Genomic DNA, 113022 nt, shown 5'->3' with positions numbered 1-113022 from the left:
CGTCGGCATCGGTCCCCTGTTGAAGGGGCCGACCGTGATCGCAACTTCGAACGATCCTGTCGCGGCGCCCAAGGTTGCCATCGAATTCGCCAAGGCGAACGAAAAGTTCGTCATTCTCGGCGGCTCGATGGGCTCAACCGTCCTGAATGTCGACAGCGTGAAGGCTCTGGCCTCGCTGCCGTCGCTGGACGAACTGCGCGGCAAGCTCGTCGGCCTGATCCAGGCTCCGGCGACCAAGCTGGCCCAGCTCGCCAACGCTCCCGCGGCCAAGGTCGCGCGCGTCATTCAGGCTCATGCCTCAAAGGGCGAAGCGGCCTGACGCCCTTCGCAAACACTCACAACCTGGTTTCGAACCGAACCACACTAAAGGACTACATCAATGGCTGACCTGCAGAAGATCGTCGACGACCTCTCGGCCCTCACCGTTCTCGAGGCTGCTGAGCTCGCGAAGCTCTTGGAAGAGAAGTGGGGCGTGTCCGCCGCGGCCGCCGTGGCCGTCGCCGCTCCGGGCGCTGGTGGCGCCGCTGCCGCTCCGGCGGAAGAGAAGACCGAGTTCACCGTTGTCCTGGCTTCGGCCGGCGACAAGAAGATCGAGGTCATCAAGGAAGTCCGTGCCATCACCGGCCTGGGCCTGAAGGAAGCCAAGGACCTGGTCGAGGGTGCTCCGAAGCCGGTCAAGGAAGGCGTCAACAAGGACGAGGCCGAGAAGATCAAGGCTCAGCTCGAGAAGGCCGGCGCCAAGATCGAGCTCAAGTAATCGCTTCGATTGCGCGAACGAAGTCCCTGGGCTGCCATGGGCAGGTCGGGGGCTTTCGACAGATTATGATGATCGGGTGGTAACATCGCCCGGTCATCATGTGGACAAGGAGTTTTGCAGGGGTATTGGGCGCGGCTCGGAATCACTGCAAAAGGCGTGCAACGGAACCGTCCGTTGTGGGCCGAACACGGAAAAGTGTGGAGATTTAGGGGCTTCGCTCTCGAATCTCGATTATTGTCAACCCATATTGGGTCGGCAGCACGAAAAGCCGGTTGATCGGTGGAGTGGCGTCTCCGTCCGTAAGCCGTTGGGAGATAGGCAATTTCGGGCTTTTGCAGTCCGTGACGAGATGGTTGTGACGAGCGGGTGCGTCCTCGCGCCTCGCGCGTCGTTTTGCGTTTTGCTGGTCTGAAGAACAGATCTGGGACATTTCCGTTCCGGCTCTGGGCCTCAGATCCTCGAAATGGATCGAAATTCAACCCGAAGGGGCGGTGGCAGCCGCTGTTTCGGAAGGTTCGCCCCTCCGGGCGACGAAATGAGAGGCCACGATGGCGCAGCAGACATTCACCGGTCGCAAACGCGTTCGCAAGTTCTTTGGACACATCAAGGAAGTCGCGGAGATGCCGAACCTCATCGAGGTTCAGAAGGCGTCCTACGACCAGTTCCTGATGGTGGACGAGCCCACGGGTGGCCGGCCGGATGAGGGCCTGCAGGCGGTGTTCCGCTCGGTATTCCCGATCTCCGACTTCTCCGGCACCTCGATGCTGGAGTTCGTCCGCTACGAGTTCGAGCCGCCGAAATATGACGTCGACGAGTGCCGTCAGCGCGGCATGACCTTCGCTGCGCCGCTCAAGGTGACCTTGCGCCTCATCGTGTTCGATATCGACGAGGAGACCGGCGCGAAGTCGGTCAAGGACATCAAGGAGCAGGACGTGTACATGGGCGACATTCCGCTCATGACCATGAACGGCACCTTCATCGTCAACGGCACCGAGCGCGTCATCGTCTCGCAGATGCACCGTTCGCCGGGCGTGTTCTTCGACCACGACAAGGGCAAGACCCACTCGTCGGGCAAGCTGCTGTTCGCCGCCCGCGTCATCCCGTATCGCGGCTCCTGGCTCGACATCGAGTTCGACGCCAAGGACATCGTGTTCGCGCGCATCGACCGTCGCCGCAAGCTGCCGGTGACGTCGCTGATGTTCGCGCTCGGTCTCGATGGCGAGCAGATCCTGTCGACCTTCTACAAGAAGCTGATCTACAAGCGCATCAAGGAAGGCTGGCGCGTTCCGTTCGACGCCAACCGCTTCCGCGGCTATTCGACCGTCAACGACCTGATCGACGCCGACACCGGCAAGGTCGTGCTCGAGGCCGGCAAGAAGCTCACCGTTCGCGCCGCCCGCCAGCTCCAGGAGAAGGGGCTGAAGGCGCTGCGCATGTCGGACGAGGAGCTGCTCGGCAACTACATCGCCGAGGATCTCGTCAATCCGAAGACCGGCGAGATCTATGCCGAGGCCGGCGAGGAGATCACCGACAAGCTGTTCAAGGTGCTGAACGAGCAGGGCTACAAGGACCTGCCGCTGCTCGACATCGACCACGTCAATGTCGGCCCCTACATCCGCAACACGCTGTCGGCCGACAAGAACATGACGCGTGAGGACGCGCTGTTCGACATCTACCGCGTGATGCGTCCGGGCGAGCCGCCGACGCTCGATTCGGCGCAGGCGATGTTCCAGTCGCTGTTCTTCGATGCCGAGCGCTACGACCTCTCCGCGGTCGGCCGCGTCAAGATGAACATGCGCCTCGAGCTCGATGCGCCGGACACCCAGCGCACTCTGCGCAAGGAAGACATCCTGGCGGTCATCAAGACCCTGGTCGACCTGCGCGACGGCAAGGGCGAGATCGACGACATCGACCATCTCGGCAATCGCCGCGTCCGCTCGGTGGGCGAGCTGATGGAGAACCAGTACCGCATCGGTCTCTTGCGCATGGAGCGCGCCATCAAGGAGCGCATGTCGAGCGTCGACATCGACACCGTGATGCCGCAGGACCTGATCAACGCCAAGCCGGCCGCCGCCGCGGTGCGCGAGTTCTTCGGCTCGTCGCAGCTGTCGCAGTTCATGGACCAGACCAACCCGCTGTCGGAGATCACCCACAAGCGCCGCCTGTCGGCGCTCGGACCGGGCGGTCTGACGCGCGAGCGCGCCGGCTTCGAGGTGCGCGACGTGCATCCGACGCATTACGGCCGCATCTGCCCGATCGAGACGCCGGAAGGTCCGAACATCGGCCTGATCAATTCGCTGGCGACGTTCGCCCGCGTCAACAAGTATGGCTTCGTCGAGACGCCGTACCGCAAGGTCAAGGACGGCCGCGTCACCGACGAGGTAGTGTATCTGTCCGCCATGGAGGAGGGGCGCTACCGCGTCGCGCAGGCCAACGTGCCGCTCGATGCCAAGGGCCGCTTCACCGAGGACCTCGTGGTCTGCCGTCATGCCGGCGAAGTCGTGCCGATGACGCCCGACAAGGTCGACTACATGGACGTGTCGCCGAAGCAGCTGGTTTCGGTTGCCGCGGCCTTGATCCCGTTCCTCGAGAACGACGACGCCAACCGCGCGCTGATGGGCTCGAACATGCAGCGCCAGGCGGTGCCGCTGGTTCGCGCCGAGGCGCCGTTCGTCGGCACCGGCATGGAAGGCGTGGTTGCCCGTGACTCGGGCGCCGCGATCGCGGCGCGCCGCTCGGGCGTGATCGACCAGATCGACGCCACCCGCGTCGTCATCCGCGCCACGGAAGATCTCGATCCGACCAAGTCGGGCGTCGATATCTACCGGCTGATGAAGTACCAGCGCTCGAACCAGTCGACCTGCATCAACCAGCGTCCGCTGGTGAAGGTCGGCGACATCGTCAAGAAGGGCGACATCATCGCTGACGGTCCGTCGACCGATCTCGGCGAGCTCGCGCTCGGCCGCAACGTGCTGGTCGCGTTCATGCCGTGGAACGGCTACAACTTCGAGGACTCCATCCTGCTCTCCGAGCGGATCGTGAAGGAGGACGTCTTCACCTCGATCCACATCGAGGAATTCGAGGTGATGGCCCGCGACACCAAGCTGGGTCCGGAGGAAATCACGCGCGACATTCCGAACGTGTCGGAAGAGGCGCTGAAGAACCTCGACGAAGCCGGCATCGTCTATATCGGCGCGGAGGTGCGCGCCGGCGACATCCTGGTCGGCAAGATCACGCCGAAGGGCGAGAGCCCGATGACGCCGGAAGAAAAGCTCTTGCGCGCCATCTTCGGCGAGAAGGCCTCCGACGTTCGCGACACCTCGCTGCGGGTGCCGCCGGGCGTGCAGGGCACAATCGTCGAGGTCCGCGTCTTCAACCGTCACGGCGTCGACAAGGACGAGCGTGCGCTGGCGATCGAGCGGGAAGAGATCGAGCGTCTGGCCAAGGACCGTGACGACGAGCAGGCGATCCTGGACCGCAACGTCTACAGCCGTCTCGCCGACATGCTGGACGGCCGCCAGGGCATCTCGGGGCCGAAGGGCTTCAAGAAGGATACCAAGATCACGCGTGCGGTGCTCGACGAGTATCCGAAGTCGCAGTGGTGGCTGTTCGCCTCGCCGAACGACAAGCTGATGGCCGAGATCGAGGCCATGCGGAAGCAGTACGACGAGTCGAAGAAGGGGCTGGAACAGCGCTTCCTCGACAAGGTCGAGAAGCTGCAGCGTGGCGACGAGCTGCCGCCCGGCGTGATGAAGATGGTCAAGGTCTTCGTCGCCGTGAAGCGCAAGATCCAGCCGGGCGACAAGATGGCGGGCCGTCACGGCAACAAGGGCGTCGTGTCCAAGATCGTGCCGATCGAGGATATGCCGTTCCTCGAGGACGGCACCCATGCGGACATCGTGCTGAACCCGCTCGGCGTGCCCTCGCGCATGAACGTCGGGCAGATCCTCGAGACCCATCTCGGCTGGGCCTGCGCCGGCCTCGGCAAGCGCATCGCCCAGACGGTCGATGCCTACCTGTCGAAGCAGGACGTCAAGCCGCTGAAGGAGACCTTGAAGCGGATCTACGGCGATGACGAGACCATCAAGTCGCTCAACGACAACGAGTTGATCGAGCTTGGTCACAATCTGAGCCGCGGCGTGCCGATCGCCACGCCGGTGTTCGACGGCGCCAAGGAGGCCGACATCGAGGAGATGTTGAAGCTCGCCGGCCTCGACGCATCCGGTCAGTCGACGGTCTATGACGGCCGCACCGGCGATGCGTTCGATCGCAAGGTGACGGTCGGCTACATCTACATGCTGAAGCTGCACCATCTGGTCGACGACAAGATCCATGCGCGTTCGATCGGCCCGTACTCGCTGGTCACCCAGCAGCCGCTGGGCGGCAAGGCCCAGTTCGGCGGCCAGCGTTTCGGCGAAATGGAGGTGTGGGCGCTCGAAGCCTACGGCGCGGCCTACACGCTGCAGGAGATGCTGACGGTGAAGTCGGACGACGTCGCCGGCCGCACCAAGGTCTACGAGGCGATCGTGCGCGGCGACGACACGTTCGAGGCCGGTATTCCGGAATCGTTCAACGTGCTGGTCAAGGAAATGCGCTCGCTCGGCCTCAACGTCGACCTGCACAACTCCAAGCTCGGACCGGCGCCGACGTCGGAAGCCGCCGAGTAGTTCAAGAGGTCATGCCCGGCCGTCTCGGACGGCCGGGTGCCGGCGCCTTCCCCCGCGGGTCAGGACAAGGCGCCCGTTGAGAGATTTTCGAATTTGCGGCCGACCCCCGATCGGCCCGCGAGGAGAATACGATGAACCAAGAAATTATGAATCTCTTCAATCCGACGACGCCGGCTCAGGTCTTCGACCAGATCCGGATCTCGATTGCGTCTCCGGAGAAGATTCTGTCCTGGTCCTATGGCGAGATCAAGAAGCCGGAAACGATCAACTACCGTACCTTCAAGCCCGAGCGCGACGGCCTGTTCTGCGCCCGCATCTTCGGGCCGATCAAGGACTACGAGTGCCTGTGCGGCAAGTACAAGCGGATGAAGTACAAGGGCATCATCTGCGAGAAGTGCTCGGTGGAGGTGACCCTGTCGCGCGTCCGGCGCGAGCGCATGGGCCATATCGAGCTCGCCGCTCCCGTCGCGCACATCTGGTTCCTGAAGTCGCTGCCCTCGCGCATCGGCCTGCTGCTCGACATGACGCTGAAGGATCTCGAGCGGATCCTGTACTTCGAATATTACGTCGTTCTCGAGCCGGGTCTGACCGCGCTCAAGGACCGTCAGCTGCTGTCCGAGGACGAGTACCTCAAGGCGCAGGACGAATACGGCCAGGACAGCTTCACCGCCATGATCGGCGCCGAGGCCATCCGTGAGCTCTTGCGCGGCCTCGAGCTGGAGAAGCTCGAGCAGACGCTGCGTGCGGAGATGCAGGAGACCGACTCCGACATCAAGCACAAGAAGCTCGCGAAGCGCCTGAAGATCGTCGAGGCGTTCCGCCACTCCGGCAACAAACCGGAATGGATGATCATGACCGTGGTTCCGGTGATCCCGCCGGACCTCCGCCCGCTGGTGCCGCTCGACGGCGGCCGTTTCGCGACCTCCGACCTCAACGACCTCTATCGCCGCGTCATCAACCGCAACAACCGCCTGAAGCGGCTGATGGAGCTGCGCGCGCCCGACATCATCATCCGCAACGAGAAGCGCATGCTTCAGGAGGCGGTGGATGCGCTGTTTGACAACGGCCGCCGCGGCCGCGTCATCACCGGCGCCAACAAGCGTCCGCTGAAGTCGCTCGCCGACATGCTCAAGGGCAAGCAGGGTCGCTTCCGTCAGAACCTGCTCGGCAAGCGCGTCGACTACTCCGGCCGTTCGGTCATCGTGGTCGGTCCCGAGCTGCGCCTGCACCAGTGCGGCCTGCCGAAGAAGATGGCGCTCGAGCTGTTCAAGCCGTTCATCTATTCGCGGCTCGACGCCAAGGGCCTGTCGACGACGGTCAAGCAGGCCAAGAAGCTGGTCGAGAAGGAGCGTCCGGAGGTCTGGGACATCCTGGACGAGGTCATCCGCGAGCATCCGGTGCTCCTGAACCGCGCGCCGACGCTGCATCGCCTCGGCATCCAGGCGTTCGAGCCGGTGCTGATCGAGGGCAAGGCGATCCAGCTGCATCCGCTGGTCTGCTCGGCCTTCAACGCCGACTTCGATGGCGACCAGATGGCCGTGCACGTTCCGCTGTCGCTCGAAGCGCAGCTGGAAGCGCGCGTCCTGATGATGTCGACCAACAACATCCTGCATCCGGCCAACGGTCAGCCGATCATCGTGCCGTCGCAGGACATCGTGCTCGGCCTCTACTACGTCTCGATCATGCGCGAGGGCATGCCCGGCCAGGGCATGGCGTTCGGCAACATGGCCGAGCTCGAGCATGCGCTGCACGCCAAGGCCATCCATCTCCACAGCAAGATCAAGTATCGCTGGGAGGGCATGGACGAGACCGGCAAGATCGCCAAGCGCTGGATCGAAACCACCGCGGGCCGCGTCATGCTCGGCCATCTCCTGCCGAAGCATCCGCGCGTCACGTTCGAGGTCATCAACAAGCTGATGACCAAGCGCGAGATCTCGGGCGTGATCGATCAGGTCTATCGTCACTGCGGCCAGAAGGAGACGGTGATCTTCTGCGACCGCATCATGGCGCTCGGCTTCTACAACGCCTTCAAGGCGGGCATTTCGTTCGGCAAGGACGACATGGTCGTGCCGGCGGGCAAGTGGAAGATCGTCGACACCACCCGTACGCTGGCGAAGGATTTCGAGCAGCAATACAATGACGGTCTGATCACCCACGGCGAGAAGTACAACAAGGTCGTCGACGCCTGGTCGAAGGCCAGCGAAGAGATCGCCAAGGAGATGATGAAGGAGATCTCCGTCACCAAGAAGACGGCGACGGGGGCGGATGCCGACATCAACTCGATCTACATGATGTCGCATTCCGGTGCCCGCGGTTCGCCGGCCCAGATGCGTCAGCTCGCCGGCATGCGCGGCCTGATGGCCAAGCCGTCGGGTGAGATCATCGAGACGCCGATCATCTCGAACTTCAAGGAAGGTCTCTCGGTTCTCGAGTACTTCAACTCGACCCACGGCGCCCGCAAGGGTCTCGCGGACACCGCGTTGAAGACCGCGAACTCGGGCTACCTGACCCGTCGTCTGGTCGACGTCGCGCAGGACTGCATCATCACGCAGGACGATTGCGGCACCCATCTCGGCATCAAGATGCGCGCCATCGTCGATGCCGGCACGGTCGTGGCCTCGCTCGGCTCGCGCATCCTGGGCCGCGTGCCCTGCGACGACGTGCGCGATCCCGCGACCAACGCGGTGCTCGTCAAGGCCGGCACCTTGATGGAGGAGAGCCACATCGACGCCATCCAGCAGGCTGGCGTGCAGGAGGTGAAGATCCGCTCGGCGCTGACCTGCGAGCTGGTCAACGGCATCTGCAAGATGTGCTACGGCCGCGATCTGGCGCGCGGCACGCCGGTCAACCACGGTGAGGCCGTCGGCGTCATCGCCGCGCAGTCGATCGGTGAGCCCGGCACCCAGCTGACGATGCGCACTTTCCACATCGGTGGTGCGGCGCAGCTGAACGAGCAGTCCTTCGTGGAATCGAACTTCGAAGGCAAGGTGGTCATCAAGAACAAGGCGATCGCCCGCAACAGCGAGGGTCATCTGATCGCGATGGTCCGCAACATGGTCGTGACGATCGTCGACCCCGACGGCACCGAGCGTGCGACGCACCGCATCCAGTACGGCGCGCGCATGCATGTCGACGACGGCGACATGATCAAGCGCGGCCAGCGCATCGCCGAGTGGGACCCTTACACCCGTCCGATCCTCACGGAAGCCGAGGGTACGATCGGGTTCGAGGATCTGACCGAGGGTCTGTCGATCTCGGAAACGCTCGACGAGTCCACCGGTATTGCCAAGCGCGTGGTCATCGACTGGCGTGGAACGCGCGGTGGCGCGGATCTGCGTCCGGCCATCGTGATCAAGGGCAAGGACGGCAAGGTGCTCAAGCTCGCCCGCGGCGGCGATGCCCGCTACATGCTGTCGGTCGACGCGATTCTGTCGGTCGACGTCGGCTCGACGGTGAAGCCGGGCGACATCCTCGCGCGTATCTCGACGGAAAGCGCCAAGACGCGCGACATCACCGGCGGTCTGCCGCGGGTGGCGGAGCTGTTCGAAGCGCGCAAGCCGAAGGATGCCGCGATCATCGCCGAGATCGCCGGCACCATCCGGTTCGGTCGCGACTACAAGAACAAGCGTCGCATCTCGATCGAGCCGGTCGACAAGACCGAGGAGCCGCGCGAGTACCTGATCCCGAAGGGCAAGCACATCCATCTGCAGGATGGCGACATCGTCGAGAAGGGCGACTTCATCGTCGAAGGCAACCCGGCGCCGCACGACATCCTGGCGATCAAGGGCATCGAGGAGCTCGCGGCCTACCTGGTCAACGAGATCCAGGAGGTCTACCGGCTGCAGGGCGTGCTCATCAACGACAAGCACATCGAGGTGATTGTCCGCCAGATGCTGCAGAAGGTGGAGATCACCGACCAGGGCGATACCGACATGATCTCGGGCGAACAGGTCGACAAGATCGAGTTCGACCTGCTGAACGCGAAGGCCGTGGAGGAGGCGAAGAAGCCGGCCACAGGCACTCCGGTTCTGCTCGGCATCACCAAGGCGAGCCTGCAGACCCGGTCGTTCTTCTCGGCGGCCTCGTTCCAGGAGACCACCCGCGTCCTCACCGAGGCGGCGGTCAACGGCAAGATCGATCCACTCGAGGGTCTCAAGGAGAACGTCATCGTAGGACGTCTGATCCCGGCCGGCACCGGCGCCTCGATGGCCCGCATCCGCGAAGTCGCCTTGAAGCGCGACAAGCTGATTCTCGACGAGCGCGAGAAGCAGGCGGCGATCGTGCCGGCGCAGCCCGAGCCTCAGCCGCTCGCGCTGCCGCCGGCGGAGTAAACGGACGGTTGCGGCATGACCCCGACGGTGTCGGGGTCTGCCGTGCGTTCATCACGCGTAGAAAAGGCCGGCGTTTGCCGGCCTTTTTTTGACATTTTCTTCTCCTGTTGCCGCGCTGCTGCCCCGTTGTTCATCTTCCCTTCAGGGACAGAGGCGCTTTTGGAAGCATCAGATCCGCTGAGCTGATTTCCGTCGATTCCCGTGGCGATGCGCCGATTTGCTCCGGCGCAAATCTTTTGCGGGCCGGTTACGCTATGGCCGATCGAGCCCCGAGGGTGGCAGGACCCCTGTATGGACGACCGGCAACGTCGCTGACAGCCGGAGATGGCGGAACTTCGATGCTTGACCTTGCGATTGTTGGTGGCGGTCCGGGTGGCCTGATGAGCGCCTGGTATCTGAGGCGCAAACTCGGCGATCTCTGCAAGGTGACGATCTACGAGGCATCCGACCGGCTCGGCGGCAAGATCGTGACGCGCAAGTTCGATACCGCACCGGCGATGTATGAGGCTGGTGTCGCGGAAATCTACGACTACTCGATGACCGGCCCCGATCCGCTGCGCGAGCTGATCCAGCATTTCGGGCTGCAGACGATTCCGATGGATGCGCTGCAGGTCCAACTCGACGGCGAGCTGCTCGACGACGTGCCGGGGCTGCGCCGCAAATACGGCCCGAAGACGGCCGCTGCGGTCGAGGCGTTCCGCAAGCGTTGTACCGACGTGATGTCGCCGGTCGAATATTACGAGGGCGTCGGCGCCCACGATAACGAGCACCCCTGGGCCTACAAGACCTGCGAAGAGCTGCTCGACGAGGAGGTCGAGGATCCCACGGCCAAGCGCTTCTTCAAGGTGATGTCGCGCTCCGACCTCGCGACCGAGGCCCACAACACCAACGGCCTCAATGCGCTCAAGAACTTCGTCATGGATATCGACGACTATATCGGCCTGTACTCGATTCAGAACGGCAACGAGCAACTGATCGAGTGCCTGCGCTCCGAGGTCGATGCCGACATCCAGCTCAATCATCGCGTGCTCCGCATCGGCAAGACCGAGGCGGGTCGCTACCGGCTCAACATGATGAACGGCAAGGGGCCGGAGACGCGCGAGTTCGATCTCGTCCTGGTGTGCCTGCCGCATTCCTGGCTGTCGACGGTCGGCTGGGAGGGCGAGAAGCTGCGCCAGTCCATGGTCAAGCACATCGCCTATTTCGATCGTCCCGCGCATTATCTGCGCGTCTCGATCCTGTTCGACGAGCCGTTCTGGGGCGAGAAGATTCCGGGCTCCTGGTTCATGTCGGAGGCGTTCGGCGGCTGCTGCATCTACAACGAGGGCTCGCGCCACGATGTCGGCAAGCACGGCGTGCTCAACTGGCTGATCGCGGGCTCGGATGCGCTCGCCTTCGCCAACCTCTCGGACCAGGAGCTGATCGATGCCGCGCTGAAGTCGCTCCCTGCTGCGCTCGGCGACGCGCGCGCACACTTCATGGAAGGCAAGATTCACCGCTGGCTGTCGTCCGTCAACGCGCTGCCCGGCGGTCTGCCGGTACGCGACGTCATGACCAATCACCGGCCTGAGCCGAAGGAGCACCCCGGCATCGTCGTGGTCGGTGACTATCTGTTCGACTCGACCCTGAACGGGCTGCTCGATTCGTCGGACGCCGCCACCGACATCATCCTGACCGAAATGATGCGGCTGCGCCGCGCCCGCTCGCAGGCCGAAACGCCGCTGTCCGACAAGATCGACCGTGACTATTTCGACAATTATCGCGGGCAGGGGCCGTACAGCGAAGCGTGGTCGCAGTTCACCGATCCGGACTATCTGACCAGCCTGATCAAGATCGTTTGGAACCGGGCCGGCAAGGGCAAAGGCTACAAGCTCTTGGTCGCCGGCTCCGCGAGCGGTGAACTGGTGGGAGCGCTCCGCGAGCGCGGCATCGATGCCTGGGGCATCGAGAACAACCGCTACATCCATGGCAAGACGCCGAAGGCGCTGAGGAAATACAACAAGCTCGGCTCGATCACCGATATGCCATTCAAGACCGGTGAGTTCGATTTCGTGTTCGAGACCAGCCTCTGCCATCTCGGTGACAAGCAGGTTGCGCGCGCGATCCGCGAGCTCAACCGCGTCGTCAAGACCGGCCTCGTGTTCGGCTCGATCACCTCGGACATGGCTCCGGCGCTGGTCGACCGCTACGACCTGCTGCGTGGGGTCAAGAAGCTCGGCACCTGGTGGGAGTGGTCGGAGCTGTTCTTCGGCAACGGGTTCGATCTGGCCATGCACCGCCGCGATTGCACCGACGAGGTGTGGGCAGCGACACTCGCGGCCAACAAGGGGCCCGGCCAGTGGTACGCCGACGCCGACAGCCTGCGCTATTCGTTCTTCGACAAGGTCGAGGACGAAGACTAGGCTCGCGGCACAGCCGCCGGCATTTCGAGGCAGGGCCGCGGGCGTTGACCGGCATCTCGATGCTGTCTTGCGTCCGCGGCGCTTGTGACCGTGCTGGTTGCGTGACAGGGGCGCGTCTTGGTCGCGGCGGGTGCGGCACCGTATGGCGAGAATGCTGGCGGCAGGCGGACACAGGTGGTAAAGCCGAGCCGCTTTAATCCGTTACGGTCATACTGGCCGTGCAGGATCGGTTCGTTGAATGGCGCCCAAATCTTCACCGCCGCGAAATCAGACGTCCGCAACGGCAGCTGATCCTGCCGATGATTTGGACAAGCGGGGGCCGGCGGCGGCCGTGCCTGCCGTTCCAAAACCCGGAACAGCGAAGACGTCGGCGACAGAGACGGCTGACGTCGTCGGCGACGATGAGGACGATGACGAGGAGGACGGTGAAGAGGCCGGCCTCGACCTCGACGATGATGACGACGACGAGGATCTCGTCGTCTACACGGCCCGCGAGGCCGCAGGTGCGCTTGCAACCATCTACGGCTTCGTCTCGCCGCTGCTCGCCAGATACAAGAAGATGCTGGCTTTCGTGTCGATCGGCGTCCTGATCGAGACGCTGTTCAACGTCATCATGCCGCTCAGCCTCAAGTTCCTGATCGACGATGCGCTCGGCGAAGAGGATTTCGAGGCGCTCTATCGCATCCTCGGCGTGCTCGCCGCTGCGGGCATCTTCACCTCGATCATTGCCGTGCTCTACGAGCGCTGGGATGCGCGGCTCGCGGCCTGCGTCATCTCGGACGTTCGCACCCGTCTGTTCGATCACGTGCAGAACCTGCCGGCCGCCTATTTCCAGCGTACCAAGCGCGGCGAGATCCTGTCGCGCTTCTCGGTCGACATGTCGGCGTTCGAGAACGTCGTGAAGAGTTTCGCCAACAGCGCTGTGCTGCCGTTCCTCGAGCTGATTGCGGGCATCATTCTGATGCTGTTCCTGAACTGGCAGCTCGCTGCGATCGCGCTGCTGGTGTTTCCGATCACCCTGATCGGCCCGCGTATCCTGACGCCGAAGGCGGTTCAGGCCAATTACGAGCAGAAACTGAACGAAGCGTCGCTGCTCGGCGTGATCCAGGAGAACATCGCGGCGCAAGCCGTCATCAAGGCCTTCAGCCTCCACCGCAAGGTATTCGGCTGGTTCAGCTTCCGCAACGACGCGGCGCGGCGCAAGATGGCCGATGCGATGTTCCTGTCGACCATGGTCGAGCGCACCGTCACGATCTCCGTGCTGCTGCTGCATCTCGTCGTGCTCGCTCTCGGCGCCTATCTCGCCACCAAGGGCCAGATCACGATCGGCACCTTCGTCACCTTCGAGAGCGCATTCTGGGAGGTGTCCTACAACATCGCCCATGTCATGCATTTCGTGCCGGTGTCGATCTCCTCGGCGGCCGCGATCCGGCACATGCAGGAGCTGTTGGACGAGCCGACCCGCGGCGCCGACCGGCCGGGCGCGCCGGATCTGCCCCGCATCAGCCACGACATCACCTTCGAGCGCGTGACCTTCCAGTACGAGGGCAGCGAGACGCCGGTGCTCGACAATCTGAGCCTCAAGCTCGACGTCGGCAAGCGGATCGCGATCGTCGGTCCGTCGGGCTCGGGCAAGAGCACGCTGCTCAACCTGATCCTGCGGCTCTACGTACCCGATGAAGGCCGCGTCACCATCGACGGCGTCGACATCCGCAAGGTGACGCGCGATTCGCTTCGCGGCAGCATGGCCGTGGTGTTCCAGGACAACATGCTGTTCAACATGTCGCTGCGGGAGAACATCCGGCTCGGCAAGGAGGGCGCCACCGACGCGGAGGTGGAGGAGGCGGCCAAGAAGGCCGAGATCCACCGCTACATCATGAGCCTGCCGCAGAAATACGACACCATCGTCGGCGAGCGCGGCGACACGCTGTCCGGTGGACAGCGCCAGCGCATCGCGATCGCCCGCGCCATCATCCGCAACCCGTCCGTGCTGCTGCTCGACGAGGCCACTTCGGCGCTGGACCAGACCACGGAAGCCGCGATCAACCGCACCCTGCTCAAGGTCGCCAAGGGCCGCACCATGATCTGGTCGACCCACCGCCTGACCTCGGTGGTCGAGATGGACGAGATCATCGTCATCTCCGGCGGCCGGGCGATCGAGCGCGGCAGCCACGCCGAGCTCTTGGCGAAGAATGGGACCTATCGCAAGCTCTGGGATGACCAGGGCCATCAGCCGAGCCGGCAGGATCAGGCCGACGACGACAGCGATGACGAGGAGGACGACGACGAGGAGGATGATGACGAGGAATAGACGTTGAGCGGCGCATTGGTCTTCGTCAGCCGCTGCCGAACCCCGCGGCCGAGCGAGACGGCAAAGCGCGCCCAGCGTTGCGCCTGCCAATAGGGGCTGGCCCCGATCGAGACCGATCGGAAATTCCATGCCTTCTCGAGCGACCACGCATCGCAGGCCGTCTTGACCGGGTCCGCATAGAAGGCCGCGATCTTGGCCTCGCCCATGCCGTCAGTCGCCAGCCAGCGCGGAATGTGGACGTTGCAGAGGCGCTCGACATCGGTGAACACCTTGTCGGAACCGGTGCCGGTGACGGGGCAGGTGGTGCAGAAGGCGTCGCCGACGAGCACGACACCCGGCATGCGGTACCCGCTGTTGATGGTGAGATCGGCGGGCCGGACCCGCACCTCGCCGCTCACGGCGTACTCGCCCGTGATCCGCCGCAGGCCGGGCAGGGCGGCGGCCAGCGTTTCGACTGGGTTGCGGCGGATCGCCCGAAGCCAGGGATCATCGACCTCGCGGTAGGCGAACAGGTTCGCCCGCATGCGCTCGCCGATCGGGAACAGGGTGATGTAGGGCACCCGCGCCTTGGCTCGTTCCTGGAAATAGGTCATGGCCGGGAATGGGAAGGCGGAACGGCCGACCGGCGTCAGGTCGAACCCGATCGAGATCGAATGGGCGGGGCTGGTGATCGTGCGGGTGATTCCCAGCATGTGCCGCAGCCCGACGTTCAGCCCGTTGGCGAGCACGACGAGGCGGGCGGAGATCGTCTGCCCGTTGGACAGCACGACCGACTGGCGATCCTCGGTTGGCGTGATCGCTACGGCCTTGGCGACGATTCGCGTCACAGCGCCTGGGATCTGGTCGCGCACCGCCGTCACGAGCGCATCATACGGAATGCCGTATTGCTGGACCTGAGCCCGTTCGAGCACGTAGCCGAATCGGGCGATCCAGTTCTCCGGGGCCAGGGTGGCTTGGGTCAACGCCTTGTCGGCGATCCCGGTGCGACGGAATCGGCCGATCTGCTCGGCACCGGAGATCTTCTCGATTCGAAAGTCGGGCGGGGAGACCGCGTGGGGATCGACGAGAATCGCGGGGATGCCGGCCATTCCGAGCATGGCGGCCGTGATCGAGCCGCTCAGGCCGCCGCCAATGATCGCAATGTCGGTATATTCTGTCACCAGGCGCCTCGTCGCGGCGCCATCCTTGTCGGCCAAAGCCGAAAAAAGCCTTATCTTCGATGTTTCTGGACATGTCCCGGGCTGGAGAGGCGCCTGCACTCGCAGGGCTGTGCGGTCTGCAGATACCTCGGACGGCGGGGGCCCTGTCGGGACCGGAAACCGCAGCGGCCAGAAGCGCTTCTTTGCGCGTCCTGCGGCGTCGTTTTGCTTGACTTGGATATTTACCGCTTATAAAAGGCCGGCACTCAACGACAGGCGGTGAGCTTCGCCAGCGTCGGTACGGATCACCCAGACCACCCGAAACCGGGCGGGACGGGCACCACCCTCGACGAATGCCGCTCAAACGCTGTCGATCATAGCTAGGCAATGCCAAAACGATATTAGATCTCTCGAGCTCGTTCTCCTGAGACCAATTTCGGATGCATGACCTCGGTAGGCCGCCCGCCAGCGCAAGCTGACTGGTGGTGATCGCGGTCCTCTGTGGCGTCAAGCGCTTTCCGTTCAGCGATGGACGGTTGGCGCGATTTCGTTTTGCGTGGGTTTTGATCGCGCGAAACGGCCCGGTGAGGCGGGGAACCTCGAACAGAATTTGCGGAAGCCGGTCGCGGTCTCCGTGCGAACGTTGAGAAGGGTGAAGGCCAAGATGCCGACGATCAACCAGCTGATCGCAAATCCGCGCGAAGTGCAGAAGTCGCGCAAGAAGGTGCCGGCGCTGCAGCAGTCGCCGCAGAAGCGTGGCGTTTGCACGCGCGTCTACACCACGACCCCGAAGAAGCCGAACTCGGCGCTTCGTAAGGTCGCCAAGGTGCGCCTGACCAACGGCTTCGAGGTGATCGGCTACATTCCGGGTGAAGGCCATAACCTGCAGGAGCACTCGGTGGTCATGATCCGCGGCGGCCGCGTCAAGGACTTGCCGGGCGTGCGCTATCACATCCTCCGCGGCGTGCTGGATACCCAGGGCGTCAAGAACCGTAAGCAGCGCCGTTCGAAGTATGGCGCGAAGCGTCCGAAGTAAGACGTTCGAGAGAAGCGGGAACAAGATCACATGTCGCGTCGCCATTCAGCCGAAAAGCGTGAAGTGCTTCCGGATCCGAAGTTCGGGAACATCATTGTCACCAAGTTCATGAACTCGGTGATGTACGCCGGCAAGAAGTCGGTCGCCGAAGGTATCGTCTACGGCGCGTTCGGCATCATCGAGGCCAAGACCAAGCAGAGCCCGCTGACGGTGTTCGAGCAGGCCCTCGAAAACGTCATGCCGACCATCGAGGTTCGCTCCCGTCGCGTCGGCGGTGCGACCTACCAGGTGCCGGTCGAAGTTCGTTCGACCCGCCGGCAGGCGCTGGGCATCCGCTGGCTGATCTCGGCCGCGCGCGACCGCAACGAGAAGACGATGACCGAGCGGCTTTCGGCGGAGCTGCTCGACGCCTCGAACAATCGGGGTAACGCCGTGAAGAAGCGTGAAGACGTGCACCGGATGGCGGAAGCCAACCGCGCCTTCTCGCACTATCGCTGGTAACGGCGACCCGAACGGAAATCAGGGAACACACCCATGCCCCGCCAACACGCCATCGAAGACTATCGCAACTTCGGCATCATGGCGCATATCGACGCCGGCAAGACCACGACGACCGAGCGCATCCTCTATTATACCGGCAAGAGCCACAAGATCGGCGAAGTGCACGAAGGTGCCGCGACGATGGACTGGATGGAGCAGGAGCAGGAGCGTGGCATCACGATCACCTCGGCTGCGACCACTGCGTTCTGGAACGGCAAGCGCCTGAACATCATCGACACCCCCGGCCACGTCGACTTCACCATCGAGGTCGAGCGCAGCTTGCGGGTGCTCGACGGCGCCGTGTGCGTTCTCGACTCCAACCAGGGCGTCGAGCCGCAGACCGAGACCGTCTGGCGCCAGGGCGACAAGTACAAGGTTCCGCGCATCGTCTTCGCCAACAAGATGGACAAGACCGGTGCCGACTTCTTCAAGTGCCTGGCCGACATCGTCGATCGCCTGGGCGCGAAGCCTGTTGCGATCCAGCTGCCGATCGGCGCCGAGAACAATTTCAAGGGCTGCATCGATCTCGTGACGATGAAGGCGATCGTCTGGAACGACGAGGCGCTCGGCGCGAAGTTCGACTACGTCGAGATCCCGGCTGATCTCGCCGACCAGGCCAAGGAATATCGCGAGAAGCTGGTGGAGGCCGCCGTCGAGCTCGACGACGACGCGCTCACCGCGTTCCTGGACGGCAAGGAGCCGGACGAGGCGACTCTGAAGCGCCTGATCCGCAAGGCCGTGCTGACCGGCGCGTTCTATCCGGTGCTGTGCGGCTCGGCCTTCAAGAACAAGGGCGTGCAGCCGTTGCTCGACGCCGTCGTCGACTATCTGCCGTCGCCGCTCGACGTGCCTGCGATCAAGGGCACCGACGACAAGGGCAACGAGGTCGTGCGCAAGGCGGACGACAAGGAGCCGCTGGCGCTGCTCGCGTTCAAGATCATGGACGACCCCTTCGTCGGCACGATCACGTTCTGCCGCATCTATTCGGGCATCCTGACCTCGGGCACCGGCGTGGTGAACTCGACCCGCGAGAAGAAGGAGCGCATCGGCCGCATGCTGCTGATGCATGCGAACAACCGCGAGGACATCAAGGAAGCCTATGCCGGCGACATCGTCGCCCTCGCAGGCCTCAAGGAAGCCCGCACCGGTGACACGCTGTGCGATCCGTCCAACCAGGTGATCCTGGAAAAGATGGAATTCCCGGAGCCGGTCATCGAGATTGCGATCGAGCCGAAGTCGAAGGCCGACCAGGAGAAGCTCGGCGTCGCGCTGGCGAAGCTGGCCGCTGAGGATCCGTCCTTCCGCGTGTCGACCGATCACGAGTCGGGCCAGACCATCCTCAAGGGGATGGGCGAGCTCCATCTCGACATCAAGGTCGACATCCTCAAGCGCACCTACAAGGTCGATGCGAACATCGGCGCGCCGCAGGTGGCGTTCCGTGAGCGTATCACCAAGCCGGCCAACGTGGACTACACCCACAAGAAGCAGACCGGTGGTACCGGCCAGTTCGCGGCCGTGAGCCTCGTGGTCGAGCCGAACGAGCCCGGTGGCGGCTACGTGTTCGAGTCCAAGATCGTCGGCGGTGCGGTTCCGAAGGAATACATCCCGGGCGTCGAGAAGGGCATCGAGAGCGTGCTCGGCGCGGGCGTCGTCGCCGGCTTCCCGGTGGTCGACGTCAAGGTGGCGCTGGTCGACGGCAAGTATCACGATGTCGACTCGTCGGCGCTGGCCTTCGAAATCGCCTCTCGTGCGGCTTTCCGCGAGGCGCTGCAGAAGGGCAAGTCGGTTCTGCTCGAGCCGATCATGAAGGTCGAGGTGGTGACCCCGGAAGACTACACCGGCTCGGTCATCGGCGACCTGAACTCGCGTCGTGGCCAGATCCAGGGCCAGGACATGCGCGGCAATGCCAACGTCATCAACGCGATGGTGCCGCTCATGAACATGTTCGGTTACGTGAACAACCTGCGCTCCATGAGCCAGGGGCGCGCGACCTTCACGATGCAGTTCTCGCACTACGCTGAAGCGCCGGCCAACGTGTCGGCCGAAGTCCAGAAGAAGTTTGCCTGATTGTCGTTAGCTCAAGTTAGCGACTGAACGGAGAGTCAAATGGCCAAAGCTAAGTTTGAACGTAACAAGCCCCACTGCAACATCGGCACCATCGGTCACGTCGACCACGGCAAGACCTCGCTGACGGCTGCAATCACCAAGATCCTGGCCGAGACGGGCGGTGCGACGTTCACTGCCTACGACCAGATCGACAAGGCCCCGGAAGAGAAGGCGCGCGGCATCACCATCTCGACCGCGCACGTCGAGTACGAGACCAAGAACCGCCACTACGCCCACGTCGATTGCCCCGGCCACGCCGACTACGTGAAGAACATGATCACCGGCGCTGCCCAGATGGACGGCGCGATCCTGGTCGTGTCGGCCGCTGACGGCCCGATGCCGCAGACCCGTGAGCACATCCTGCTCGCCCGCCAGGTCGGCGTGCCGGCGCTGGTCGTGTTCCTCAACAAGTGCGACATGGTCGACGATCCGGAGCTGCTGGAGCTCGTCGAGCTCGAGGTCCGCGAGCTGCTCTCGAAGTACGAATTCCCGGGCGACAAGATCCCGATCATCAAGGGCTCGGCGCTGGCCGCTCTGGAAGATTCGGACAAGAAGCTCGGCCACGACGCCATCCTCGAGCTGATGCGCAATGTCGACGAGTACATTCCGCAGCCGGAGCGTCCGATCGACCAGCCCTTCCTGATGCCGGTCGAAGACGTGTTCTCGATCTCGGGCCGCGGCACCGTGGTGACCGGCCGTGTCGAGCGCGGCATCATCAAGGTCGGTGAGGAAATCGAGATCGTCGGCATCCGTCCGACCCAGAAGACCACCGTCACCGGCGTTGAAATGTTCCGCAAGCTGCTCGATCAGGGCCAGGCCGGTGACAACATCGGCGCGCTGCTCCGCGGCACCAAGCGCGAGGACGTCGAGCGCGGCCAGGTGCTGTGCAAGCCGGGTTCGGTCAAGCCGCACACCAAGTTCAAGGCTGAGGCCTACATCCTCACGAAGGAAGAGGGTGGCCGTCACACGCCGTTCTTCACCAACTATCGTCCGCAGTTCTACTTCCGCACGACCGACGTGACCGGCGTCGTTCACCTGCCGGAAGGCACCGAGATGGTGATGCCGGGCGACAACATTGCGATGGAAGTGCACCTGATCGTGCCGATCGCGATGGAGGAGAAGCTGCGCTTCGCCATCCGCGAGGGCGGCCGCACCGTCGGCGCCGGCGTCGTCGCCTCGATCATCGAGTAACAACAGCGAATAGGGAATGGCGGGTGGCGAATGGAGATTATCCATTCGCCGTTCGCTACTCGCCACTCACTACTCACAGAAAGATACGGCAATGAACGGCCAAAATATCCGCATCCGTCTCAAGGCGTTTGACCATCGTATCCTCGATACGTCGACGCGCGAGATCGTCAACACGGCGAAACGGACCGGCGCGCAGGTTCGCGGACCCATTCCGCTGCCGACCCGCATCGAGAAGTTCACCGTGAACCGTTCGCCGCACGTCGACAAGAAGAGCCGCGAGCAGTTCGAGATGCGCACCCACAAGCGCCTGCTCGACATCGTCGATCCGACCCCGCAGACCGTCGATGCTCTCATGAAGCTCGATCTGGCCGCCGGCGTCGACGTCGAGATCAAGCTCTAAGTTTTTGGATTCACGTTCGCACCTCACGCGGACATAGAGAAGAACAGGAAGCACGCCGATGCGCTCCGGAGTGATCGCACAAAAGGTCGGGATGACGCGGGTCTTCACGGAGACCGGCGAACATATCCCCGTGACCGTGCTGAAGCTCGGCAATTGCCAGGTGGTCGGTCACCGCACCACCGAGAAGAACGGCTACGTCGCGCTGCAGCTCGGCAGCGGCAGCCGCAAGACGGTCTACATGCCGAAGGCGGAGCGCGGCCAGTTCGCGGTCGCCAAGGTCGAGCCGAAGCGCAAGCTCGCCGAGTTCCGTGTCAGCGAGGATTCGCTGATCCCGGTCGGCGCCGAGATCCAGGCCGACCATTTCGTCGTCGGCCAGTTCGTCGACGTCACCGGCACCTCGGTCGGTAAGGGCTTCGCCGGCGGCATGAAGCGCTGGAACTTCGGCGGTCTGCGCGCCACGCACGGTGTGTCGATCTCGCATCGTTCGATCGGTTCGACCGGTGGCCGTCAGGACCCCGGCAAGACCTGGAAGAACAAGAAGATGCCCGGTCACATGGGCGTCGATCGCATCACCACGCTGAACCTGCGTGTGGTGCAGACGGACGTCGAGCGCGGCCTGATCCTGGTGGAAGGCGCGGTGCCCGGCTCCAAGGGGGGCTGGATCTCGGTGCGCGACGCCGTCAAGAAGCCGCTGCCGAAGGAAGCGCCGAAGCCCGGCAAGTTCAAGGTCGCGGGTGAGCAGGCTGCCGAAGCGCCGGCCGTGCAGGAGGGCGCATAAATGGAACTGAAAGTCACCACCCTCGAGGGCAAGGAAGCCGGCTCCGTCCAGCTGTCCGACGCCATCTTCGGTCTGGAGCCGCGTGCCGACATCATCGCGCGCTGCGTCCAGTGGCAGCTCAACAAGCGTCAGGCCGGCACCCACAAGGCCAAGGGCCGCGCCGAGATCTGGCGCACCGGCAAGAAGATGTACAAGCAGAAGGGCACCGGCGGTGCTCGTCACGGCTCGGCTCGTGTGCCGCAGTTCCGTGGCGGCGGCCGCGCCTTCGGTCCGGTCGTGCGCTCGCATGCGACCGACCTGCCGAAGAAGGTCCGTGCGCTGGCGCTGAAGCATGCGCTGTCGGCCAAGGCCAAGGACGGTGATCTGGTCGTGCTGGAGAACGCCACCCTGGAGGCGGCGAAGACCAAGGCGCTGATCGGTCACTTCTCGGGTCTCGGCCTGACCAACGCCCTGATCATCGACGGCGCCGAGCTGCATACCGGCTTCACCAATGCCGCCCGCAACATTCCGAACATGGACGTGCTGCCGATCCAAGGCATCAACGTCTACGACATCCTGCGCCGTCAGAAGCTCGTGCTGACCAAGGCGGCGATCGATGCGCTGGAGGCGCGCTTCAAATGAAGACCATCGATCCGCGCCACTACGACATCATCATCGCGCCGGTCGTGACCGAGAAGGCGACCTTCGCCTCGGAGCACAACAAGGTTCTGTTCAAGGTGGCCGCCAAGGCGACCAAGCCGCAGATCAAGGAAGCGATCGAGAAGCTGTTCGACGTCAAGGTCAAGAGCGTCAACACGCTCGTCCGCAAGGGCAAGACCAAGGTGTTCCGCGGCAATTTCGGTTCGCAATCGGACAGCAAGCGCGCGATCGTGACCCTCGAAGAGGGCCACCGTATCGACGTGACCACCGGACTGTAAGGCTGAGCTGCCATGGCACTGAAGACATTCAATCCCACGACGCCCGGCCAGCGCCAGCTGGTGATGGTCGATCGTTCGGCCCTCTACAAGGGCAAGCCGGTCAAGGCGCTGACCGAAGGCAAGCAGTCGAGCGGCGGTCGCAACAACACCGGCCGCATCACCGTTCGCTTCCTCGGCGGCGGTCACAAGCAGTCGTACCGCACGGTCGACTTCAAGCGCGACAAGGTCGACGTTCCCGCGACCGTCGAGCGCCTGGAGTATGATCCGAACCGGACCGCCTTCATCGCGCTGGTCAAATATCAGGACGGCGAGCTCGCCTACATCCTGGCGCCGCAGCGACTGGCGGTCGGCGACACCATCGTCGCCGGCAACTATGTCGACGTGAAGCCGGGCAACGTCATGCCGCTGGGCAACATGCCGGTCGGCACGATCGTGCACAACATCGAGGTCAAGATCGGGAAGGGCGGCCAGCTCGCGCGTTCGGCCGGCACCTACGCCCAGATCGTCGGCCGCGACCAGGACTACGTGATCGTCCGCCTGAACTCGGGCGAGCAGCGCCTGGTGCACGGCCGCTGCCGCGGCACCATCGGTGCGGTGTCGAACCCGGACCACATGAACACCTCGATCGGCAAGGCCGGCCGCAAGCGTTGGATGGGCCGCAGGCCTCACAACCGCGGTGTCGCGATGAACCCGATCGACCATCCGCACGGCGGCGGCGAAGGCCGTACCTCGGGCGGTCGTCACCCGGTCACTCCGTGGGGCAAGCCTACCAAGGGCAAGAAGACCCGCACCAACAAGTCGACCGATAAATTCATTCTCTTGAGCCGCCACAAGCGGAAGAAGTAAGGAACGACGGACATGGTTCGTTCAGTCTGGAAAGGCCCGTTCGTCGAGGCGTCGCTGCTCAAGAAGGCAGATGCGGCGCGCGCGTCCGGCCGTCACGACGTCATCAAGATCTGGAGCCGCCGCTCGACCATCCTGCCGCAGTTCGTCGGCCTGACGTTCGGCGTCTACAACGGCCAGAAGCACGTGCCGGTGGCGATCAACGAAGAGATGGTCGGCCACAAGTTCGGCGAGTTCTCGCCGACCCGCACCTTCCACGGCCATTCGGGCGATAAGAAAGCCAAGAAGGCTTGAGGATTAAGCGATGAGCAAACCAAAGCGCGAACGGAGCCTCCCCGAAAACGAGGCCAAGGCTGTGGCCCGGATGCTTCGGGTGAGCCCGCAGAAGCTGAACCTGGTGGCGCAGATGATCCGCGGCCGCAAGGCGTCGGCCGCCCTCGCCGACCTGCAGTTCTCGCGCAAGCGGATTGCGGTCGACGTCAAGAAGTGCCTGGAATCGGCGATCGCCAATGCCGAGAACAATCACGAGCTCGAGGTCGACGATCTCGTCGTCTCGCAGGCTTTCGTCGGCAAGGGAATCGTGATGAAGCGTTTCTCGCCGCGCGGTCGTGGCCGTTCGGGCCGAGTTTTCAAACCGTTTTCGCAGCTGACGATCATTGTGCGTCAGGTCGAGGCGAGCGCTTAAAGCAGGCGCTGGGAGAATACGATGGGTCAAAAGATCAATCCGATCGGTCTGCGTCTCGGCATCAACCGGACCTGGGATTCGCGCTGGTTCGCTGGCAAGGCCGAGTACGGCAAGCTGCTGCATGAAGACGTCAAGATCCGCGAGATCCTGCACAAGGAGCTCAAGCAGGCGGCCGTCGCCCGCATCGTGATCGAGCGTCCGCACAAGAAGTGCCGCGTCACGATCCACTCGGCACGTCCGGGCGTCGTGATCGGCAAGAAGGGCGCGGACATCGACAAGCTGCGCAAGCGCGTCGCCGACATCACCTCGTCGGACGTCGTCATCAACATCGTCGAGATCCGCAAGCCGGAGCTCGATGCGACCCTGGTCGCCGAGTCGATCGCCCAGCAGCTCGAGCGCCGCGTCGCGTTCCGCCGCGCCATGAAGCGCGCCGTGCAGTCGGCGATGCGTCTCGGTGCCGAGGGCATCCGCATCAACTGCTCGGGTCGTCTGGGCGGCGCGGAAATCGCCCGCATGGAGTGGTATCGCGAGGGCCGGGTGCCGCTGCACACGCTGCGCGCCGACATCGACTACGGTGTGGCCACCGCGTTCACCACCTTCGGCACTTGCGGCGTGAAGGTCTGGATCTTCAAGGGCGAGATCCTCGAGCACGATCCGATGGCACAGGACAAGCGGATGAACGAAGGCGGCGGCGAGAGCTCGCAGCCCCGGTCGCGCCGCGACGCGGCCTGATCGATCAGCCGCGACAAGACAGGTTTGAGGGCTCAAAGCCATGATGCAACCAAAGAAGACCAAGTTCCGAAAGGCGCATAAGGGCCGTATTCACGGCGTTGCGTCCTCGGGCGCGACGCTGGCCTTCGGCCAGTTCGGGCTGAAGGCGATGGAGCCGGATCGCGTCACCGCGCGCCAGATCGAGGCCGCCCGTCGTGCCTTGACCCGTCACATGAAGCGCGCCGGCCGCGTCTGGATCCGCGTGTTCCCGGATCTCCCGGTGTCGAAGAAGCCGGCTGAAGTCCGCATGGGCTCCGGCAAGGGCTCGCCTGAATTGTGGGTGGCCCGCGTCAAGCCGGGCCGGGTGATGTTCGAGATCGACGGCGTGAGCAACCAGATCGCGCGCGAGGCGCTGCTGCTGGCGGCCGCCAAGCTGCCGATCAAGACGCGCTTCGTCGAGCGCATTGCGGAGTAATGGTCATGGCCGAGATGAAGATTGCCGACATTCGCGCGATGAGCCCCGATCAGATGGACGATGCGATCGTCAACCTGAAGAAGGAGCGCTTCAACCTGCGCTTCCAGCGTGCCACCGGGCAGCTGGAGAACACCGCGCGGCTGCGTGAGGCGCGCCGCGACATCGCCCGTATCAAGACCATCGCCGCGCAGCAGCGCGCCAAGACGAAGTAAGAGGCTCGACATGCCGAAACGGACCCTTCAGGGCGTCGTCGTCAGCGACAAGCAGGCCAAGACGATCGTTGTGCGCGTCGACCGGCGCTTCACCCACCCGATCTACAAGAAGACCATCCGCCGCTCGAAGAACTACCACGCCCACGACGAGAACAACGAGTTCAAGCCGGGCGACATGGTGTGGATCGAGGAGAGCAAGCCGATCTCGAAGCTCAAGCGCTGGACCGTGGTCCGGGGCGAGCACAAGAAAACCGCCTGAGGCGCGGACCGCGGCCCTCGTCGAAGAGGGCCCGTTTCGCTTTCGGGATCAAACAAGGCGCAGCTTTCCTGCGCAGCAGATGAAGAGGACGAGGTGCATCAATGATTCAGATGCAGACCAACCTCGACGTGGCCGATAATTCCGGCGCACGCCGTGTCATGTGTATCAAGGTGCTGGGCGGCTCGAAGCGCCGCTATGCCACCGTCGGCGACATCATCGTGGTGTCGATCAAGGAAGCCATTCCGCGTGGCAAGGTGAAGAAGGGCGACGTCATGAAAGCCGTCGTGGTGCGCGTCCGCAAGGACATCCGCCGCGCCGACGGCTCGGTGATCCGCTTCGACCGCAATGCGGCCGTCCTGATCAACAACCAGTCGGAGCCGGTCGGCACCCGTATCTTCGGGCCGGTGCCGCGCGAGCTGCGCGCCAAGAACCACATGAAGATCATTTCGCTTGCGCCGGAGGTGCTGTGATGGCTGCCAAGATCCGCAAGGGCGACAAGGTGATCGTCCTGACCGGTCGCGACAAGGGTCGCACCGGCGAGGTGTTCGAGGTGCGTCCCGACGAGGGGACGGCGCTGGTGCGGGGCATCAACCTGGTGAAGCGTCACCAGAAGCAGACCCAGAACCAGGAGGGCGGCATCATCAGCAAGGAGTCGCCGATCCAGCTGTCGAACGTCGCTTATGTCGGCAAGGACGGCAAGCCGACGCGCATCGGATTCAAGATTCAGGCGGACGGCAAGAAGGTCCGCGTTGCCAAGAGCTCGGGAGTTGAGATCGATGGCTGAGACTGCTTACACCCCGCGCCTCCGCACGGAATACGACCGCACGATCAAGAGCCAGCTGACCGAGAAGTTCGGCTACGCCAACGTCATGCAGGTGCCGCGGCTCGACAAGGTCGTGCTCAACATGGGCATCGGCGAGGCCGTGAACGACCGCAAGAAGGCGGAAACCGCCGCGGCCGACCTGTCGCTGATCGCCGGCCAGAAGGCGGTCGTGACCTATTCGCGCGTCGCCATCGCGACCTTCAAGCTGCGCGAGAACCAGCCGATCGGCTGCAAGGTCACCTTGCGCAAGACGAAGATGTACGAGTTCATCGACCGCCTGATCAACGTCGCGCTGCCGCGCGTCCGCGACTTCCGCGGCCTGAACCCGAAGAGCTTCGACGGCCGCGGCAACTATTCGCTCGGCATCAAGGAGCACATCATTTTCCCCGAGATCGACTTCGACAAGGCCGGGGAGAGCTGGGGCATGGACATCACGGTGTGCACCACCGCGACGACCGACGACGAGGCCCGTGCCCTTCTGACCGCATTCAATTTCCCGTTCCGGCAGTGAGCAGCTGACTTCAAGCTTCTCAAACGCGGATACCCAGGAGCCAAGCATGGCAAAGAAGAGTTCAATCGAGAAGAACAACCGGCGCAAGCGGATGGCGAAGAACGCCGCCCCGAAGCGCGCCCGGTTGAAGGCGATCATCGCCGACAAGTCCAGGCCGATGGAGGAGCGCTTTGCCGCGACCCTGAAGCTGGCCGAGATGCCGCGCAATTCGTCGGCGACTCGCATCCGCAACCGGTGCGAGCTGACGGGCCGGCCGCGGTCGAACTACCGCAAGAACAAGCTGAGCCGCATCGCGCTGCGCGAGCTCGGGTCCAAGGGCCTGGTTCCGGGCCTCGTGAAGTCGAGCTGGTAAGGAGGGTCGCACCATGTCAACGCACGATCCCATCAGCGATCTGATCACCCGCATCCGCAACGCGCAGATGCGCTCGAAGTCGAAGGTCTCGACGCCTGGCTCGAAGATGCGCGCCAGCGTGCTCGAGGTGCTGAAGTCCGAAGGCTACATCCGTGGCTATGCCACGCTGGAGCATCCGTCGGGCCGCAGCGAGATCGAGATCGAGCTGAAATATTTTGACGGCGAGCCCGTGATCCGCGAGATCGAGCGCGTCTCCAAGCCCGGCCGCCGCGTCTACACCTCGGTGAAGAACCTGCCGCGTGTGAACAACGGGCTCGGAATTTCTGTTTTGTCGACACCGAAGGGAATCATGGCCGACCACAGCGCGCGTGACGCGAATGTCGGCGGTGAAGTTCTCTTCACGGTGTTCTAAGAAGGATTGAGCCATGTCACGTATTGGCAAGAAGCCTGTGGCGGTGCCGTCCGGAGTGACGGCCTCCGTCGACGGACAGACCGTCAAGATGAAGGGGCCGAAGGGCCAGCTTCAGTTCATCGTTCATGACGACGTGGACGTGAAGTTCGAGAACGGCCAGGTCAAGGTTGCCCCGCGTTCCGAGACCAAGCGCGCCCGGTCGCTGTACGGCACCGCGCGCGCCCAGATCGCCAACCTGGTCGAAGGCGTGACCAAGGGCTTCGAGAAGAAGCTCGAGATCACCGGCGTCGGTTACCGCGCCGCGATGCAGGGCAAGAACCTGCAGCTCGCGCTCGGCTACAGCCACGATGTCGTCTACCAGATCCCGGAGGGCATCACCATCGCGGTGCCGAAGCCGACCGAGATCACGGTCACGGGCATCGACCCGCAGCGCGTCGGCCAGGTGGCCGCTGAAATCCGCGCCTACCGGCCGCCGGAGCCCTATAAGGGCAAGGGCGTGAAGTACGCGGGTGAATTCATCTTCCGCAAGGAAGGCAAGAAGAAGTAACGGAGCCGGACATGTCGAGAGCCAAGGTTACGAATGCCCGGCGCAAGCAGCGCGTGAGGCTGTCGCTGCGCCGCTCCGCCGGCGGCCGTCCGCGTCTGTCGGTGTTCCGCTCGTCGAAGCACATCTACGCTCAGGTCATCGACGATCAGAAGGGCGAGACGCTCGCCTCCGCGTCGTCGATGGAGAAGGAGATGCGCTCGGCCGGCAACACCGGTGCCGACATCGACGCGGCGAAGGCGGTGGGCAAGCTGCTCGCCGAGCGCGCGGTGAAGGCGGGAATCAAGGAAGTCGTGTTCGATCGCGGCGGCTATCTCTATCACGGGCGCGTCAAGGCGCTGGCCGACGCGGCGCGCGAGAGCGGGCTGAGCTTCTAACATCAATGGATATGGGCGTCAGAGCCCCTCAGAAGATTGGATAGCACCATGGCAGGTGAACGGGAACGAGGCGGTCGCGATCGCAAGGAGCGCGAGGAGCGCGACAGCGAGTTCGTCGACAAGCTCGTCCACATCAACCGAGTCGCGAAGGTCGTGAAGGGCGGTAAGCGCTTTGGCTTTGCGGCGCTCGTCGTGATCGGCGATCAGAAGGGCCGGGTCGGGTTCGGCCACGGCAAGGCACGTGAGGTTCCGGAGGCGATCCGCAAGGCGACCGACTCCGCCAAGCGCAACCTGACCCGGGTCGCGCTGCGCGAGGGCCGCACCCTGCACCACGACATCTTCGGTCGTCACGGCGCAGGTCGCGTCTATCTGCGTGCGGCTCCGGCCGGTACCGGCATCATCGCCGGCGGCCCGATGCGCGCCGTGTTCGAGACGCTGGGCATCCAGGACGTGGTGGCGAAGTCGATCGGCTCGTCCAACCCGTACAACATGGTGCGCGCGACCTTCAACGCGCTGAAGCACCAGGATAGCCCGCGCTCGGTCGCCGCGCGCCGCAACATCAAGGTGTCGACCCTGCAGGCCCGCCGCGTCGGTGGCGATGCCGAAGCCGCCGCCGACTAAGGTTGGGCCGACTAACGAACGCGCGCCGTCCGCTGGATGGCGCAACTCGGAGTGAACACGATGGCTAGCGCCAAGACGATCAAGATCGAGCAGATCGGCAGCCCGATCCGCCGGCATCACTCGCAGCGCGAGACGCTGATCGGGTTGAAGCTCAACAAGATCGGCCGCGTGACCGAGCTGCCGGATACGCCGGCGGTCCGCGGCATGATCACCAAGGTTCATCATCTCGTCCGCATCGTCGACGAGAAGTAAGGAGAAGGGCGATGAAGCTCAGCGATATCGCCGACAACGCCGGCGCGCGCAAGAAGCGCATGCGCGTCGGCCGCGGCATCGGCTCCGGCAAGGGCAAGACCTCGGGCCGTGGCGGCAAGGGCCAGACCGCGCGCTCCGGCGTGCGCATCAAGGGCTTCGAGGGCGGTCAGATGCCGATGCATCGCCGTCTGCCGAAGCGCGGCTTCAACAACATCTTCGCGCTCGATTTCGTCGAGATCAATCTCGACCGGATCCAGCAGGCGATCGATGCCAAGAAGCTGGACGCCGGCAGCGTGATCAACGCCGAGTCCCTCGTGAAGTCCGGTGCGCTGCGCCGCGCCAAGGACGGCGTGCGCCTGCTCGGCCGCGGCGAGCTCAAGGCCAAGATCAACATCGAGGTGCATGGCGCCTCGAAGTCGGCGATTGCGGCGGTCGAGAAGGCCGGCGGCACCGTCAAGCTCCTGGCGCCAGCCAAGGACGAAGGCGAGGCGGCGTAACATCTGCGTCATTGCCCTGCCGCCGGCGCATGCCGGAGAGGGCAGGGCAATGGACAGAACGCGCCCGCGCACCAGATAATATCCGGCGTCTGCCCAGCCCTGCGAGCCCTCGCGGGGCCCAGTGCGGTGAAGAAGGGCGGCGGGAGAAAGCTAGATATGGCCTCAGCAGCGGAACAACTGGCGGCAAACCTCAATTTCGGCGCGCTTGCGAAGGCCGATGAGCTGAAGAAGCGCATCTGGTTCACCCTCGGCGCGCTGCTGGTCTACCGCCTCGGCACCTACATTCCGCTGCCGGGCATCGACCCGAACATCTGGGACTCGGTGTTCCGCACGCAGGCCGGCGGCATTCTCGGCATGTTCAACATGTTCGCCGGCGGCGGCATCCACCGCATGGCGATCTTCGCGCTGAATATCATGCCGTACATCTCGGCATCGATCATCATTCAGTTGCTCACCACCGTCTCGCCCCAGCTCGAAGCCCTCAAGAAAGAGGGTGAGGCTGGCCGCAAGATGTTGAATCAATACACCCGCTATCTGACGGTGATTCTTGCTGCCGTGCAGTCCTACGGCATCGCCGTCGGCCTCGAAGGCGCGGGCAACGTCGTCGCCGATCCCGGCCTGTTCTTCCGCCTCTCCACCGCGATCACGCTGACCGGCGGCACCATGTTCCTGATGTGGCTCGGTGAGCAGATCACCTCGCGCGGCATCGGCAACGGCATCTCGCTGATCATCCTGTCCGGCATCGTGGCCGAGCTGCCCTCGGCGCTTGCCAACATGCTCGAGCTCGGCCGCCAGGGCGCGCTGTCGACCGGCCTGATCCTGATCGTCATCGTGATGGCCGTCGCCGTGATCGCCTTCATCGTGTTCGTGGAGCGCGCCCAGCGCCGGCTCCTGATCCAGTATCCGAAGCGCCAGGTCGGCAACAAGATGTTCGAGGGCCAGTCCTCGCATCTGCCGCTGAAGCTGAACACCTCGGGCGTGATCCCGCCGATCTTTGCCTCGTCGCTGCTGCTGCTGCCGACCACGGTCGCCAATTTCAACGCCGGCAAGGGACCCGAGTGGTTCCAGTGGATCACGACGCAGCTCGGTCATGGCCGGCCGCTGTTCCTGGTGCTGTATCTGGCGCTGATTCTGTTCTTTGCCTTCTTCTACACCGCGATCGTGTTCAACCCGACCGAGACCGCCGACAACCTGAAGAAGCATGGCGGATTCATCCCCGGCATCAGGCCAGGCGAGCGCACCGCGGAATATATCGATTACGTGCTGTCGCGGATCACCGTGCTCGGCGCCATCTATCTGGCGATCGTGTGTCTGATCCCGGAAATTCTGATTTCCTACGCTTCCGTCCCGTTCTACTTTGGTGGCACTTCGCTTCTGATCGTGGTCAGCGTTACGATGGATACCGTGGCGCAGGTTCAGGGTTATCTGCTCGCCCATCAGTATGAGGGGCTGATCAGGAAGTCGAAGCTGCGGGGGCGCCGCCGCGGATAGCGGCGGATCGCGGCCCGGGAACCACCAAGCCAAGAACAAGGTGTGCGGGAGGGTCGCTCACCGTGTGCCGGGGGGCGAAATTCGATGAGACTCATTCTTCTGGGGCCGCCCGGTTCGGGCAAGGGAACGCAGGCGCAGCGCCTGGTGCAGCAATATGGCATCGTTCAGCTGTCGACCGGCGACATGCTGCGTGCCGCGGTGGCGGCGCAGACGCCGATCGGGCTGAAGGCCAAGGACATCATGGCGGCGGGTGGCCTTGTCCCGGACGAGGTCGTGGTCGGCATCATTGCCGACCGGATCGAGCAGCCGGACGCCGCCAATGGTTTCATCCTCGATGGCTTCCCGCGCACGGTGCCGCAGGCGGAGGCGCTGGATGCGCTGCTGAAGCAGAAGCAGATGAAGCTCGACGCGGTGATCGAACTCCGGGTCAATGAAGGCGTGCTGCTTGAGCGCGTCGAGCGCCGGGCCGCCGAGACCCGCTCGCGCGGCGAGGCTGTGCGGGCCGATGATACGCCGGAGGTCCTGACCAAGCGCCTAGCCAGCTACCGCGACCAGACCGAGCCCCTGATCCACTATTATTCGGACCATCGGATGCTGGCGACCGTCGACGGCATGATGCCGATCGAGCAGGTCACCGAGGAGATCGGACGGATCCTGGCCGCCGTTGGCAAGTCCAGCGGGAGCCGGGCGGCCAAAAAGGCGAACCCGGCCAAGCGCAGTGCCAAGGCTCGGGGCAAGACCGCGCCGGCAAAATCGGCCAGAAAGGCTCCGAGGGCGCCTGCACCGGCGAAAAAGGCCGCAAAGACAGCAAAAAAGGCCGCAAAGACTGCGAAAAAGGGAGCAAAAGCGGCCCCCAAGAAAGCCTCCAAGGCTGCGAAGAAGGCCCCCAAGCCCGCTGCCAAGGCGACCCGGGGAACCCGGAAAACCTCTGCAAAGGCTGCAAAAAAGCGCGCCAAGAGGTGACCGAATCTTGTAGGGGCGGTTGACGACCGCCGTGTGAATCCATTAATAAGCCCGCATCCAAGTCGGATGGTTTTCCAAAGATGCCGGGCCCCACGAATCGAGGGGTGGGCGTCTTGTTCGCGTTTGCGGACACCTGCCCGAGATAGCGAGAACGAAGGCCGGTCCATCCTGGGATCGGTGACAGGAGAGAAGTCCGTGGCCCGTATTGCCGGTGTCAACATCCCGACCAACAAGCGCGTCCTGATCGCGCTCCAGTATATCCATGGCATCGGCCCGAAGATCGCGGGCGAGATCATTGACAAGGTCAAGATTGCCGAGGATCGCCGCGTCAACCAGCTGAGCGACCAGGAAGTCCTGCAGATCCGCGAAATCATCGACCGCGACTATGTTGTCGAGGGCGACCTGCGGCGCGAGACCGGCATCAACATCAAGCGTCTGATGGACCTCGGCTGCTATCGCGGCCTGCGCCATCGTCGTGGCCTGCCGGTGCGCGGCCAGCGCACCCACACCAATGCGCGCACGCGCAAGGGGCCGGCCAAGGCGATCGCCGGCAAGAAGAAGTAATTTGGCGAATTGCTGATAGCGGGTGGCGAGTAGGGGCAATCCCTATTCGCTACTCGCTATTCACCATTCGCCTTTCTGGTGTAGCCGCTGGCACTACGGCGGCGTTGAGATCTCGAGAAAGGTACTTATATGGCCAAGGAAGCCGCACGTGTCCGCCGTCGTGAGCGCAAGAACATCGCCTCCGGCGTCGCCCACGTGAATTCGTCGTTCAACAACACCACCATCACCATCACCGACGCGCAGGGCAACACCATTGCCTGGTCGTCGGCCGGCACGATGGGGTTCAAGGGATCGCGCAAGTCGACCCCGTATGCCGCGCAGGTCGCGGCGGAGGACGTGTCCAAGAAGGCTCAGGAACACGGCATGCGCACCCTCGAGGTCGAGGTTGCCGGCCCGGGTTCCGGCCGTGAATCGGCGCTCCGTGCGCTGCAGGCTGCGGGTTTCACCGTCACCTCGATCCGCGACGTGACGACGATCCCGCACAATGGTTGCCGCCCACGCAAGCGTCGGCGCGTCTAATCTGAAAGAGGCGGACAGCATGTCCGCCTCGTCGTGCTTTTGAGACATTTCGACTGCCGCGATCTGAAGCGCGGTTCTCCAACGCCAGTCAGTCAGATCCCATGACTGGCCCATGGGTGAAACAGTGACGATCCAGAAGAATTGGCAAGAATTGATTCGGCCGAACAAGCTCCAGGTCACGCCGGGCTCCGACGCGACCCGTTTCGCCACCGTGGTTGCCGAGCCGCTGGAGCGCGGTTTCGGGCAGACGCTCGGCAATGCGCTGCGCCGCATCCTGCTGTCGTCGCTGCAGGGCGCCGCCGTGCAGTCGGTGCACATCGACGGCGTGCTGCACGAGTTCTCCTCGATCGCTGGTGTCCGCGAGGACGTCACCGACATCGTGCTGAACATCAAGGACATCGCGATCAAGATGCAGGGCGAAGGCCCGAAGCGGATGGTCGTGAAGAAGCAGGGCCCGGGCGCCGTCACCGCCGGCGATATCCAGACCGTCGGCGACATCGTGGTGCTCAACCCTGACCTGCAGCTCTGCACGCTGGACGAGGGCGCAGAGATCCGCATGGAGTTCACGGTCGCCACCGGAAAGGGCTACGTCGCCGCCGATCGCAACCGCCCCGAGGACGCCCCGATCGGCCTGATCCCGGTCGACAGCCTGTTCTCTCCGGTCCGCAAGGTCTCCTACAAGGTCGAGAACACCCGCGAGGGCCAGATCCTCGACTACGACAAGCTGACCATGACGATCGAGACCAACGGCGCGATCACGCCGGAGGACGCGGTGGCCTATGCCGCCCGCATCCTGCAGGACCAGCTCAACGTCTTCGTCAACTTCGAAGAGCCGCGCAAGGAAGTCGCCCAGGAGATCATCCCGGACCTCGCCTTCAACCCGGCCTTCCTCAAGAAGGTGGACGAGCTCGAGCTGTCGGTACGTTCGGCGAACTGCCTGAAGAACGACAACATCGTCTACATCGGCGACCTCGTGCAGAAGTCGGAAGCGGAAATGCTGCGCACCCCGAACTTCGGCCGCAAGTCGCTGAACGAGATCAAGGAAGTGCTGGCCCAGATGGGTCTGCATCTCGGCATGGAAGTGCCGGGCTGGCCGCCGGAGAACATCGACGAGCTGGCCAAGCGCTTCGAGGATCACTACTGAGCATTCGTCATTCCGGGGCGCCTCGAAGAGGCGACCCCGGAATCTCGAGATTCCGGGTTCGATGCTGCGCATCGCCCCGGAATGACGTCCATCACTCGGGCGAACGCAGGCAGCCCACCTGAGCAACATGTCCGACGAACCGTCGCGGCAGATAGAAATGAAGGACTAAGACAATGCGTCACGGCAAGGTTCATCGGAAGCTCAACCGCACCGCCGAGCATCGCAAGGCGATGTTCGCCAACATGTGCGCAGCGCTGATCAAGCACGAGCAGATCGTCACCACGCTGCCGAAGGCCAAGGAGCTGCGGCCGATCGTCGAGAAGCTCGTCACCCTCGGCAAGAAGGGCGGTCTCGCTTTGCGTCGCCAGGCGATCGCCGAGATGCGCGATGTCGACCAGGTCAAGAAGCTGTTCGACGTCCTGGCACCCCGCTACAAGGACCGCAACGGCGGCTACACCCGCATCATCAAGGCCGGCTTCCGCTACGGCGACAACGCCGCGATGGCCGTGATCGAGTTCGTCGATCGCGACGTCGATGCCAAGGGCCTGGATTCCGGCCCGGTGCAGGAGACCTCGGAAGCCGCGTAAGCGGATCTGGTCAAGATTTTCAAAGCGGCGCCTTCGGGCGCCGTTTTCGTTTTGCAGGCGTGTTTGGTCGCGGCTTGGCGGTCAGGTCGTCGATCGGAAGCGTGATCGTTCGGAGTGTCACGTATGAGTGCGGCAGAGCTGCACATCGTGTACGAGCCTGATGAGGACGGCACCGGCAAGATCGTGGCCACCGCCAAGACGGGCGCCTTCGCCGCGCAGGGTGAGGCATGGTTCGGTCGCAACCTGGAATCTTTCCTTGGGCGACTGCGCGCCTATCCGCTGTCGTCGCAGACGCCGCCGACGATCGACGGGGGATATTGGGATGGCAAAGGCGTCCTCGTGCAATGGCTGATCCGGATCACCATCAAGCCATACGATCTCGCGGCCGGTTGCTCGTACATGCCGAGCTAGCGTCGGACGCGCGGAGGGGACGGATGGTCTGCACAACTGCGCCTCGATCCGCTTCCTGACCGAATATGCACTCGTCGAACGTTTCGCGACCGAGCTGGCGCAGGTCCTGAACGGCAAGCGCGAAGCGGCTATCCTGATAGGGACCACGAGCTGACAACCACGGCGCCTTCGGGCGCCGTCTTATTTCGAGGATCAGCTCTGCGCGCGGCGCGTTGAGTGTCGGCGCGCGACGCCCCACATCCGTTCCTTCAGCACAACGGAGAGCTGCTCATGTACATCGACCTTTCAGGAAAAACTGCGCTCGTCACCGGGTCCACCGCCGGCATCGGCTTCGCCATTGCCAAGGGATTGGCCGCCTCGGGCGCCGAGGTCGTCCTGAACGGCCGGACCACCGACCGTGTCGATGCGGCCGTCGCGAAGCTGAAGCAGGCGGTTCCGGCGGCGAAGCTGCGCGGCGTCGCCGGCGATGTCGCTCAGATCGGCGGCTGCAACGCCATCGTCACCGCGCTGCCCGAGGTCGACATTCTCGTCAACAATGCCGGCATCTTCGAGCCGAAGGAGTTCTTCGACATTCCCGACGAGGACTGGAGCCGCTTCTTCGAGATCAACGTCATGTCCGGCGTGCGCATGGCGCGCGCCTACATGCAGGGCATGCTGAAGCGCAACTGGGGGCGCATCATCTTCATCTCCTCGGAGTCGGCGGTGAACATCCCGACCGAGATGATCCATTACGGCATGACCAAGACCGCGCAGCTCGCGGTCTCCCGCGGCCTCGCCAAACTGACCCGCGGCACCGGCGTGACCGTCAATGCAGTGCTGCCGGGACCGACGATGTCGGAAGGCGTCGAGACCTTCGTCAAGGATCTCGCCCGTCAGAACGGCCAGTCGGAGGAGGAGGCGGCCTCGTCTTTCGTCAAGCAGCACCGGCCGGCCTCGCTGCTGCAGCGCTTCGCCGGTGTCGACGAGATCGCCAACATGGTCGTCTACGCCGCCTCCAAGCAGGCCTCCGCCACGAACGGCGCCGCGCTGCGCGCCGAGGGCGGCATCCTCGACACCATCGCCTGAGGCCGGCCATGGCGGCTTACGTCATCTCCGAGGTCGAGGTGCGCGACATCGAGGCGATGGAACGCTATCGCACCCGCGCGGCGCACTCGATCGCGCAATATGGCGGGCGCTATCTGGTCCGCGGCGGGACCTCCGAGACGGTCGAAGGCGGCCCGCCGGCCAAGACCCTCATTATCGTCGAGTTCCCGTCGATAGCCCGGCTGCGAGAATGGTATGCGTCGGCCGAATACGCCGACGCCCTGGGCGAGCGCTGGAAGGCGCTGGACCGCCGGCTGATTTTCGTCGAGGGTGCTGCACCTGCGTAGAAAACGGACTCTGTTGCGCCCATGCTGACCATCACCCCCCGCCGCAGGCGTTGGCTCAAGCTGACCTCGGCGCGGTGGCAGCGGCGGGTGCTGTTCGTGGCCGGCGGCCTGGTGGTGGGCGCGGCGGCGGTGGCGCTGGCGGAGCTCGCCGACCTGGCCCAGCTCGCCTTCAACTGGCTGCTGTCGAAATCACGCTACGCCTCACTGATCGTGACGCCCGCCGGCTTCGCGCTGTCGGTCTATCTGACCCAGCGCTTCTTCCCGAACGCGCAAGGCAGCGGCATCCCGCAGGCCATCGCCGCGCGCCACCTGACGGACACGAGCGCGCGCAGCCCGCTGGTGTCGATCCGCATCGCCATCGGCAAGGTGCTGCTGACCCTGCTCGGGCTGCTGTGCGGCGGCTCGGTCGGCCGCGAGGGGCCGACCGTGCAGGTCGGCGCCTCCATCATGTTCGCGCTCGGCCGGCTGTCGCCGCGGCGGCAGCCGGGCTTGATCCTGGCCGGCGCCGCCGCCGGGGTCGCGGCCGCCTTCAACACGCCGCTGGCCGGCATCGTGTTCGGCATCGAGGAGATGAGCCGTGCCTTCGAGACACGGACCTCGAGCCTCGTCATCGCCACCGTGATCGCCGCTGGCCTGACCTCGCTGGCCCTGATGGGCAACTACGCCTATTTCGGCACGACGCCGATCGCGCTCGGCAAGGGCATCGACTGGCTGGCGGTGCCCGTCTGCGGGGTCTTGGGCGGTGCCGCCGGCGGCCTGTTCAGCCGCATCCTGATCACGATGGCGCGCGGGCTGCCCGGGGCATCCGGCCGGCTCATCAAGCGCCACCCGCTGCCGTTCGCGCTCGCCTGCGGCTTTGCCGTCGCGCTGTGCGGGCTGGCGTCAGGCGATACCATCTACGGCACCGGCTATGCCCAGGTGAAAGGGGCGCTGGAGACCGGCACGCCGCTGCCGGGCGATTTCGGCGTGCTGAAATTCCTCGCCACCACCTTTGCCGCGATCAGCGGCATTCCTGGCGGCATCTTCGCGCCGTCGCTCGCAGTCGGGGCGGGTATCGGCGCCAACGTCGCCAGCCTGTTCCAGCAGTCGCTACTGGCGCCGATCATGCTGCTCGGCATGGTCGCCTATTTCGCCGGCGTCGTGCAGGCGCCGATCACCGCCTTCGTCATCGTCACCGAGATGACCGACAACCACGCCATGGTGGTGCCGCTGATGATGGCCTCGCTGATCGCCTACGGCACCTCGCGTCTGATCTGCGAGGAGGGGCTCTATCACGCTCTCGCCAAGGGCTTCGTCGCCCGAGCTGAGACCAAGGCTGAGGCCGCGCAGGAGTCGAAGCAGGCCACAGCGCCGTCCTGACCAAGCGCTCATCCACCATGTTCGGAGCGCGCCGATAACGGCTGTCGGTTCAATCGCTTGATGGCAGATCCTGAGATCTGCCATCGGCTCGAAAGGGCTGCCGGCGGCCCCGTTGCCGGCGCCGCCGCGCAAGGTTCGTCGGCCTACTTCCTGAACGGATCCGGCCGCATCAGGAGCCGGCCGGAGATCGAGTTCGGCACCTCGTAGGGCGAGCCGATCGACAGCACGTGGCTCAGCGCGATCAGCCGGTTCGGCAGCTTGGCCGGCGGCGGTGTCTGGAACGAATAGGACGTCGGGTTGTGGCACAGGAAGCAGTTCAGCACGTTCTTGATCGGCGTGTTGTCGGCGTTCTGCACGAAGGTCTCGGCGGTGGCGTTGGCGAGATTGACCGAGCCGACCGCGCTGGTCTGGTTGCTGTTCAGGTTGTACGAGTTGGGGAGCATCCAGACGGTGCCGTCGAGGCTGTAGCTCGCGAACGTCGATTGCGGGCCCTTCAGGCCGGAGAGAAAGCCCTGGGCTTGCACCGTGATCGCGAAGATGTTGCCGACGCCGTTGGGCTGGTTCTCGCCGCCGGTCTGGTTCTCGAGCACGACGTTGGTCACCGGCGTCAGCTTCTGGGTCGCCGGATCGAGCCGCAACTGCGGCCGGTTGGCGCCGGGCAGCGCCGCGATGTTGACCTGCGAGAACGGCGTGCGGCCCTTGTAGAGCGTGTAGCTCTTCGGATCGGAGCGGCTTGCCGATGGCGCAAAGGTGTTGTCCGGCGTCTGCGGCGAGTTGTTCTTCAGCTCGAACGTGCCCCACAGGAATTCGGGGTGGTTCTCGGTGTAGCCGACCACGTGCAAGCCGATCAGCGCCACGGTCACCGTGACGAACTTGCCGGGCGTCGGGCGGATCGTGATCAGGCCGGGGGTGACGTTGTTCTCCAGCACCGGCACCTGTGCCTGGGTCGTATAGGCGCCCGCAGGCGGTGCCTGCCCGGGGTCGAGCCGCAGCCACGTCGCCTTGAACACCGCATCGCCCACGGCGAAGGAGGAATCTGCCGGCTGGCTCTGGTAGCCGCCGGTCGCGATCAGGTTCTTGCGCGCCGTGTTGAAATAGCCCTGGTTCATGTGGACCGAGGCGTAGACGGGATAGCCGTTCTGCGCGACCAGCATGTTGCCGTCGGCTTCGACGATGGCGCCGGCACCTTCGGTGAAGCCGGCCGTGCCGTGGAAGACCTGGGCGCGGGCCGCCAGCGTCAGCGGGCGCTGCCGTGGTGCGCCGGCATTCTCGGCGTTGCCGAGCAGCTCGTCGGGCGTCGCCAAGGTCATGAACCGCGGCACGGCGGCGCCGGAGCCCGAGTCCTTCACCAGCGCTGTCGCCCAGACGAACGCCTCCCACGACCATTGATGGAAATTGCAGTCCGGCGTCGGGATGGTCTTGGTGTCGGAGGTGGGGAAGGCGGCGTCCGGCTTGAGATAATTGCCCAGTCCCTCCGACCAGCCGAAGGCCGGGCAGTTCTTCGCCGGCGGCGGAGCAGCGCTGGCGGGGTTGAGAGCGCCGGCAAGGCCGCTCGCGGTGACGGTCGTCGCGAAAGTGAGCATGAGCCACTGAATCGTCTTCATGGCCGGTCTCCATTGATGTGCGCGCTGGGACGGGCCGATGGTCGCCGCCATGCGTCGCAAATGATTGTTAAAAATGATTCATTCAAAAGTAGTGCGCGGCGAACATGCACCCAAAGGTGAGATTTGCAAGACCGGCAGCTCACGCAGTCCGCAATTTTTTTCGGACGCCCCTCGCGGCAGTGGAATGCGGCTCGCGGCAGCATTCGTCTTCACCAGCCGACACGGGCTGCAGTGTGAGCGCAGGCACGGTTGACACCACGGATCGCGTGCATCCTGGCGGCCGTTCGCTGGAGAAGTGCGGACAATGAGGTCTTCACGCCGGTGGACAGCAACCACAGGAGAGTGAAATGAAGTCCATCATGGCCGCTGCGTTGCTGCTCGCGTTGACGTCGGGCGCAAGCCTTGCGGGCACGCCGCTGATCGATGCACGGCAGCACAACCAGTCACATCGCATCTACAACGGCATCGCGAGCGGACGGCTGACCTATCCGGAGGCGCAGCAGCTCGTCCGCGGTCAGATCCACGTCCAGAAGCTGGAAAACAAGGCCAAGGCGGACGGCGTGGTGACGCCGTTCGAGCGTGCCCGCATCAACGTCGCGCAATCCGTGCAGGGCGCGCGCATCTTCTGGAAGAAGCACAATTAGCCGCGCACGGTAGCTCGCTGTGGCAAAGCGCCGCTTCGGCGGCGCTTTGCCACCACGTGATGCGGCGGCGCCGCTCACACCAGCGCGGCTGCGACGCCGGCCAGGGCGCTGAACGTGACCACGACGAGCGGCGGCGCGCGCCAGGCGACCAAGAGGACAAAGCCGACCAGCGCGATGCCAAAATCCGCGGCGTTGTGGACGGTGGTCGTCCAGACCGGGTCGTACAGGGCCGCTCCCAGCGCACCGACGACCGCAGCGTTGACGCCCCGCATCGTCGCCTGGGTGCCGGCGCGCTTGCGGAGCGAGTCCCAGAACGGCAGCGCGGCGAGCAGGACCAGCATGCCCGGAAGGAAGATGCCGAGGAGACCGAGCGCGGCCCCGACGATCCCATGCGGCTCCGGAACGACAACGGTGCCGAGATAGGCGGCGAAGGTGAAGAGCGGGCCCGGGACGGCCTGCGCGGCGCCGTAGCCGGCGAGAAAGGCGTCGTCGCTCAGCCAGCCAGGTCCGACGAAGGCCTCGCGCAGCAGCGGCAGCACGACATGTCCACCGCCGAACACCAGCGCGCCGGAGCGATAGAAGGCATCGAACAAGGCGACGCCGGTCGATCCCGTCACGCCGCGCAGCAGCGGAAGTCCCGCCAACAGGATGGCGAACATGGCGAGCGCAACCAGCCCCACGGTCCGCGACACCGGGATCGCGACGTGTCCGGACGGCGCCGCCTCGCCGCGGCAGAGCCACAGACCGGCGAGGCCGCCGAGAACGATCGCTCCGATCTGGGCGAGCGAGGCGGTGCTGAATAGGATGACGAGGGTTGCGGCGACCGCGATCGAGGCGCGCGTCCGGTCGGGACAGAGCGTGCGCGCCATGCCCCAGACCGCCTGCGCGACGATGGCGACCGCGGTCAGCTTCAGTCCGTGCAGCAGGCCGTCGCCGACCGGACCACTCAATTGGCCGGCACCATAGGCGAACAGGACGAGAATCGCGGCCGATGGCAGGGTGAAGCCGGTCCAGGCGGCGAGCGCGCCGAGATAGCCGGCCCGCATCAGCCCGATGGAGAAGCCGACCTGGCTGCTGGCGGGGCCGGGCAGGAACTGGCACAGCCCGACCAGATCGGCATAGGCATGCTCGTCGATCCACTTCCGCCTGACGACGAACTCGTCGCGGAAGTAGCCGATATGGGCGATCGGACCGCCGAAGCAGGTCAGGCCGAGCGTGAAGAAGATCCGCAGAACCTCGAGCGGAGATCCGGAGCGCCCGCCGTGATCGGCGGGCGGGTTGGTCGCGGACTTCAGGCTGCTCACGGACGTTCGTTCCAGGCGCGAGGAGGTTCCTATCGGCTTTCGTTAAGGGGAAACGGGACCGTCGGCCAGTCTCGATCGCTCATGGCCGCTGATCGGACCGCGCGTCGGCTGCCGGCCATCTTATGCCTTCGATCGGCGGGATGGTGGGGCACGGCGCCACCGCGATCTCGCGCGCGGGGAGACCGCGGGGGCGCCTTTGCCCATTGTTGCCTGTTAGTTAGCTCCATCCCTCCAGCACGATCTTGCCGCGGGAGGTGTTGCTCTCGATCAACGCGTGCGCGCGCTTGAGGTTGGCCGCGTTGATGGTGCCGTAATTGTCGCCAAGGGTGGTGCGGATCACGCCCTTGTCGATCAGGTCGGACACGTCGTTGAGCAGATGGTGCTGCGCGATCATGTCGGCTGTCGTGAAAGATGAGCGCGTGAACATCGATTCCCAGTGGATGGAGATCGCCTTGCCCTTGAAGGCGGCGAGCGAGAACTCGGCGGGATCGTCGATCAGGCCGAACTTGCCCTGCGGCGTCATGAAGTCGGCGATTGCCTTGTAGTGCTGGTCGCTGTGGGTGAGGCTCGCGATGAGCGCGACCGGCGGCAGCTTCAGCGCGTCGATCTGCTCCTTCATCGGCTTGCCGTGGTCGATGACGGCATGGGCGCCGAGCGACAGGCACCAGTCGCGGGATTCCGGGCGGTTCGCGGTGGCGAGCACCGTCAGGCCGGTGAGGCGGCGCGCAAGCTGGATCAGGATCGAGCCGACGCCACCGGCCGCACCCGTGATCAGCAAGGTGCGGTCATCGAGGCTCTTGCCGGGGACGGCGCCGAGCCGGTCGAACAGCAGCTCCCATGCGGTGATCGAGGTGAGGGGCAGGGCGGCGGCTTCGGCGAACGACAGGCTCTTCGGCTTGCGGCCGACGATGCGCTCGTCGACCAGATGGAATTCGGCATTGGTGCCCTGGCGCAGGATCGAGCCGGCGTAGAACACCTCGTCACCGGGCTTGAACAGGCTCACGTCCGGGCCGATAGCCTCGACCACGCCAGCGGCGTCATAGCCCAGGATCTTGGTTTCGCCGGCGGGCGGTGCGGCGCGCTTGCGCACCTTGGTGTCGACCGGATTGACCGACACCGCTTTCACGGCGACGCGGATGTCGCGTCCCTTCGGCTCGGGTTTGGCGGTCTCGAGATCGAAGAGCGCGCGGTCCTCGGTGATGGGCAGCGACTGCTGGTATCCGACGGCCTTCATGAACAGCCTCCTGGTTGGCTTGGCGATAGGATCTGTTTGTCCTGCTGGCGCCAGTTCAGCAAGTACTGTAAAAATGGGGAACTAGTCCCCGTTTGGATACTATTGGGCCAACACGCGATGAAACGGAAGAATTTCACCCGCCGTCCCGGCTGCGCGGTCGAAGCCACGCTCGATCTGATCGACGGCAAGTGGAAGGGCGTGATCCTCTACCACCTGCAGGGTGGCAGCCAGCGCTTCGGCGAGCTGCGCCGGCTGATGCCCGGCATCACCCAGCGCATGTTGACCAAGCAGCTGCGTGCGCTGGAGGAGGACGGGCTAGTCGTCCGCAAGGTCTATGCCGAGGTGCCGCCGCGCGTCGAATACAGCCTGTCCGAGGTCGGCGAGAGCCTGCGGCCGGTGATCGAGGTTCTCAGAAGCTGGGGCGAGCGGCACCAGGAACGGCTGTCCTGCGCGCCCGTTGCAGAGACCATCAAATCGCCGCATCAGGCCGCCTGAGCTTGGCCGCACCGGCCGTTCCGCTTATATCGAAACCGTCATTTTCCAGGATTGTTCGCATGTCGTTGATTCGCTCCACACTGGTCCTGCTGCTGTCCCTGCTGGCCGCGTCTCCGCTCGCGGCGCAGGACCGGCGCGTGCCGCAGTCCCAGGCCGAGCTGCGGCTGTCGTATGCGCCGATCGTGCAGCGCGTGCAGCCGGCGGTCGTCAACGTCTACGCCGCCAAGGTGGTGCAGAACCGCAATCCCTTTCTCGACGATCCGATCTTCCGCCGCTTCTTCGGTCTGCAGGGCGGGCCGCAGGAGCAGATGCAGCGCTCGCTCGGCTCGGGCGTGATGATCGATGCGTCGGGTCTCGTCGTCACCAACGTGCATGTGATCGAGGGCGCCGACGAGGTGAAGGTTTCGCTCGCCGACAAGCGCGAGTTCGAGGCCGAGATCGTGCTGAAGGACAGCCGTACCGATCTCGCCGTGCTCAAACTGAAGGGCACCAAGGAGCAGTTTCCGACGCTCGACCTCGCCAATTCCGACGATCTGCTGGTCGGCGACATCGTGCTGGCGATCGGCAATCCGTTCGGCGTCGGCCAGACCGTGACCCACGGCATCGTCTCGGCACTGGCGCGCACGCAGGTCGGCATCACCGACTATCAGTTCTTCATCCAGACCGATGCCGCGATCAATCCCGGTAATTCGGGCGGTGCGTTGGTCGATATCAACGGCCGTCTGGTCGGCATCAACACCGCGATCTATTCCAAGTCCGGCGGCTCGCAGGGCATCGGCTTTGCCATTCCTGCGAACATGGTGCGCGTCGTCGTGGCCTCGGCCAAGAGCGGCGGCAAGGCGGTCAAGCGCCCCTGGCTCGGCGCGCGGCTGCAGGCGGTGACGCCCGAGATCGCCGAGAGCCTCGGCCTGCGCTCGCCGACCGGCGCGCTGGTCGCCTCGGTGGTCGCGAACAGCCCGGCGGCGAAGGCGGGCATCAAGTCGTCGGACCTGATCGTGTCGATCGACGGCCAGACCGTCGATGATCCCAACGCGTTCGACTACCGTTTTGCGACCCGTCCGCTCGGCGGCACTGCGCAGATCGAGGTGCAACGCGGCGGCAAGCCGGTGAAGGTCGCGGTCGCGCTGGAGACCGCGCCGGACACCGGGCGCAACGAGATGGTCATCAACGGCCGCTCGCCATTCCAGGGCGCGAAGGTCGCCAACATCTCGCCGGCGGTCGCCGACGAGCTGCACCTCGATGCCGACACCGAGGGCGTGGTGGTGCTCGAGCCGGGCGACGGCACCACCGCCGCCAATGTCGGCTTCCAGAAGGGCGACGTCATCATGGCCGTGAACAACCAGAAGATCGCCAAGACCGCCGATCTCGACAAGGCCTCGCGCGAGGCCGCCCGCATCTGGCGCATCACCGTGCTGCGCGGCGGCCAGCAGATCAACGTCACGCTCGGCGGATGAGCCCGAAGCGTCCCCAGCAGGGAGGCCCGAGCCTCTTCGCTGCGGCGGGGATGGAGCACGATGCGCCACGGCCGCTGCCGGAGCGGCTGCGCCCGCACAAGCTGTCCGACGTCGTCGGGCAGGATCACATCCTCGGGCCCGATGGCGCGCTGACGCGCATGCTGGAGACGCGCACGCTGGGCTCGCTGATCTTCTGGGGCCCGCCCGGCACCGGCAAGACCACGGTGGCGCGGCTGTTGGCAGACGCCACGGAGTTGCATTTCGAGCAGATCTCGGCGGTGTTCTCCGGCGTCGCCGATTTGAAGAAGGTGTTCGACGCGGCGCGCGCGCGACGCGAGACCGGGCAGGGCACGCTGCTCTTCGTCGACGAGGTGCATCGCTTCAATCGCGCCCAGCAGGATTCCTTCCTGCCGGTGATGGAGGACGGCACCGTCGTGCTGGTCGGCGCGACCACGGAGAACCCGTCCTTCGAGCTCAACGCCGCTCTGCTGTCGCGCTCGCGCGTGCTGGTGTTCCACTCGCTCGACGCCGCCGCGATCGAGAAGCTCTACAGCAACGCAGAGGCGGTCGAGGGCCGCAAGCTGCCGCTCGATGACGAGGCGCGCGCCGTGCTGATCCGCATGGCCGACGGCGACGGCCGCGCCGCGCTGACGCTCGCCGAGGAGGTCTGGCGCTCGGCGCGCAAGGACGAGATCTTCAACGCGGTGCAGCTGCAGGACATCCTGCAGCGCCGCGCGCCGATCTACGACAAGTCCGCCGACGGCCACTACAACCTGATCTCGGCCCTGCACAAATCGGTGCGCGGCTCGGACCCGGATGCCGCGCTGTACTACTTCGCCCGCATGCTCGACGCCGGCGAGGATCCGCTGTTCCTCGCCCGCCGCATCGTGCGCATGGCCGTGGAGGACATCGGCCTCGCCGATCCGCAGGCGCTGGTGATCGCTAACGCCGCCAAGGACGCCTATGATTTCCTGGGCTCGCCCGAAGGCGAGCTCGCGATCGCGCAGGCCGTGATCTATGTGGCGACCGCGCCGAAATCCAACGCCGCCTACAAGGCGTTCGGCGCAGCCAAGCGCGTGGCGAAGGAGGGCGGCTCGCTGCTGCCGCCCAAGCACATCTTGAATGCCCCGACCAAGCTGATGCAGAGCGAAGGCTACGGCACCGGCTATCAGTACGACCACGACACGCCCGACGCGTTTTCGGGACAGGACTACTTTCCCGACGCCCTCGGCCGCCAGCAGTTCTACGATCCCCCGGAGCGCGGCTTCGAGCGCGAGATCAGGAAACGGCTGGATTATTGGGCGAAGCTGAGGAAGGAGCGGGGCGGGTAGGATCGCTGACCTTGCGGCTTGCTCGGTTCACCTCGGCCCGCTTGCTGGGAAACACCGAGCTCTCCTGCGGACGCCTGACTCGGAGACCGCTATGCCAAGTGACCATCAACTACTTCCCGCTCTGTACGAACTCCGCGATCTCCCGCGTCAGTCGGTCGTCCTCGGTATTGATCGCATACACCTCGGACATGTGGCTGTGCTGCGGCAGCATCACCGCGCGGGCGCAGCCGGATGGCCGTTTGCAGGCGGCCTGCTTCAACAGGTCGAACTGCTCGACGAAGCGCGGCGGGTCGAGCTCGGCGGAGACGATCATGAGCGGCAGACTCGAGGCTTGCAGGCCTGATAGCGACGAGCGCTCCTTGAAGCGCGAGGGATCGGTGCCGAAATAGGCCATCTCCTGGTCGCCGAGCGGCGTCGCGGTGAGGTCGTAGACGCCCGAGGCCATGATCGCGCCCGCAAGGCCGCCGCCGGCGACCTTGTGGAATTCGGGATGCGCCACATAGGTCGCGACGTGCACCGCGCCGGCCGAATGGCCCATCAGATAGATGCGCGCGGGATCGCCGCCGTTCTCGGCGGCGTGGGCGACCACCCATTGCACCGCGCTGGCGACGTCCTCGACGCCGGCAGGCCAGGGGAATTTCGGCGCGAGGCGGTAGGTGATGTTGACGCCGACGAAGCCGCTCTTCACCGCCCATAGCATGATGTTGTCGTAGAACGGGCCGTCCGGCGTGGTGCGCTTGTTGCCGCCGATGAAGGCGCCGCCATGCACGAAGATCAGCACGGGCCGGGGCGGGGCCGCGGCATCCGGTGTGAAGACGTCGAGCAGATTGCGCTCCGCCGTGCCGTATCTCACATCGCGCTGCACCTTGACGCCGGTGTAGGGTTCCTTGGCCTGCAGCGGCGCGTAGATCGCGGCGGTCTTCGGCGGGGCGATGACCCGACCCATCTCGATCAGCTTCCAGGCGATGTCGTCGGGCATCGGGCTCTGCTGCGCCTGCGTGGCGGTCGTCGCCAGCGTGGCAGCCAGGATCGCCAAGCCCAGTCGCGTGAGCGTCATTCGATTCGCTCCGATCAGTATCGATGGCCCAAGTGGCCGACTCACAAGCGGATTTATCGCGATTTCGCCGTGACTGGCAGTGGCTTTTGAGATACGCAACCTGCCATGAGCCGCCGTATCAAGCGAACCCAGACCCGATCCGATCGCCCGACCGATCGCCGCAGCGAGCGGCCGAAGGCGGAGGCGGCCCGCAGCCCAGGCGCCGCGGCCAAGCGTGAGTCTGCGAAGCGTCCCGATGCCGAGCGGCCGCGGCGCGACCGTTTTGCCGGTGACCGCGAGGCGGCACCGCGCGGCGATTTCGGGCGCGGCAAAGCCGAGCGCAGCCGTGCGCCGCGCGCCGAGGGAGAGGATCGCCGCGACAGCTTCGCGCCGCGCAAACAGCCGCCGGCCAAGCGCGCCGGCGCCGGCAAGCCTGCGCGGTTCAGCTCGGAGCATGCCGAGCGCAGGCCTGCGGCGCCGCCGCCGAAGAAGGTCGAGCCGGAGACGCCGCTGCTGCCGACGAAGGTGCAGACCGTGGTGGTCACGGCCGACGAGAACAACATGCGCGTCGACCGCTTCCTCGAGGCGCGCTTCCCCGGTCTGTCGTTCTCCCACATCCAGCGCATCGTCCGCAAAGGCGAGTTGCGCGTCGATGGCAAGCGCGCGGACTCCAAGGACCGCCTGGAGGAAGGCCAGAGCGTGCGCATTCCGCCGCTCAAGCTCGATGCGCCGAAGGAGCGCGCCGGCCTCTCCGAGGGCGAGCGAAAGACGCTGGAGAGCCTCAAGGCGATGACGCTGTACGAGGACGACGACGTGCTCGTCCTCAACAAGCCCGCCGGGCTCGCGGTGCAGGGCGGCTCCGGCATGACCCGCCACATCGACCAGATGCTGGAGGTGATGCGCGACGCCAAGGGCCAGAAGCCGCGGCTCGTGCACCGCATCGACCGCGAGACCTCCGGCTGCCTCCTGATCGCCAAGACCCGTTTCGCCGCCACGCATCTGACTGGCGCCTTCCGCAGCCGTTCCGCGCGCAAGATCTACTGGGCGCTGGTGGCGGGCGTGCCCAAGCCCAAGCAGGGCCGCATCTCCACGTATCTTGCCAAGGAGGAGAGCGAGGACGACACCATCATGCGCGTCGCCGCCCATGGCGACGAGGGCGCCAGCCACGCCGTGACCTACTACGCCGTGGTCGAGGCCTCGGCCAACAAGCTCGCCTGGGTGTCCTTGAAGCCGGTGACGGGGCGCACCCATCAGTTGCGCGCGCACATGGCCCATATCGGCCACCCCATCGTCGGCGACCCCAAATATTTCAACATCGAGAACTGGGCGCTGCCCGGCGGCCTGCAGAACCGGCTGCATCTCTTGGCGCGCCGCATCGTCATCCCGCATCCGCGCGGCGGGTTCATCGACGCCACCGCGCCGCTGCCGCCGCACATGCTGCAGTCGTGGAACCTGCTCGGCCTCGAGCATGACCGCTTCGACCCGATCGAGAACGCGCCGGAGGAGTGAGCGGCTCCGAAGCGCTCAGCCTCTCTGTTCGACGAGTTGAATGCCCGCGTCCCGCAGCGCGCAGAAGATGTTTTCGATATCCTCGGGCGGCATGTCCCATCCGCACAGCGCGTTCAACTCGTCGAAGGTGATCTTGCCATCCTGCTCGCTCATCGCGATCAGCCGGCGAACGATCTCCGGCATGTTCATGGTCGTCCTCCTCTTTGCAGCCTCTGCTTAAGGGGAGGAGAATCGGTTTCCGCTGCGGCCTTCAGTTCCGGAACTGCTGCAGGAACAGTGTGAGCGAATCGTGCGGGGTTTCGACATCGAGGATGACCCAGCCGTCCGGCCCCTTGACCACGATGAAGTTCATCGTCACGCGGTGACCCTGGTTGTCGAAGCTGGCGGCGACATAGGTCTTGTCGAACTGCCTGCGCACAATCGAGATCGCGACCGGGCCGAGCTTCCAGCGCGGGCTCTGCACCAGGAAATCGTAGGGCTCACGCCGCGGCGCCGTCCAGGCCCTGGCGAGGCTCGGATCGAAGAACTGCCGTGCGACCTCGGCCGTCCGCGGCAGCCCGGCGGAGAGCTCCGGCGCGCCCCGGCCGTAATGCGCATAGACGTTGCGCACCAGCGATTCCGGCGTGCGGAAGCCGGCTACGGCCGGGACGGTGCTGCCGAGCAGGACGAGAGCGGAGAGCAGGGGACGCATCGGCAGCTCGCATTTCGGGCGGACAGGGCTTATCTACCGCAAAAACAACGGATCCCGTGTGATCATCCCGCGAGAGGGCTGGAATTCTGATGCGTGAACTGTTTGACGACGTCGTCGGCCGGTCGCCGCTCGATCCGCAGGAATCGGCGCGCCAGGCGATGCGGACGCCGCTGCGCAAGCGCTTCTACAAGGAGGCCGGGACCGCCGCCGCCGAGGGCGGCTTCAACGTGACCCTCGACGGCCGGCCGATCCGCACGCCGTCGGGGCGCGTCGTCATCGTTCCCGCCGGGGAGCTGGCGGCGGCCGTGGCCGCCGAGTGGCAGGCCCAGGGTGAGAACATCGACCCCGCCACGATGCCGCTGACGCGGTTCGCCAACAGCGTCGTGCAGTCGGTGGTCGACCGCACCGATGACGTGCGCGAGGACATTGCCAAATATCTCCAATCGGACCTGTTGTTCTACCGGGCCGGCCATCCTGAGGGGCTGGTCGCGCGCGAGGCCGAGCATTGGGACCCGGTGCTGGACTGGGCCCGCGATAGTCTCGGCGCGCATTTCATCCTGTCCGAAGGCATCATGCATGTGACCCAACCGGAGGCTGCGGTGCAGGCGGCGCGCGGTGCGCTGCCGACCGGCCCGTGGACGGTGGCGGCGGCGCATGTCGTCACCACACTGACCGGCTCGGCGCTGCTGGCGCTGGCGCTGGTTCATGGGGTGCGCGACCCTGGCCAGATCTGGGCGGCAGCCCATGTCGACGAGGACTGGAACGTCGCGCAATGGGGGGCCGACGAGGAGGCGATGAGCCGCCGCGCCGCCAAGCAGATCGACTACGAGGCCGCCGTCCGCATCCTCCAGGCGGTCGACGCCGCGCTCTGAGGCCGGTTAACGCCGGGTTTAGGGGCAACCGATAGGCTGTGCGCGTAACCCGAGTACGCGCATGGTCCAGAGTGTCACCCCGTCGCCTTCCGTGAGCGCCGTCCGCGGCGTCGGCAGCTCGCCGGCCGGAACCACGGTGGCGGCAGCAACCACGCTGCAGGCCGGCGCACTGGTCAGCGCCAGGGTGCAGCAGGTGCTCGCCGAGAATCTGGTCCAAGTCGCGATCGGAAACCTGTCGATGGAGCTCGCGAGCGAGCTGCCGCTGCAGGCCGGCCAGACGGTGCAGGTCGCCGTGTCGCAGACCGCGCAAGGGCTGCAGCTCGCCATCGTCGGGCAGGGCGGCAGCGCTGCCGCTGGCACCACCGGCACCCCGACGCCGGCCGCCACCGTCGTCGACGTCACCGGCCGGCTGGCGCCGGGGCTGCCTCCGCCGCCGGATCCGCTGACCGGGATGGAGCGGCTCGCATTGTCGATTGCCAGCGAGGAGGCGGCGACCCGTCAGGGCAGCCAGGGCCAATTGTTCGCCGATCTCCAGGCCGTCGCCGACTCGCCGAACCTTCCACCGGCCTTGCGCGCCGCCGTGGCCCAGGTGCTGGCGCAACAGACCCAGCTATCGCCGGCGCTGACCGCGGAGGATGTGCAGAACGCCGTACAGCATTCCGGCCTGTTCCTGGAATCCTCGCTCGCCAATGGCGCCGCCGGTGCCGGCACGCCCGACCTGAAGGCGGCGCTGATCGTGCTGCGCCAGACGCTGGCGACGGTGCTGCAGACCGCCGAGCCCGGCATGGCGGCGTCGACGCAGCCGTCGCCCGGTGGCTCCTACGCCTCGGTGCTGTCCGAGGCCGGCCGCGCCGCCGCCGCGCAGCAACAGAGCGGCGCACCCTCGCTGGTGCCCGACATCGAGATCGAGCTGCCGCCCCAGCCCTGGGCCACGGGAATGGGGCGGCCCGACGCCGCGTCTGCCGGCTTCACCGGCTCGGCGCTGATCGAGGCCCTGACGGGCGCCAAGGCGCAGTCGCTCACGCCCGGCACGGTGCTGGCCGTGCTGCAGGAAGCGCAGCAGCAGATTCCGCGCGCCGCCGGCCTCGTTCCCGGACGCAACGCCAATGGCCGCGCCGATATGGTCGTGCGCACCAACACGCCGCCGCCGCCGTTCCGCGGGGCTGCACCGATGCCGCAGGCCGTGGCGGCGCCGACGCTCCGCCCGGACACGCCGCTGCCGGCGATCGCGCACCGCCTGCTCGACGAGACCGACCAGGCGCTGTCGCGCCAGACCCTGCTGCAGGTCGCCTCGCTGCCGGATCGCCCGGACGCCTCGACCGCGCGCACCGATCCCGCGCCGCCGCGCTGGAACTTCGAGATTCCCTTCGCTACCCCGCAGGGCACGGCCATGGCGCAGTTCGAGATCTCGCGCGACGGCGGCACGCAATCGCCGGACGCCGCCAAGCGCGTCTGGCGGGCGCGTTTCTCGCTCGACGTCGAGCCGGCCGGCCCGGTGCATGCGATGATCAGCTTCAGCGCCGAGCGCACCTCCGTGCGGATGTGGGCCGAGCGTCCGGTCACCGCCGCGCGCTTGCGCGCCGGTCTCTCCGAACTGAGCCAGGCCCTCAGCCGTGCCGAGCTCTCGCCGGGCGATCTCGTGGTGCAGGACGGCGCGCCGCCGGCGGCGATGCCGCCCAGGGCCGGCCATTTCCTGGATCGCGCGCTATGAGCATCGAGGTGAAGGCCGCCAACAAGACCCAGCTCGCCGTCGCCTTGCACTATGACAAGGGCCAGGGCGCGCCGCGCGTCGTCGCCAAGGGCAAGGGCACGATCGGCGCCAAGATCATCGAGGTCGCGAAGGCGCACGACATCCCGATCGAGGAGAACGAGGTGCTGGCCGGCGCGCTCTCCAATGTCGAGCTCGGCGACGAGATCCCGGAGGAGCTCTACAAGGCCGTCGCCGAGGTGCTGGTGTTCGTGCTCAACCTGTCGCGGCCGATGCGCTGAGCGCGCCGCATTTGTGATCTCCGTCATGCGTCGGTCGTCACCGCCCTGTGATAGGGAGGAGCCGACGACGACGGAGAAATTTGCGATGCCCATGATGAGCCGCCGCCACGTGCTCGCCCTGATGACCGGCGCCAGCCTGCTGCCCGCACGTTCATTCGCGCATGTCGCGCCGCCGCGCAACGAGATCCGCAGCGATCTCGCCAAGCGCTTCACCGACGAAGGCACCAAGGGGACTTTCCTGGCCTACAAGGTCGAGGAATATCTCGTCATCGCCAGCGACACCGATCGCTCCGGCGAGGCAAGGCTGCCGGCCTCGACCTTCAAGATCGCGAACTCGCTGATCGCGCTGGAGACGGGCGTCGTCGAGGATCCCGACAAGGACGTGTTCAAGTGGGATGGCGTCTCGAGATCGATCGAGGCCTGGAACAAGGACCACACCTTGCGCAGCGCGATCGCGGTCTCCGCCGTGCCGGTCTATCAGGAGATCGCGCGCCGCATCGGCGCTGAGCGGATGCAGACATATCTCGAGGAGCTCGACTACGGCAATCACGACATCGGCGGCGGCATCGACCAGTTCTGGCTGACCGGCGCGCTTCGCATCGATCCCGTCGAGCAGGTCGATTTCATCGATCGCCTCAGGCGTGGCGCGCTTCAGGTCTCCAAGCGCAGCCAGGATCTGACCCGCGACATCATCCCCGTGACCAAGGTCGGCGATGCCGTCATTCACTTCAAGTCCGGACTGCTCGGCAAGGAGCAGGGGGCGCTTGGCTGGATGGTCGGCTGGGTCGACAAGGGCGATCAGCCGACCGTGTTCGCGCTCAACATGGACTGCCCTGAGCCGCGCCACGTCGAGGCTCGGATGACGCTGACGCAGGCTTGCCTGAAAGACATCGGCGCGGTGTGAATCGAACTGCCGTGATGTCGTGGCGTAGCCCGGATGGGCGCAGCGATATCCGGGACCAGCGAACGTGAGTTCCTCGAAGACCAGGACACTGTCGTCATTGCGGGGAGCGAAGCGACGAAGCAATCCGGAGTCATCGAGGGACTCGGGATCGCTTCGCTTCGCCGCTTCGCGCGCAATGACGCGGAAATGTTGGTGGCCTATCTCCGCGCCAGCTCCAGGTCGACGCCCCTGATCTCCGTGCCCGCCGGGCGGATCGACACGGTCTGCCGGCGTCCCTGCGTCGTCAGCGACAGCCCGGCGGAAAACGTCTGCCCGCGCGCCTGGGCTTCGATGCGGTTGCCGACCGCGCGGCCCTCGATCGTGCCGGATGCGTTGTGGCTCGATTCGCTCCATTGCCCCGAGATCTCGCCGCCGCGATAGGCGACGTCGCTGGAGAGGTCGATGTTGTAGCTGTCGCTCGCGCAGCGGATGTTGAGCCGGAGCTGCTCGCCGGCGCCGCCGACGTCATAGGCCGCGCGGCAGCGCAGCCGCTCCTGGTTGCCGTCGGACATGCTGATCACGCCGCCGCCGGTCCAGGAGCCCTCCAGCCCCCGGAACGGCGCGGCAGGCGCCGCATGGGCCGCGCCGCCCAAGGCGAGGGCGGTCAGCAAAGTTGGGATCGCAAGGCGAGAGGCGCGCATCATCGGGCTCCGTTTCATCGTCGAAAAGTGAGCGACAACGCAGCAAGACCCGATGCGTTCGACCTGTCACCTCAAGAATTGATCCAAATCGTTCTATTTTTGCTCACGACAGTTTGAACAGTGCGCGCAGGAAATCCGTCACCGCCTGGCGGGCCGCCTCGGCCGTGGCCGGATTGCCGCCGACATGCGGATCGAACTCGACGCAGGCGTCCTGATAGGTGAAGGGCTGCTGCGTGTCGGCATTGATCAGCATCCCGCCGTCGCTCTCCTTGATGCGGCAGTTGCGCACGGTCTGCGCCTTCGGCGCGACGGCGAGCATGTTGGCGCCGAGCAGGCCGAGATCGAAGCCGTGCGGCGAGTCCGGATATTCGGTCAGCGCGACGTCGCGGCCCGCTGCCTTCAGCCGCTCGACATAGGCCTTGCAGGTCCGCACCGGATTGTAGTCGTCCGGTCCGCCGTGAAAGATCCGGATCGGCCGCGCCACGACGTCGGTCTCACCGAGATAGGTCGTCGAGCAGTCCGGATAGAACGGGATGTAGGCGGCAAATTGCAGCCCGGAATTGTTCCAGCGCTTGTGGAAGCGCTGGAGGCTCGCATACAGCGCCGCCTGTCCGCCGCGTGAAAAGCCCATCAGCACGATGCGCTCGGGATCGACGCGCGGATGCTTCGCCAGCACGTCCAGCGCACGATAGATGTCCATGATCAGGTTCAGCCGGCCGAGCTGGGCCTGGTTGGTGCTGGTCGCGGTGATGCCGCGCCCGGTGAAGCCGTCGATCGCGAAGGTCGAGATCCCCATTGCATTGAAGGTGCGGCTCCAGGCTGCGATGTTGGCGCCGACGCCGCCCGAGCCGTGCATCAGCACCACCACCGGCAGCCTGCCGCTGCCCTGCGCCACGCGCATTTCGCCGACGACGGTGACCGGCTTGCCGCCGTCGTCGCCGGAGAGGAACTGCCGGTCGGACAGGGTCAGCGAGGGGATCGGGTACATCTCGACCCGGGCGGGCACGTCCTTGGTGATGCCCTGCGCGCTCGCGCTGCCGCAGAGCCCGGGACCGAGTGCAGCGAGCAGCATCATGACCACCGCCGTTGCTGCCGAACGCCGCGCTGGTCCAGCGGTGGTGCGCGATACGCGTCTGAGACCGAAACAGGCGCGCGCGGCAAGCGCCAACGGCGCGCTACCATGGTGTCGCTCCATGACCGTCCTCCTGGCTCGCCGCTTGTGGCGCGGCTTTGCAACCAAGTAGAACGAGCGATCATGGCGCTGTCAAACCATCCCGTGAGATGCATGGTGGACAACGGATCGAGGGGGCATGTGCGTTGCTCGGGCGGGCAGCCCGGCGGAGAGCGGTATGCTGATCACGCGGCGCTCGTGCGACCGTTTGGCGATCGCGGCCTCTGCGCCCGGTAACGTGATCAGGACGAGGCGATCATCGACCGTCAGCGTCGCGTGATCCGACTTGTGGGTGATCCATTATCCTTTCGGTGTCGTTGCGGATTCTTCGTGCCTTTCGGACTCCGCATCAACGCCCGGGAAGCAAAGCGCGACATATCGCCCAGCATCCTTGCAGACTTCTGCGATGATACATGGTGCGCAGTTGTCGCAGTCGCCGCATGTTGCGGAAAAATTCTGGATTGCAGCTATCAGTTCGCCTATGAGGAGCGCACGAACGTTCGCCGGCTCGCGACGGTGGCATACGACGCGTCGAGTTGGTGAGCGACGATCTGGAAGACGGGCGGCGGATCCTCGGCGATCCGATGTCCTCGATAATCGTCCAGCATCCATGCGCGCCGGCGACGTAACAAGATGGACTTCATGCTGAGAGAGCAATTGATCCGTTCGGCCGGCGCGACGATCTGTGCGGTCTCGTTTCTCACGCTTGCAGCGTGCAGCGACCGTGACGGCTCCGGTGCCTCCCAAGCTTCGAGCCCGCCCGAGGTCGGCGTGATCACGGTCGAAGCGGCGCCGGTGACGTTGACCAAGAACCTGCCGGGGCGGATCACGTCGATGCGGATCGCCGAGGTGCGGCCGCGCGTCAGCGGCATCGTGGTCGAGCGCAGCTTCCAGCAGGGCGCGCTCGTCGAGGCAGGCGCCGTGCTGTACCGGATCGATCCGGCGCCGTTCCAAGTCGAGCTCGACAAGGCTCGCGCTGCGCTCGCCAAGGCGGAGGCCGTGCTCTATCAGGCCGATCGCCAGGAAGACCGCCTCAAGACCTTGTTGACCGGCCAGGCCACGTCCCAGGCGCAGTACGAGCTCGCGGTTGCCTCCGAGCGCCAGGCCGAGGCCGACGTTGCGGCCCAGAAGGCTGCGGTCGCGCAGGCGCAGCTCAATCTTGATTGGGCGACGGTGCGCGCGCCGATCAGCGGCCGCATCGGCCGTGCGCTGGTCACCGAAGGCGCGCTGGTCAATCCCAACGAGACGACTCATCTCGCCACCATCCAGCAGCTCGATCCGGTCTATGCCGACTTCACCCAGTCGGTTGCCGAGCTGAACGAACTGCGGCGCGATCTCGCGGAAGGGCGGCTGAAGAGCGTTGCGCCCGACGCGGCGCGCGTCCGCCTCGTGTTGGACGACGGCTCAATCTACAAGCATGCAGGGCGCCTGCTGTTCTCCGACGTCAGCGTCGATCCGGGCACCGCCAAGGTGACGTTGCGCGGCGAGTTTCCGAATCCCGAAGGCGAGCTGCTGCCCGGTATGTATGTCCGGGTGCAGATCGAGGAGGCGATCGATACCAACGGCATCGTGGTCCCGGCGCAGGCTGTGCAGCGCACGACGTCGGGCAGCAGCGCCGTCTATGTCGTCAATGACGAAGGCCGCGCCACCCTTCAGCCGGTACGTGCCGGGCGCACGCTCGCCTCCGGCGTCCTGATCGAGGATGGCCTCAAGCCCGGCTGGCGCGTCGTCGTCGACGGCGTCCAGAAGGTGGCGCCCGGCAGTGCCGTCACAGCCGTGCCCTGGAAGGTTTCCGGCTCCGACAAGCCGTCCGCCTCGAACTGACGCAGTCACGGCCCGGAGGTTGTCATGTCGCGCTTCTTCATCGCACGTCCGATCTTTGCCTGGGTCGTGGCGATCTTCATCTGCCTGGCCGGCGTGCTGTCGATTCCGTTCCTGCCCGTCGCGCAGTATCCGATCATTGCGCCGCCCTCAATCTCGATCTCGACCGCCTATCCCGGCGCGTCGACCGAGAACCTGTATTACAGCGTCACGCGCCTGATCGAGGAGGAGCTGAACGGCGCCGCCGGCATCCTGAACTACGAATCGACCAGCGACACCACCGGCGAGGTCGAGATCCTCGCTTCGTTCAAGCCGGGCACCGACATCGACCTCGCCTCCGTCGACGTCCAGAACCGCATCAAGCGCATCGAGCCGCGCCTGCCCGAGGCGGTGCGGCAGCAGGGCATCGTCATTCTCGAGGCGAGCAGCGCCATCCTGCAATTCGTCACCTTGACCTCGACCGACGGCAGTCTCGACGAGATCGGGCTCGGCGACGTCGCGACGCGCTACGTGCTGCCCGAGCTGCGCCGGCTGCCCGGCGTCGGCCGTGCGCGGCTGTTCGCCACCGAGCGCGCGATGCGCATCTGGCTCGATCCCGACAAGCTGCTCGGCCTCGGCCTCACGCCGCAGGACGTCGATCAGGCGATCGCGGCGCAGAACGCGCAGGTCGCCTCCGGCCAGCTCGGCGTGCAGCCGTCGCCGACCCGCCAGCGGGTGCAGAACACCGTGCTGGTAAAGGGCCAGCTCGAGTCGCCGGAGGAGTTCGGCAACATTGTGCTGCGCGCCAACCTGAATGGCTCGGCCGTGCGGCTTGCGGACGTCGCGCGCATCGAGGTCGGCGGTCTCTCCTATGCGTTCTCGTCCTGGCTCAACGGGAAGCCCGCCGCCTCGGTCGCGGTGCAACTGGCGCCGGCCGGCAATGCGCTCGCCACCTCCAAGGCGGTCAAGGCGCGGATGGAGGAGCTTGCCGCGTTCTTTCCCCCGGGCGTGAAGTACGAAGTCTCCTACGACGTGACCCCGGTGATCGCGGCCTCCGTCAAGAAGGTGCTGATGACGCTGGGCGAGGCCGTCGTGCTGGTGTTCCTGGTGATGTTCCTGTTCCTGCAGAACATCCGCTACACGTTGATCCCGACCATCGTGGTGCCGATTGCGCTGCTCGGCACCTGCGGCGTGCTGCTCGCGCTCGGCTTCTCCATCAACGTGCTGACGATGTTCGGCATGGTGCTCGCGATCGGCATCCTCGTGGACGACGCCATCGTCGTGGTCGAGAACGTCGAACGCATCATGGCGGAAGAGGGGCTGCCGCCGCGCGAGGCGACCGACAAGGCGATGGATCAGATCACCGGCGCGGTGATCGGCATCACGCTGGTGCTGATGGCCGTGTTCGTGCCGATGGCCTTCTTCCCGGGCTCGGTCGGCATCATGTATCAGCAGTTCTCCGCCGCCATGGTGGTGTCGATCGGCTTCTCGGCGTTCCTCGCGCTGTCGCTGACGCCCGCGTTGTGCGCGACCCTGCTGAAGCCGATCGAGAAGGGGCACGGCCACGCCGCACGCGGCTTCTTCGGCTGGTTCAACCGCCGCTTTGCCGCGGCGACCAACCGCTACAGCCAGGCGACGCGCTGGATCGTGGCGCGCGCCGGACGCTTCATGATCGTTTATGCACTGATCCTGGCGGGGCTCGGCTATTCGTTCTGGCGCATGCCCGGCGGCTTCCTGCCGGTGGACGACCAGGGCTTCGTCATGGTCGACGTGCTGGCGCCCGCCGATGCCAGCGCCAACCGGACCCTCGACATCTTGCAGGAGGTCAACGAGAAGCTGGTCGCGACGCCCGGCATCGACACGGTGTCGTTCGTCGCCGGCTTCAGCTTCTACGGCCAGGGCGCCAACACCGCGCAGGCCTTCGTGACGCTGAAGGACTGGTCAGAGCGCAACAAGGCCCAGAGCGCGGACGCCCTGATCGCCAAGCTCAATCCGCAGTTCGCGAAAATCCGTGATGCCGAGGTGTCGGTGCTGGCGCCGCCGCCGATCGACAATCTCGGCAACACCTCCGGCTTCAGTTTCCGCCTGCAGGATCGCTCGCAGCGCGGCTATGATGCGCTGATGGCGGCCAAGGATACGCTGTTTGCGGCCGCGGCGAACTCGCCCGTGCTCGGCAAGCTGAGCGTCGAGGGGCTGCCGCCGGCGCCCTCGGTCCGTCTCGAGATCGACCGTGCCAAGGCGGCCGCGCTCGGCGTCACCTTCGCGTCCATCAACGGCGCGCTGTCGACGAGCCTCGGCTCGAGCTACATCAACGACTTCCTCAATCTCGGCCGCATGCAGCGCGTGATCGTGCAAGCCAATGAGGACAAGCGCCTCAAGCCGGAGGACCTGCTGACCTACAGCGTGCGCAACACGGCCGGCGAGATGGTACCGTTCTCCTCCTTCGCCCGCCTGTCATGGGTGGTCGGGCCGACCCAGGTCGTCGGCTTCGACGGCTACCCGTCGGTCCGCATCACCGGCAATCCCAAGCCGGGCTACACCTCCGGCGACGCGATCGCCGAGATGGAGCGGCTGATGGGCACCTTGCCGAAGGGCTTCGGCTACGCCTGGACCGGCCAGTCGCTGCAGGAGAAGCTTGCGGGATCGCAGGCCGCGTTCCTGCTCGGGCTGTCGATCCTGTTCGTCTTCCTCTGCCTCGCCGCGCTGTACGAGAGCTGGGCGATCCCGTTCGCGGTCATGCTCGCCGTGCCGCTCGGCCTGATCGGCTCGGTCGCCGCGGCCTGGCTGCGCGGCCTGCCGAACGACGTCTATTTCACCGTCGGCGTCATCACCATCATCGGCCTGTCGGCGAAGAACGCGATCCTGATCATCGAGTTCGCCAAGGACCTGCGGGCGCGCGGGATGCCGCTGATCGAGGCCACCGTCACCGCCTGCGAGCTGCGTTTCCGGCCGATCATCATGACGTCGCTGGCCTTCATCCTCGGTGTCGTGCCGCTGGTGATCGCCACGGGGGCGAGTGGCGCGAGCCAGCAGGCGCTGGGCACGGGCGTGCTCGGCGGCATGATCACGGCGACCTTCCTCGCGGTGCTCTGGGTACCGGTGTTCTTCGTCGTGGTGATCCGGTTCTTCACCCGCGACAAGCCGGCCGCGGCGACGCCGAACCGGGAGCTGCCGTCGGCCGCGCACTGATCCGGGGCGTGCAGGGGACGCGCCGTCCGATCAGGCTGCGGCCCGGCCGATCCGGCCGAGATGGGTGAAGCCGAAGCCGTCGGCGTATTTCAAACCGTAGCCGGCGAGGCGGTCGACGCCGACATGGGCAAGCCAGACGGTCGCGATCGCCGTGACCAGCGGTTGTCCGGCCAGGAGTCCGAGGGCGAGCAGGGCGGCGGGCGCCAGCGTGCTGTGGACGGCATTGTAGACGACCGCGCCGACGCGCGGTCCGCCGAGATAGGCCGCGAAGCTGGTGTCCGGGGCCAGAAACAGCGCCGCGAACAGCCACCACGACCCGCCCTGGTGGGCATAGAAGGCGGCTGCGCCGGCGGCCAGCGCCAGCCCTTCGAGCCGCAGCAGCAGGCGCGGGCCGCCACGGACGGCGCCATGGGATGTGCCGGAAGGCTCAGTGACCAGATCCGGTTGAGCGGCCATATCAATGATTCTGCTTCCAATTCCGAACTGTGGGAGGAGGGGTGGCACGGCCGAAAGCGGCTTTCCGGCTCCGAAATAGCCGTGATAGAAGGCCGCCAACAGTCACGACATCGGGAACGGGCGGGAAGCGCATGAAGGACATCCTGGACACCCTCGAGGAGCGGCGCAAAGGCGCCAAGCTCGGCGGCGGCGAGAAGCGCATCGAGGCGCAGCACGCACGCGGCAAGCTGACGGCGCGGGAGCGCATCGAGCTGCTGCTCGACAAGGGCTCGTTCGAGGAGCTCGACATGTTCGTCGAGCACCGTTCGACCGAGTTCGGGATGGAGAAGACCAAGGTCCCGGGCGATGGCGTCGTCACCGGCTGGGGCACCGTCAACGGCCGCAAGACTTTTGTGTTCGCCAAGGACTTCACGGTGTTCGGCGGCTCTTTGTCCGAGACCCACGCGCTGAAGATCACCAAGCTGCAGGACATGGCGATGAAGGCGAGGGCGCCGATCATCGGCCTCTATGACGCCGGCGGCGCCCGCATCCAGGAGGGCGTCGCGGCGCTCGCGGGCTATTCCTACGTGTTCCGCCGCAACGTGCTGGCGTCCGGCGTGATCCCGCAGATCTCGGTGATCATGGGCCCGTGCGCCGGGGGCGACGTGTATTCGCCGGCGATGACCGACTTCATCTTCATGGTGAAGAACACCAGCTACATGTTCGTGACCGGCCCGGATGTCGTGAAGACCGTCACCAACGAGGTCGTGACCGCGGAGGAGCTCGGCGGCGCCTCGGTGCATGCGACGCGCTCCTCGATCGCCGACGGCGCCTTCGACAACGACGTCGAGACGCTGCTGCAGATGCGCCGCCTCATCGACTTCCTGCCGTCGAACAACTCCGACGGGGTGCCGGAATGGCCGAGCTTCGACGACATCGAGCGTGTCGACATGTCGCTCGACACGCTGATCCCGGACAATCCGAACAAGCCCTACGACATGAAGGAGCTGATCCTGAAGGTCGTCGACGAGGGCGACTTCTTCGAGATCGCGGAAGGCTTCGCCAAGAACATCGTCACCGGCTTCGGCCGCATTGCCGGCCGCACCGTGGGCTTCGTCGCCAACCAGCCGATGGTGCTGGCCGGCGTGCTCGACAGCGACGCCTCGCGCAAGGCCGCGCGCTTCGTCCGCTTCTGCGACGCCTTCAACATCCCGATCGTCACCTTCGTCGACGTGCCGGGCTTTCTGCCGGGCACCGCGCAGGAATATGGCGGCCTGATCAAGCATGGCGCCAAGCTGTTGTTCGCGTACTCGCAATGCACGGTGCCGCTCGTCACCGTGATCACCCGCAAGGCCTATGGCGGCGCCTTCGACGTCATGGCGTCCAAGGAGATCGGCGCCGACATGAACTACGCCTGGCCGACGGCGCAGATTGCGGTGATGGGCGCCAAGGGCGCCGTCGAGATCATCTTCCGCGCCGACATGGCGGATCCGGAGAAGATCGCCGCGCGCACCAAGGAATACGAGGACCGCTTCCTGTCGCCGTTCATCGCTGCCGAGCGTGGCTACATCGACGACGTCATCATGCCCCACTCCACCCGCCGCCGCATCGCCCGTGCGCTCGCCATGCTGCGTGACAAGAAGATGGAGATGCCGGCCAAGAAGCACGACAATCTGCCGCTGTGAGCGGCGGTTGAAGAGCAGGGAGGGCGGCGCACCGGCGGGTCGCCGTCGTATTTGACGAAGTCTGGCGGCCGCCGCGCGCTGCCGCCGGATCGGCGCGGCAATCTGCGCCGTTTTCGCCCCTGGCGTTAAGCTTACGGCTTAACTAACCTTTAACGAAGGGTTTGCGGGAGCTGGGCCGCTGGCCTAGCCTTTATCGATCGCTGATGGGTCAGAAGAGTAGGGGCGCGTATCATGGCTGTTAGAACATCGGCATATCGGAATTCCAGAGTTCTGGTCGTCTGCGCGGCCGCCGCCGCGCTGGTGTTCTCCTCCGAGGCCGCGTCGGCCCGGTCTGGCGTTGCCGTGGCTGCGCCCGTGGCCGCCGGTCAGGCGGGGGCAAGCCAAGTCGTCCCGCCGGCGCCTGGCGTGCGGCCCTTCGTCCGTCACCACCACCGCGGCTATCGTTCCTATCTGCCGGCTGCCGGCGCGTTCGCCTATGGCGGCTATGGCGAGCCCGTGCCGCAGCAGATCCCCGAGCACACATCGGCCGATGTGCGCTACACCTATACCTACGACGTCCCGTGGGACTGGGTCCACCGCTTTCCGCCGAACGTCGTGCCGTCGGATCGCCCCTATGTGTCGAGCTGCCCGATGCAGACCGTGACGGTGCCGGGACGCCGCGGCGGCGATCACTCCGTCACGATCACCCGCTGCTACTGACGTTTTGAGCCAGCTCAATGCGACCCGTGTGAACCGGCGCTAGATTTCATCAAATACCGACCGGCCTCGCTCGCGCGAGGTCGCGAGGTGACGAGGCCCGGACTCCTAGGCACTCCGGGCCTCGTTGATTCTGATAGTCTCCCGTCATCGCGCGAGTCGGCGCGGGGGAGGCTCCAATGATCGAGACGGCGGCGAGGTCGCGTTTTTTGATCGTGCGCATCTGCATGGCGCTGATGATATCGGCCGCCGCCGCTCAAGCCGCCGGCGCCGATGAGACCGTGACGATCGGCGGCTCCCGCGTCGCCCTGATCAGGCCGGCCTCGGTGCGCGCCAGCGTGATCCTGCTGCCCGGCGGCGACGGCGCCATCAATGTCGGCGATCGCGGCGACATTCACGGCCTGCTCGGCAACCAGCTGGTGCGCACGCGCAACGCCTATGCCGCCCGCGGGCTCGCCGTCATGGTCGCGGACGCCAGCACCGATTTGAAGGCCGCGGTGGACTACATGGCCGCGATCAAGCGGCCGGTGACGGTGATCGGGACCAGCCGAGGCACGTTGCGCGCCGCGGAAGGTATTGCCCGCGGTGCCCGGCCGGATGCGCTGGTGCTGACTTCGGGCTTCCTCAGCCCGGAGTCCGGCAGCTCCTCGAACGTGATGTCGATCCTTGGCTCGCCCTCCGCCTTGCCGCGGACGCTGGTCATTCATCACACCAGTGACGGCTGCAAGTTCACGCTGCCGGCGGGCGTCGATCCATTCATCAGATGGTCGGGCGGCCGCGCGCGGGTGAAGTGGCTGTCGGGCGGCGCGGAGGCGGGGGATCCCTGTCAGGCGCGCGGCCATCACGGCTTCAACGGGCTCGACGGGCAGGTGGTCGGCCTGGCCGCAGGGTTTCGCTGAGCGGCCGATTGCAGGTAGACTCCGCGGCAACACCAACATGGTCCGGAGGAAACTCGATGCCGTCAGCCATTTTCGTCGTTCGCGCGACCCTGCCTGATCCCGCCCGGCGCGATGAGTTCGATCGCTGGTATCGCGACGTTCATCTGCCCGACGCGATCAGGAGTTTTGGCGTGCGCAAGGCGTGGCGGATGTGGAGTCTCGCTGATCCCTCGGTGCATCAGGCGATGTATCAGTTCGATGCCATCGACGCGATGGAGCGCGCCGTCGGCGGCGACGAGATGAAGCGCCTGATCGCCGACTTCAATCGCGACTGGCCCGACGTGACGCGGACGCGTGAGAGCTTCGTACTGGCGGACGGATTTCCAGTTGATTCTTGACTTTGGGTGCATTCTCATCGAGCTGCGGTAGCCATCAATTCGCAAGTGGCCACCAAATGCTCGCAATCGGAGATGAATTTTCTTCAGCATCCGCACAATGGCCGAGCAGGTGTTCAACAATCTAGCAATTGTCTCGCTCGTACGGCGTCACTTTGGCTGAGGCCAGAAGAGCAGCTAAGCACAATTCAGCCAAGACGAAGAAACGCATTTTGCGCAGTTCGTAAGCAATCGGACAATGCGCACTTGGACAATAGCGTATTTCACCCAACTCGTAAGGCCGGTGCTGGATGCTCTCGGCGCTTTCGGAAATGATGGTCTCACGCGGTCGAGGCCCGCCAGCAAAATCTTCAACCGGTCTATATCTCCTTCAGGATTGCTTCTATTTCGGGTATCAAGTTCCGCCCGGGACAGTCGGTAGGGGCATGAAGTTTGTGGATGGTGACGCTGGACGTTGGAAGATTCCAACGAATTAAGAGCCACTTCAATAGGCCTCGCAATGCTTCTCTTTGCCCTGGGCGTACCACTTCATGTTCGAAGTCACCCTCGACAGCAATCTGAATGTAACCTCTAGGATCGTAGCCCGTATTAGTGTCACCGGCGAACCTTACATCCCGTCCCTCAGCGATGGAGCCCCTTGCGTCGATGTAGAAATGATAAGGTACATCGGGCCAGGATGGTTTTGACTTTGATGGTGAGACTCGACCTGGCGATTGCGAGAATGCCTGCAAGCCGCGCATCTTCGCCTCGATGCTCGTCGAGTTGTTACTGCGAACCCCCGTATGATGTATAATTATGCCAATTACAGTCTGGGCTGTCATTCCACCATTTGCCGGTTTCGCTCCCCATTGTTCGCGCGACACGATCTCCGGCTGCACGCCCTGAACATCGGGGTTTCGGTCAGCAAAGGACCGCTCGGTACCGGTCGCGCTGCAATTCGAAAGGGTTGCAGCGAGGGCGAGTAACAAAACGAGCTGCTTCCCCATGGCCATTCCTTCGGGTCTGAAGTCGAATAGAGCGTATCCGGGTGCTATTAGGAATGCCTGGACAATGGTCAGGGCGGCCCAAGCTGGACGATCGGCACCAAAGTTAGGCGCGCTTCAGCAGCTATTCTTAAAGTATGCTGTTGGATAGCCGCGCTGCTTGTATCCTTGTGCGGCGCTCTGGGCTGTGTCCCTGTTCAGCGGGCCGACTCCGACACAGTACCAGCCGGCGCGGAAGTTAGGATAGTAATTACGAGCATTTGTGTCGATGAGTTGTGCTTGAAGCGCACCGCTGATTCCGCGGGCGACACTCAGATCTTCGGAACAATATGCTATCGCGTAGTAGCCGCACCTGCGGCCCCCTTCTGAGGGCGGGTTCGGCTGCGTAGGGCTGGGTGCTAAAGCTGCGTTGGGCGCCTGAAGAGCAGCGGGTGCCATCGCCGTTGCAGGTCGGGCACTCGAGTTGGCCTTCTCATTTTCAGAGTCGGCCCTTTCAAAGACGGCATTTGCGAAGCAAGGGCTTGAGCCACTCTTCAACTCCCATACCATCTTGGCTTGAGCATTCGTAGTAAGAATGAGGTAGTAACAGGTAAATCCAGCGCCAGCGATCTGATAGTTCGATCCGCTCTCGCCCCTTGAACTCGTGATGGAGGCCTGACCGAGATTGGGTAAGCTAGCTTCGCGCGTCTGACCAATCTTGTTGAAGACGATGTGCGGTCCAGGCGGACTGATCGAAACCCACACGCCATCGAACATTTGTAAGGCATCGTCGGCGAGCGCATTTGTCGAGAAAGCCAATGATACGCTCGTCACCCCGGCAACGAGAAAGACGGGAACGCGCATCGCTCACTGCTCCGCGCTAGGGAGGATCTTTCTTGAAATGCGCAGATGGGAAACACACCGAGGAGCCGCCTTTGAGTTCCCAGGTCATCTCGCTATTGTTTATCTTGCCGACGAAGTATTGACACGAAAAGCCCTCGCCGGAGACTAGGAAGTTCGACCCGTTCTCGCCGTTTGAAACTCGGATGGCCGCCTGTCCTAAGACAGGAAGGCTGGCTTCACGAGAGTTGAGGCCCACCTTGTTGAAGATGAAGTGCGGACCGGGCGGATTGACCGAAACCCAAACGCCGTTGAAAATGTCCAGCGCGTCCGCCCGAGCGTTAGCGGTTGCAAAAACAAGGAGGTACCCAAGAGCTATCAAAAAACAGCGCATTGCGCTTCCCCTTCAGGTTAATATACTAAGGTCAAAAAGCCGTATGCGCGGCATTGCCAAGGCTACAACCACTGCATTAGGATTTCCAGTGTTTTGACGAGGCCCGGACTGAGCACGGAATAAGGGCAGAGGGGGATAGTATGTTGATAGTTAGGGTATGGAAGAGTGATTTCTCTTCGAAGCTTCTGGTGGCCGGCCTCTGCGCAGCCTTTTTCCTGCCTCAAGCCCAAGCGCAAACTCAAGGCCTTCTCGATGGTCGGTTGCTCGGCAACTGGCTCAAGAGTGGATCCGGAGACAATATTCGCTTTCTGTCAAATGGTGATTTGAACATTTCGTTTTCCGGGGCGGCAACCGTTTTCAACGGAGTCGGATCGGTCGAGAGGTGTGCCGATGGCGGCGCGAATATTTGCCTGGTCGGGCCACGCTTTAGGTGTGCCTACCGGTATGCTTTTGCCGGTGAAGGACTAAATCTCTCGTTCCGTACAGGTGGGCCGGACGTGGCCTGTAGAGCCGCGGCAGGCGATTACCGGCGGGTGGAGCCCTAAGCGACTGGGGCTACTTCCGTTCTGAATCGTGTCCATCGAGCAGTCCCGGCGGGGCTTTTGATCCATTGGTCCCGCAAAAACGTCTGCTGACGGTTTGAGTGATTGCTTGCGCTATTTGAGCCTGCATTGTCTCCGTTTGAAGATTGATTTCGTCCGCTCGGTTGACGATCACGCCCGCCTCAAGGAGCAGAGCCGGATAGAAAGCTTCCTTCAGCACGGCTAACCGATCATTCAGATAGATCCCGCGCTGCCGATCAATGAGTTTTCGCCCTTCACCGGGAATCTTCATCGCATGGTGCAACGAAGGCCGCAGTCCTTGCCTGATCAGTTCATCTGCCAAAATCTGGGCAGCCGCTAAGCTTTCGGCAAACTTGGGAGTGAGCTCAGACAGGAAGATCGAAAAGCCGGAAAATTCGTCGCTGTAATGGTTTGCTCGTCCGGCGAAGCTCCATTCATGGATGAATAGCGGCTGAACTGAATCGTGATGAATGGAGATAAATAGAGTTGGAGAATAGCGCTTTGCCTGGGCGACGCGGTTGAGTAGCTGTTCTTGACCTATGCCGTGTACGACCAGCACGCTCACAAGGTATCCCGACCTTGCAAGTTCCAATGAAACCCTGCGAGCGAGGTTGAGGTTGAACTCAAACTCCGGCACGCCGCGCGCGCTAGTCGCTCCGGGTTGCTCAGGCGTGTGGCCGACGTCCAGCATAACCTTCGCGATCGATGTGCAGTGCGGCGCAGACGCTGACTGTGATGCTGCGGTCGGTATCAGAGCGATACTGCTAAGGCTGCTCGCGAGAAGGACAGCTCGAAGGCAAGATAATGCTCGCATGGAGGCCCCGGTCCAAAGCACCGCTTCTAATGCACTTGTCGATGGAGACCGATCCGATCAATCATACGGTTGTGTTCGAGGGAACTGTTAGCAGCCGTCACCACTGCGAAGCCGAGATAAGCAGGCTTTCAACTGGGAAATCCGCCTCGAGTAGGCGCTCGCCAAGCAAGTTATATTCGTAGCACAGGCATTTCGATCGTTGGACAACCAACTCTTCTCGGTTGCAGCCAGTCGTGAAGAGCTGGCTGCGTCACCGTTGCTGCGAGCGTAAGCCTGAGCCGATGTATACAAAGCGTCAAGATTTTGATCGAGCTGAGCTAGGCCGCTGTCTGAACAGACAGTTCGTTCCGCCTCATTCAAGCGCGCGGAGCAGGAGAAGCTCGGAGAGACGGGGGTGCGAGGCGGTGGAGGTGGCGGTAACGGTGTCGGTGCCGGTGCCGGTACCGGTACTGGTACCGGGCTATCGGCTTGCTCGAAAGCAGCTGATTTGAAACAGATGTCCCCACCGCTCTTCAGCTCCCAGACCATTCTTGTCCGCTGGTTGGTGGTGAGTATTAGGTAGAAGCAGGTGAACCCTGGGCCCGAGATTCGGAAATTTGATCCGTCTTCTCCATTGGATGGACCTATCGTGGCTTGGCCTAGTATCGGCAAACTAGCCTCTCTTTGACCCAGGCTGATCGTATTAAACACGACGTGCGGTCCCGGCGGGTTAACTGCCACCCACACGCCGTTGAAAATCTGTGTTGGATCGCCCTGCGCCTGAGCGCCGACGGTTGAGGCTAGGGAGCTCAACAATACCAAGGTAATGGCACGATAAAACACTGCTTGCTCTGAACGTTTCTTCAATTCGGGTGCTCAGTCTAATCCGCTCGCCAGCAGCTGATCAAGCCATACTCGACCTGGACCGCGTACGCTTCTCCCGAGGCCGGATCACTATTGCTGCGCCATGTCCGATCGTTACGTGCTGGTCATCCGAACGCGTAGTTCTCCGCCTATTCAAGCGTTCACTCATAAGCGTCGTCCTGAATCGTAGTCGGCTGATCGCGGACTTCAATCGCGATCGGCCGGGTGTGACGCGTATGCGCGCGAGGTCGTGCTGGCGCAGACGGTCGACGCATGCTCGGTGCCGCCGGAAGAAGCCCTTTCGGATCACGGGGACGACGTGTCGATGGTATCATGTGCGCGCCATTTGGCTGTGATCGACTAAGTTCAGCTCACGTTCAGGTGATGGGTCGAATACTCCCTTCATGCCCTGGCTCGTGCATCATGGAGGCGTGCGATGGAACGACGGAACTTCCTCAAGCTGGCATTGGGGTTCGGCTGCGCGGCGGCGGCCGGCGCCGTGCTCCGCACCACCGATGCGGTCGCTGCGCCGCTCGCGCCATTGCTGCTGAACGAGGCGGCGCCTTCAGCCAGGGATCAGCACGTCGAGCCCGCGGTCGGTTCGCAGGATGAGGCCGACCGGCTCGCGCCGGAGCAGGTTCGCTGGGGGCATCACGGACACCATGGTCACGGCCACCATTGGGGCTGGCGCCGGCGGCATTGGGGTTGGCGGCGCCGTCATTGGGGCTGGCGCCACCATCATCGGCACTGGCACCGCCATTGGCATCGCCGCCACCATTGGTGATCGGCGCAGCCGCATTGCGAGAAAGCGCAGTTTCAGACGTGTGACCGCAACACGGCAGGGGTCGGCGTGGCGCGATCCCTGTCGCTCATTGTTTGCTTTCACCTGCCGAGGAAGTCCAGCAGCAGCCGGTCGTACGTCTGCGGCGCATCGAGGAAGACGAGGTGGCCGGCATTGGCGACCACCTCGGCGCGCGCATCGCCCATCCGGCTTGCCAGGCCCTTTGCCAGCTCGGCGTTCTGGCCCATCTTCGCTCTCAAGGCCTCGGGCGCGTTGGGCCGTCCCGGCGCGTTGTGATCGTCCGCGCCCATGATGAACAGCGTCGGCTGCGTCAGCAGCGGGATCTCGTGCACCACCGGCTCGCGGTAGATCATCTGATAGGAGCTGACGAAGCTCTTCAGCCAGCGCGAATAGTCGGCGCTTTGCTTCAGGTTGAAGCGTGCATCGATGAACGGCGTGACCTGCTCCGGCGGCAGCTTCAGCGCGTAGTTGGTCTCCAGCTGCTTGCGATAGCCGTCCGCCGTCAGCCGGTCCTCACTCTCGATGATCTTTTCCGACGGGATCGGCGGCACGTAGACGCGATAGTCCTCGAGCCCGATCGGCGCGGTCAGCACGAGATGCGCGACGCGGTCGGGATAGGCGCGGGCGATACGCACGGCCAGCATGCCGCCCATCGAATGCGCGACGATATCCGCCTTGGCGATGCCGAGGTGATCGAGCAGCGCCAAGGTGTTGCGCGCCAGCGTGTCGAAATGCAGCTCGCCTGCAGGCTTGGATGATTTGCCGAAGCCGACCTGGTCGGGCACCACGACGCGGAAGCCGGCGTCGGTCAGTGTCTTGATCACGGGCGCCCAGTAGCTCGAGGGGAAGTTGCGGCCGTGCAGCAGCAGGGCAACGCGGCCGTTCGGCTGCGCCGGCGCCACATCCATATAGGCCATGCGCAGCTGCTCGCCGTCATTGACCAGGGGCAGCAGGCTGACCGGATACGGATAGGGGAAACCTTCGAGATTGATGCCATAGGGCTCGCGCGGCGCCTCCGCCGCCGGGGCGACAGTCGGGGCGAGGGCGAGCAGGGCGGCACAGAAGGCGACAGCGAAACGGGACATGAACACTCCACGACGGACGTGACGAGATGGTCGTCAACCGTCACGCCGTGCCCCGCGTTCGCCTTGGCCGCAAGGCACGAGGGCCGCGCTGCGATAAAGAGCGCGTGATCGTCAGTCTTCGGCCGGACCGAACAGCGCCGCGAAATGCTTTTCGCCGGCGCGGCTGAAATTGACCACGCGACTGCCTGGGGTGGCATCGCGCGCCGCCCATTTCAGCTCGGTGAAGCGCTTCATCAACGCTGCGCCGAGCGTGCCGGCGAGATGATGCCGCCGCGCGCTCCAGTCGAGGCAGGCCTTGCACACGGGCCGGCGCGGATGCGCCAGCATTTCCGGCGAGATCCGCAAATGCTGCGACAGGAAATGTTTGCCGTCCTCGGTCAGCACGATCTCCTGCTTGCGCCGGCGGACCAGCTTCTGCCGCGTCATGCTGTCGAGCATCTGCACGCCGAGATCGCCGGCGAGATGGTCGTAGCAGATGCGTGCTCGCCGCAGCTCCGGCTCCTTCGGCCCGGTGCGCACCCGCATGTGGCCGGCGCGCGCGGCAAGGCCGGCGAGCTTCTCCAGCACGTCGGCGACATCGGGATCGGCGAGCCGGTAGTAGCGGTGGCGGCCCTGCTTCTCCGGCTCGACCAGGCCGCCGCCTTCGAGCTTGGCAAGATGCGAGCTCGCCGTCTGCGGCGTCACGCCCGCTTCCTGGGCGAGCTCGGTCGCGGTCAGCGCACGGCCCGAGAGCAGCGCAGTCAGCATGTTGGCGCGGGCGGGATCGCCGACCAGCGCCGCCACCATCGCAATGTCCGGACCTGATTTCATACTTCGATGCTAGCCGAAGCATTCTCGCCCGGCAAGCGGATAGTGTCGACGATACAGAACTCACCGGAGGTTGTCATGACCATCACCGTCTTCATCCGCTATCGCATCGATCCGTTCAAGCGCGACGTGTTCGAGGCCTATGCCAGGCGCTGGCTGTCGATCATCCCCCGTTGCGGCGGCGACCTGATCGGCTATTTCATGCCTCATGAAGGCACCAACGACATCGCCTACGGCCTGATTTCATTCGACAGTCTCGCAGCTTACGAGCGCTATCGCGCAGCCTTGCGCGGCGATGCCGAGGGCCGGGCGAACTTTGCGCTGGCCGAGGAGCACAAGCTCATTCGGGGCGAAGAGCGAACATTCTTGCGCAACGTCGTGGCGGCGCAATGATCGCGGCTCTATGCTGCCGCAACGCGAGGATGCATGGGAGGATGACATGACGTTGATCAACACGGCGGACAAGCGCGCGGCCTTTCGCAAGCTGCACGAGGCCGGCTGCTTCGTGCTGCCGAACCCGTTCGATGCCGGCACGGCCAAAATGCTGCAACATCTCGGCTTCAACGCGGTCGCCTCGACCAGCGCCGGCTTCGCGTGGTCGATCGGCAAGGCGGACACCGGCACGACGCTCGACGAGATGCTCGCGCATCTGGAGGCGCTGTCCGCGGCGGTCGACATTCCCGTCAACGCCGATTTCGAGGGCGGCTTCGCCGATGCCCCCGAGGGCGTGGCCGCCAACGTCACGCGCGCGGTCGCCACCGGCGTCGCCGGTCTGTCGATCGAGGACTCCACGGGTGACAAGGATGATCCGCTCTACGCGCGCGAACTGGCGGTTACGCGCATCCGCGCCGCACGTCAGGCGATCGATGCAAGCGGTGGGGACGTGCTGCTGACCGGCCGCTGCGAGGCGTTTCTCTGGGGCAAGCCCGACCTCAAGCTCGTGACCGACCGCCTCGCGGCCTATGCCGAGGCCGGCGCGGATTGTCTGTACGCTCCGGGGATCAAGACGGTCGAGGAGATCACGGCTGTCGTCAAAGCGGTGGCGCCCAAGCCTGTGAACCTGCTGATCGGCGCGTCGGGTCTGTCATTGAGCCAGGCCGCCGAGCTCGGCGTGCGCCGCATCAGCGTCGGCGGTTCGCTGGCGCGGGTGGCCTGGGCCGGCTTCGTCCGGGCGGCCAAGGAGATGGCCGAGCAGGGCACCTTCACCGAACTGGCCAATGGCTATCCCGGGGGCGAGCTGAACAAGCTCTTCGGTTGAGATCAGGCTGCGCGCCCGTCCTCCCGCAGATTCTGATCTCATCCGCCTGTAGAAAAGCCGCGGACTCTGCCGCGGCTTTTCAGTCTGATTTGCTGAAATCGCTTAGTAGCGATCCGTTCCGATGCCGACGCTGACGCCCGGGGCGCGGAAGCCGATGCCGCCGCGGTCTTCGTAGCCGCGCCGTTCGATGTAGCGCTCACGCGGAGCGTACGCGTAGGAATCGCGATCTTCGCCTTGAATGATGACGCGGCGTTCACTGCGCTCGCGCCAACAGCGGCCTTCCTCGTTACAGACCATCCGGACGTTCTGGATGTCTCGTTGCGGGACCGCCGAGGCTACGGGAGAGATCGGTGCCGCCGAAGCGGCAGTCACGGCCAGCGTGCTTGCCGCGGCTGCGATAGCTATGGAGAGAGCTTTCATTACGTATCTCCTGGGTGAGAGTGTCAATGAGCCAACCGGTTCGCGCTGCTATGGTTCCATGGCGGCCCTCGCACGCTTCGCGTAATTTGTCGGAGGACTCGCCAAAAAACGGCGGCGGGTGATGCTCACCCGCCGCCCAGGAGTGGGACGGCTGATTGCCGTCCGCGAGATTATTTGATGGCGTTGGGCTTGTCGCTCGGGGCCGCCGGCGGCGGTGTGGTGCGATCTCCCGCGGCGCCGGTCGTCACGCCGGGCGAGGTGTTATCTTTGGTGGTCGAGGCGGATTGCGAGGCCGGCGTGGTGCTCGCCTGATCGTTGCGCATCGACATGTTGTTCAGCCCGTAGAACACGGCGCCGAGCAAAATCGCGATGCCAAGGGCGTACGCTGCGATCCGGCCGGTCGAGGCGGAGCCTTCCCTCAACTCGGGATCGGGCTGCAGCTGGCTGTCCGTCCGCGCCGCGCGCTCGTAGTCGGCGCCGGTCATGTCGGCACCGGGCATGCCGGGCCGCGTCGTCATGTCCGGCCGGTTCATGCCGTCGGGATAGCGTTCGTTCGGGAGCCGTTCGTTGGCCATGATGTCCTCCTTGCGATTGTCACCCGACAACCAGTCGGGCCCCGGCTCTGTTCCGCGAAACCTTACGAAATCGCCAGTCGATCCGTTGCACCGCGCGCTAAGGTGCCTCGCGTGCACTGCGATTCTCCGTCCTGTTTGTTGGAGCCTTCGATGTGGAACCTGCCGCCCGGTGACAGCGTGTTGCATCTGTTGACCTGGGTGGCGCTGGCGGCGCAGGCGATGACGGCCGCGCTGGCGGCGGGACGCCGCAGTATGGACTGGATGGGCGTCTGCTTGTTGGGGGCGATCACCGCGCTCGGCGGCGGCACCTTGCGCGACGTGCTGCTCGGCCACTATCCGCTTGCCTGGGTCGAGCAGCCGTCCTTGCTGCTGCTGACCGTGCTGGCGCCGTTCGTGACGATCGCCATGGCGCGCCTGGTTCACAGGCTGACCATGGCGTTCCTCGTTCTCGATGCGGTCGGCCTCGTCGTGTTCACGATGACGGGCTGCGACATCGCCTGGCAGATGAACGTGCCGATCGGCATCGTCATCGTCGCCGGGATGATCACGGGTTGCGCCGGCGGCGTGCTGCGCGACATCCTGTGCAATGACGTGCCATTGCTGTTTCGCGCCGAGCTCTACGCCAGCGTGTCCCTCGTCACGGGCCTGGTCTATGCGACCGGCTTGTCGCTCGGCATCGCCAGCGGATGGTGGACGGCGCTGACCTTCGCGCTCGGACTGTCGTTCCGGCTGCTCGCGATCCGCTACAAATGGAACATGCCGCGCTTCGTATTCGCGGGCGACGATCGGGGATGAACGACCGCGGTCTTGTCGCATCGCACAATTCGTTTCGGGCCAGAATCGCGCCGGCCACAACGGTTCACTAACCGTCCGCCGAGCCGCCAAAGCCATGGTGCGCATCATCCCATTTCGCGGCAGTGGCCGTTTTCGACACAAACCGCAAAAGCCGCAGCCGGCTCCCGCCACGAAATTGCGATTTCGGTTGGCTGCCCTGCGCAGACGAGATTTGTGATGCGCATTCTTCAAAAGCAGACATAAATGATTGGCAGAACGCGCGCTTCCGCCGGCCGGCGGCAGCCGCGCACCCTGACAAGGCACGGCAAGAGGGCGGAATGGGACTCAACGAGAGCGAGATCAATCTCGACCAGAAATACACCGCAAGCTCCGGCCACATCTTCCTGACCGGCATCCAGGCGCTGGTGCGGCTGCCGATGGCCCAGATCCGGCGCGACCGCGCCGCCGGCCTCCATACCGCCGGCTTCATCTCCGGCTATCGCGGCTCGCCGCTCGGCGGCTACGACCAGCAGCTGTTCTCGGCCCGCAAGCATCTCGAGCAGTACAACATCAAGTTCCAGCCCGGCGTGAACGAGGACCTCGCGGCGACCGCGATCTGGGGCTCGCAGCAACTCGCACTGTCGCCCGGCGGCAGGTATGACGGCGTCGTCGGCATCTGGTACGGCAAGGGCCCCGGCGTCGACCGCTGCGGCGACGTGTTTCGCCACGGCAATGCGGCCGGCTCCGCCAAGAACGGCGGCGTGCTCTGTCTCGCCGGCGACGACCACGGCGCCAAATCCTCGACCGTGCCGCATCAGTCCGACCATGCCTTCATCTCGGCGCTGATGCCCTATCTCTATCCGTCCTCGATCCACGAGATGATCGAGATGGGCCTGCTCGGCATCGCGATGTCGCGCTATTCCGGCTGCTGGGTCGGAATGAAGGTGATCACCGAGACGGTGGAGACGACCGCCGAGATCAACCTCAACGACGAGATGACGCCGTTCGTCATCCCCGCCGATTTCGAGATGCCGCCGGGCGGCCTCAATCTGCGCTGGCCGGATGACCGCTTCGAGCAGGATCGGCGGCTGCAGGACTACAAGGGCTTTGCCGCGATCGCCTTTGCCCGCGCCAACAAGGTCAACCGCATCACGATGGACTCACCGAACGCCCGCTACGGCATCATGGCGTCGGGCAAGAGCTATGAGGACATCCGCCAGGCGCTGCGCGAGCTCGGGATCACCGAGGAGGTCGCCGCCAAGATCGGGCTTCGCCTCTACAAGATCGGCATGCCCTGGCCACTGGAGCCGGAAGGCGTGCGGCAGTTCGCGGTCGGCCTCGAGGAGATCTTCATCATCGAGGAGCGTCGCGAGATCGTCGAGAACCAGGTCAAGCAGGAGCTGTTCAACTGGCGCGACGACGTCCGCCCGCGCATCGTCGGCAAGATGGACGACCACGACAAGCGCTTCCTGCCGTTTGCCACCGAGCTCTCCGTCGCCTCGCTCGCGACATCGCTCACCGAGCGTCTTCTCCGCCTCGACCTCAACCCCGAGATCAAGGCGATGCTGCGCGCCAAGGCCGACTGGTTCAATGGCCGCGACGCCTCGCAGATGCAACTGGTCTCGCCGGTGGCGCGCACGCCGTATTTCTGCTCGGGCTGCCCGCACAACACCTCGACCAAGGTGCCCGAGGGCAGCCGCGCGCTGGCCGGCATCGGCTGCCACTTCATGTCGTTGTGGATGAACCGCAACACCGAGACCTTCACCCATATGGGCGGCGAGGGCGTGCCGTGGGTCGGCATCGCGCCGTTCACCGACGAGAAGCACATCTTCGCCAATCTCGGCGACGGCACCTATTTCCATTCCGGCAGCCTCGCGATCCGCCAGTCGATCGCCTCCAAGGCCAACATCACCTACAAGATTCTCTACAACGACGCGGTCGCGATGACCGGCGGCCAGCGCCATGACGGCGATTTGTCGCCGCAGCAGATCACCTTCCAGCTCCATGCCGAGGGCATCCGAGAGATCTATCTGGTCTCGGAAAATCCCGACGCCTATCCGGCCGACAGCATCGCGCCCGGCGTCAAGCTCGCGCATCGCGACGAGCTCGAGAACGTCATGAAGACGCTCCGCGAGACCAAGGGCGCCTCGGCGATCGTGTTCGTGCAGACCTGCGCCGCCGAGAAGCGCCGCCGCCGCAAGCGCGGCACGATGGAGGATCCGCAGCGCCGTGTCTTCATCAATCCGGCCGTCTGCGAGGGCTGCGGCGACTGCTCGGTGCAGTCGAACTGCATCTCGGTCGAGCCGCTGGAGACCGAGCTGGGGCGCAAGCGCGTCATCAACCAGTCCTCCTGCAACAAGGACTATTCCTGCGTGAAGGGCTTCTGCCCGTCCTTCGTCACCATCGACGGCGGCAAGCCGCGCAGCCGCGCGCCCGCTGAGCTCGGCGACATCGGCGAGATGCCGGAACCGCTGACCAAGCCGTCACTGGAGCGGCCCTACAACGTCGCGGTCGGCGGCGTCGGCGGCACCGGTGTGCTGACGATCGGCGCGCTGCTCGGCATGGCCGCGCACATCGAGGGCAAGGCCTCGATGATCCTCGACATGTCGGGCCTCGCGCAGAAGGGTGGCGCGGTGCTCAGCCATGTCCGCCTCTCCGAGAATACGGCTGACGTGACCTGCTCGCGCATCGTCACGGGGACCGCCGACCTCGTCATCGCCGCCGACGAAGTGGTGGCGGGTGCCAAGGAGACGATCACGCTGTGCGATGCCGAGCGCACCCATGGGGTCATCAACAGCCATCTGATCCCGACCGCCGATTTCGTGCTCAACCGCGACTTCAATTTCCAGAACCGCAAGGTGACGAGCCTGCTGGAAACGGCGCTGCACAAGGACTCGACCTTCCTCGATTTCACCAAGCCGGCCGAAGCGCTGCTTGGCGACAGCATCGCCACCAACATGATGATGATGGGCTACGCCTACCAGAAGGGCCTGCTGCCGCTGTCGGCCGAGGCGATCGAGAAGGCGATCGCGATCAACGGCGTCGCGGTCAAGATGAACACCGAGGCGTTCCGGCTCGGCCGCCTCGCGGTGGTCAACCCGGAGCGGCTCGCCGACATGATGACCGGCAAGGACGAGGCGGTGCCGCCGAAATCGCTTGAGGCGATGACGCTCGACGAGATCATCGCCCACCGCATGGCGTACCTTACCGGCTATCAGAATGCGCGGCTCGCCAAGCGCTACCGCAAGCTGGTCGATCAGGTGCGCGAAGCCGCCGACAAGGGCGGCTACGGCGAGGCGCTGCCGCGCGCGGTGGCGATCAACTATGCCAAGCTGCTCGCCTACAAGGATGAGTACGAGGTGGCGCGGTTGTTCTCCGACGGCAGCTTCGAGAAGCAGCTCCATGACGCGTTCGAGGGCGACTACAAGATCAGCTTCAACCTCGCGCCGCCCATCCTCAATTCCGGCCTCGATCCGCAAGGGAGGCCGAAGAAGCGCAGCTTCGGGCCGGGCATGATGAAGATGTTCCGCCTGCTGGCAAAACTGAAGGGCCTGCGCGGCACACCACTGGACGTCTTCGGCTACGCGGCCGAACGCAAGATGGAGCGCGACCTGATCGCCGGCTATGAGAAAGACGTCGCCACCGTGCTGAACCTGCTGTCGCCTGCCAACGTCGACATCGCCGTCGAATTCCTGTCGCTGCCGGACAAGATCCGCGGCTACGGCCCGGTCAAGGAGAAGGCGGTGAACGACGCGAAAGTGCGTTATGCGCAACTCGCCGCCGACCTCGCCAGCCCGCCGCCGGCGCCACGGCAGATGGCGGCGGAGTAGGCACTCCAGGCGACGTGCCGTAGGGTGGGCAAAGGCGCGCGAGCGCCGTGCCCACCATCATGCGATCTGTATACCTCTCGTCATTCCGGGGCGCTCGTGCGCGCCTGCGCGAGCCGGGAATCCATAACCACAGACGGGATCATTGCGCGAGATTTTCGCTTTCGTCGTCGCAGCGGCCCGTCGTGGCTCTGGAACCCGCGCTCAGCTCTCACGTCAAATGGCTCCGCTATTTTGTCGAGCGGTCTGCCCCGGAATGACGCCTGGGAGTGTGTCGTGCGCTCACACCACCGTCATTGCGAGCGTAGCGAAGCAATCTAGCGTCCTTGCCCAACTCTGGATGACTCCCGTTCACCCACTCGTGCGGATGTCGCATAAATCTGCCGTATTCACTACATGTTGCTATATGCATGGAGGCGTCGATAGGGGTGATCCATGCGAGTTCTGGTTTTCTTGTTCGCGGCTATCGCGGCGATATCGACCTCGAGCCACGCCGAGGTCATGTCCTGGCGTGGCGTGGGGCCGGTCGACCTGGGCATGACCGTTGCCGAGGCCGAGCGTGCGTTGAACGCAAAGCTTGGTCCGATGGAGCCGCCGTACACGAAGGAGTGCTATGTCGCCAGTCGCGCCGACGGCAAGGACGAAGCGCTGTCCTACGTGATCGTCGATGGCAGGATTGCCGTGATCTACCTCTTTCTCGACGATGGGCGTCGACCAGATCCGAAGATCGTCGACGCGAACGGAGTTGGAGTGGGGTCGACGGAGGCCGACATCGCGGGTGCCTATGGAGCGACGGAGCGGACATTCGCGCCATACGAGAGCGAGGAGACCGAGGAAGACAAGGCCGAGCGGCTGAAGCAGGGTGTCACGGAGCCGCCACCCGCACCCAATCATTGGGTGATCGCCAAGAGCCCGGATGCCAAGAGAGCGATCATTTTCGAGACCCGGGATGATAAGGTGATCTACTGGAGGACGGGAATCTTGCCGGCGGTCATGTCCTGGGAGGATTGCATATAGTGCCCACGTGAACGAAGCGACACGGGCGGCCAGGGGCGTCAGTTCGCCATCCGCTCCCGGCTCATGCGCAGCGTCACGACCAGGCCTTCGGCGGACCAGTCGAAGGCGATGGTGCCGCCGAGCTGGGCGTTCATGCTGCGATGGATCAGTTTGCTGCCGAAGCCTTCGGTCGTGTCGGCCGACTTCGGCGGCCCGCCGCGCTCGGTCCACATGATCACCACTTCGTCGTCATGCGCGCTGCACGACACGTCCAGCGTGCCGCTCGAAACCGACAGCGAGCCGTATTTCGCCGAGTTGGTCGCGAGCTCGTGGATCACCAGCGCCAATGTCGTGCTCGAGCGTTCTCCGACATTCATCTTGGGCACCGACACACGGATGCGGACGCTGGCGCCTTTCTCATCATAGGGGGCAAGCAGCACCGAGACGAGATCGCCGAGCAGGGCTGCTTGGTTCGTCCCGCCCGGCCGCGGACGTATCAGATCCTGGGCACGGCCCAGCGCGATCAGCCGGCTGGCGAGCTCGTGGGCCATGTCCTCCTTTGTCGCCGCCGTGCGCGACGTCATCTGCGTCAGCGCGGTGGCGATCGTCAGCAGGTTCTTGACCCGATGGCTCATCTCGCCCGCCAGCAGCTCGTTGGCTTCTTCGGCCTGCTTGCGCTGGGTCACGTCGAGGAAGACGCCGAACATCAGCCGCTCGGCGATGTCGGCATCGTCACCTTGGCCGCGGGCGGAAATCCAGCGGATTTCGCCATCCGCGAGAATGCGAAAATCGATCTCATAAGCGCCGACGATCGCCCGTGTCGCTGAAAACGCCGATCTCACCCGTTCGAGATCGGCGGGGTGAATGTTCTGGGAGAGCACCTCGAACGTGATCCTGCTCTTGGTCTTGGGCACCTCCCACAGCTCATAGGCGCGCTCGTCCATCGTGATCGCGTCGGTGTCGACGTTCCACGACCACAGGGCCACGCCGGCAGCTTTGGTGGCAGCGCGCAGATGCTTTTCGTGCCAGATCGGCATGCACGCGTCCTCGGCCGGCATAAGTTCGATCCCCGCTTTCTTCGCCGCTCTGCAGGCTACGGATCCCGCAATCCGGCAGCCGCAGCCATGTTCGCCCTCCGACTACGCCGCCGCTGCGACTTCGTCGATCGAGGACATGACGGCCTCGGTCGCCGTCTGATGCACCATGTGGCCGGCGCCGCGCACGCGGCGAAAGGTGCTCTGGCTGACGTCGTGATGAAGCCGTCTGGACTGGGCGTCGATGTCGATCAGGCGATCCTGATCACCGGCAACGATCACGACCGGCATCTTCAGCTCACCGTACGCTCTCCTGAAGCGGAAAGCATCGGGAATCATCAGCGCGGCCTCCGCGGCGGAGGCGCGGATCTGCGACGGGCGAACCGCCATTTCCTTGGGGAAGCCGGCAAACTTCGCCGGAACCGATCGCGGGCCGAACAGCTTGGCCATCAGCAGCGGCCACATCATCCGGCTGATCAGAGGGGAGATGGTGTAGCGCAGGATATCGCCCAGCAAGGGAATGGCCGGAGCCGATCCGGCCACCACGTCGGACCGGAAGGTCGGATAGTAATAGCCAGAGGCGAGCACCATGCCCTTGACCATGGCCGGATGTTCGAGGGCGAGCGCGACGGCGACGGATGCGCCCCAGGAATGACCCAGGACGAAGGCCTCCGAGACGCCCAGGCGATCGAGCGCGCTCTTGATTAGCCCGGCCTGCGCCGTCGGCGTCCACACGACGTTGCGCGGCCGGTCGCTGTGGCCGAAGCCCGGCCGGTCGAACGCAATGACACGGTAGTTCTGCGCCGCCAGATCGATCAGGCCGCTGGAGGCAAAGTCCTGGATCATGCTGCCGTTGCCGTGCAGCAGCACCAGCGGCACGCCGGTGCCGCGCTCGACATAGTGCAGCCGGACGCCGTCGACGTCCATGAACTGGCCGGCGGGAGGATTGGCCCGCTCGGCAGACTTGGCGAGGCGGCGATTGACGAGCGCCGTGATGGCCAGGACGGCCGTGGCCGCCGCTGCCGCCAGAAGAAATGGATGAGTCTTCGCCAGCGACCGGCTGCGACGCGCCAGCGGCTGGAGGGATGGTGTCGAGTTGGTCAGGCGGCTGGGCGTCGACGCCGCGAGCGCGCGCGCTGTGGTCCGGGCTGCGGTCATCATCTGCCCTCATGGAAAGGCGTGCACGACATCTGGAGGATCCGAGAAATGATGCAGCGCAGGAGCAACGGCCGGTCACGCGGTTCGTTCCGTTGTGCCGTCCTGGCGCGCATGGCCGGGGTGTAGGTCGACCTCCGAGCGTTCCGGCCGAGCTCGACCAGCGCAATCGGTCCGGCTTCTGCACCCGGCGGATCGAGGCAGGACTCCCCACAGATGTGCCTTGCGCAAACGGCCCGTCGGGCAGAATCTACTTTACGAAATTCAGAAATTGTGCTTTGATGCGCGCATCCCGCCTCGGCCGGAGGGGCGTTGCGCGCGATCGTCACGACACGCGAGGCGGGGAGCGATGGCCGCACTTGTGCCGCAGCGTGTCTTCGGACGCGCCGACGAACGGCATGGTGCGGACGTGAAGTCGCAGCGTGCTGACACCCCGATGCTGGTGTCCCGCGCAATGCGCAAGCATTGTCGCGAATGGTGGCCAACAAGCCCGGCGCACCAGGCAGACTGCGTATAAGCGTTAAGACCGTCGCGCAGGGAAGGCCGGGCGTTCTCGGCTGCACCTGTGGTACCTGCCGCCTGCATTTTTTTCGCAGGCGGGCCGCAGGCGTCAGCCGACGCCTGGCCTTCCCTGCGCCCTCCGACTTGATGAGGGTGAACGACATCAGCACAGCTCGGGCAGCATCTGCCGCGGGAGCGCTCGCTCATGGGCTATGACGAACCGATCGCGTCAGCTTTCGAGCAGCCACTCCGTCGCGCTGCGCCACAGCGTGTCGCGATGCGCCGCGCGGAAGAAGCCCATATGGCCGATCGCGGACGCCCCGACGTCCTGCGGCGCGATGTCGAGCAGCTCCGGCGTCGTGCCCGTATAACCAGCGCACAGCAGCTCAACCGCGGGCCGCGTGGCCCAGGGATCGTCGGCGAGGCACAGCGCCCGGACGGGACTCTTGAAGTTGGCGTAGTTGGCAAGCGGCAGCGATGCGTCATCGAACAGATAGCGCGGGCTCATGATCCAGCGCACCCATTGCAGGAAGACACCCTTCGGCAGGTCCTCGCCGACGCCACTCCAGCCCGGCGTGTAACCCAGCGCATGAGTCAGCGGGACGCCAACGCCGTTGAGCATCGTCGCCACGCGCCAGCGTTCGCCCGGGGCCATCAGCTTCCAATAGCCGGCCTGCGAGGCGATGAAGAGGGCGCGCGACACCTCGGTGTTGTTGGCGAGCAGGCCGAGCGTCTGGCCGCCGAAGGAGTGGCCGACATAGCGCAGCGGCAGCGCACCGTAGCGCGCACGCATCCAACCGACCGCGCCGGTGATGTCGAGTGCGGCCCAGTCGGTCATCGAGGCCGCAAAGCCCTTCAGGGAGCGGGGACGGCTGCCGCCGATCCCGCGATAGTCGTAGGTCAGAACCGCGCAACCCTGCTGGGCAAGATGAGCAGCGAAGCCGCGATAGATCCGGCGCGGGATCGCCGCCCCGGAATTGATCAGCACGGCATGCGCCGGCGTGCCGCGCGGCATGAACAGGGTGCCCGCGAGCGCAAAGCCATCGACGGCCGGAAGGGTCAGATCCTCGCTCGAAACGCCGTCGGATCCCGTCTCAGCCACGCCTCGTCCTCCCATCACTTGCCCTTCCGCAGCAAAGTCAAATTCGGGTGGCGGTGCAAGCCCTTGTGTCCGCGCCCTAAATTCCAAGTGGCGGCACGGGAGCAGGCTGTGTATAAGGCGCGCGCCGCCGCGCGGGGAATTTGGCGTGCAGTTGCCGAGAGGGAGTAGAGAGCCATGACCGAGCGCTGGAGCCCGGAGAGCTGGCGGTCCAAGCCGGTGCAGCAGGTGCCTGACTATCCCGACCAGAAGGCGCTCGCCGAGGTCGAGGCGCAGCTTGCGACCTTCCCGCCGCTGGTGTTCGCCGGCGAGGCGCGCAACCTGAAGAAGGCGCTGGCGCGGGTGGCGGCGGGCGAGGCATTCCTGTTGCAGGGCGGCGACTGCGCCGAGAGCTTCGCCGAGCACGGCGCCAACAACATCCGCGACTTCTTCCGCGTGCTGCTGCAGATGGCCGTGGTCATGACCTATGCCGGCGCGGTGCCGGTGGTGAAGGTCGGCCGCATCGCCGGCCAGTTCGCCAAGCCACGCTCGTCGCCGACGGAGAAGATCAATGGCGTCGAGCTGCCGAGCTATCGCGGCGACATCGTCAACGACACCGCCTTCACGCCCGAGGCGCGCATCCCCGATCCGCAGCGCCAGCTCGACGCCTACCGGCAGTCGGCGGCGACCTTGAACCTGCTGCGCGCGTTCGCCACCGGCGGCTTCGCCAATCTCGGCAGCGTGCATCAGTGGATGCTCGGCTTCGTCAAGGATTCCCCGCAGTCGCGGCGCTACAAGGAGCTGGCCGACCGCATCTCGGACGCGCTCAACTTCATGCGCGCCTGCGGCCTCGACCTCGAGAGCCATCCGGAGCTGCGCGCCACCGACTTCTACACCAGCCACGAGGCGCTGCTGCTCGGCTATGAGCAGGCCTTCACCCGGGTCGATTCCACCACCGGCGACTGGTACGCGACCTCGGGCCATTTCATCTGGATCGGCGACCGCACCCGCCAGCTCGACCACGGCCATGTCGAATATTTCCGCGGCATCAAGAACCCGATCGGCCTGAAATGCGGCCCGTCGCTGAAGCCGGACGAGCTGCTGAAGCTGATCGACATCCTCAATCCCGACAACGAGCCGGGCCGGCTGACCCTGATCAACCGCTTCGGCGCCGACAAGGTCGGCGATCATCTGCCGGGACTGATCCGCGCGGTGCAGCGGGAAGGGCGCAAGGTGGTGTGGTCGTGCGATCCGATGCACGGCAACACCATCACCTCGACCTCGGGCTACAAGACACGGCCGTTCGATCGCATCGTATCCGAGGTGCGGGCGTTCTTCGCGGTGCATGCCGCGGAGGGCACCCATGCCGGCGGCATCCATCTCGAGATGACCGGCAAGGACGTCACCGAATGCATCGGCGGCGCGCGCGCGATCACCGACGAGGATCTCAACGACCGCTATCACACGGTGTGCGATCCCCGGCTGAACGCCGAGCAGTCGATCGACATGGCGTTCCTGATCGCCGAGCTGCTGAAGCAGCAGCGCGGCGGCAAGACCGCACCGATGCCGGCCGTCGCGGGCTTCTGATGCTGCGTTTGTGGCGCGCGACGGTCAACTCGCGCAACGGCCTGGCCTTCGCGCTCCGCTCCGAGCAGGCGGTGCGCGAGGAGGTGGTCGCGTTCCTGCTGGCGCTGCCGCTGGCCTATGTCGTCGGCGCGACGCCGATGCGCAGCGTCGAGCTGGTCTGCGCGGTGGTGCTGGTGCTGGTCGTCGAGCTGCTCAACACCGCGATCGAGAAGCTCGCCGACCGCCTCACCACCGAGCACGATCTGCAGATCGGCCGGGTCAAGGATCTCGGCTCGGCTGCCGTCGGCGTCGCGCTGCTGATGTCGGGCTGCTTCTGGCTGTTCGCGATCGCCGAGCGGCTCGGGCTGCTTTGAATGAGTTGAGCGATGGCCGCCGACATCTTCAGGATCACGCTGGCCCAGCTCAACCCGACGGTCGGCGACATCGCGGGAAATGCCGCGAAGGCGCGCGAGGCGCGGGCGAGGGCGGCGGCCGACGGCGCCGATCTCGTGGTGCTGCCGGAGCTGTTCCTGGCGGGGCATCCATGCCAGGACCTGGTGCTGAAGCCGGCATTTCAGGCCGCGTGCCGGGCCGCGATCGAGGCTCTCGCGCGCGAGACCGCCGATGGCGGGCCGGCGGTGCTGATCGGCACGCCCTGGATCGACGACGGCAAGCTCTACAATGCCTGCGTGCTGCTCGACACCGGCCGCATCGCCGCGACGCGCTTCAAGGCCAACCTGGCCGATGGTGATCAGAAGCGCGTGTTCATGTGCGGCCCGGCGGCCGGCCCGCTCAGCGTACGGGGCGTCCGCATCGGCGTCGCGATCGGCGAAGACATCTCGCCCGAAGAATCCTCGAACGACGAAAACGTCATCGAGACGCTGGCGGAAACCGGGGCCGAACTCATCGTCGTGCCGAGCCGCTCATGCTACCTGCGCAGCGGCGGCGACCGGCGCCTGTCGGCCGCCGTGGCGCGCGTCACCGAAAGCGATCTGCCGCTCGTCTGGCTCAACCAGGTCGGCGGTCAGGACGGCAAGGTGTTCGACGGCGCATCGTTCGCGCTGAACGCCGATCTCTCGGTGGCCGCGCAGCTTCCGGGCTTCGCCGCTGAGGTCACGACCTTGGCATGGAGCAGGGGAGACGACGGCTGGCAGTGTCGGGGACCGGTCACCACGCCGAGCGAGGGCGACGAGGCGGACTACGCGGCCCGCGTGCTCGGCCTGCGCGACCACGTCGAGAAGCATGGCTTCACCGGGATCGTGCTGGCTCTGACCGGAGGCATCGAATCCGCGCTGTCATTGGCGATGGCCGTCGATGCGCTCGGAGCTGCGAGGGTGCGCGGTGTGGTGCTGTCCGGGCCGGACATGCCGCAGGAATCGCCGGCTATTGCAGTCGCGGCGCGGTTCGGCGTCACCGCCGAGACGTTGCCGATCGCACCGGCAGTGGCAGCCTTCGAGGCGGTTCTGCCCGGTCCGCTGGCGGGCAACGCCCGTCACGCTCTTTTGGCGCGCGTGCGCGGCTCGCTGCTGCTGGCCTTGGCGAGTCTTTCTGATGAGCTCGCCGTCGTGCCCGGCAAGAGGTCGGAGCGGCCTGTTTGTGAGATCGGTGACGCGACCGGCGGTGTCGCGCTGTTCGACGAACTGCCCGAGACCGAAATCGTCCGGCTCGCAGCGCTGCGCAACCGCTGGAAGCCCGCGAATGCGCTGGGGCCGGCGGGCGAGGTGATCTCGCCCGATCTCGTTGGCCGCGCGTTCTCAGACGCGTCCGAAGGATGACACGGATGGCCCGGCGAATTTGCTCAGCGCGCCGGGATGAAGGTCGGTCCGACCGTGCGGATCTGCTTGTCGCCACCGGCGCCCGTCGTGGTGTCCGCAGTCGCGGGCGCTGCGGCATCGGCCGGCGTGGCGCCTTTGCGGGCGGCGTTCGCCGGCGGCTTGCCGGTCTGGCGCTGCTGCATCCGCTTGGCGCTCTCCTCGGTGACGATGATGTCGCCCTGCTCGGCGGCTGTGGCCCGGTCGTCGATCGATTTCAGCGCATCGGCCCAGGTCTGGCCGGGCGCCTTGCAGGAACAGCTCGGGTTGAACTCGGTGCGATACTTGAAGGCGTTCGGCAGCGCGGTGTAGGGCTGGCCATTGACCGAGACCGCCTGGTTCATGTCCTCGCCGGGATTGCGATAGGTGAACAGCGTCGCGTCGGCGGCGGGGCATTGCGCCTTGCAGGCGCGCTCGTCGTCGGCGAAGCGGCCGGGAACGGTGGCAAACGAGATCGGGAAATAGGCGCCGTCGCAGCTACGCACGCACACGGTCCGGTAGGTGCCCTGCGGCGCCGCGAGATCGGCGCTCGGCGGCGGCAGCGATGCGGCGGGATTGCTGTCGGCACCGCCGCCGAACAGGCTGGTCAGGAAGTTGCCGCCGCCGCCGCGATTGGCGTTGGCATATTGCTGGTACTGCGGGCCGCAATTGTTCTGGCCCAGCGCAGCCAGTACCGAGCGGCGCTGGTTGTCACGCTCACCACCGAGTCCGCCGCCACGCATCCGCTCCAGGCTGTTGGTGATCTGGTCGAGATTGGCGCGCATCTGCTGGATCTGGTTGTTGATCGGCTGGCACTCGGCCGCCCGGCCATTGAAGATCGAGAAGAAGCCGGGGCTGTCGCAGCCCATGCGCTTGGCCTGCATGCTGACGCGGTCGAGCTCGCCTTGCTGCTTGGCGGCCGCGTCCTGATAACGCCGGATCTGGTCCTCACGCGCGGGATCGCCACCACCGCCGCGATCGATCGAGGCGAGCTGCGCCTCCAGGCGCGGACAGATCGGATTGACGCCGGCCTGCGGCCCGGGCGGGCCCGGCGGCATCTGCCCATAGGAATCGGAGCTGGATTGCGCCAGGGCGTGCGGGCCGGTCAGGGTCAGTCCGAGCAGCGTAAAGAGGGCCAACCGGCGCGGAGACAGGGATGCGATCAAGATGCGGTATTCCGGTCCATGGGTGCAGCCGCGGACTAGCACAGAATTCGGAAAAATCGCGGCAGCGGCGGGCATCCCATAGCCGCTTTGTCGGGCATCGTCACGTCGTTTCCAGGGCGCCGGGGTGGCGGGAACCGCGGTTCCCGGCCGTCTCAGCGCTGGCAGGTGATCGCGACAAAGTCGCTGCAGCCGCCACGGGCGCAGTTTGCGCCGGCTTTCGGCACCGATCCCGTGATTTCATCGGGGTCGACGCGGCGATAGGAGGAGGCCTGTGCAAAATCCCGTGATTGGCAGTACGACCGCGCGGCCGAGGCGCCGCATCGGTCGCCCTTGGCGAGGCACTGGTCGACGCCGTAGCCGTCGGCTTCGTTGGCGATGATGAAGATGCGGCTCTCCGCCGTGGCGGTGGTCGCGGCGGCGAGGAGAACACAGCAGGCGAGCAGCGCCGGGGAGATTCGCATGGTGCACCGGTGGGTGTAGGAGACAACTCATGGTTAGGCCCAAAAGCTTAAAAATGATTAACCATGAGGCGGGGCGCGAGCATTTGGGCAGTGAAAACGGCCGTTTTGCGGCTCTTGACGGAGACAGTCTGCTGCAGCATGGTGAGTTTCATGAACGGTTTCCTCGCCATCTGCTGCATTTGCCGCGAGATTACGCGCTAGCGATTCGCTGGCTGAGGCCGTCTTTTCTCAACAGAGATGATCAGGACGCCCGGCCGGCAGGTCGGAAGTGTGATTCGTGCCGTGGCGGCCCGCTCGCGGGCGGTCGTGCGGCGTAGGACACCCGTTTCGCTTCGTCATGGACTGTCGGTCCGGCGGGGCGGTGAGCACAGGGCATTCGGGGACGGACCATGGACTTGCGTTTGTACGACACCGCGTCGCGGGAGAAGCGCCCCTTCGTGCCGCTCGATCCCAACAATGTCCGCATGTATGTCTGCGGACCGACGGTCTACGACTTCGCCCATATCGGCAATGCGCGGCCCGTGATCGTCTTCGACGTGCTGTTCCGGCTGCTGCGGCATCTCTATGGCAAGGATCACGTCACTTATGTCCGCAACATCACGGACGTCGACGACAAGATCAACGCCCGCGCCGCGCGCGACTTTCCCGGGCTGCCGCTGAACGAGGCGATCCGGAAGGTGACGGAGCTGACGGCCAATCAGTTCCGCAGCGACGCGGCTGCGCTCGGCAGCCTGCCGCCGACCTTCGAGCCACGCGCCACCGAGTTCGTGCTGCCGCGCCCTGATGGCAAGGCGGATATGGTGAGCCTGATCAAGCAACTGATCGCGCGTGGCCACGCCTATGAGGCGGGCGGCGAGGTGTTGTTCGACACCCGGTCGATGCCGGACTACGGCGCGCTGTCGGGCCGCAGGCTCGACGAGCAACTCGCCGGCGCGCGCGTGGCCGTCGATGCGCACAAGAAGAATCCTGCCGACTTCGTGCTGTGGAAGCAGTCGTCGGAGGACGAGCCGGGCTGGGACAGCCCGTGGGGCCGCGGCCGGCCGGGCTGGCACATCGAGTGCTCGGCGATGAGCGCAGCCTATCTCGGCGAGGTCTTCGACATCCATGGCGGCGGACTCGATCTGATCTTCCCGCATCATGAGAACGAGATCGCGCAGTCGCGCTGCGCGCACGGCACGTCGGTGATGGCGAACTACTGGCTGCACAATGAGTTCGTCCAGGTCGAGGGCGCGAAGATGTCGAAGAGCCTCGGCAATTTCGTCACCATCCGCGACCTGCTGGCGGACTGGCCTGGCGAGGTGCTGCGCCTCAACATGCTCAAGATGCATTATCGCTCGCCGGCCGATTGGACCGTCAAGGGCCTGGAGGAGAGCGCGAAGACGCTCGACGACTGGTATCGCGTCGTGGCCGATGCGCCGGGTGAGCAGCCGGGGCCCGAGATCATCGCCGCCCTCGTCGACGACCTCAACACGCCGCTGATGATCGCAGAGCTGCACGCGTTGCGGAGCCGTGCGGCGTCCGGCGGCGAGACGGACCGCGCGGCCTTTGCCGGCTCGCTCCGCTTTGCGGGCTTCCTGTCGGACACCGTCGCGCGATGGGAAGCGCGAAAGCAGCAGGCCAAAGGCGTCGACGCCGCCAAGGTCGAAACCCTGATCGCCGAGCGTACCGCGGCCCGGGCGCGCAAGGACTTCAAGGAGTCCGATCGCCTCCGCGACGCACTCGCCGCGATGGGTATCGTATTGAAGGACGGCAAGGGCGCCGACGGCAAGCCGGTCACGACCTGGGAGATTGCGCGATGAGCAAGCCCGACACCCCGTTTCCGCGGCACTGGCTGTACTACATCCTGCTCAAGCTGGTGCTGATCGCGGGCGCAGTGGCGCTGGTCACGAAACTCTATGGCATGTGGTGACGCATGGGACAGGCTCTCCCGAGGCCCGCGCTGCGGCCGTTTCTTCCCGCTGATGCGCCGGTGCTGGCCGCGATCTTCGTCGCCAGCATCCAGCAATTGACCGGTGATGACTACAGCGAGGAGCAGCAGGAGGCCTGGGCGTCCGCTGCTGAGGATGAGACGGGTTTTGGCAAGAGGCTGGCATCCGAGCTCACCTTGATTGCGACCCTGCAGGGCTCGCCGGTCGGCTTCGCCGCGCTGAAGGGCAACGATCACATCGACATGCTCTATGTCCATCCGAATGCGGCCGGGCAGGGCGTCGGGGCCCTGCTATGCGACGCGCTGGAAAAGCTGGCGGGCGCGCGCGGCACGACCGGTCTGTCGGTCGACGCTAGCGACACGGCGGTCGAATTCTTTCGCAAGCGCGGCTACGTCGCGCAGCAGCGCAATAGCGTCTCCATCAATGGCGAGTGGCTCGCCAACACGACGATGAAGAAGACGCTCGGCTCCGGGGGAGCGCAGGCATGAGCAGGGCAGGCACAAGCAGGGAACGGCTTTATCTGTTCGACACCACCCTGCGTGATGGCGCGCAGACCAACGGTGTCGATTTCACGCTGGCCGACAAGCAGGCCATCGCGCGCATGCTCGACGATCTCGGCATCGACTATGTCGAGGGCGGTTATCCCGGCGCCAACCCGCTCGACACCGAGTTCTTCGCCGCCAAGCCGAAGCTCGGCCACGCCCGCTTCACCGCCTTCGGGATGACGCGCCGGGCGGGACGCTCGGTGTCCAACGATCCGGGCGTGGCGGCGCTGCTGGAGGCCAAGGCGGACGCGATCTGCTTCGTCGCGAAGTCATCCGCCTACCAGGTGCGCGTCGCGCTGGAGACCACCAACGAGGAGAATCTCGCCTCGATCCGCGACAGCGTGACGGCCGCGAAGGCTGCGGGGCGCGAGGTGATGCTCGACTGCGAGCATTTCTTCGACGGCTACAAGGAGAATGCGGAGTTCGCGCTGGCCTGCACCCGCGCGGCCTATGAGGCCGGCGCGCGCTGGGTCGTGCTGTGCGACACCAATGGCGGCACCATGCCGCACGAGATCGAGCTGATCGTCGGCGAGGTCGTGAAGCACGTGCCGGGCGATCACCTCGGCATCCACGCCCATAACGACACCGAGCAGGCGGTGGCGAACTCGCTTGCCGCGGTCCGCGCTGGCGTGCGGCAGATCCAGGGCACCTTGAACGGACTCGGTGAGCGCTGCGGCAATGCCAATCTGTGCTCACTGATCCCGACCTTGAAGCTGAAGACGGAGTTCTCGGATCGGTTCGAGATCGCCGTATCGGACCGGCAGCTCGCCGGCCTGATGAAGGTCTCGCGCACGCTCGACGACATGCTGAACCGTGCGCCGAACCGGCACGCGCCTTATGTCGGCGAGAGCGCCTTCGTCACCAAGACCGGTATTCATGCGTCGGCCGTGCTGAAGGATCCGCAGACCTATGAGCACGTCCTGCCCGAGCGCGTCGGCAATCATCGCAAGGTGCTGGTCTCCGACCAGGCCGGACGATCCAACGTCATCGCGGCGCTGGAGCGCGGCGGCATTCCCTTCAGCAAGAGCGATCCGAAGTTGACGCGCCTCGTCGAGGAGCTGAAGGAGCGCGAGGCCGCGGGCTACGCCTACGAGTCCGCCGACGCCTCGTTCGAGCTGCTGGCGCGGCGTACGCTGGGCTCGGTGCCGGAGTATTTCCGGGTCGAGCAGTTCGACGTCAATGTCGAGCAGCGCTACAACGCGCTCGGTGAACGCGTCACGGTGGCGCTGGCCGTGGTCAAGGTGGACGTCGCTGGCGAGCGGCTGATCTCGGCGGCGGAAGGCAACGGCCCGGTCAATGCGCTCGACGTCGCCTTGCGCAAGGATCTCGGCAAGTACCAGGGCTTCATCGACGGCCTCAAGCTGATCGACTACCGCGTCCGTATCCTCAATGGCGGCACCGAGGCGGTCACGCGCGTGCTGATCGAGAGCGAGGACGAAAAGGGAGAGCGCTGGACCACGGTCGGCGTCTCGCCGAACATCATCGACGCCTCGTTCCAGGCGCTGATGGATTCGGTATTCTACAAGCTGGTGAAGTCCGGCGCGAAGGGATGAGATGATGCATCCGTCGTTGCGAGCGAAGCGAAGCAATCCAGGCCTGAATGCGCGATTCTGGATTGCTTCGTCGCTTCGCTCTTCGCAATGACCTGGAGAGGCCAGGAGCAAACGCATGATCGACCACGTCTCCGTCGGTGTCAGCGATCTCGTCCGCAGCGCGCGGTTCTATGAGCGTGCGCTGGCGCCGCTCGGGCTGACGCGGCTGATCGAGCGTCCCACGACCATCGGCTTCGGGAAGGCCTATCCGGAATTCTGGATCAATCTACGCCCCGCCATGGCGCGCGTGCCGGCCGACACCGGCTCTCATGTGTGCCTGCGAGCCAGGAGCACGGCGGAGGTCGATGCGCTTCACGCGGCGGCGTTGGAGGCGGGCGGAGTTTCCGACGGTGCGCCAGGACTGCGGCCGCATGATCGCGTGCGCTATTATGCGGCCTTTGTGCTTGATCCCGATGGCAACCGGATCGAGGCGGTCACATTCCCGAGCGAGTAGGCGCTCAGAGCCGTTTGGCGATCTCAGGCGCCATCTCGGTCTCTTCCTTGGCGACGCGGGCGGCGGCCTCGCGCAGGCGCGGCAGGATGTCCTCGACGCGTTCGGCCCTGAGCAGCTCGATCTGGAAGCCGGGGCGGATGAACTCGGTCTCGCGCATGTGCGCGAGCAGCCCGAACAGCGGTTCCCAGAAGCCGTCGATATTGGCCATCAGCACCGGCTTGGCGTGGCGTCCGAGCTGCTTCCAGGTCAGCTGCTCGACGAGCTCCTCGAGCGTGCCGATGCCGCCGGGCAGCGCCACGAACGCGTCGGAGTGCTCGAACATCAGCCGTTTGCGCTCGTGCATGTCGGGCGTGATGATGAGATCCTTGAGCGGCATCATGACTTCCTTCTTCACCAGGAAGTCCGGAATGATGCCGGTGACGTCGCCGCCATGGTCGAGCACGGCCTTGGCAACCGCGCCCATCATGCCGATGGAGCCGCCGCCATAGACGAGCCTGACGCCGTTCTCGGCAAGCGCCTTGCCGAGTGCTTTCGCCGATTCGATGAAGCTGGGATTCGTCCCCGGGCCGGAGCCGCAATAGACGCAAACGGTGCGGATTTCAGTCATTGGAGCGGTGTGACACTGCAGTTGAAAGGCGTCAAGACGAGGGCGGAGGACGTGGATTCGCGGGCTTTCACGGATTGATGCAGGCTGAATGGGTCCATTTGTCCGAAAACAAGTATGCAAATACTGCGCCGCGGCAACGGATTCCGTCGACGTACCGGTGCATCCGGCGCCCGGACACTCTATATGACGCAGGCAACGCCCGGCATCACAACATGCCAAAACACTCGCTGCTCCAGAACGTTTGATGCCGCCCGATTCCTCCTCCGAACCAGCCGCCAACCAGCCTTCGTCCCTCGAGCAGGGAACGCTGGCCGGCACGCTGCGCCACTTGTGGCCCTTCATCTGGCCGAGCGATCGCGCCGACCTGAAGATGCGCGTGCTATGGTCGGTGGTGCTGCTGATCGCGGCCAAGGTCGCGACGCTGGTCCTGCCCTTCACCTTCAAATGGGCGATCGACGCGTTGACCGGCGCCAATACCGCGCCGATCGCGCCCGATAACTGGGCGTTCTGGCTGGTGGCCTCGCCGATCGTCATGACGGCAAGCTACGGCGGGATTCGGGTGCTGATGGCGGTGCTGACGCAGTGGCGCGACGGTATTTTTGCCCGCGTCGCCATGCATGCCGTGCGCAAGCTCGCGACCATCACCTTCGTCCACATGCATGAATTATCGCTGCGCTTTCACCTCGAGCGCAAGACCGGCGGCCTGACCCGCGTGCTCGAGCGCGGCCGCAACGCGATCGAGACCATCGTGCGCATGGTGATCCTGCAGCTGATCCCGACCATCGTCGAGGTCTCGCTGCTGACGGCGGTGCTGCTGTGGCAGTTCGACTGGCGCTACGTTCTGGTCACGCTCACCATGGTCGCGGCCTATCTCTACTACACCTACATTGCGACCGAGTGGCGCATCGAGATCCGGCGCCGCATGAACGACTCGGATACGGATGCCAATACCAAGGCCATCGACTCGCTGCTCAACTACGAGACAGTGAAGTATTTCGGCGCCGAGGCGCGCGAGGCCGAGCGTTATGACCGTTCCATGGAGCGCTACGAGCGGGCCAGCGTGAAGACCTATACCTCGCTCGCGGTGCTCAACGCCGGGCAGGCCGTGATCTTCACGATCGGGCTGACGGTGGCCATGCTGATGTGCGCCCAGGGCGTGCGTCAGGGACGCAACACGGTCGGCGACTTCGTCATGATCAACAGCATGATGATCCAGCTCTACCAGCCGCTGAACTTCATGGGCATGGTCTATCGCGAGATCAAGCAGGCGATCATCGACATCGAGAAGATGTTCGGCGTGCTCACGCGCGATGCCGAGGTTAAGGACGCGGCCGGAGCGACGCCTTTGGTGGTCACCTCTGGCAATGTCCGCTTCGACGACGTCCGCTTCGCCTATGAGCCGGAGCGGCCGATCCTGCAGGGGCTGAGCTTCGAGGTGCCGGCGGGCAAGACGGTCGCGATCGTGGGGCCGTCCGGTGCTGGCAAGTCGACCATCTCGCGGCTGCTGTTTCGGCTCTACGACGTCTCCGGCGGACGCATCTTGATCGACGGCCAGGACATCCGCGACGTTACCCAGGTGTCGCTGCGCGCCCAGATCGGGATGGTCCCGCAGGATACCGTGCTGTTCAATGACACCATCCGCTACAACATCCGCTACGGACGCTGGGATGCGGACGACGCCGCCGTCGAGGAGGCAGCGAGGCTGGCCCAGATCGACGGTCTGATCCGGATGGCGCCGAAGGGCTACGAGACCCAGGTGGGCGAGCGCGGCCTCAAGCTCTCCGGTGGCGAGAAGCAGCGCGTTGCGATTGCCCGCACCATCCTGAAGGGGCCGCCCATCCTCGTGCTGGACGAGGCGACCTCGGCGCTGGACAGCCATACCGAACACGAGATCCAGGAGGCGCTCGATGGAGTGTCGCGCAATCGTACCTCGCTCGTGATCGCGCACCGGCTTTCGACCATCGTGGCGGCCGACGAGATCATCGTGCTCGACCGGGGGCGAATTGCCGAGCGCGGCACTCATGCCGAGCTGCTGGCCAAAGGCGGGCTGTATGCCGGCATGTGGAACCGACAGCGCGAGGCCGAGGAGGCGCGCGAAAAACTGGCGCAGATCGGCGACGATGCGGGGGCGCCGAACCGCAATCCGCCGGATCGGAGCGAGCCGGACGCGGCCGGGCCCGATCGGACCGGACAGGTGGCGAGTGCCGCCGAATGATGCCGCGAACCGCCCTGATCTGAACTCAAGAATGCATTAAGGATTCATTTTGACCTTCGCCGGCCATCGACCTAGTCAAGGCGGCGGTCCGCTCTGAGGTCAGAGCGACAACACTCAACGAAGCAGGCCATGTCGATCAGCAATTCCATCCGCGCTCAGATCCCGCCGATCCACCCGGAAGGTTATCCTTTCATCGGGGGATTTGCCCTCGTCAGCCTGATCCTGTTCTGGATATTCACCCCGCTCGGCTGGATCGGCACGCTGCTCACCGTCTGGTGCGCGCTGTTCTTCCGCGACCCGATCCGGGTCACGCCGCAGCGGGAAGGGCTGGTGGTGGCGCCGGCCGACGGGCGCATCTCCATGATCACGCGCGCCCTGCCGCCGGCCGAGCTTGGCCTCGGCGACCGGCCGCTGCTGCGGGTCTCGATCTTCATGAGCGTGTTCAACGTGCATGTGAACCGCAGCCCGGTGGCCGGCCGGATCGAGAAGATCGCCTACCGTCCGGGCGCCTTCATCAATGCCGAGCTCGACAAGGCGAGCGAGGACAACGAGCGCAACTCGCTCGCGATCTCGACGCCGCATGGCCGCATCGGCGTGGTCCAGATCGCAGGCCTCGTGGCGCGCCGGATCGTGTCGTTCGTGCGCGAGGGGCAGACCATTGGGGCTGGCGAGCGCTTCGGCCTGATCCGCTTCGGCTCGCGGCTCGACGTCTATCTCCCCGACGGCACGGAGGTTCTGGTCTCGGAGGGGCAGACGGCCATTGCCGGCGAGACGATCCTGGCCGATTTCGACGTCCCCGTGCCCGGCCTGACGTTCCGGAGCCAGTGAACCGTCGCTGCCCGCTGGTGACCCATTAAGGGGACCTTGAGCTGTGTTCAGGCACAAGGTTCCGGCCAAACCACACGTGGTGTGATCATGAGCTTCGACGTGAACTCTCCCGAACTGCGCCGCCGCCGTTTCCGCCCGATCCCGGTGCGGCTGCTGGTGCCGAACATGATCACCCTGCTGGCGATCTGCGCCGGCCTGACCGCGATCCGGCTGTCGACCGAGGGACGGATGGAGCTCGCGGTCGGCGCCATCGTCTTTGCCGCCTTCCTGGACGGCATCGATGGCCGCATCGCCCGCATGATCAAGGGCCAGTCGAAGTTCGGCGCCGAGCTCGACAGCCTGGCCGATTTCGTCAATTTCGGCGTGGCGCCGGGCCTGATCCTGTATTTCTGGCAGCTCCATGAGCTGCGCGACGGCGGCTGGATCGCCGCCATGATGTACGCCATCAGCGGCGGCCTGCGGCTGGCGCGCTTCAATGCCAGCATCGACGATCCCAACAAGCCGCCCTTCGCCGCCAATTTCTTCACCGGCGTGCCGGCACCGCTCGGCGCCATCACCGTGCTGCTGCCCGTCTATCTGGCGTTCCTGGACCTGCCGAGGCCGCCGGCGCTGGTGACGGCGTTCTACACCCTGCTGATCGCCTTCCTGATGGTGTCGCGGCTGCCGGTGTTCTCCGGCAAGACCACGCGGATGCGTGTCTCGCCCGAACTCGTGCTGCCGGTGTTCGCCTCGGTGGTGTTCTTCGTGGCGCTGCTGGTGGTCTATCCCTGGCACATCCTGTCGGCCGGATCGATCCTCTACATCCTGAGCCTTCCGTTCGGCTGGCGGCTGTATCGGCACCAGGCGGCGCGGCACGCCGCGGTCCTTGGTGCCGCGGCTGCGGCGTCGCACGCCTCGTCTTCATCCACGACGGCTTTTGCGCCGACCGGCGCGCCAGCGGTGGAGCAGGGGCAGCGGCCGCCGGAACGGCTGCACTGAGCGCAGGGCCCAAGACCCGGCGCGCGCTTTGCCGGCTTGGGCGCCTCAGTTATACCGGATGGCCAAGGACGGCCGCGAATGCCGTCCGCATCATCCGGAGAAAACGCCCGTGACAAGCACTGCCGCCGCGCCCCTCGCTGCTTTCGTCCTCGAGGCGCTCGCGCGCTACGATACGCCGACCATCTGCAACGCGATGGAGATCGTGGCGCCCGAGCGGCGCCTGATCGGCTACACGACCAAGCCGCTGGTGTGTCCGTTCCCCGATCTGCCGCCCATGGTCGGCTACGCGCGGACGGCGACGATCCGGTCCGTCGTCAAATCGGGATTGCCGGCGGAGGAGCAGGCGAGGCGACGCACCGACTACTACGAATATGTCGGCACCGGTCATGGTCCCCGCATCGTCGTGATCCAGGATATCGATGGCCCCGACATCGGTTACGGCGCATTCTGGGGCGAGGTACAGAGCAACGTCCACAAGGCGCTCGGCTGCCTCGGCGTGATCACCGATGGATCGATCCGCGACATCCCGCAATGGGCTGCCGGCTTCCAGGCACTGGCGGGCTCGATCGGTCCGTCGCATGCGTGGGTGCATGCCGAGAGCTTCGGCGGCGAGGTCCGCGTCGCCGGGATGACCGTGCGCTCGGACGACCTGATCCACTCCGATCGCCATGGTGCGATCGTCATCCCCGCCGACATCGCGGCGAAGCTTCCCGAGGCGGCCGAGTTGTGCGCGCGCCGTGAAACGCCGATCCTGGAGATCGCGCGGTCTGCGGATTTCTCGCTCGAGAAGCTCAAGGCCGCTTTGAAGCGGTCGGCGGAGATTCATTGAGCGTCGCTTCACTCCGGTCCCAATGGGCGAGCCGTACCGCGCGGCGGTGCGGCCCGCCGGCCTTGCGCTGGGCGCTCGCCGAACTGCGACGCTGCAACCGCATCCGGATGACTACGGGGTGGCGGCTGACCCTCCGCCGAAAATATCGCGCACGGTGACGAATTACCCGCAAACAGGCCGGAATTCGCCGAAGGTTAAGCGGCCGTCGCTCGTTGAGAAGATTTTATCCATCAAGCTTTACCTGATGGCTAGCCTGTCCCGATAGGCATGTCGCCCGAGGGCGAAGGACATGCGCAGGCTGATATCGAAATCCGGGCCGTTGTTCGGGCGGCTCGACCGGACCGTCGACAAGATGGTTCGGCTGATCGGACATTTCGGCAGCGCCGCGATCGGCCTCTCGGCGATCGCCCTGGTGTGGGCCGGCATCTTCTACACCATCTCTGAAGAGTATACGCGCACCGAGCAGTCGGCGCTTAAGAACGGCGCCAATCTGGCCCGCGCGTTCGAGGAGCAGATCATCCGCTCGATCCGCGCGGCAGATCAGACCTTGCTCTACGTCCGCGACTCCTATGCCAGGGACCCGCACAACTTCGACATGTCGCTATGGTCGAAGAACAGCCAGTTCCTGTCCGACTTCTCGTTTCAGGTCGTCGTGATCGGCAAGGACGGCATCATGCTGTCCAGCAACATCGATCCGAAGATGCGGGGCCTCGACCTGCGCGACCGCGAGCACTTCCGCGTTCATGCCGACGGCAAGGATGATTTTCTCTTCATCAGCAAGCCGATCTTCGGCCGTGTCTCCAACAAATGGTCGATCCAGTTGACCCGCCGCATCATCATGCCGGACGGTTCGTTCGGCGGCGTCGTGGTGGTCTCGCTCGACCCTGAATATCTGTCGAGCTTCTACAATTCGGTCGATCTCGGCAAGAAGGGCAATGTCACACTGCTCGGTCTCGACGGCATCGTGCGCGCACGGGCCTCGGCCGGTCCGGGGGGCGTCGGATCCTCGCTCGCCGGCAGCCCGGTGATGAGCGCCATTCAGCACGGAAGCAGCGGCTTCTACACCTTCAAAAGTCTGATCGACGGCGTCACGCGCATCTACTCGTTCCAGCGCATCAAGGATCTGCCGCTGGTGGTCATCGTCGGTCAGGCCTCCGAGGAGATCTTCAGCGCCTTCAAGCTCAACCGCGATCGTGATCTGCTGGTCGGAGCGTTGCTGACGGTGGTCATCGGCATCATCACGATCCTGATTGCGCGCTATCAGGCGGGGCTTGCCGCCTCGCGTGATGCCGCCGAGGCAGGTACGCGGGCGCGCTCCGAATTCCTGGCGATGATGAGCCATGAGATACGCACGCCGATGAACGGCGTCATCGGCCTTGCCGATCTCTTGCTGTCGGCGGACCTCGCGCCGGAGCAGCGCAAGATCGCGACCACCTTGCGCGAGTCGGCCGACTATCTGTTGCAGCTGCTCAACGACGTCCTCGATTTCTCCAAGCTCGATGCCGATCGTCTGGAGATCGAGCACATCGAGTTCGACCTGCACCGGTCGGTGACGGCGACCGCCGAGCTGCTGGTGTCCCGCGCCAAGGAAAAGGGTCTGCAGCTGACGACCTCGATCGCGCCGGAAGTGCCGAACTACGTGGTCGGCGATCCCGCGCGATTGCGCCAGGTGCTGTTCAACCTGGTCGGCAATGCGCTCAAATTCACCGAATCGGGCGGCGTCCATATCGATGTCCGTGCCGAGAACCTTGCCGGGCCGCACCTGACGCTGGTGTTCTCGATCGCCGATACCGGCGTCGGCATTCCCGCAGACGCCGTCAGCCGGCTGTTCAAGCAGTTCTCGCAGGTCGACAATTCCATCTCGCGCCGCTTTGGCGGCACCGGTCTGGGGCTCGCAATCTGCAAGCGCCTCGTCACCTGCATGGGCGGCGACATCACGGTGCAGAGCAAGGTGGGGGAGGGAAGCACCTTCACCTTCTCGATCCAGGTCCAGACGCAGCCGGACGTCGAGCAGGTGAGCGCGCCCGAGGCGACCATCGTGCCGGTCGGTGAGACGATCGCCGAGGAACGTCCGGGCAGCCTCGAGCCGCTGAAGATCCTCGTTGCCGAGGACAATCTGACCAATCAGTTCGTCATCAAGAAGCTCCTGGACAAGCTCGGTCACCGCTACGACATCGTCGAGAACGGAACCCAGGCGATCGCGGCCGTGCAGAGGCAGGCCTACGATCTCGTGCTGATGGACATGATGATGCCCGAGATGGACGGGCTGACGGCGACGCGGATGATCCGCTCGCTGCCGCCGCCCGCCCAGGACATCTACATTGTTGCCCTGACGGCCAACGCCACCAGCCAGGATCATCTGGCTTGCACGGACGCCGGCATGAACGACTTCGTGACCAAGCCGGTCACGCGCGATCGACTGAATGCCGCTCTGCTTCGCGCGGCCGCTGCTACACACAAGGAAAGGCTTGTCGCATGACCGACTGGGTGCAATTCGACGAATCCGTCTATCAGATCCTGGTCTCCGAGCTCGGCGAAGAGGATGCGCTGGAGGTCCTGCGCACGTTCCTCGACGATACGTCCGGAAAGTTCGGCACGCTTGCGGCCAAGTTCGAGGATCGCCTCGAACTGAGGCGTGAGGCGCATTCGATCAAGAGCTCGTCGGCGACGTTCGGTTTCTCGGCGCTGTCGCGCCTGTCGCGCGAACTCGAGGTGGGATCGGCGACGATGGAGCCGGCGCAGATGCTGGAGATGGTCCACAAGATGCAGCGATCATTCGATCAGTCGGCCGTCTTCGCCGCGGCGAACCTGCTCAAGTCCGGATCCTCAGCCGCTTGAGCGAGTCGGCGTGGTCTGCGGCGCTGCTGTTTACCTTTCATTATGCCTACCGAATTCAGTAACTCGTCCTTAATGGCGGACATCTAGTCTCGTGACATGCGGTCCAGAAGCACCGCGTCGGTCCGGCAGGGTCGTGGTTTGCGTACGCGGGTGGAGTTGACTCATGGATATTATGACGAGTGCGGGGCTCGTGGCTGGCGTGATCGTCATCGCGACGATGATGCTGCTGGGCGGCGATCTCGAGATGTTCGTCAGCGAGCACGCCGCAATCATCATCTTCGGCGGTTCGATCGCAGCCACCATGATTCGCTTCCCGCTGGGCGTTATGCTGCACGGCGTTCCGCTTGGAATGAAGTACGCTTTCACCATGAGCCGCCTGTCGGCCCGCGAGCTCGTCGACGAGCTCGCCCGCATTGCCGAGATCGCGCGCAAGCAGGGCCCGGTCGGCCTGGAAAAGGTCGAGACCGACGAGCCGTTCCTCGCCAAGGGAATCCGCTACGTGGCCGACGGCTACGACCTCGAATTCATCCGCGACAATCTCGAGCGTGACCGCGACAATTTCCTGATGCACCTCGACGAAGGCAGCAAGATCTATCGCGCCATCGGCGACTGCGCCCCGGCGTTCGGCATGGTCGGCACGCTGATCGGCATGGTGCAGATGTTCGCCAACATGACCGACCCCTCGAAGCTCGGCCCGTTCATGGCGACCGCGCTGCTCGCGACCCTGTACGGCGCGTTGGTGTCGAACCTGATCTGTCTGCCGATCGCCGACAAGCTGCATGGCAAGCTGCTGGACGAGGAAACCAACCGGACGCTGATCATCGACGGAATCCTGATGATCCGCGACTCCAAGAGCCCCGCCCTGGTCCGCGAAATGCTCCTGGCCTATCTGCCTGAGAAGCATCGCCACGCCGAAGGCGAGCCCGTGCCGGCCTGATCGGCTGCGGCGGGGCGATCCGGGGTGGGGTAGGCAATGGCCAAGAAGAAGAGGGGCGATGCGCATGGCGGCGGTCACGGCTGGTTCGTGACCTTTGCCGACCTGATGGGACTTCTGGTCAGCTTCTTCGTGATGCTGGTCGCGTTCTCGACCATGGACAACAACAAGCTGAAAGTCGTCGCAGGCTCGATGCGCGACGCCTTCGGCGTGCAGTCCGAGTCGCGCTATTCGGGCATCGTGGAATCCGACGGCCTGCCGACCCGGCCGAAGCTCAAGAACGCCGCCCACATCTCGCCGGAGGAGACCGCGCGCGAGCCCAGCCCCGAGCAGGAGGAGCGCCAGCATACCAATGGCGCCAAGCTGAAGATCGATCGCCAGTTCGCGCTGGCGTCTGCCTCGCTGCGTCAGGCGCTGCAGGACATGCCGGAGATGACCGAGATCTCCAAGCACATCATGTTCGAAGAGACCAAGCAGGGGCTCAACCTGGAGATCGTCGACCAGGACGGGCGGTCGATGTTCGCGGATGGCTCGAAGGTGCCCTTCGACCGCACGCGACGCCTGATCGAGAAGCTGGCCGCACCGCTCAAGGCGACACCGCTTCGGGTCCAGATCACCGGGCACACGGCCGCCGGCTTCGTTCCCGCCCGGAGCGATTATGATGGTTTCGACCTGTCGGCGGACCGCGCCAACGCAGTACGCCAGATCCTGGAGCGGGAAGGGCTGCCGGCGAGCCACATCTACGCGGTCTCCGGCAAGGCGGATAGCCAGCCACTGTTCCCGGACGATCCCTCGCTGGCCGCCAACCGCCGCGTGACGATCACCTTGATGCGGGAAGACCCGCCATTGCCGCCCGATCTGAAGCCGTAGCCGGGACGCTTTGCCTCCCGCATCATATTGCCGCACGGGCGCCTGCGAACGGCAACGAAGAGCATCAGCAGCCACTTGATTCGCCTGAGGCAGATCCGACATCTGCCTCAGGATGCTTGGGCTAAAGGCACTTGCCGCGATGCGGCATGCGACATCTGTGTCAGCCGTGCCGTTTGGTTGCGGGCTGGGAACATAGGTCTGCTTACGGTAGAGACTTGACCTGCGAACGGTCTACGTTCACACGCGCCGGGCCAAACAGGGAAGATGCGTTCCGAGCACATGACGGCCAGCGCGACATCGACCGAAGGACAGGACACCGCGAGCACGTCGGGGTTTTGGGGGCTGACGCTAGGCAGCATCGGCGTGGTGTTCGGAGACATCGGCACCTCGCCCCTCTACGCCTTTCGCGAGGCCGCGCACGGCGCTGCTCAGGGGCACCCGGTGTCGCGGATCATCGTGCTCGGCGTGCTCTCGCTGATCCTCTGGTCGCTGTTCATCGTGGTGACAGCCAAATACGTCCTGCTGCTGCTCCGCGCCGACAATAACGGCGAGGGCGGAACGCTGTCGCTGATGGCGCTCGGACAGCGGGCTTTGGGTCGGCGCAGCCTGTTCCTGATGTCGCTGGGCGTGATCGGCGCTTCGATGTTCATCGGAGACTCGATGATCACGCCGGCGATCTCGGTGTTGTCGGCGGTCGAAGGCCTCAAGCTCGCCGCGCCCGCGCTCGAGCATTATGTCGTGCCGCTGACCGTGTTCATCCTGGTCGTGCTGTTCGCGGTCCAGAGCAAGGGGACGGCGCGCGTCGCCTCCGCCTTCGGCCCGGTCATGGTCACGTGGTTCACCGCCCTCGCCGTGATGGGGCTGGTCCACATCCGCGACGACCCCTCCGTGCTCGCGGCCATCAATCCCTATTATGCGGTGCAGTTCCTGCTCTCGCACGGCACGATCGGCCTGGTCACCCTGGGCGCGGTGTTCCTCGCGGTCACCGGCGGCGAGGCGCTCTACGCAGATCTCGGTCATTTCGGCCGCAAGCCGATCCAGTCGGCCTGGCTGTTCTTCGTGCTTCCGGCGCTGCTGATCAACTATTTCGGGCAGGGCGCCCTGGTGCTGTCCGATCCCGCCGCGATCGAGAATTCGTTCTACCGGATGGTGCCTGAACTGTTGCTGCTGCCGCTGGTGGTGCTGGCCACCGCCGCGACTGTCATCGCGAGCCAGGCCGTGATCACGGGCGCCTATTCGCTGGTCAGCCAGGCGGTCCAGCTCGGCCTGCTGCCGCGTTTCGAGGTGCGCTATACGTCGGAGAGCCATGCCGGCCAGATCTATCTGCCGCGGGTCAACCGGCTGTTGCTGATCGGCGTGCTGCTGCTGGTCCTGCTGTTCCGGACCTCGAGCAATCTCGCCTCCGCCTACGGCATCGCAGTGTCCACCACCATGGTCGCCGACGGCATCATGGGCTTCGTGGTGATCTGGAAGCTGTGGAACTTGCGTGCGGCCGTGGCGGCTGCCGTGATCGCTCCCTTCGTCATCGTCGATATGACCTTCTTCAGCGCCAACCTGCTGAAGCTCCTCGAAGGAGCCTGGGTTCCGCTGCTGTTCGGTGCCGCGATGGTCGTGACGATCTGGACCTGGCGGCGTGGTTCGGCGATCTTGGTGCTCAAGACGCGCAAGATCGAGGTTCCGCTGGATGACCTGATCACCAGCCTGGAGAAGAGGCCTCCTCACATCGTCAAGGGCACGGCGGTGTTTCTCACGAGCGATCCGACCTCGGTGCCGACCGCATTGCTGCACAATCTCAAGCACAACAAGGTGCTGCACGAGCACAACGTGATCCTGACCATCGAGACCGCACAGACGCCGCGGGTCGATGTCTCGGAGCGCGTGCGCATGGAGAAGATCAGCGAGAAGTTTTCCAAGGTGCGGCTGCGCTTCGGATTCATGGAATCCCCGAACGTGCCGCGCGCGCTCGCGGTGGCGCGCAAGCTCGGCTGGCAGTTCGACATCATGTCCACGTCGTTCTTCGTCTCGCGCCGCTCGTTGAAGCCATCGTCCCAGTCGGGCATGCCGACCTGGCAGGACCATCTCTTCATTGGTCTGAGCCGGTCGGCCAACGACGCCACGGACTATTTCCAGATTCCCACGGGCCGGGTCGTCGAGGTGGGTACCCAGGTAACGATTTGATCGGTTGGTCTTCCCTGATGTCTCATGTATGCCTAAATGCATGGCTGAGGCGCATTCCCGACAGGTCCGTCGCAACGCGCTGCCGCTATAAGCCGCGCGCTCTGCCGCGTTGTGCAGTGAAGCATTAACGAGTCCTCGAGGGGGCTACCCCATGACAGTCGACGTCGCAGCTACGCCCGCGGAAGCGCCGGCGACCAACGGGCATGGCAACGCCCATTCCACGGCGAGCTTCGCGGCGCTGACACTGGGAAGCATCGGTGTCGTCTATGGCGACATCGGCACCAGCCCGCTGTACGCGTTGCGTGAAGCGGTCATGGCTGCGAGCAGCAGCGGCGAAGCTGCGCCTCACGCCGTGATGGGGGTGATCTCGCTCATCCTGTGGGCTCTCATCGTCGTCGTGACCCTCAAATACGTCGTGATCCTGCTGCGCGCCGACAACCACGGCGAGGGCGGCACCCTGGCGCTGATGGCGCTCGCCCAGCGTGCGGTCACGCGCGGCGCCAGCGTCATCGTTCTGCTCGGTATCGTCAGCGGCGCGCTGTTCTATGGCGACGCGGTGATCACGCCGGCCCTGTCCGTCCTGTCGGCGATCGAGGGCATCAAGCTGGTGACGGCGGCGTTCGATCCCTACGTCGTGCCGCTCACGGTCATCATCCTGGTCATGCTGTTCGCGGTCCAGGTGCGCGGCACGGCCAAGGTGGCGGCGTTCTTCGGCCCGATCATGCTGATCTGGTTCCTGGTGATCGGGATCGCGGCGTTGCCGCCGATCCTGCACCATCCGGAGGTGCTGTGGGCGATCAACCCGCTGCATGCCGTGTCGTTCATGCTGCATCACGGGATCATCGGCTTCATCACGCTCGGCGCGGTGTTCCTTGCCGTCACCGGCGCCGAGGCGCTGTATGCCGACCTCGGCCATTTCGGCAAGCGGCCGATCCAGACCGCCTGGCTGTTCATCGTGCTGCCGTCGCTGGCGCTCAACTATCTGGGGCAGGGGGCGCTGGTGATCGCCGACGCGAAGGCGATCGAGAACCCGTTCTTCCTGATGTTCCCGGATTGGGCGCTGATCCCGATGGTCGCGCTCGCCACCATGGCGACCGTCATCGCGAGCCAGGCCGTCATCACCGGTGCCTATTCGCTGACCCGGCAGGCGATCCAGCTCGGCCTGCTGCCGCGCTTCGAGATCCGTCACACCTCCGAAGCGCATTCGGGCCAGATCTACATTCCGCGCATCAACAAGCTGCTGCTGATCTCGGTCATGCTGCTCGTGCTGATGTTCAAGTCGTCCAGCGCGCTGGCCTCGGCCTACGGCATCTCGGTCACCGGCACCATGGTCGTGACGGCCATGATGGGCTTCGTCGTGATCTGGAAGGTCTGGCGGTGGTCGCCGTTCGCGGCCGCCGCGCTGATTGCGCCGTTCCTGTTCCTGGACCTGACCTTCCTGGCGGCGAACCTCCTGAAGGTGTTCGAAGGCGGCTGGGTGCCGCTGGCGCTGGGCGGCTTCGTGATGACGCTGATGTACACGTGGCGGCGCGGCAGCCGGCTCTTGTTCGACAAGTCGCGCAAGCTCGAATTCCCGCTCGCCGATCTCGTGACCATGCTTGAGAAGCGTCCGCCGCAGCGGGTGGCCGGTACGGCCGTGTTCCTGACCAGCGATCCCTTGAGCGCGCCGACCGCGCTGATGCACAGCCTCAAGCACTACAAGGTGCTGCACGAAAAGAACGTGATCCTGACGATCGAGACCGCGCCGACGCCGCGCATCGAGCCGTCCGAACGCGTTCGCCTCGAGCAGATCAGTCCGACGTTTTCCAAGGTGACGTTGCGCTTCGGCTTCATGGAATCGCCCAACGTGCCGCGCGCCCTGGCGATCGCGCGCAAGCTCGGCTGGCAGTTCGACATCATGTCGACCTCGTTCTTCCTGTCGCGCCGTACGCTGAAGCCGGCTGCGCATTCAGGCATGCCGCGCTGGCAGGATCACCTGTTCATCTCGATGAGCCGCTCCGCCAACGATGCGACCGACTATTTCCAGATCCCGAGCGGGCGGGTGGTGGAGGTCGGCACCCAGGTTACGATCTGAGCTCGAGACCCATCCCGTCAGCGTGCCGAAGCGCTTGATTTTCGCAGCGTCTGGGGTGAGTTTGGCGGCCGGATCAGGGCCGATACGGCCCCGCTGAAGGCTTGGAGGATGGGCGTGGCTGTTGTGCACGATTTGACCCCGCAGGACGTGGCCCAGGGGATCGCGGAAGGGCGAATTCTTCTGGTTGACGTGCGCGAGCCGAATGAAGTTTCCGCGGAAGCCTATCCCGACGGCGTCGTCGTTCCGCTGTCGGGCTTCGACCCGAAGCTGATCCCGGATCCCCAAGGCAAGGACGTCGTGTTCGCCTGCCGCTCCGGCAAGCGCTCGGTGACGGCATCGCTCGCCGCGCAGGCCGCCGGGCTGCCCTACGACAAGCATCTCCAGGGCGGTATGCTCGGCTGGAAGGCGGCCGGCCTGCCGACCAGGACCGGCGGCTGACAGGCGATCATGATCTCGCAGAACAAGGTCTTCGCCGACCTGCCCGTCACCATTTTCGAGCAGATGTCGCAGCTCGCGCGCGACAACGACGCCATCAATCTGGGGCAGGGCTTTCCCGACGATCCGGGCCCGGAGGATATCCGCCGCGCCGCAGCCGACGCGGTCCTCAACGGCTATAATCAGTATCCGTCGATGATGGGCCTGCCGGAGCTGCGCCAGGCCATCGCCGCGCACTACAAGCACTGGCACAAGCTCGATCTCGATCCGATGAGCGAGGTCATGGTCACCTCCGGCGGCACCGAAGCGCTGACGTCGGCGATCCTGTCGGTGGTCGAGCCGGGCGACGAGGTGATCTGCTTTCAGCCGGTCTATGATTCCTATCTGCCGATCATCCGCCAGGCCGGCGGCATTCCGCGCCTCGTCCGCCTCGAGCCGCCGCATTGGCGGCTCTCGGAGGAGATGCTGCGGCAGGCGTTCTCACCAAAGACCAAGGCGGTGCTGTTCAACAACCCGCTCAACCCAGCCGCGGTGGTCTACCCGCGCGAGGACCTCGAGCTGTTGGCACGCTTCTGCCAGGAGTTCGACGCGGTCGCGATCTGCGACGAGGTCTGGGAGCACGTCGTGTTCGACGGCCGCGCGCACATTCCGCTGATCGCGATTCCCGGGATGCGCGACCGCACCATCAAGGTCGGCTCGGCAGGCAAGATCTTCTCGTTGACGGGCTGGAAAATCGGCTTCGTCTGCGCCGCGCCGCATCTGTTGCGCGTGGCCGCCAAGGTGCATCAATTCCTGACCTTCACGACCGCGCCGAACCTGCAGGTCGCGGTCGCCTACGGCCTCGGCAAGTCGGACGACTATTTCGTCAACATGCGCAGCGAGCTTGCGCGCAGCCGCGACCGGCTCACGGCCGGTCTCGAAAGCCTGGGCTTTCCCGTGCTGAAGGCGCAGGGAACCTACTTCCTGACCGTCGACCTTTCGCCGCTCGGCCTCAACGAGACCGACGAGCAGTTCTGCCGCCGCATCGTCCACGACTACAAGGTGGCCGCCATCCCGGTGTCGGCGTTCTACGAGACGGATGCCGTGACCTCCGTGGTGCGGTTCTGCTTTGCCAAGAAGGACGCAACCCTGGATACGGCGCTGGAGCGCCTGTCGGACGCCATCCACCGGCGCTAGGAGACAAGTGATGACGCGCGGCTGCATGGGTTCGGCTCTGGCGCTGGCCGTCGCGGCGTTGACGCTTTCCGTACCGGCGGGGCGCGCCGAGGAGCGCGTCGTCAACTTCTACAACTGGTCGAACTACATGGCGCCCGGTGTCCTTGACGACTTCACCAAGGAGACCGGCATCAAGGTGGTCTACGACACGTTCGACGCCAACGAGACCCTGGAGACGCGGCTGCTCGCCGGCAAATCCGGCTACGACGTCGTGGTGCCGACGGCGTACTTCCTACAGCGCCAGATCAAGGCAAAAATCTTCCAGCCGCTCGACAAGTCGAAGCTGCCGAATCTCGCCAATGCCTGGCCTGTCGTGACCGAGCGTCTCGCCACCTACGATCCCGGCAATCAGTTCGCCGTCAACTACATGTGGGGCACGACCGGGATCGGCTACAACGTCAAGGCGGTCGAGAAGATCCTGGGTCCCGGCGCGCGGATCGACAGCTGGGACATGGTGTTCAAGCCGGAGAATCTCGCCAAGTTCAAGGATTGCGGAGTCCACATGCTGGATTCCGCCGACGACATCTTTCCGGCCGCGCTGAACTATCTCGGCATCGACCCGAACTCGACCAGGCAGGCCGACCTGGAGAAGGCGGCCGAGGTGGTCGGCAAGGTCGCACCATCGGTGCGCAAGTTTCATTCGTCGGAATATCTGAGCGCGCTCGCCACCGGCGAGATCTGCCTCGTCGTCGGTTGGTCCGGCGATATCATGCAGGCGAGGAGCCGTGCCCAGGAAGCGAAGAACGGCATCGAGATCGGCTATGCGATCCCGAAAGAGGGCGCGCAGATGTTCTTCGACAATTTTGCCATTCCCGCCGACGCCCAGCACGTCGCCGAAGCCTATGCGCTGATCAACTACCTCTACCGCCCCGAGGTCGCGGCGAAGAACTCGGACTTCCTGTCCTATGCCAACGGCAATCTCACCAGCCAGAAGCTGATCGACCCGAAGATCCTTGGCGACAAGAACATCTATCCGGACGACGCGACCTTGAAGAAGCTGTTCGTCATCACCGCACGTGAGCCGGCGACGCAGCGGATCATCAACCGGCTCTGGACCAAGGTGAAGACGGGCAGGTGATGACTCCCGTCATTCCGGGATGGTGCGCAAGCACCAGACCCGGAATCTCGAGATTCCGGGTTCGATGCTGCGCATCGCCCCGGAATGACGAGACTTGATCGCTTGGTTTGATCTGACAAATCGGTTGAGATCGATCACGTCATCCGGTGCATCGCGCAGAGCTTGTTGCCGTCGAGGTCGCGCAGGTAGGCGAGATACAGCTTGCCGGCCGAACCTTCACGAACACCAGGCGGGTTTTCGCAGGTGGTGCCGCCGGCTTCGAGCCCCGCCGCATGCCAGGCGTCGGCCTGTTCGGGCGAGCTGCAGGCAAAGCCGATGGTGCCGCCATTGGCAGGGGTCGCGGGCTGGCCGTTGATCGGCTTCGACACCGAGAAGATGCCGGTCGGTGTGATGTAGAAAATGCGGTGGCCGTCGACCCTGGCGGGGCGCACGCCCAGCGTCCCCAGCAGCTTGTCGTAGAAGGCCTTGGCCTTGTCGAGGTCGTTGGTGCCGATCATCACATGCGAAAACATTCGCGCTTGTCCTCCCTGGAGCTTCCGAACATCTGTCGGATCGGCGGCCAAGGTAGCGAGCGTTCGTGTAGGAGGTAAGAGTTTTCTTCGGATGGGCCTGTCGACGGCATCGGATGCTGCCAACCGGCTTCCTTGGGGTGGAATTTGGTACGGCGCGAGCTACCGCCAGCGCCGGTGCAGCCAGAGCCATTGCTCGGGATATTCGCGGACCCAACTCTCGACGACGTCGGTGATCGCCTGCGTCGTGCCCTGGATGTCGATCTGTCCGTCGGCCGTCCGCACCGGCGTCACTTCCTCCGAGACTTCGGCGCGGAAGCGATTGCCGGGGAGGCGGATGATGCGCACGCCATGCACCGGGCATTCGACCTGGCGTAAGAGGCGGGCCAGCATCGGATTGGCGCGGGTCTTCCGGCCGAAGAACGTCACCTCGACGCCGCCGGTCAGGTACTGATCGACCAGCATGGCAACGTGCTGGCCGTTCTTGAGCGCCTGGGCCAGCCGCAGCGGGGCGTCGCGGCCGGCCGGGACCAGTGTGCCCATCTTGACCTGCCGTATCTCCTGGATGATGCGGTCGGCGGCGGCGATGTTGGGTCGACGATAAAGGATCGCCGTATCGAGCTTATGGGCGACCGCCGCCAGCGCCGGCATCTCCCAATTGGCGAGATGGCTGGCAAAGATCAGGGCTGGCTTGCCGTCGAGACGGAGCTGATGAAACAGCTCATGGGTGCGCGGCGACAGCTCGATCCGGCTGCGCTCGGGATGCGCCTCGTCGTAATCCCAGATCTTGTCGAGATGGGCGAACTCGGCGCCGACGCGGCCGAGATTGTCCCACACGCCGGCGAGGATTCTCTCGATCTCCTCGGGCGATTTCTCCGGGAAGGCCGCGGTGAGATTGTCGCGACCAATGCGCTGCTCGCGCAGGCGTGGCCCGATCATCTGCGCAATGCGCGCGAAGCGGTCGGCCGTCTTCTGCGGGTCGAAATAGCGCGTGGTCCTGAGCATTCCGACCGTCAGCGCGCCGACGGCGGAAGCCCCGGCCGACTTCACGGCTCGGCGGATCACGAGCTTGGTCCGGAGGGGCAGGAGACTCATCGATGGCAGCGGCGGATCAGGCCGGTTCGCGCGTCAGGATCAGCGAGGCGTTCTGGCCGCCGAAGCCGAACGAATTCGACATCACGGTGGTGACACGCGCATCGCGGGCCTTGTTGCCGACGACGTCGAACAGGATCGCGGGATCCGGAATGTCGTAGTTGATGGTCGGCGGAATGCGCTGATGCTCGAGCGTCTGCAGCGAGAAGATCGCCTCGACCGCGCCGGCTGCCGAGATCGTGTGGCCGACCATCGACTTGTTCGACGACACTGGAATCTTGCTGGTGTGCTCGCCGAACACGGCGGAGACGCCGACATATTCCATCTTGTCGTTCTCGGGCGTGGCGGTGCCGTGGGCATTGATATGGTCGATCTGCTCAGGGGCCATGCCGGCATCGGCGAGCGCCTTGCGGATGCAGCCGATGATCGGCTTGCCGTCCGGCGAGGAACGGGTGCGGTGGAAGGAGTCGGTCAGCTCGCCGCAGCCAGCGACGACGCCGAGGATCTTGGCGCCGCGCGCCACGGCCGCGTCGTAGCTTTCCAGCACCAGCGCGCCGGCGCCCTCGGCCATCACGAAGCCATCGCGGTTCTTGGAAAACGGCTTGGAGGCGGCCTGCGGCGGGTCGTTCTGGGTCGACAGCGCCGACAGCAGCGAGAAGCGCACGAGCCCTTCCGGATTGACCGAGCCTTCGGTGGCGGCGCATAGCGCGACGTCAGTCTCACCGCGTCGGATGGCTTCGACGCCGAGCTGGATCGCGGTCGCGCCGGAGGCGCAGGCGGTCGACAGCGAGATCGGCGAGCCCTTGGTGCCGAAGGTGTCGGACAGCGAATCGGCGACCGAGCCGAACAGGAAGCGGTGGTGATAGTTGACGAACTTGCCGCCGCCGCAGACCTTCAGCAGGTCGTCATAGGTGAACTGAGTGCCGCCAACCTCGTGCGCGAGCTCCAGACGCTGGGGCCACTCGATCTCGACCGGCGCCACGGCGAGAAACAGCGGGCCCGGAAAATCGCCCTTGCTGCCGATTCCAGCCTGCGCGATGGCTTCCTCGACGGCCATGTGACCGAGCCGCTCGGACAGTCCCGTCGACGTGAACGGCGCCACGGGGACGAAATCGACCGTGCCGGCCATGGTCGTCTTCAGGCCGTCGATCGGAAACCGCGTGATGGTGCGGATTCCGGACTCGCCGGCCACGAGCTTGTTCCAGTTATCGGACTTGCCGGCCCCAAGGGAGGTCACGATGCCCATCCCGGTCACGACCACGATGGGGCGTCCAAACTTGTCGCGTACACTCATGATGTCCCCCGTCGTGTCTTCTTAAGGCCGTGCCGCGTTCACTTGACTGCTTCGACCAAGGCCATGCCTTCGCCGCGGTAGTGGCCGGCGCCGACCACCACGATCTGGGCCGGAGCATCCTTCATGTCGGTCTCCACGCCCGAGGCGTCACCCGGCGCGAACAGCGCGCCGCGCGAGATCGAGAGCGCAGCGAGCGCGAGACCGAGCGCGAACTGCGCCTCCATCGAATGGCCGAAGCGGGTCCCGCTCGAGCGCACCGCGAACG

Annotated in this window: 110 protein-coding genes (2 of these 110 only partly in view); 82 read left to right on the top strand and 28 right to left on the bottom strand. The window is 65.1% G+C overall.

Annotated elements, in window-relative coordinates; genetic code table 11:
- From rplJ to ACQR1E_RS05175, 6 genes are all read left to right on the top strand, one after another.
- Positions 1 to 319, top strand: partial view of a 50S ribosomal protein L10 gene (gene rplJ / locus ACQR1E_RS05200; RefSeq protein ID WP_008963452.1) — the 3' portion only. Its footprint begins 200 nt before the window's first position; 319 of the gene's 519 nt are visible here — the last part of the coding sequence; its start codon lies off the left edge, out of view; the stop codon is at positions 317 to 319.
- A 60-nt stretch (positions 320 to 379) separates the two neighbouring features.
- A complete protein-coding gene (gene rplL / locus ACQR1E_RS05195) occupies positions 380 to 757 on the top strand; it encodes a 50S ribosomal protein L7/L12 (protein WP_172108050.1) in 378 nt (125 codons plus the stop codon).
- A gap of 548 nt (positions 758 to 1305) precedes the next feature.
- Positions 1306 to 5424, top strand: coding sequence for a DNA-directed RNA polymerase subunit beta (gene rpoB, locus ACQR1E_RS05190; protein WP_315714569.1), 4119 nt, complete (start codon positions 1306 to 1308; stop codon positions 5422 to 5424).
- Between the two features lie 131 nt (positions 5425 to 5555).
- Positions 5556 to 9755, top strand: a complete 4200-nt coding sequence (rpoC, locus tag ACQR1E_RS05185) for a DNA-directed RNA polymerase subunit beta' (protein WP_316185887.1) — start codon at positions 5556 to 5558, stop codon at positions 9753 to 9755.
- A 338-nt stretch (positions 9756 to 10093) separates the two neighbouring features.
- Positions 10094 to 12157: an FAD-dependent oxidoreductase gene (locus tag ACQR1E_RS05180; protein WP_315714567.1), complete on the top strand. Its 2064-nt coding sequence runs from the start codon at positions 10094 to 10096 to the stop codon at positions 12155 to 12157.
- A 238-nt stretch (positions 12158 to 12395) separates the two neighbouring features.
- Complete coding sequence (locus ACQR1E_RS05175; protein ID WP_315714566.1) at positions 12396 to 14468, top strand: ABC transporter ATP-binding protein; 2073 nt, start codon at positions 12396 to 12398, stop codon at positions 14466 to 14468.
- On the opposite strand, the gene ACQR1E_RS05170 is transcribed toward ACQR1E_RS05175, so the two are convergent.
- A complete protein-coding gene (locus ACQR1E_RS05170) occupies positions 14405 to 15628 on the bottom strand; it encodes an FAD-dependent oxidoreductase (protein ID WP_315714565.1) in 1224 nt (407 codons plus the stop codon). The genes ACQR1E_RS05175 and ACQR1E_RS05170 overlap by 64 nt on opposite strands.
- Positions 15629 to 16271: 643 nt before the next feature.
- Between ACQR1E_RS05170 and rpsL the strand changes: the two genes are divergently transcribed.
- The 35 genes from rpsL (at position 16272) to ACQR1E_RS04995 (ending at position 38557) form a co-directional block, all read left to right on the top strand.
- Positions 16272 to 16643, top strand: a complete 372-nt coding sequence (gene rpsL / locus ACQR1E_RS05165; protein WP_006611834.1) for a 30S ribosomal protein S12 — start codon at positions 16272 to 16274, stop codon at positions 16641 to 16643.
- Positions 16644 to 16673: 30 nt separating this feature from the next.
- Positions 16674 to 17144, top strand: coding sequence for a 30S ribosomal protein S7 (gene rpsG, locus ACQR1E_RS05160; protein ID WP_006611835.1), 471 nt, complete (start codon positions 16674 to 16676; stop codon positions 17142 to 17144).
- A 33-nt stretch (positions 17145 to 17177) separates the two neighbouring features.
- Positions 17178 to 19250 carry an elongation factor G gene (fusA, locus tag ACQR1E_RS05155; RefSeq protein ID WP_315714564.1) on the top strand — a complete coding sequence of 691 codons (2073 nt, stop codon included), beginning with the start codon at positions 17178 to 17180 and terminating at the stop codon, positions 19248 to 19250.
- Between the two features lie 39 nt (positions 19251 to 19289).
- Positions 19290 to 20480, top strand: coding sequence for an elongation factor Tu (tuf, locus tag ACQR1E_RS05150; RefSeq protein ID WP_006611837.1), 1191 nt, complete (start codon positions 19290 to 19292; stop codon positions 20478 to 20480).
- A 91-nt stretch (positions 20481 to 20571) separates the two neighbouring features.
- Positions 20572 to 20880 carry a 30S ribosomal protein S10 gene (rpsJ, locus tag ACQR1E_RS05145; RefSeq protein ID WP_002712302.1) on the top strand — a complete coding sequence of 103 codons (309 nt, stop codon included), beginning with the start codon at positions 20572 to 20574 and terminating at the stop codon, positions 20878 to 20880.
- A 58-nt stretch (positions 20881 to 20938) separates the two neighbouring features.
- Positions 20939 to 21658, top strand: a complete 720-nt coding sequence (gene rplC, locus ACQR1E_RS05140) for a 50S ribosomal protein L3 (RefSeq protein WP_006611838.1) — start codon at positions 20939 to 20941, stop codon at positions 21656 to 21658.
- A complete protein-coding gene (gene rplD, locus ACQR1E_RS05135; protein WP_315714563.1) occupies positions 21659 to 22279 on the top strand; it encodes a 50S ribosomal protein L4 in 621 nt (206 codons plus the stop codon). It abuts the gene before it with no gap.
- Complete coding sequence (locus ACQR1E_RS05130) at positions 22276 to 22575, top strand: 50S ribosomal protein L23 (RefSeq protein ID WP_172108066.1); 300 nt, start codon at positions 22276 to 22278, stop codon at positions 22573 to 22575. Before rplD ends, ACQR1E_RS05130 begins: the two co-directional genes overlap by 4 nt.
- A gap of 12 nt (positions 22576 to 22587) precedes the next feature.
- Positions 22588 to 23421: a 50S ribosomal protein L2 gene (rplB, locus tag ACQR1E_RS05125; protein ID WP_006611841.1), complete on the top strand. Its 834-nt coding sequence runs from the start codon at positions 22588 to 22590 to the stop codon at positions 23419 to 23421.
- 12 nt (positions 23422 to 23433) lie between these two features.
- The gene (rpsS, locus tag ACQR1E_RS05120) at positions 23434 to 23712 is read left to right on the top strand and encodes a 30S ribosomal protein S19 (protein ID WP_006611842.1); all 279 of its coding nucleotides are present in this window, start codon (positions 23434 to 23436) and stop codon (positions 23710 to 23712) included.
- A 10-nt stretch (positions 23713 to 23722) separates the two neighbouring features.
- Complete coding sequence (gene rplV, locus ACQR1E_RS05115) at positions 23723 to 24103, top strand: 50S ribosomal protein L22 (RefSeq protein WP_315714562.1); 381 nt, start codon at positions 23723 to 23725, stop codon at positions 24101 to 24103.
- A gap of 21 nt (positions 24104 to 24124) precedes the next feature.
- Positions 24125 to 24835, top strand: coding sequence for a 30S ribosomal protein S3 (gene rpsC, locus ACQR1E_RS05110; protein WP_012045041.1), 711 nt, complete (start codon positions 24125 to 24127; stop codon positions 24833 to 24835).
- Between the two features lie 40 nt (positions 24836 to 24875).
- Positions 24876 to 25289, top strand: a complete 414-nt coding sequence (gene rplP / locus ACQR1E_RS05105; RefSeq protein ID WP_008963467.1) for a 50S ribosomal protein L16 — start codon at positions 24876 to 24878, stop codon at positions 25287 to 25289.
- A gap of 5 nt (positions 25290 to 25294) precedes the next feature.
- Positions 25295 to 25501 carry a 50S ribosomal protein L29 gene (rpmC, locus tag ACQR1E_RS05100; protein WP_006611846.1) on the top strand — a complete coding sequence of 69 codons (207 nt, stop codon included), beginning with the start codon at positions 25295 to 25297 and terminating at the stop codon, positions 25499 to 25501.
- Positions 25502 to 25511: 10 nt separating this feature from the next.
- Positions 25512 to 25760: a 30S ribosomal protein S17 gene (gene rpsQ / locus ACQR1E_RS05095; RefSeq protein ID WP_212358258.1), complete on the top strand. Its 249-nt coding sequence runs from the start codon at positions 25512 to 25514 to the stop codon at positions 25758 to 25760.
- A gap of 101 nt (positions 25761 to 25861) precedes the next feature.
- A complete protein-coding gene (gene rplN / locus ACQR1E_RS05090) occupies positions 25862 to 26230 on the top strand; it encodes a 50S ribosomal protein L14 (RefSeq protein WP_006611848.1) in 369 nt (122 codons plus the stop codon).
- Positions 26230 to 26544 (top strand): 50S ribosomal protein L24, encoded by a 315-nt coding sequence (gene rplX / locus ACQR1E_RS05085; protein WP_315714561.1) that lies wholly within the window; start codon positions 26230 to 26232, stop codon positions 26542 to 26544. Before rplN ends, rplX begins: the two co-directional genes overlap by 1 nt.
- Positions 26537 to 27094 (top strand): 50S ribosomal protein L5, encoded by a 558-nt coding sequence (gene rplE / locus ACQR1E_RS05080; protein WP_172108070.1) that lies wholly within the window; start codon positions 26537 to 26539, stop codon positions 27092 to 27094. Before rplX ends, rplE begins: the two co-directional genes overlap by 8 nt.
- Before the next feature lie 46 nt (positions 27095 to 27140).
- Complete coding sequence (gene rpsN, locus ACQR1E_RS05075) at positions 27141 to 27446, top strand: 30S ribosomal protein S14 (protein ID WP_434896747.1); 306 nt, start codon at positions 27141 to 27143, stop codon at positions 27444 to 27446.
- A 13-nt stretch (positions 27447 to 27459) separates the two neighbouring features.
- Positions 27460 to 27858 carry a 30S ribosomal protein S8 gene (gene rpsH, locus ACQR1E_RS05070; RefSeq protein WP_315714559.1) on the top strand — a complete coding sequence of 133 codons (399 nt, stop codon included), beginning with the start codon at positions 27460 to 27462 and terminating at the stop codon, positions 27856 to 27858.
- Between the two features lie 13 nt (positions 27859 to 27871).
- On the top strand, positions 27872 to 28405 hold the full coding sequence (rplF, locus tag ACQR1E_RS05065) for a 50S ribosomal protein L6 (RefSeq protein WP_315714558.1): 534 nt from the start codon (positions 27872 to 27874) through the stop codon (positions 28403 to 28405).
- Between the two features lie 11 nt (positions 28406 to 28416).
- Positions 28417 to 28779, top strand: coding sequence for a 50S ribosomal protein L18 (rplR, locus tag ACQR1E_RS05060; protein WP_006611854.1), 363 nt, complete (start codon positions 28417 to 28419; stop codon positions 28777 to 28779).
- A gap of 48 nt (positions 28780 to 28827) precedes the next feature.
- The gene (gene rpsE / locus ACQR1E_RS05055; RefSeq protein WP_006611855.1) at positions 28828 to 29400 is read left to right on the top strand and encodes a 30S ribosomal protein S5; all 573 of its coding nucleotides are present in this window, start codon (positions 28828 to 28830) and stop codon (positions 29398 to 29400) included.
- A 60-nt stretch (positions 29401 to 29460) separates the two neighbouring features.
- Positions 29461 to 29652 (top strand): 50S ribosomal protein L30, encoded by a 192-nt coding sequence (rpmD, locus tag ACQR1E_RS05050; protein WP_006611856.1) that lies wholly within the window; start codon positions 29461 to 29463, stop codon positions 29650 to 29652.
- Between the two features lie 11 nt (positions 29653 to 29663).
- Positions 29664 to 30149, top strand: a complete 486-nt coding sequence (gene rplO / locus ACQR1E_RS05045; protein WP_009031841.1) for a 50S ribosomal protein L15 — start codon at positions 29664 to 29666, stop codon at positions 30147 to 30149.
- 156 nt (positions 30150 to 30305) lie between these two features.
- Complete coding sequence (gene secY, locus ACQR1E_RS05040) at positions 30306 to 31640, top strand: preprotein translocase subunit SecY (protein ID WP_315714557.1); 1335 nt, start codon at positions 30306 to 30308, stop codon at positions 31638 to 31640.
- An 84-nt stretch (positions 31641 to 31724) separates the two neighbouring features.
- Positions 31725 to 32603, top strand: coding sequence for an adenylate kinase (locus ACQR1E_RS05035; RefSeq protein WP_434896773.1), 879 nt, complete (start codon positions 31725 to 31727; stop codon positions 32601 to 32603).
- A gap of 195 nt (positions 32604 to 32798) precedes the next feature.
- Entirely contained in the window at positions 32799 to 33167 is a 369-nt protein-coding gene (gene rpsM, locus ACQR1E_RS05030) for a 30S ribosomal protein S13 (protein ID WP_315714555.1), read from the top strand.
- A 129-nt stretch (positions 33168 to 33296) separates the two neighbouring features.
- Positions 33297 to 33686, top strand: coding sequence for a 30S ribosomal protein S11 (gene rpsK, locus ACQR1E_RS05025; RefSeq protein ID WP_006611861.1), 390 nt, complete (start codon positions 33297 to 33299; stop codon positions 33684 to 33686).
- Positions 33687 to 33798: 112 nt separating this feature from the next.
- A complete protein-coding gene (locus ACQR1E_RS05020; protein ID WP_315714554.1) occupies positions 33799 to 34830 on the top strand; it encodes a DNA-directed RNA polymerase subunit alpha in 1032 nt (343 codons plus the stop codon).
- A 173-nt stretch (positions 34831 to 35003) separates the two neighbouring features.
- Positions 35004 to 35417: a 50S ribosomal protein L17 gene (rplQ, locus tag ACQR1E_RS05015; RefSeq protein WP_315754213.1), complete on the top strand. Its 414-nt coding sequence runs from the start codon at positions 35004 to 35006 to the stop codon at positions 35415 to 35417.
- Positions 35418 to 35540: 123 nt separating this feature from the next.
- Positions 35541 to 35828 carry a hypothetical protein gene (locus ACQR1E_RS05010; RefSeq protein ID WP_434896746.1) on the top strand — a complete coding sequence of 96 codons (288 nt, stop codon included), beginning with the start codon at positions 35541 to 35543 and terminating at the stop codon, positions 35826 to 35828.
- A 270-nt stretch (positions 35829 to 36098) separates the two neighbouring features.
- Positions 36099 to 36893: an SDR family NAD(P)-dependent oxidoreductase gene (locus ACQR1E_RS05005; protein ID WP_434896745.1), complete on the top strand. Its 795-nt coding sequence runs from the start codon at positions 36099 to 36101 to the stop codon at positions 36891 to 36893.
- An 8-nt stretch (positions 36894 to 36901) separates the two neighbouring features.
- Positions 36902 to 37198, top strand: coding sequence for a DUF1330 domain-containing protein (locus ACQR1E_RS05000; RefSeq protein WP_434896744.1), 297 nt, complete (start codon positions 36902 to 36904; stop codon positions 37196 to 37198).
- A 21-nt stretch (positions 37199 to 37219) separates the two neighbouring features.
- Positions 37220 to 38557 (top strand): chloride channel protein, encoded by a 1338-nt coding sequence (locus ACQR1E_RS04995; RefSeq protein ID WP_315714550.1) that lies wholly within the window; start codon positions 37220 to 37222, stop codon positions 38555 to 38557.
- A 143-nt stretch (positions 38558 to 38700) separates the two neighbouring features.
- Here the strand turns inward: ACQR1E_RS04995 and ACQR1E_RS04990 are convergent, their stop codons facing one another.
- Positions 38701 to 40161 (bottom strand): hypothetical protein, encoded by a 1461-nt coding sequence (locus ACQR1E_RS04990; RefSeq protein WP_434896743.1) that lies wholly within the window; start codon positions 40159 to 40161, stop codon positions 38701 to 38703.
- A 347-nt stretch (positions 40162 to 40508) separates the two neighbouring features.
- Between ACQR1E_RS04990 and ACQR1E_RS04985 the strand changes: the two genes are divergently transcribed.
- Entirely contained in the window at positions 40509 to 40805 is a 297-nt protein-coding gene (locus ACQR1E_RS04985) for a hypothetical protein (protein WP_315749624.1), read from the top strand.
- Between the two features lie 74 nt (positions 40806 to 40879).
- Here ACQR1E_RS04985 and chrA read toward each other — a convergent pair whose 3' ends face one another.
- Together chrA and ACQR1E_RS04975 are read right to left on the bottom strand one after the other, a co-directional pair.
- The gene (gene chrA / locus ACQR1E_RS04980; protein ID WP_434896742.1) at positions 40880 to 42109 is read right to left on the bottom strand and encodes a chromate efflux transporter; all 1230 of its coding nucleotides are present in this window, start codon (positions 42107 to 42109) and stop codon (positions 40880 to 40882) included.
- 217 nt (positions 42110 to 42326) lie between these two features.
- Positions 42327 to 43343, bottom strand: coding sequence for a zinc-binding alcohol dehydrogenase family protein (locus ACQR1E_RS04975; protein WP_315827339.1), 1017 nt, complete (start codon positions 43341 to 43343; stop codon positions 42327 to 42329).
- 117 nt (positions 43344 to 43460) lie between these two features.
- On the opposite strand from ACQR1E_RS04975, the gene ACQR1E_RS04970 reads away from it, so the two are divergent.
- The 3 genes from ACQR1E_RS04970 to ACQR1E_RS04960 are packed head-to-tail and all read left to right on the top strand — an operon-like array spanning position 43461 to position 46623.
- Positions 43461 to 43838, top strand: a complete 378-nt coding sequence (locus tag ACQR1E_RS04970) for a winged helix-turn-helix transcriptional regulator (RefSeq protein WP_315714545.1) — start codon at positions 43461 to 43463, stop codon at positions 43836 to 43838.
- A gap of 59 nt (positions 43839 to 43897) precedes the next feature.
- Positions 43898 to 45292: a DegQ family serine endoprotease gene (locus ACQR1E_RS04965; protein WP_315714544.1), complete on the top strand. Its 1395-nt coding sequence runs from the start codon at positions 43898 to 43900 to the stop codon at positions 45290 to 45292.
- Positions 45289 to 46623 (top strand): replication-associated recombination protein A, encoded by a 1335-nt coding sequence (locus ACQR1E_RS04960; RefSeq protein ID WP_434843446.1) that lies wholly within the window; start codon positions 45289 to 45291, stop codon positions 46621 to 46623. Before ACQR1E_RS04965 ends, ACQR1E_RS04960 begins: the two co-directional genes overlap by 4 nt.
- Before the next feature lie 109 nt (positions 46624 to 46732).
- On the opposite strand, the gene ACQR1E_RS04955 is transcribed toward ACQR1E_RS04960, so the two are convergent.
- Positions 46733 to 47680 (bottom strand): alpha/beta hydrolase, encoded by a 948-nt coding sequence (locus ACQR1E_RS04955; protein WP_434896741.1) that lies wholly within the window; start codon positions 47678 to 47680, stop codon positions 46733 to 46735.
- A gap of 105 nt (positions 47681 to 47785) precedes the next feature.
- Here ACQR1E_RS04955 and ACQR1E_RS04950 point away from each other — a divergent pair, with 105 nt between their 5' ends.
- Complete coding sequence (locus tag ACQR1E_RS04950; RefSeq protein WP_315827343.1) at positions 47786 to 49168, top strand: RluA family pseudouridine synthase; 1383 nt, start codon at positions 47786 to 47788, stop codon at positions 49166 to 49168.
- Between the two features lie 15 nt (positions 49169 to 49183).
- On the opposite strand, the gene ACQR1E_RS04945 is transcribed toward ACQR1E_RS04950, so the two are convergent.
- Both ACQR1E_RS04945 and ACQR1E_RS04940 read right to left on the bottom strand, forming a co-directional pair.
- On the bottom strand, positions 49184 to 49357 hold the full coding sequence (locus ACQR1E_RS04945; RefSeq protein WP_315749636.1) for an RNA polymerase sigma factor region1.1 domain-containing protein: 174 nt from the start codon (positions 49355 to 49357) through the stop codon (positions 49184 to 49186).
- Between the two features lie 61 nt (positions 49358 to 49418).
- Entirely contained in the window at positions 49419 to 49859 is a 441-nt protein-coding gene (locus ACQR1E_RS04940) for a hypothetical protein (RefSeq protein ID WP_315749638.1), read from the bottom strand.
- A gap of 89 nt (positions 49860 to 49948) precedes the next feature.
- Between ACQR1E_RS04940 and ACQR1E_RS04935 the strand changes: the two genes are divergently transcribed.
- From ACQR1E_RS04935 to blaOXA, 4 genes are all read left to right on the top strand, one after another.
- Positions 49949 to 50731, top strand: a complete 783-nt coding sequence (locus ACQR1E_RS04935) for an ATP12 family chaperone protein (RefSeq protein WP_315749639.1) — start codon at positions 49949 to 49951, stop codon at positions 50729 to 50731.
- 61 nt (positions 50732 to 50792) lie between these two features.
- Positions 50793 to 52442, top strand: coding sequence for a flagellar hook-length control protein FliK (locus tag ACQR1E_RS04930; RefSeq protein WP_315749641.1), 1650 nt, complete (start codon positions 50793 to 50795; stop codon positions 52440 to 52442).
- Complete coding sequence (locus ACQR1E_RS04925) at positions 52439 to 52720, top strand: EscU/YscU/HrcU family type III secretion system export apparatus switch protein (RefSeq protein WP_315714536.1); 282 nt, start codon at positions 52439 to 52441, stop codon at positions 52718 to 52720. The genes ACQR1E_RS04930 and ACQR1E_RS04925 overlap by 4 nt, the downstream gene beginning before the upstream one ends.
- 85 nt (positions 52721 to 52805) lie before the next feature.
- A complete protein-coding gene (gene blaOXA, locus ACQR1E_RS04920) occupies positions 52806 to 53624 on the top strand; it encodes an OXA-1091 family oxacillin-hydrolyzing class D beta-lactamase (protein WP_316172361.1) in 819 nt (272 codons plus the stop codon).
- A gap of 197 nt (positions 53625 to 53821) precedes the next feature.
- Here the strand turns inward: blaOXA and ACQR1E_RS04915 are convergent, their stop codons facing one another.
- Complete coding sequence (locus ACQR1E_RS04915; RefSeq protein WP_315714534.1) at positions 53822 to 54307, bottom strand: hypothetical protein; 486 nt, start codon at positions 54305 to 54307, stop codon at positions 53822 to 53824.
- Positions 54308 to 54407: 100 nt separating this feature from the next.
- A complete protein-coding gene (locus ACQR1E_RS04910; RefSeq protein WP_315750032.1) occupies positions 54408 to 55379 on the bottom strand; it encodes a dienelactone hydrolase family protein in 972 nt (323 codons plus the stop codon).
- 738 nt (positions 55380 to 56117) lie between these two features.
- Between ACQR1E_RS04910 and ACQR1E_RS04905 the strand changes: the two genes are divergently transcribed.
- Both ACQR1E_RS04905 and ACQR1E_RS04900 read left to right on the top strand, forming a co-directional pair.
- The gene (locus tag ACQR1E_RS04905; RefSeq protein ID WP_315749644.1) at positions 56118 to 57299 is read left to right on the top strand and encodes an efflux RND transporter periplasmic adaptor subunit; all 1182 of its coding nucleotides are present in this window, start codon (positions 56118 to 56120) and stop codon (positions 57297 to 57299) included.
- A 24-nt stretch (positions 57300 to 57323) separates the two neighbouring features.
- The gene (locus ACQR1E_RS04900; RefSeq protein ID WP_434896740.1) at positions 57324 to 60464 is read left to right on the top strand and encodes a multidrug efflux RND transporter permease subunit; all 3141 of its coding nucleotides are present in this window, start codon (positions 57324 to 57326) and stop codon (positions 60462 to 60464) included.
- 30 nt (positions 60465 to 60494) lie between these two features.
- Here the strand turns inward: ACQR1E_RS04900 and ACQR1E_RS04895 are convergent, their stop codons facing one another.
- Positions 60495 to 60920 (bottom strand): DUF4260 domain-containing protein, encoded by a 426-nt coding sequence (locus ACQR1E_RS04895; protein WP_434896739.1) that lies wholly within the window; start codon positions 60918 to 60920, stop codon positions 60495 to 60497.
- 131 nt (positions 60921 to 61051) lie between these two features.
- Between ACQR1E_RS04895 and ACQR1E_RS04890 the strand changes: the two genes are divergently transcribed.
- The 4 genes from ACQR1E_RS04890 to ACQR1E_RS04875 all read left to right on the top strand — a co-directional run bounded on the left by ACQR1E_RS04890 (position 61052) and on the right by ACQR1E_RS04875 (position 64556).
- Positions 61052 to 62584, top strand: coding sequence for an acyl-CoA carboxylase subunit beta (locus ACQR1E_RS04890; RefSeq protein WP_434896738.1), 1533 nt, complete (start codon positions 61052 to 61054; stop codon positions 62582 to 62584).
- Between the two features lie 231 nt (positions 62585 to 62815).
- Positions 62816 to 63283, top strand: a complete 468-nt coding sequence (locus ACQR1E_RS04885; RefSeq protein WP_315714530.1) for a hypothetical protein — start codon at positions 62816 to 62818, stop codon at positions 63281 to 63283.
- A 176-nt stretch (positions 63284 to 63459) separates the two neighbouring features.
- A complete protein-coding gene (locus ACQR1E_RS04880) occupies positions 63460 to 64179 on the top strand; it encodes an alpha/beta hydrolase (RefSeq protein WP_434896737.1) in 720 nt (239 codons plus the stop codon).
- A 56-nt stretch (positions 64180 to 64235) separates the two neighbouring features.
- Positions 64236 to 64556, top strand: coding sequence for a hypothetical protein (locus ACQR1E_RS04875; protein WP_315827353.1), 321 nt, complete (start codon positions 64236 to 64238; stop codon positions 64554 to 64556).
- Between the two features lie 356 nt (positions 64557 to 64912).
- Here the strand turns inward: ACQR1E_RS04875 and ACQR1E_RS04870 are convergent, their stop codons facing one another.
- The 4 genes from ACQR1E_RS04870 to ACQR1E_RS04855 all read right to left on the bottom strand — a co-directional run bounded on the left by ACQR1E_RS04870 (position 64913) and on the right by ACQR1E_RS04855 (position 68003).
- Entirely contained in the window at positions 64913 to 65539 is a 627-nt protein-coding gene (locus ACQR1E_RS04870) for a peptidoglycan recognition protein family protein (protein WP_315749652.1), read from the bottom strand.
- A gap of 114 nt (positions 65540 to 65653) precedes the next feature.
- Positions 65654 to 66379 carry a hypothetical protein gene (locus ACQR1E_RS04865; protein ID WP_315749654.1) on the bottom strand — a complete coding sequence of 242 codons (726 nt, stop codon included), beginning with the start codon at positions 66377 to 66379 and terminating at the stop codon, positions 65654 to 65656.
- A gap of 16 nt (positions 66380 to 66395) precedes the next feature.
- A complete protein-coding gene (locus tag ACQR1E_RS04860) occupies positions 66396 to 66749 on the bottom strand; it encodes a hypothetical protein (protein ID WP_315749656.1) in 354 nt (117 codons plus the stop codon).
- A gap of 555 nt (positions 66750 to 67304) precedes the next feature.
- Positions 67305 to 68003: an N-acetylmuramoyl-L-alanine amidase gene (locus ACQR1E_RS04855; protein WP_315749658.1), complete on the bottom strand. Its 699-nt coding sequence runs from the start codon at positions 68001 to 68003 to the stop codon at positions 67305 to 67307.
- 1402 nt (positions 68004 to 69405) lie between these two features.
- Between ACQR1E_RS04855 and ACQR1E_RS04850 the strand changes: the two genes are divergently transcribed.
- Positions 69406 to 69753 carry a hypothetical protein gene (locus tag ACQR1E_RS04850; RefSeq protein ID WP_434896736.1) on the top strand — a complete coding sequence of 116 codons (348 nt, stop codon included), beginning with the start codon at positions 69406 to 69408 and terminating at the stop codon, positions 69751 to 69753.
- 98 nt (positions 69754 to 69851) lie between these two features.
- On the opposite strand, the gene ACQR1E_RS04845 is transcribed toward ACQR1E_RS04850, so the two are convergent.
- Together ACQR1E_RS04845 and ACQR1E_RS04840 are read right to left on the bottom strand one after the other, a co-directional pair.
- Positions 69852 to 70856, bottom strand: a complete 1005-nt coding sequence (locus tag ACQR1E_RS04845; protein WP_434896735.1) for an alpha/beta fold hydrolase — start codon at positions 70854 to 70856, stop codon at positions 69852 to 69854.
- 111 nt (positions 70857 to 70967) lie between these two features.
- The gene (locus ACQR1E_RS04840; RefSeq protein ID WP_315749664.1) at positions 70968 to 71666 is read right to left on the bottom strand and encodes an ArsR/SmtB family transcription factor; all 699 of its coding nucleotides are present in this window, start codon (positions 71664 to 71666) and stop codon (positions 70968 to 70970) included.
- 75 nt (positions 71667 to 71741) lie between these two features.
- Here ACQR1E_RS04840 and ACQR1E_RS04835 point away from each other — a divergent pair, with 75 nt between their 5' ends.
- Positions 71742 to 72056 (top strand): NIPSNAP family protein, encoded by a 315-nt coding sequence (locus ACQR1E_RS04835; RefSeq protein ID WP_315714524.1) that lies wholly within the window; start codon positions 71742 to 71744, stop codon positions 72054 to 72056.
- A gap of 46 nt (positions 72057 to 72102) precedes the next feature.
- Positions 72103 to 72921, top strand: coding sequence for an isocitrate lyase/PEP mutase family protein (locus tag ACQR1E_RS04830; protein ID WP_316185894.1), 819 nt, complete (start codon positions 72103 to 72105; stop codon positions 72919 to 72921).
- Positions 72922 to 73023: 102 nt separating this feature from the next.
- On the opposite strand, the gene ACQR1E_RS04825 is transcribed toward ACQR1E_RS04830, so the two are convergent.
- Both ACQR1E_RS04825 and ACQR1E_RS04820 read right to left on the bottom strand, forming a co-directional pair.
- Positions 73024 to 73341, bottom strand: coding sequence for a hypothetical protein (locus ACQR1E_RS04825; RefSeq protein WP_315749667.1), 318 nt, complete (start codon positions 73339 to 73341; stop codon positions 73024 to 73026).
- 170 nt (positions 73342 to 73511) lie between these two features.
- Complete coding sequence (locus tag ACQR1E_RS04820; protein WP_316164580.1) at positions 73512 to 73916, bottom strand: hypothetical protein; 405 nt, start codon at positions 73914 to 73916, stop codon at positions 73512 to 73514.
- Positions 73917 to 74066: 150 nt separating this feature from the next.
- Between ACQR1E_RS04820 and ACQR1E_RS04815 the strand changes: the two genes are divergently transcribed.
- From ACQR1E_RS04815 to ACQR1E_RS04805, 3 genes are all read left to right on the top strand, one after another.
- On the top strand, positions 74067 to 74711 hold the full coding sequence (locus ACQR1E_RS04815; RefSeq protein WP_315749670.1) for a trimeric intracellular cation channel family protein: 645 nt from the start codon (positions 74067 to 74069) through the stop codon (positions 74709 to 74711).
- 317 nt (positions 74712 to 75028) lie between these two features.
- Positions 75029 to 78520: an indolepyruvate ferredoxin oxidoreductase family protein gene (locus tag ACQR1E_RS04810; protein ID WP_316164581.1), complete on the top strand. Its 3492-nt coding sequence runs from the start codon at positions 75029 to 75031 to the stop codon at positions 78518 to 78520.
- 432 nt (positions 78521 to 78952) lie between these two features.
- On the top strand, positions 78953 to 79534 hold the full coding sequence (locus tag ACQR1E_RS04805; RefSeq protein ID WP_316164582.1) for a hypothetical protein: 582 nt from the start codon (positions 78953 to 78955) through the stop codon (positions 79532 to 79534).
- A 38-nt stretch (positions 79535 to 79572) separates the two neighbouring features.
- On the opposite strand, the gene ACQR1E_RS04800 is transcribed toward ACQR1E_RS04805, so the two are convergent.
- The 3 genes from ACQR1E_RS04800 to ACQR1E_RS04790 all read right to left on the bottom strand — a co-directional run bounded on the left by ACQR1E_RS04800 (position 79573) and on the right by ACQR1E_RS04790 (position 83305).
- Positions 79573 to 80550, bottom strand: a complete 978-nt coding sequence (locus ACQR1E_RS04800; RefSeq protein ID WP_316164583.1) for a sensor histidine kinase — start codon at positions 80548 to 80550, stop codon at positions 79573 to 79575.
- 102 nt (positions 80551 to 80652) lie between these two features.
- A complete protein-coding gene (locus tag ACQR1E_RS04795) occupies positions 80653 to 81705 on the bottom strand; it encodes an alpha/beta fold hydrolase (RefSeq protein ID WP_316164844.1) in 1053 nt (350 codons plus the stop codon).
- Positions 81706 to 82432: 727 nt separating this feature from the next.
- Positions 82433 to 83305, bottom strand: coding sequence for an alpha/beta hydrolase family protein (locus ACQR1E_RS04790; protein WP_315714516.1), 873 nt, complete (start codon positions 83303 to 83305; stop codon positions 82433 to 82435).
- Positions 83306 to 83479: 174 nt separating this feature from the next.
- Between ACQR1E_RS04790 and ACQR1E_RS04785 the strand changes: the two genes are divergently transcribed.
- Genes ACQR1E_RS04785 through ACQR1E_RS04775 form a run of 3 tightly spaced genes read left to right on the top strand, consistent with a single transcriptional unit; the run spans position 83480 to position 86622 of the window.
- A complete protein-coding gene (locus tag ACQR1E_RS04785; RefSeq protein ID WP_315749678.1) occupies positions 83480 to 84868 on the top strand; it encodes a class II 3-deoxy-7-phosphoheptulonate synthase in 1389 nt (462 codons plus the stop codon).
- On the top strand, positions 84868 to 85221 hold the full coding sequence (locus tag ACQR1E_RS04780) for a diacylglycerol kinase (RefSeq protein ID WP_315749679.1): 354 nt from the start codon (positions 84868 to 84870) through the stop codon (positions 85219 to 85221). The genes ACQR1E_RS04785 and ACQR1E_RS04780 overlap by 1 nt, the downstream gene beginning before the upstream one ends.
- 12 nt (positions 85222 to 85233) lie before the next feature.
- Entirely contained in the window at positions 85234 to 86622 is a 1389-nt protein-coding gene (locus tag ACQR1E_RS04775; RefSeq protein WP_434896734.1) for a nitrilase-related carbon-nitrogen hydrolase, read from the top strand.
- 23 nt (positions 86623 to 86645) lie between these two features.
- Here ACQR1E_RS04775 and ACQR1E_RS04770 read toward each other — a convergent pair whose 3' ends face one another.
- Both ACQR1E_RS04770 and ACQR1E_RS04765 read right to left on the bottom strand, forming a co-directional pair.
- Positions 86646 to 87803, bottom strand: coding sequence for a DUF2865 domain-containing protein (locus tag ACQR1E_RS04770; protein WP_434896733.1), 1158 nt, complete (start codon positions 87801 to 87803; stop codon positions 86646 to 86648).
- A gap of 152 nt (positions 87804 to 87955) precedes the next feature.
- A complete protein-coding gene (locus ACQR1E_RS04765) occupies positions 87956 to 88264 on the bottom strand; it encodes a hypothetical protein (RefSeq protein WP_315714511.1) in 309 nt (102 codons plus the stop codon).
- Between the two features lie 389 nt (positions 88265 to 88653).
- Here ACQR1E_RS04765 and cysS point away from each other — a divergent pair, with 389 nt between their 5' ends.
- From cysS to ACQR1E_RS04745, 4 genes are all read left to right on the top strand, one after another.
- Positions 88654 to 90063 (top strand): cysteine--tRNA ligase, encoded by a 1410-nt coding sequence (cysS, locus tag ACQR1E_RS04760; RefSeq protein WP_315827366.1) that lies wholly within the window; start codon positions 88654 to 88656, stop codon positions 90061 to 90063.
- Between the two features lie 113 nt (positions 90064 to 90176).
- The gene (locus tag ACQR1E_RS04755) at positions 90177 to 90680 is read left to right on the top strand and encodes a GNAT family N-acetyltransferase (protein WP_315714508.1); all 504 of its coding nucleotides are present in this window, start codon (positions 90177 to 90179) and stop codon (positions 90678 to 90680) included.
- Entirely contained in the window at positions 90677 to 92290 is a 1614-nt protein-coding gene (cimA, locus tag ACQR1E_RS04750) for a citramalate synthase (RefSeq protein WP_315827367.1), read from the top strand. The genes ACQR1E_RS04755 and cimA overlap by 4 nt, the downstream gene beginning before the upstream one ends.
- A gap of 115 nt (positions 92291 to 92405) precedes the next feature.
- The gene (locus ACQR1E_RS04745) at positions 92406 to 92783 is read left to right on the top strand and encodes a VOC family protein (protein WP_315749685.1); all 378 of its coding nucleotides are present in this window, start codon (positions 92406 to 92408) and stop codon (positions 92781 to 92783) included.
- A 4-nt stretch (positions 92784 to 92787) separates the two neighbouring features.
- Here the strand turns inward: ACQR1E_RS04745 and ACQR1E_RS04740 are convergent, their stop codons facing one another.
- Positions 92788 to 93390, bottom strand: coding sequence for a TIGR00730 family Rossman fold protein (locus ACQR1E_RS04740; RefSeq protein ID WP_315749687.1), 603 nt, complete (start codon positions 93388 to 93390; stop codon positions 92788 to 92790).
- A 244-nt stretch (positions 93391 to 93634) separates the two neighbouring features.
- Here ACQR1E_RS04740 and ACQR1E_RS04735 point away from each other — a divergent pair, with 244 nt between their 5' ends.
- The 13 genes from ACQR1E_RS04735 (at position 93635) to ACQR1E_RS04675 (ending at position 109862) form a co-directional block, all read left to right on the top strand.
- Positions 93635 to 95605, top strand: a complete 1971-nt coding sequence (locus tag ACQR1E_RS04735) for an ABCB family ABC transporter ATP-binding protein/permease (protein ID WP_315749689.1) — start codon at positions 93635 to 93637, stop codon at positions 95603 to 95605.
- A gap of 93 nt (positions 95606 to 95698) precedes the next feature.
- A complete protein-coding gene (locus ACQR1E_RS04730) occupies positions 95699 to 96433 on the top strand; it encodes a phosphatidylserine decarboxylase (RefSeq protein WP_315714965.1) in 735 nt (244 codons plus the stop codon).
- A gap of 87 nt (positions 96434 to 96520) precedes the next feature.
- Positions 96521 to 97411, top strand: a complete 891-nt coding sequence (locus tag ACQR1E_RS04725; protein ID WP_315714503.1) for a CDP-alcohol phosphatidyltransferase family protein — start codon at positions 96521 to 96523, stop codon at positions 97409 to 97411.
- 109 nt (positions 97412 to 97520) lie between these two features.
- The gene (locus ACQR1E_RS04720; protein ID WP_316171230.1) at positions 97521 to 98240 is read left to right on the top strand and encodes an RraA family protein; all 720 of its coding nucleotides are present in this window, start codon (positions 97521 to 97523) and stop codon (positions 98238 to 98240) included.
- 289 nt (positions 98241 to 98529) lie between these two features.
- Complete coding sequence (locus ACQR1E_RS04715) at positions 98530 to 100719, top strand: hybrid sensor histidine kinase/response regulator (RefSeq protein ID WP_316173965.1); 2190 nt, start codon at positions 98530 to 98532, stop codon at positions 100717 to 100719.
- Positions 100716 to 101078 (top strand): Hpt domain-containing protein, encoded by a 363-nt coding sequence (locus tag ACQR1E_RS04710; RefSeq protein WP_315749694.1) that lies wholly within the window; start codon positions 100716 to 100718, stop codon positions 101076 to 101078. The genes ACQR1E_RS04715 and ACQR1E_RS04710 overlap by 4 nt, the downstream gene beginning before the upstream one ends.
- A gap of 163 nt (positions 101079 to 101241) precedes the next feature.
- Positions 101242 to 102015, top strand: coding sequence for a motility protein A (locus ACQR1E_RS04705; protein ID WP_315714499.1), 774 nt, complete (start codon positions 101242 to 101244; stop codon positions 102013 to 102015).
- 36 nt (positions 102016 to 102051) lie between these two features.
- Complete coding sequence (locus ACQR1E_RS04700) at positions 102052 to 102882, top strand: flagellar motor protein MotB (RefSeq protein WP_315714498.1); 831 nt, start codon at positions 102052 to 102054, stop codon at positions 102880 to 102882.
- Between the two features lie 279 nt (positions 102883 to 103161).
- Positions 103162 to 105060, top strand: a complete 1899-nt coding sequence (locus tag ACQR1E_RS04695) for a potassium transporter Kup (protein WP_315827469.1) — start codon at positions 103162 to 103164, stop codon at positions 105058 to 105060.
- 151 nt (positions 105061 to 105211) lie between these two features.
- Positions 105212 to 107134 (top strand): potassium transporter Kup, encoded by a 1923-nt coding sequence (locus ACQR1E_RS04690; protein ID WP_434896732.1) that lies wholly within the window; start codon positions 105212 to 105214, stop codon positions 107132 to 107134.
- 108 nt (positions 107135 to 107242) lie between these two features.
- Entirely contained in the window at positions 107243 to 107572 is a 330-nt protein-coding gene (locus tag ACQR1E_RS04685; protein ID WP_315714496.1) for a rhodanese-like domain-containing protein, read from the top strand.
- Positions 107573 to 107581: 9 nt separating this feature from the next.
- Positions 107582 to 108745 (top strand): aminotransferase, encoded by a 1164-nt coding sequence (locus tag ACQR1E_RS04680; RefSeq protein WP_315714495.1) that lies wholly within the window; start codon positions 107582 to 107584, stop codon positions 108743 to 108745.
- A gap of 10 nt (positions 108746 to 108755) precedes the next feature.
- The gene (locus ACQR1E_RS04675) at positions 108756 to 109862 is read left to right on the top strand and encodes a polyamine ABC transporter substrate-binding protein (RefSeq protein ID WP_316225311.1); all 1107 of its coding nucleotides are present in this window, start codon (positions 108756 to 108758) and stop codon (positions 109860 to 109862) included.
- A gap of 134 nt (positions 109863 to 109996) precedes the next feature.
- On the opposite strand, the gene ACQR1E_RS04670 is transcribed toward ACQR1E_RS04675, so the two are convergent.
- The 4 genes from ACQR1E_RS04670 to ACQR1E_RS04655 all read right to left on the bottom strand — a co-directional run.
- On the bottom strand, positions 109997 to 110374 hold the full coding sequence (locus ACQR1E_RS04670) for a VOC family protein (RefSeq protein ID WP_315714493.1): 378 nt from the start codon (positions 110372 to 110374) through the stop codon (positions 109997 to 109999).
- 159 nt (positions 110375 to 110533) lie between these two features.
- Entirely contained in the window at positions 110534 to 111466 is a 933-nt protein-coding gene (locus ACQR1E_RS04665; RefSeq protein WP_316225312.1) for a lipid A biosynthesis lauroyl acyltransferase, read from the bottom strand.
- Positions 111467 to 111482: 16 nt separating this feature from the next.
- Complete coding sequence (locus ACQR1E_RS04660) at positions 111483 to 112757, bottom strand: beta-ketoacyl-ACP synthase (RefSeq protein ID WP_409977896.1); 1275 nt, start codon at positions 112755 to 112757, stop codon at positions 111483 to 111485.
- 38 nt (positions 112758 to 112795) lie between these two features.
- On the bottom strand, positions 112796 to 113022 hold the end of the coding sequence (locus ACQR1E_RS04655; protein ID WP_315827375.1) for a beta-ketoacyl-ACP synthase. It continues 979 nt past the right edge of the window; only the last 227 of its 1206 coding nucleotides appear in the window; its start codon lies off the right edge, out of view; the stop codon is at positions 112796 to 112798.

The sequence above is a fragment of the Bradyrhizobium sp. HKCCYLRH1030 genome (assembly GCF_051168395.1).
Lineage (GTDB): Bacteria > Pseudomonadota > Alphaproteobacteria > Rhizobiales > Xanthobacteraceae > Bradyrhizobium.
The sequence above is the reverse complement of the archived record's forward strand: the minus strand, read 5'-3'. Positions and strand labels throughout refer to the sequence as shown.

Coding starts and splice junctions, on each gene's coding strand:
- ACQR1E_RS05020 (WP_315714554.1), top strand. CDS start 33,799: ATGGGTGAAACAGTGACGATCCAGAAGAATTGGCAAGAATTGATTCGG.
- rplQ (WP_315754213.1), top strand. CDS start 35,004: ATGCGTCACGGCAAGGTTCATCGGAAGCTCAACCGCACCGCCGAGCAT.
- ACQR1E_RS04695 (WP_315827469.1), top strand. CDS start 103,162: ATGACGGCCAGCGCGACATCGACCGAAGGACAGGACACCGCGAGCACG.
- rplD (WP_315714563.1), top strand. CDS start 21,659: ATGGAACTGAAAGTCACCACCCTCGAGGGCAAGGAAGCCGGCTCCGTC.
- rplB (WP_006611841.1), top strand. CDS start 22,588: ATGGCACTGAAGACATTCAATCCCACGACGCCCGGCCAGCGCCAGCTG.
- ACQR1E_RS04895 (WP_434896739.1), bottom strand. CDS start 60,920: ATGGCCGCTCAACCGGATCTGGTCACTGAGCCTTCCGGCACATCCCAT.
- rpsL (WP_006611834.1), top strand. CDS start 16,272: ATGCCGACGATCAACCAGCTGATCGCAAATCCGCGCGAAGTGCAGAAG.
- blaOXA (WP_316172361.1), top strand. CDS start 52,806: ATGCCCATGATGAGCCGCCGCCACGTGCTCGCCCTGATGACCGGCGCC.
- rpoB (WP_315714569.1), top strand. CDS start 1,306: ATGGCGCAGCAGACATTCACCGGTCGCAAACGCGTTCGCAAGTTCTTT.
- rplE (WP_172108070.1), top strand. CDS start 26,537: ATGGCTGAGACTGCTTACACCCCGCGCCTCCGCACGGAATACGACCGC.
- rplC (WP_006611838.1), top strand. CDS start 20,939: ATGCGCTCCGGAGTGATCGCACAAAAGGTCGGGATGACGCGGGTCTTC.
- ACQR1E_RS04965 (WP_315714544.1), top strand. CDS start 43,898: ATGTCGTTGATTCGCTCCACACTGGTCCTGCTGCTGTCCCTGCTGGCC.
- rpsC (WP_012045041.1), top strand. CDS start 24,125: ATGGGTCAAAAGATCAATCCGATCGGTCTGCGTCTCGGCATCAACCGG.
- ACQR1E_RS04705 (WP_315714499.1), top strand. CDS start 101,242: ATGGATATTATGACGAGTGCGGGGCTCGTGGCTGGCGTGATCGTCATC.
- cysS (WP_315827366.1), top strand. CDS start 88,654: ATGGACTTGCGTTTGTACGACACCGCGTCGCGGGAGAAGCGCCCCTTC.
- ACQR1E_RS04785 (WP_315749678.1), top strand. CDS start 83,480: ATGACCGAGCGCTGGAGCCCGGAGAGCTGGCGGTCCAAGCCGGTGCAG.
- ACQR1E_RS04990 (WP_434896743.1), bottom strand. CDS start 40,161: ATGAAGACGATTCAGTGGCTCATGCTCACTTTCGCGACGACCGTCACC.
- ACQR1E_RS04765 (WP_315714511.1), bottom strand. CDS start 88,264: ATGCGAATCTCCCCGGCGCTGCTCGCCTGCTGTGTTCTCCTCGCCGCC.
- ACQR1E_RS04670 (WP_315714493.1), bottom strand. CDS start 110,374: ATGTTTTCGCATGTGATGATCGGCACCAACGACCTCGACAAGGCCAAG.
- ACQR1E_RS04710 (WP_315749694.1), top strand. CDS start 100,716: ATGACCGACTGGGTGCAATTCGACGAATCCGTCTATCAGATCCTGGTC.
- ACQR1E_RS04970 (WP_315714545.1), top strand. CDS start 43,461: ATGAAACGGAAGAATTTCACCCGCCGTCCCGGCTGCGCGGTCGAAGCC.
- ACQR1E_RS04995 (WP_315714550.1), top strand. CDS start 37,220: ATGCTGACCATCACCCCCCGCCGCAGGCGTTGGCTCAAGCTGACCTCG.
- ACQR1E_RS04985 (WP_315749624.1), top strand. CDS start 40,509: ATGAAGTCCATCATGGCCGCTGCGTTGCTGCTCGCGTTGACGTCGGGC.
- ACQR1E_RS04835 (WP_315714524.1), top strand. CDS start 71,742: ATGACCATCACCGTCTTCATCCGCTATCGCATCGATCCGTTCAAGCGC.
- rplL (WP_172108050.1), top strand. CDS start 380: ATGGCTGACCTGCAGAAGATCGTCGACGACCTCTCGGCCCTCACCGTT.
- ACQR1E_RS04950 (WP_315827343.1), top strand. CDS start 47,786: ATGAGCCGCCGTATCAAGCGAACCCAGACCCGATCCGATCGCCCGACC.
- rplO (WP_009031841.1), top strand. CDS start 29,664: ATGAAGCTCAGCGATATCGCCGACAACGCCGGCGCGCGCAAGAAGCGC.
- rplN (WP_006611848.1), top strand. CDS start 25,862: ATGATTCAGATGCAGACCAACCTCGACGTGGCCGATAATTCCGGCGCA.
- ACQR1E_RS04975 (WP_315827339.1), bottom strand. CDS start 43,343: ATGAAGGCCGTCGGATACCAGCAGTCGCTGCCCATCACCGAGGACCGC.
- rpsN (WP_434896747.1), top strand. CDS start 27,141: ATGGCAAAGAAGAGTTCAATCGAGAAGAACAACCGGCGCAAGCGGATG.
- ACQR1E_RS04815 (WP_315749670.1), top strand. CDS start 74,067: ATGTGGAACCTGCCGCCCGGTGACAGCGTGTTGCATCTGTTGACCTGG.
- ACQR1E_RS04805 (WP_316164582.1), top strand. CDS start 78,953: ATGCGAGTTCTGGTTTTCTTGTTCGCGGCTATCGCGGCGATATCGACC.
- ACQR1E_RS04905 (WP_315749644.1), top strand. CDS start 56,118: ATGCTGAGAGAGCAATTGATCCGTTCGGCCGGCGCGACGATCTGTGCG.
- ACQR1E_RS04780 (WP_315749679.1), top strand. CDS start 84,868: ATGCTGCGTTTGTGGCGCGCGACGGTCAACTCGCGCAACGGCCTGGCC.
- rpmD (WP_006611856.1), top strand. CDS start 29,461: ATGGCTAGCGCCAAGACGATCAAGATCGAGCAGATCGGCAGCCCGATC.
- ACQR1E_RS04840 (WP_315749664.1), bottom strand. CDS start 71,666: ATGAAATCAGGTCCGGACATTGCGATGGTGGCGGCGCTGGTCGGCGAT.
- secY (WP_315714557.1), top strand. CDS start 30,306: ATGGCCTCAGCAGCGGAACAACTGGCGGCAAACCTCAATTTCGGCGCG.
- rplV (WP_315714562.1), top strand. CDS start 23,723: ATGAGCAAACCAAAGCGCGAACGGAGCCTCCCCGAAAACGAGGCCAAG.
- ACQR1E_RS04735 (WP_315749689.1), top strand. CDS start 93,635: ATGCCGCCCGATTCCTCCTCCGAACCAGCCGCCAACCAGCCTTCGTCC.
- rpoC (WP_316185887.1), top strand. CDS start 5,556: ATGAACCAAGAAATTATGAATCTCTTCAATCCGACGACGCCGGCTCAG.
- rplX (WP_315714561.1), top strand. CDS start 26,230: ATGGCTGCCAAGATCCGCAAGGGCGACAAGGTGATCGTCCTGACCGGT.
- ACQR1E_RS04890 (WP_434896738.1), top strand. CDS start 61,052: ATGAAGGACATCCTGGACACCCTCGAGGAGCGGCGCAAAGGCGCCAAG.
- ACQR1E_RS04940 (WP_315749638.1), bottom strand. CDS start 49,859: ATGCGTCCCCTGCTCTCCGCTCTCGTCCTGCTCGGCAGCACCGTCCCG.
- ACQR1E_RS04810 (WP_316164581.1), top strand. CDS start 75,029: ATGGGACTCAACGAGAGCGAGATCAATCTCGACCAGAAATACACCGCA.
- rpsH (WP_315714559.1), top strand. CDS start 27,460: ATGTCAACGCACGATCCCATCAGCGATCTGATCACCCGCATCCGCAAC.
- fusA (WP_315714564.1), top strand. CDS start 17,178: ATGCCCCGCCAACACGCCATCGAAGACTATCGCAACTTCGGCATCATG.
- ACQR1E_RS04830 (WP_316185894.1), top strand. CDS start 72,103: ATGACGTTGATCAACACGGCGGACAAGCGCGCGGCCTTTCGCAAGCTG.
- ACQR1E_RS04935 (WP_315749639.1), top strand. CDS start 49,949: ATGCGTGAACTGTTTGACGACGTCGTCGGCCGGTCGCCGCTCGATCCG.
- ACQR1E_RS04850 (WP_434896736.1), top strand. CDS start 69,406: ATGGAACGACGGAACTTCCTCAAGCTGGCATTGGGGTTCGGCTGCGCG.
- ACQR1E_RS04755 (WP_315714508.1), top strand. CDS start 90,177: ATGGGACAGGCTCTCCCGAGGCCCGCGCTGCGGCCGTTTCTTCCCGCT.
- rpsS (WP_006611842.1), top strand. CDS start 23,434: ATGGTTCGTTCAGTCTGGAAAGGCCCGTTCGTCGAGGCGTCGCTGCTC.
- ACQR1E_RS05000 (WP_434896744.1), top strand. CDS start 36,902: ATGGCGGCTTACGTCATCTCCGAGGTCGAGGTGCGCGACATCGAGGCG.
- ACQR1E_RS05005 (WP_434896745.1), top strand. CDS start 36,099: ATGTACATCGACCTTTCAGGAAAAACTGCGCTCGTCACCGGGTCCACC.
- ACQR1E_RS04700 (WP_315714498.1), top strand. CDS start 102,052: ATGGCCAAGAAGAAGAGGGGCGATGCGCATGGCGGCGGTCACGGCTGG.
- ACQR1E_RS04960 (WP_434843446.1), top strand. CDS start 45,289: ATGAGCCCGAAGCGTCCCCAGCAGGGAGGCCCGAGCCTCTTCGCTGCG.
- rpsK (WP_006611861.1), top strand. CDS start 33,297: ATGGCCAAGGAAGCCGCACGTGTCCGCCGTCGTGAGCGCAAGAACATC.
- ACQR1E_RS04795 (WP_316164844.1), bottom strand. CDS start 81,705: ATGACCGCAGCCCGGACCACAGCGCGCGCGCTCGCGGCGTCGACGCCC.
- ACQR1E_RS04685 (WP_315714496.1), top strand. CDS start 107,243: ATGGGCGTGGCTGTTGTGCACGATTTGACCCCGCAGGACGTGGCCCAG.
- ACQR1E_RS04855 (WP_315749658.1), bottom strand. CDS start 68,003: ATGCTGGACGTCGGCCACACGCCTGAGCAACCCGGAGCGACTAGCGCG.
- ACQR1E_RS04800 (WP_316164583.1), bottom strand. CDS start 80,550: ATGCCGATCTGGCACGAAAAGCATCTGCGCGCTGCCACCAAAGCTGCC.
- rplR (WP_006611854.1), top strand. CDS start 28,417: ATGTCGAGAGCCAAGGTTACGAATGCCCGGCGCAAGCAGCGCGTGAGG.
- ACQR1E_RS05010 (WP_434896746.1), top strand. CDS start 35,541: ATGAGTGCGGCAGAGCTGCACATCGTGTACGAGCCTGATGAGGACGGC.
- ACQR1E_RS04875 (WP_315827353.1), top strand. CDS start 64,236: ATGCCGTCAGCCATTTTCGTCGTTCGCGCGACCCTGCCTGATCCCGCC.
- ACQR1E_RS04880 (WP_434896737.1), top strand. CDS start 63,460: ATGATCGAGACGGCGGCGAGGTCGCGTTTTTTGATCGTGCGCATCTGC.
- ACQR1E_RS04825 (WP_315749667.1), bottom strand. CDS start 73,341: ATGAAAGCTCTCTCCATAGCTATCGCAGCCGCGGCAAGCACGCTGGCC.
- ACQR1E_RS04915 (WP_315714534.1), bottom strand. CDS start 54,307: ATGATGCGCGCCTCTCGCCTTGCGATCCCAACTTTGCTGACCGCCCTC.
- ACQR1E_RS04665 (WP_316225312.1), bottom strand. CDS start 111,466: ATGAGTCTCCTGCCCCTCCGGACCAAGCTCGTGATCCGCCGAGCCGTG.
- tuf (WP_006611837.1), top strand. CDS start 19,290: ATGGCCAAAGCTAAGTTTGAACGTAACAAGCCCCACTGCAACATCGGC.
- ACQR1E_RS04865 (WP_315749654.1), bottom strand. CDS start 66,379: ATGCGCGTTCCCGTCTTTCTCGTTGCCGGGGTGACGAGCGTATCATTG.
- ACQR1E_RS05130 (WP_172108066.1), top strand. CDS start 22,276: ATGAAGACCATCGATCCGCGCCACTACGACATCATCATCGCGCCGGTC.
- ACQR1E_RS04845 (WP_434896735.1), bottom strand. CDS start 70,856: ATGTCCCGTTTCGCTGTCGCCTTCTGTGCCGCCCTGCTCGCCCTCGCC.
- ACQR1E_RS04945 (WP_315749636.1), bottom strand. CDS start 49,357: ATGAACATGCCGGAGATCGTTCGCCGGCTGATCGCGATGAGCGAGCAG.
- rpsE (WP_006611855.1), top strand. CDS start 28,828: ATGGCAGGTGAACGGGAACGAGGCGGTCGCGATCGCAAGGAGCGCGAG.
- ACQR1E_RS04740 (WP_315749687.1), bottom strand. CDS start 93,390: ATGACTGAAATCCGCACCGTTTGCGTCTATTGCGGCTCCGGCCCGGGG.
- ACQR1E_RS04675 (WP_316225311.1), top strand. CDS start 108,756: ATGACGCGCGGCTGCATGGGTTCGGCTCTGGCGCTGGCCGTCGCGGCG.
- ACQR1E_RS05180 (WP_315714567.1), top strand. CDS start 10,094: ATGCTTGACCTTGCGATTGTTGGTGGCGGTCCGGGTGGCCTGATGAGC.
- ACQR1E_RS04775 (WP_434896734.1), top strand. CDS start 85,234: ATGGCCGCCGACATCTTCAGGATCACGCTGGCCCAGCTCAACCCGACG.
- ACQR1E_RS04925 (WP_315714536.1), top strand. CDS start 52,439: ATGAGCATCGAGGTGAAGGCCGCCAACAAGACCCAGCTCGCCGTCGCC.
- ACQR1E_RS04885 (WP_315714530.1), top strand. CDS start 62,816: ATGGCTGTTAGAACATCGGCATATCGGAATTCCAGAGTTCTGGTCGTC.
- cimA (WP_315827367.1), top strand. CDS start 90,677: ATGAGCAGGGCAGGCACAAGCAGGGAACGGCTTTATCTGTTCGACACC.
- ACQR1E_RS04715 (WP_316173965.1), top strand. CDS start 98,530: ATGCGCAGGCTGATATCGAAATCCGGGCCGTTGTTCGGGCGGCTCGAC.
- ACQR1E_RS04955 (WP_434896741.1), bottom strand. CDS start 47,680: ATGACGCTCACGCGACTGGGCTTGGCGATCCTGGCTGCCACGCTGGCG.
- ACQR1E_RS04690 (WP_434896732.1), top strand. CDS start 105,212: ATGACAGTCGACGTCGCAGCTACGCCCGCGGAAGCGCCGGCGACCAAC.
- ACQR1E_RS05035 (WP_434896773.1), top strand. CDS start 31,725: ATGAGACTCATTCTTCTGGGGCCGCCCGGTTCGGGCAAGGGAACGCAG.
- ACQR1E_RS04860 (WP_315749656.1), bottom strand. CDS start 66,749: ATGCGCTGTTTTTTGATAGCTCTTGGGTACCTCCTTGTTTTTGCAACC.
- rplP (WP_008963467.1), top strand. CDS start 24,876: ATGATGCAACCAAAGAAGACCAAGTTCCGAAAGGCGCATAAGGGCCGT.
- ACQR1E_RS05175 (WP_315714566.1), top strand. CDS start 12,396: ATGGCGCCCAAATCTTCACCGCCGCGAAATCAGACGTCCGCAACGGCA.
- rpsG (WP_006611835.1), top strand. CDS start 16,674: ATGTCGCGTCGCCATTCAGCCGAAAAGCGTGAAGTGCTTCCGGATCCG.
- ACQR1E_RS04930 (WP_315749641.1), top strand. CDS start 50,793: ATGGTCCAGAGTGTCACCCCGTCGCCTTCCGTGAGCGCCGTCCGCGGC.
- ACQR1E_RS04910 (WP_315750032.1), bottom strand. CDS start 55,379: ATGATGCTGCTCGCTGCACTCGGTCCCGGGCTCTGCGGCAGCGCGAGC.
- ACQR1E_RS04660 (WP_409977896.1), bottom strand. CDS start 112,757: ATGAGTGTACGCGACAAGTTTGGACGCCCCATCGTGGTCGTGACCGGG.
- rpsJ (WP_002712302.1), top strand. CDS start 20,572: ATGAACGGCCAAAATATCCGCATCCGTCTCAAGGCGTTTGACCATCGT.
- rpsQ (WP_212358258.1), top strand. CDS start 25,512: ATGCCGAAACGGACCCTTCAGGGCGTCGTCGTCAGCGACAAGCAGGCC.
- rplF (WP_315714558.1), top strand. CDS start 27,872: ATGTCACGTATTGGCAAGAAGCCTGTGGCGGTGCCGTCCGGAGTGACG.
- rpmC (WP_006611846.1), top strand. CDS start 25,295: ATGGCCGAGATGAAGATTGCCGACATTCGCGCGATGAGCCCCGATCAG.
- ACQR1E_RS04745 (WP_315749685.1), top strand. CDS start 92,406: ATGATCGACCACGTCTCCGTCGGTGTCAGCGATCTCGTCCGCAGCGCG.
- ACQR1E_RS04870 (WP_315749652.1), bottom strand. CDS start 65,539: ATGGGGAAGCAGCTCGTTTTGTTACTCGCCCTCGCTGCAACCCTTTCG.
- ACQR1E_RS04820 (WP_316164580.1), bottom strand. CDS start 73,916: ATGGCCAACGAACGGCTCCCGAACGAACGCTATCCCGACGGCATGAAC.
- ACQR1E_RS04725 (WP_315714503.1), top strand. CDS start 96,521: ATGAGCTTCGACGTGAACTCTCCCGAACTGCGCCGCCGCCGTTTCCGC.
- ACQR1E_RS04900 (WP_434896740.1), top strand. CDS start 57,324: ATGTCGCGCTTCTTCATCGCACGTCCGATCTTTGCCTGGGTCGTGGCG.
- ACQR1E_RS04680 (WP_315714495.1), top strand. CDS start 107,582: ATGATCTCGCAGAACAAGGTCTTCGCCGACCTGCCCGTCACCATTTTC.